Here is a 94,775-nt window from a genome sequence, read left to right as displayed (position 1 = left end):
AGATATTGCTGAATCATGCTTCGCTCATTTCCAGTTCTACGTGTGTTTTATTAGGGCGTTTATTTCACTACAGTCCCCTATTACCAGGCTAAAGTGGACAGCTCCGGAGAAAATGTGATGATTTCGAGCTTGAATGCAGCCGGGTGCAGTGCCGCAGTCGTAGGCAATCATGAGTTTAATTTCGGACTTGCCTATTTGCGCGACGCGATGCGACAATCGGCCTTTCCCTGGCTGTCAGCCAATATTTTGTCTGCCGCAAGCGGCGAAGCCGCCTTTGGCACACCATACCTTATTCATGACACTCCGGACGGTATCCGGATTGCCGTGCTGGGTCTGACGACCGCGCATATTCCGGTATGGGAGCTGCCCAAGCACATTGAAGGGCTACGCTTCGTGGACCCCGTGGAATGTGCAAAGCGCTGGGTTCCCTATCTGCGGAACAAAGAGGCTGCTGACGTTGTTATTGTCGCTTATCATGGCGGTTTTGAGCGAGACTTACAGACAGGCGTACCCACCGAAAAGCTGACGGGAGAGAACCAGGGTTTCGCTCTCTGTCAGGAGGTTGAGGGGATCGATGTGCTGCTGACAGGACATCAGCACAGACAAATCGAGAGCGCCATGTTAAATGGCGTATGTGTCATCCAGCCCGGGACGCAGGGTCAATTTCTCGGCAGAATCGTCCTTGAACTGGAGCTGGACGAGGAAGCGCAGACAGCATCCTCTTCTCCCGAAGGCAAACGCAGCTGGAGAGTGGTGTCCAAACACGCAGAGCTGCTTCCTGCCGGAGAGACTGACCCGCTGGACCGGATCCTGGAGCTGACAGCTCCGGTTGAAGCAGGCCTGCAGCGCTGGCTGGATGAGCCTATCGGCGAAACGGTTGGAAATATGCGCATCACGGATGTCCTGCAGGCACGGCTTGAAGAGCACCCGTTCATCGAATGGATCAACAATGTGCAGATGGAAGTGAGCGGAGCGCAGATCTCCTGCACCGCCTTGTTTGACGAAAGCAGTCCCGGCTTTGGGGAACGCATCTCCATGCGGGATATCCTCGCCAATTACAAATTCCCCAACACCCTGCGTGTCCTGCGGGTGGCAGGCCGGGACATCCGCGAAGCGCTTGAAAAATCTGCCTCATATTTCACGCTGAAGGAAGACGGCCGGATCGTAGTAAATTCCGCGTTCCTGCTGCCCAAGCCCCAGCCCTATAACTATGACATGTGGGAAGGCGTGGAGTATGTCCTGGATGTTTCCCGCCCATCTGGCGAGCGGGTCGTGCAACTGGAAGTGGATGGCTCGCCTCTGCTTTCAGCTGCGGAATACGATGTCGTGATGAACAACTACCGCGCTGGCGGCGGGGGCGGGTTTGACATGTTCCGGGGCAAACCTGTCGTGCGGGAGCTGCAGACGGACATGGCGGAGCTGCTTGCCGACTATATCCGCACGAAGCGAATCATTAAGACGAGTGTGAACCACAACTGGAAAGTAATCGGGGGAAATTTAAGGCAGGTATGAAGCGTGGCAGTAACAGATAGGGGGATGCACGCAGCAGCGGAGGGGACGAAGCGATTCCGGAAAAGCGGAGCGTTCGCCTTTGCCCGAAGGGTCAACAGTGATTGTAGGAATGCTTCGTTCCCGGAGCGTCTCACAACAGTCAAAGAAACATCCTCCGCCGCAACATGCTATCCCTTGACTAATTTCGACCGAAGCCGGTTGGATACCCATTCAATGATTAAAATAAGCACAACGAGCCCGATCAAAAGAGAACCGACCTCGCTCCATTTATAACTTCTCATGGCGAAAATAAGCGGCGCGCCGATTCCACCGGCCCCAACAAGCCCCAGAATGGAGGCTTCACGCATATTCATATCGAACCGGTAAATCATGACCGATAAAAACATGGATAGCAACTGCGGCACAATGCCAAACCGGATCTTTTCAAATGTCGTACAGCCGACCGAGGTCATCGATTCCAGCACACGGGTATCCAGTTCCTCAATGGCATCCATGAACAGCTTCGCCAGCATCCCGATGGAGACAAGCCCCAGCGTAAGAACCCCTGCGAAAGGCCCCGGCCCCGTGACCCGGATAAACATCAAACCATAGACGAGTGCCGGGATGGTCCGGATTATAATGAGCACAAGCCTAGTCAGCCAGGATACAGGCCGCGGAACGATATTGGAGGCCGCCAAAAAAGCAAGCGGAACCGCCAGCACCGAGCCTACAAGCGTACCAAGGAAAGCAATGGCAACGGTTTGAACGAGCAAATATAAAACACCCTGCGCGGTGAAATTGAACAGCAGGCTGAGGTCCGGCTGCAACAGCCCTTTAAAAATATTAAGCGCAATATGGGCTCCGCTTTGATCCATATCCTGAAAGCTTACAGTCGTCAGCGACCAGACAAAAAGTACCAGAACGACCGCCGCGACGGTCAGGAGATAACGGGACTTGCGCGGCGCAGCAAGCAGCTTCTTTTCTAATGTAGACATAACTCAAACTTCTCCCTTATAGAGGTAGTTCAAAAAGTCATCTTTTGATCACGAAGTAATTCAGGAGGCGGATTCGACATCGAATCTTGAATTCAGCCGGGACTAAGCGGATGCTTCCGAAGCATGTTTCCTGCGGAAACATTTCAGGTGCTCACGTACCTCAAGTACGCTCCGCTCCTCAGTCCCAGCTTCATCCAACTCAAGCGTTTTGAAAAAACGCACTTCGGAAGCATAGGCTTTGGTGCTGAAAATCTGACTTTTTGAACTCGCAATTATATTAACTTTTTCCGAAAATGCTCGCTGACCGTCTCTATCAAGTACACGGTTACGATTAACGCCAGAATAATCATGCCGACACCCGAATAATCGCGCCAGCCCAGGTTCTCATTGATGAGCAAGCCAATCCCCCCGGCTCCGACGTAACCCAGAATGGCCGCATAACGAACATTTCCCTCAAAGCAAAACAGAGAGGTCGACAGGTAGCCCGGAAGCACCTGGGGGAGGGTCGCATAGCGAAAGGCCTGAATTCTCGTCATTCCAAGGGATTCCATCGCTTCGAAGGCGCCCATATCGACATTTTCAATTTGCTCATAGAGCAGTTTTCCAACATAGGACAGGGTAAACAGCATAATCGCAACTGTTCCCGCCATGGGACCAAGCCCGAAAATAAAGGTTGCGATCAGCGCCGTAACGAGTGTGGGCAGCGTCCTCAGGAGACTTAACACCGTCTTGCTGATGACCACAATCACTTTGTTCTGAACAATATTTGAAGAAGCCAGCACGGCAGCAGGAAGGGCAAGTAAAGCTCCGATCATGGAGCCGAGCAGGGACATTTTGAGCGTATCAAGCAGCGGGCCTAAAATTCCCGGAAAGCTGCCCCAATTGGGCGGAATCATGTCGCCGATAATCACGAAGAACTGGCCGATGCGCTTAGCCAGAATGTCCATTTTAAAGTCGGTAAATTGGATGGATGCCATTGTACAGATCACCAGGATCAGCAGAACAAACGGCGTCCGCGACCTCTTTTGCAAAACGACCTTTCCGTTGGGCAGGTTTATTTGCCGGGGGGAAAAGATTCCGTCAAACATACAGCGAGCTCCCTCCTGCCGGAAGCTGCTCCGCGACACTCTCCTGCAAAGATGCCCTCTCTTCTGCCCATTTGCCGCCGTAAATATGGTCAAGAATTTCCGGCGTCACCTTGGACGTCTCCCCGTCAAATACAACCTCCCCTTTACGGATTCCAATGATCCGGTCTGCGTATTCCAGGGCCATATCCACATGGTGAATGTTCATGATGACGGAAATGTTCATGGCTTTATTGATGTTTTTGAAATCGTCTAGCACCACCCGCGAAGTCACCGGATCAAGTGATGCAATCGGCTCGTCCGCAAGAATGATATCCGGATTCTGAGCAAGGGTCCGCGCAAGGGCAACCCGCTGCTGCTGGCCGCCGGACAGCTGGTCCACACGAACAAAAGCTTTATCCAGAATCCCCACTTTATCCAGAGCCTCCAGTGCTTTGATCCTCTGCTCCTTCGTAAAAATACCTGTCCATTTGCGCCACAACGGAAGCTCGGGAACAAAGGAAACCAGCACATTATTGATCACGGTAGTTCTGGTCACCAGGTTAAAGGATTGAAAGATCATACCGATTCTGCGGCGGAAACGGCGAATTTGCCCACCCTTCAGCTTCGCCACATCGATATCGTCCACCACCAATGTGCCGCCGGTGATCCCATGCATCCGGTTGATGCAGCGAATGAGTGTTGACTTGCCTGCCCCGGATAAACCGATCACAGCTACAAATTCACCCTGCCCGATTTTCAGATTAATGTTGCGCAGCGCAGTCGTCCCGTTGGAATAGGTTTTTTCGACATTCATAAATTCGATCATGGTAAGACTCCAATCTAAAAAAATGAGAACATCAACCAACGCCGATGTTCTCATTAGGTTTTATTTAGCGTGTAAGCACGATGCTCAATGAAAGCTGTTACTTCTTCATGCTTCTCAGCAGCTCCTGTGCTTTTCTTTCGCCATCATAGTCGGATGCCTGGGCTTCCTTGTAGCCTTCATGCGTATAAACCGCAATGACCTCTTTTCCTTCAGGGGTCTGGGCAATGGCGATGAAGGCACGCTGCAGTGCTGCTTTGAAAGCATCATCCATCAGCGGGCTGGTTTTGCTGACACTGATCGTATCGTTGTAAATCGGCTGCGTTACGCCAATCACATTCGTTTCGTCCCAGATGGTGCCCTTGCGGCTAAAGTCGGTTGTCCATTGACCCTCATAATCTCTTCTTGCATCGGCATATGCCACGACAATGTCCGCCTGCCCTGCTGCCAAACGTGCAAAGGAGCTGCCGTAGGAATCAGATTGGACTACATGAGCAAGATCCGTAATGCTCTTTTGGTAATGATCCTGCAGCCACAGTGTCGGATAAATATAACCAGCAGAGGAGGAAGAAGACATCACAGCCCAGTTTGCGTTGTTCAGATCATCCCAGGTCAGTTCTTCACCTTTATTCACTTTTTCCGCCAAAGCCTTTCCCTTTTCAGAAGGGCCTGTTATAAACAGACTGCGGTAATAGGTAACCTGCTCATCCGTCGGCTTGGTGGGTTTATTATCATTCCAGTCCTTTGCCGCATCCGCATCATTGGACAGCCCCGCACGTGTTGCCGTCAAAATTACGTCCGCACCATCATCATACAAAGCATATGTACCGCCTGGAATAAAACCGATGTCTGCAGTACCAGCGGCCAGCGCTTCCCCTACCGCTTCGTAAGTCGTACCCACATTAATATCTACGTTATCTACCGTGTATCCTTCGGTTTGCAGCTGTTTTTTCAACAGCTCTTTGAGCGGCTCCGTTGTCGTAATGATTTGCTCCGGATCCTTGGATGGCACAAAGCTCACTTTAAGTTCTTGAATTTCCTTGTTTCCTGAAGCAGGCCCACCAGACGATTCATTGGCAGCCTGATTTTCCGAGGCGTTAGTGCCCGTTGTTGCGCTGCCCGAACCGCAGCCGGCCAGCAGAGCGATGACCAAAGTCAACAAGGTAAGAAGCATGAATTTGTTTTTCACTTACGAATGACCCCTTTGTAATGGATTGATAACGCCATTGCTTCGAAACATGAACTATCATACTTCCAAAGCATCAGAAAGGGGTTAATTCTATGTAAAAAGAATGAAAAATATTACTTTTGTTGTAAAAATGAGTTTCAATATGTTGATTGATTTACAATTCCATACAAATGCGAAAACTTGATTAAAACGTTGCAGACTTCTGGCGTTCTATTCAATTCCATTCAATGGTGTTATAATACAAGCAGTTGGTACCGGGGAAACGGAAATAAGACCGGTAGCCATAATTGAAATAGTCGATGGCGTTCCAATCTTTATAACTTTTGTTGCTCTTACTCACTCAAATATAAAGGACTTCAGTTTTAAATATGATAAATGGAAAGTCCCTTTGTTTAAGGGAAGAGAGGTAGGATTGGGTAGTGGTTCTTTTGCTAAGAATGATCAGTGTAAAAACGTTTTCAACAAATAATAAGCAATCTAAGTCCGTATGAATACCGGACTCAGATTGCTTATTATTTTGTGTTTCATATTAATATCTGCGATATCCAATTTTTCTCAATTTTGCTCTGACGAGTCACTTTCCATCCCGTGGCCCTCTGAGCCAGATCTCCCTAGTGCTTCATTTCCCGGATGCTTCTTGCACCCAATGCTTGTATAGCACCTGCGTCCCTTTTTCGTCATAGCCTAGTTCAGACATTTGTTGGTACAAGGACACCGCCAATGCCAGTCCGGGTGTATCCATCCCCATTTCCTTGGCCGACTCCAGCGCAATTCCCATATCCTTGATAAAATGCTTCACATAAAAGCCGGGCTCGAAGTTGCCAGCAATCATACGTGGACCCAAATTGCTCAACGACCAGCTTCCCGCCGCACCGCTTTCGATGCTCTTCAGCACCTGCTCCGGATTCAGCCCCGCCTGCTTGGCGTAAGCAAGCGCCTCGCATACGCCAAGCATATTCGAGGCAATGGCGATCTGGTTGCACATTTTCGTATGCTGTCCTGCACCGGCCGTACCCTGCAACACAATATTGGTACCCATCAGCTTGAGGATCGACAGCACCGCTTCGTAATCCTCCTGCTTGCCGCCGACCATAATGGACAATCTCGCTTCCCTTGCCCCTATATCCCCGCCGGATACGGGAGCATCCAGTGCATACAGCCCTTTCGCGGCTGCGGCTTCATGAATCCGCTGTGCTAACAGCGGACTGGAGGTTGTCATATCGATCAGGTAAGCGCCGCTGCGGGCGTGTGCGATCAGACCGTCCTCACCCAGATAGATTTGTTCCACATCTTGAGGATATCCGACCATCGTAATGACCACATCACATGCGGCTGCCAGCTTGGCAGGGGTATCCTGCCACACCGCTCCCTCCTGTACCAGATCGTCAGCCTTGGCTGCCGTCCGCGTGTATACATGGACCTTGTGACCCGCTTTCATAATGTGACGAGCCATGCTCTTGCCCATGACTCCTGTTCCAATAAAACCTACTGTTGCTTGTTCCAATTTACTGCTCATCTCTATTCCTCCATTTACTCATATCCGTTTTGGCATGACATGATAAGCTTGTTCTCTAAATCATACCATCGGGCCGAGATGAGGTAAATGCAGCCATTCTCCAGTTCCATCTTGTGGTGTTTTTCCCTTTAATATTGTTTATTTTACTCTGTATATGGTTAATAATACACATGGTACCTATAAAGCTGCGTCCTTAAGAAGTCTGTATGGGCGTAAAAGACACAGGAGGTAAACTATGAAATTTTTAGCGAGTCTTATGCTTGCCGTTTCCCTGCTCACCCTCGCCGCCTGCTCGAACAATGATGGAGCGACAAACAGCGGACAAAATACGGAGAATACAGAAACCTCACCGGGCACCGATTCGAATTCAGTCAACGGCCAGACCGGGGAAGTCAATTCCGGCGAAGAAGCTGCAGGAGCGGAAGAGCTGACGGCGGACAGTGTTAAAGCCGCAATTCAAAAGGAAGGAATTCCCCTTACATCCAGCAAAGCCGATAACGATTGGGTGCTGAACGACACACAGCCTGACCGTAACATCGTAAAAACAAAATCCGGCGAAGAAGAAATCGTTACTATTTACACCTTCAACTCCGAAGAAGCACGTCAGGCGGGGCTGGTCAATTTCAAAGAGCAGATAGGGAGCCTGCCTTTCAAATACCTGACATTTGAACACAAAAATGCTCTGATTCTGTACTACTACAACACTGAAGAGACAACCGATCCGGCTGCAACCGAATACGGCGCCCAGTTGGACAAGGCGCTGAAATCTCTGTAATTTTCACTCTAGAGAAGCTGTCGTCTAAAAGCTCACGGGTTATCCAGTATAAAAAGCCAGCCCTTACGCATCTAACGTGCAGGGCTGGCTCTTTATTTACCGCATAAGCTCTTCATGCGTTTTCTCCCACCGTTTCAGCACCTCTGCAGGATTCTTCAAACGAATGGTAACGCCTGTTAGAATATCTGCATACTTCGCTGTATCCGCTCTGGACGAGGCGACCGTCGCCGTAAAACGGGCGCGCGGATATTCCGCATCAGGCAGCTCCGGAAGCTGCTCAAGCAGGAGCCGTACATAATACGCCCTCCCATCGGCAAACGCCGCCAGCGTGGCTTTCCCGGTTCTGATCACATTGCCTGTCGTTGTGGTACCAGACCAGAGTGCGAGCCGCAGTTGCCGTCTGTTGAGCGCCACGATCTCACCCGCACTGATCATCGCCACATGCGGCCAATGATCATCCGTGACGGTAAGCAACATCATCGCTTCCCCTTGTTTGCTTTCCAGTCTGCTGCCGTCAAGCAGGCCGAACAGCTCCTTACTCAGCTGTATTTCCTCCACAAGCATGCCCCTTTCCCGACTTATCTCGATAATATCATGCAACATATATATCCCAAAATGCAGTATACTCAGTTCAATGCCGAGATCAGCTCCAAATCTGTTTTCTATTATCTTAAATATCTCATTCTTAAATATTTTTCTCCTAAATAAAGGCATAAGCACCTAAACTAAGGGTTATGTGAATGAAAGGAGGGATACGCATGCCTGAACAGGAGAACTTAAGTCTGAAAATCGAACAATCCAGACAACAGCTTTACGAGCTGGAGCAAATATACGGATTAACTCACTCCTCTGTTCTCAGGCAATCGATGGTTTTGGACGAGCTTATCAACGAATACAACCGGAAATTCCATACACGAGCCGAAAGCCGTTTTGCGGGAAGCAGTCAACTCTTGCGCGAGGAACTTTTGCCGGGTCACTCGTACTTGTACTGCAGCCCTTTCGCCATTTCGTTAAGTTGATGCAGGTCTGTCGTCTGTTCGAAACCTACGAGCTTGGGAGAACAACTAGAATATGTATATTATTTGGCAAATCGCATTGGCTTCTGCCACATCATACTTTTCATACGAATTTTAGACAGAAGCCAAACCAATTTTACATCCTTAGCATGCTGTGTTGATACATAAATTTAAAGCCAACGTTTACTTGAATACATTCAACTCCGCAATTGACCACCATTTCTCTGCTTCCCCGGTTTGAACGATTCTAATATATCGGGCGTTTTGAGCCCTGAACTTCGGAGTTACAACCCGTGAGGTGCCTTCCCCTTCCGCAACAAGCTCCCAGGCGGAGGCATCGTTGGAAACGAAGATCTGGTATCCCCGCGCGTAATCGTCTCTGCTGCTGCCTGAATCCATGCTGATCTGCCGAAAGCTGTGGACGTCCCCCAGATCAAGCTGGAGCCATTGCCCTTCGGTCTGGTTCTCACCGGAAGTCCAACGGGTGTGCAGATTACCGTCCTGCATATTGGTCTCATCGGACTCGCTGCCATACACCGAAGCCGTCACCGTCCATGCTTCACGATCCAGCACACCTGCAATAGCGTCATCCTGATTTCTCGCATCCCGAGCCAGAACGCGGAATTCGCTGATCGACCACCAGCGGGAATCCGTACCAGTCTGAATAACCTTGATATAACGTGCCGTCTGCGCCGGGAAGGTTAATGTCATTTTGGACGCCGCTCCCTTCCCTTCCACGACCGGGCTTCCCCATGTCTCACCATCTCTGGAGACCAGCAACTGGTATCCACGGGCATAGTCCTCAGCGCTGCCTCTGCTGTCCATCACAATCTGGTTAAAGGATTGAACGGTTCCCAGATCCAGCTCAATCCACTGCCCTTCCTCCTGCGGCTTGCCGGTGGACCAGCGGGTAGCGGTGTCTCCATCCAGCATCCCGGTCTTACTGCTGTCGGCCGCCGTAGAGGAAGCGGTCATACTCCAGCCGCTCCGTGACAATTCTGTTTGCTTTCCCGTTCCGTAATGGAATATGGAAAACTCCGCGATGGACCACCACTTGGAAGACTGGCCTGTCTGTACGATCTTCAGATAACGGGCGTTTTGAATTGGGAAAGTAATCGTAAGGTCGCCCTGCGCTCCCTGTCCGCTGGCCACAGGTCCGTTCCATTTCTTGTTATCGTTTGAAACATATACTCTGTAGCTGTCCGGATAATCCTCTGTAAAAGAGCCCGGATTCAGAGTCACTGTATCAAAGGTTTCTGTTTTCCCCAGATCCAGTTGAATCCACTGCCCATTGGTCTGATCTTGTCCGGAGGTCCAGCGGGTTGCCAGATCGCCATCCAGCATGTTGGCGGCAATATCCTGATTGCCGTAGGTCGAAGTTGTGACCGTCCACAGCGAGTGGTCAGTCAGCTCTCCTTTAGCCGGGCTGGTGGTATCCCCGCCGCTATTTCCCCCGTTTTTGCCCATTTTGGCCGTCTTCAGCTCGGAAATCGACCACCAGCTGTCGGCTGTGCCGGTTTGCGCGATTTTGATATATCTTACGTTTTGCAGCGGAAAGGTTGTGGCGATGCTGGCTGAATTGCCCACTCCGCTTGCAATGGCCTCTCCCCAGTCCTGTCCGTTGTCGGAAACGTAAACTTCATAAGCACGGGCATAATCACCGCCGCTCGTACCGGCGTTTATGAATAGGGTGTCGAAAGACTGCGGTGCGCCCAGGTCAACCTCAATCCACTCCGTGCCGCTTTGCGCCCGTTCCGACGTCCAGCGGGTGCTGAGATCGTTATCGAACATCAGCTTCCCAGCCTCAGGAGAGGAATCGGAAAAGGTTGTCACTGTCCAATTCGAGCGATCCAGATAGACGATTCCGGAGTTCGTATCCGGTTCAACCGTTGTCACTTCGGTCGGGTCTACGGTGACCAGTGCGCCCGGATAGACCGTTGTGGAGCCTGTTTCCCCTTGCGCATTATAGAACACGAACGTTTTCTCGCTGTTCGACGGATTCCAAACTTGAGCGATGTATCCTTCACCATTTTCATATACCGAATTATATACCGTTACCCCCGGGTCATTGGCCCAAATATCCATTGTGCGTGTGCCAAGCGTCGCCATGCTGTGTACAAACCAATACGCGTTGAATACCTCGTTTTTCTGCATAGCGGTCGTATCCCACTTGGTAAGCACCGCCTGTGCGTCGCTGATCGATTCAAAAGGCCAGATCAGATGCTGCCACGTATTTTCCGGCCCGTTGTTATCCTGGACCATGCCTTCATACAAGGCTTTCGCCTTTTCCGGATCACGTCCGTAATAAGTCATCCATTCCGCAGGCGGCAGCCAGTGAATGCCGTAGATATGCTGCGGATCACCCGAGAAAAAGGTTCCAAACAGATAGGCACTGCCATAAACCTGGCCTGCTATAGCATGCTTATAGCCTTCGGTCCAGTTGTCGTGATCATAGTTGAACCAGTATTGCTCAATCGCTTTTTCTTCTGTCGTAAAGCCCCAAATTCCTGCATCACGGTAAGCATTGTTGCCAGTCACCATGCCCCACATGTATTGGCCTACCCAGCCAAACAGCGCTTCTCCCCCCGCTTCCTGGTTGTTGCCGCTCGGATTGTCGGCATAACCGCCAGCCCAGGAATGGCCTTCATACGGATCAAAATTGCGCATCCAAGGGAACTGGTCATCCGTTTTGGAAGGATTGGCATAGTCCCGGATGAGCACCTCCACCATATCCCCGTAATCGTTCAGGAAACTTTCGTCATAGGAAGCCAGCACCGCCGAAGCAAAGACATAATATCCGTAAGTAAAATGATGATCCGTCAGCCCCGTGTTAACCCCAAAACCGCTGTGATAAGGGAATATGGCTCCCCATTCCGGCGAATAGTGGAAATAATAGGAATGCTGCGGTTCATCCTCTGAATATGTATACCAGTCGGTCAAAATGTCCCGCAAAATTCCGAGATAGTATTCTTTTCTTTCCTCATCCCCAATCTGATCGCTTATGATCACCGCCAGCGCCAGCGGATGCAGCTTCTTCCCCTGCCAATACGGGTCTTCAATCATGTTGTTCCCCGTCAGGTCGGCATCCAGCAAATCCAGATAAGCACTCAGTTGTGCCCTGGAATACGTCGGATCATCCGGCTCCGCGAACTGCGGTACAATTCCGTAAAAACGGTCGCTGGTTGTGAAGGTATTGCCTTCATGCACCTTAAGCGTTCCCCGGATGGACGGATAAGTCAGCTCCGTCAGGGAAGAGGAAGTTATTTTCCATTGGTGCGGCAGCAAGGCCATCAGCGTATCGGAAGAGAAGCCTGTTCTCTTCTGCTCCGTAATTGAATTGAACCGGGTGCTGACCGTGGACGACTCCTGATCGAAACTGTAATCTACCCGGGTATCTTTTACAAATGCATAAGCATGCTGATAAAAATAAGGAAGCTCTGCTGCGGATGGCAGGGTAGCGATGGATAAGTAATCTCCGCCCGACCCCAATTTCATTTTGATGTTACTGCCCAGTCTTGTGAAAACCGTTCCCGGCGGTGCAAAGACACCGTAATACCGGTCAAAAGTCTGCGGAACCGGCGCCCGGTCCTTATTGGTGACCTTGATGCCGATATGATCAGCGGTCAGCGTATCGCCGTCATTCTCCAGCACAGGCTTGCCGTTATCGTCAAACAGTCCGGTAATGACCGGTGACTGCAAAATAATGGCGTCCGGGTTGGCAAATGTGTTATAAATGTACGGCGATCCTTTGACGAAGGTAGTGCTCATTTTGGCAGTGCCATCATCGCTCAGAATCACGTTTGCCGAATAGTCCCCGTATCCGGAAACTTTGGTCTCCATCTCCGACGGATTGATCGTGTTCGGCAGCAGGAAAAGATCGGGGTCTCCGTCGGCATCGATTGAAGCGCCGTTTGCCGATGCATAACCTTCACCCGGATTCAGGATAGCCAGCCCCAGCTTCGTATATTTGTTCTTGAATGGCAGGGTAATCAGTCCGTTGCTGTCTCCCAGCCTGGAGATCAGCAGCGACTGCCACCAATCATTGGATGGAATCGGCGAAACGACATCCTCTGTCCGGTATTTCGGGTTTTTCGGTTCAAGCTGTGTAATATCATTGATTTCATAGCTGCCCGCTCCAACATTCACGGACTCCGGGGACGGGATGTCCGGAATGGTATAGACCGGCTTCTCATCGCCCTCACGGTACGCGTGAACCTCGAATTCGAACAGCGAGTATCCGTGCTCGCTCCCACGGGCGATTCCCAACATTTTCACATAGCGCCCCTTGGCATAGAGCGGTATGCTCTCTTTGCCGCCTGAGCCCCACAGCTCTCTGTATATGGTCGTCCAACTGCGTGCATCGTCCGAAACCTGGATATCATAGGCTTTGCCGTAAGCGGCCTCCCAGTTCAAAACGATACTGCCGATTTCGCTTGTTTCCCCCAAATCGACGTAGATCCATTCATTATTCTTGTGTGCGGAGGACCAGCGCGTACTCGCATCACCGTCTGTTGCGTTAGCCGCCAGATAATCCTTCTCTGACAGATTTTCTTTGCCCTCTTCTTCTTTCTCAAGCGAAGACACCGTAACCGGCTTGTTCAGCGCAAGATTCGGGGCTTCCGGCTGCGGCTTGATGCCACCCGTTCCATATACTCTGAATTCCCAGATCGAAAGCCCGTATGCCTCTTGCGCACGCTTGGTGCTGAATACTCTGACATAACGTCCTTCTCCAGAAACCAGTTTCGAGAATAAGCCGCCTTGTCCATCTGTCTCAGTTAACACAGGATTCCAGTTCTCCCCGTCATCGGAGACCTGAATCTCAAATTCCTTCGAATAGGCATTTTCCCACTCGATCTCCACCCTGGACAGCTTGGCCTCCGCACCAAGATCCACATAAAGCCACTGCGGGTCCTGCTGCCACACACTTTCCCAGCGTGTATCTGTTTTTCCATCCACTACGAGGTCCGGTGTGCTGTTGCCCAACGTGGATGAGGCATACGCTGGCCGGTTCTGGGATAACAGATCATCCTCCTCGGCTGCCGCCGCCTCTTCAGCCTGAACCTGCGGAGCCGCAAGCCATGGGAAAAAGCCCAGCACCAGTGACATGATCAGAATGCAGTTCAGGAAATACTTCAATCTTCTCTGTTCCATACATTTCTCCTTTTCTTTTAAAATGGTATGTTTCTTGTGACTTTGAAGTAGTTAGCAATTCGATTACCGTTCTATTATCGGAAGTTAATGTCTGCTATTATATAAATCCAAGGTACCATCTTTCCTACTGTTTCTCGAATTTTTATGCAAGATTTTGAATTAATTCGGAAGGGTTTTACGCAACCTTTATGAAAATAATCATTACACTTCTCGTCTACGATTTCTGGCAGGAAAGGTGATATTCAGCCCCTCGATTGTGAAGGGACAAATGAGGCGGATACAGGAAGTATCAGGAATGTAAATTGTATAGTGATATCGGGATAACCGATCTGCGTTCACCGACCGTACCAGTGCGGCCCATGCGGGCGACAATGGCTTTCGTCGACTCTGCCCCCTGAACTACAGCTTCAGCTCCTTTGGCGAAATCACTTCCAATGCCCCTTCAGCCGCTTTCCCTGCCGAACGGAAGGCAGATCCCCAGAATCTTCATATCCTGCAAAAGATCCTCCACCATCCGCTTGGCCAGACTGTCGGCGTTCGCCATTTTGACACGCTTAATCCCTGGCTCACCGTAAATGCCGACTATTGCACAAAAAAATAAAAGCCCATTCACTTGGAGTGGACTTTGATCCCAGTATAGTTTTCAAACCATTCATTGGTTGCTTTCATACGGTTGTTATATTCTTCTTCACCAAGATCATCCTTCAACTGCTGACGAACCTTTTGCATAGCAGCTCTAGTATGTTCCTCAGTGCCCGGTTCCGGAGGAATAATCATGACCCCCGACTCATGTTTGAAGTGCATTGATGATGAACTCAAGCGTGCAAGCCTTCGTACCCTCTGAGTATTTTTCATGACATCATCTCCCTATCCCTATCTATAGTATAACTGAACGAGTCTCTGAGCTGCAATATCATCCAAATACATTTTGGAACCTAAGTCCCTTGCTCCAAAACGCTCATCATAGTAAGCCCGTAATCTGGTTTTAGGTGTGAAGGTGACAAAACCTTCAAAGCCTAACTGCAAACTCAACAAACAAGCAGACCCCATAAGTACATCGCTCACATTGATAAACTCTCGATTTGGATTTATGTACCGATTAGACGGTGCACTCTCCAGGAGATCAATCTCAACAAACCCCACATCCGCTCGCATTGCAATCGCTCCCTGAATATAGTTATTACCCGAGACAAGAAGTACATATGCATCAGATAAGTGCTCTACATCCAAATATATACTCCAATCAAAAGTATTCTCCCATCCCATTTGCTTCAAAGCTCCGACATCTGCAATCTCCATAGGCCTTATCTCGGCAGCATAAGACTCCCCATTTCTATGAATAAGCTGCCATACCGGCATTTCCCCACCTACCCTCATTGTGTAGAATCACTCCCAACACACAATCAATTATAGCACATACGTTCGGTGCAAAATACAAAAAAATAGAGACTCGTCTCCCGTCTTAAATAAACACATAAACAGTGCGTACCAGTAAACTCGGTACGCACTGTTTTCATTCTACTATAAGGTTTACTCGTCAGCACCGATATTCACGGCGCTTCCTTTCACGCGGGACTCTCCGTCAATATCCCCTGTTCCGATAATGGCAGTGTCCGTGTGCCCGGCATCAATCGCCAGAGACGAAGGCTGTAAATGGAAGTCGCCGCCCGCCGCATTCACGAATTTGGGATCGGCGAACAGAGAATGCGCATCGTTGCCGGTTCCCGATTTATATGCGGAGAATCCCGTATACTCTTTATTTTTCCAGGTCCAGGTGGCATCCGAGCTGCCGCCCGGAGCAAAATATAAATTGTAATCCACAACATTGCCGGAGTTTTTGGTGTATTCATTGTAAAACAGCACATCCGTGGAGTTGGCCACGAAAATATTGTTTTTGATCACGTTATTTTGCGTATCATACTGCACGAGGAGCTGGCCGTTATAATCGTTCAAAGTATCGTTATTGTACACCGTATTATTCACAATCTTGCAGTTTACCGTTGAGCCGCGCTTGGTGTCATAACCTCCTATAGCGATACCGGTCAGACGGTTGTTATAAATCACGTTGCTGCGCACCGTAATATTGCTGGTGGATTTGCCGGCATGCTCGGAGGCAATCTCGACGCCGATATCGTTGTTGTAGCTGTAGTTCTGCTCGATCACGCTATCCTTGCCGCCATCCACATAGATGCCGCCTGCCGAGTTGTCGTCTTTTGCGTAAGACAGGTTATTTTTCACGGAATTGTTGTACACCCGGTTGCTCTTCACCAAGCCGTTCCGCGCCTGATCGTAGGCGGTGTTCGGCGCAGTTCCCTCAAAACCGATCAGATCGATCCCGATATTGTCATTATCATGAACGAGGTTATTGCTCACCGTAAAACCGTCCACGTTACCGTTCAAAACGAGCGATTCGCTGGAGCCCAGCACGAGATTGTACAGCTCATTGCCGCTGATCGTAAGGTCGTGAATGGAATCGGGTGCTTTCGTTCCGTACACGGCGATGCCATGGGCATCCCGGCCCAGCCGGTCACTGCCACTCGGAGTTGCTGTGTTTTTGATATCATGAACTTTGTTGTTGGACAGATTGATGAAACCGCCCGCACCATGGACATAGACACCTACAGGTACTGCATCTTTGGAAGCCGTAGTAAAATTGCGAATTTCAAACCCCTGCACGGTAACATAATTCACATCAGCCAGCTCGACCAGCCCTTCGGACCCGCTGACCGCAAGTCCTTTGCCGTCAATGATTGGTGCCTCATTGTCATAGTTGGCAAACACAATAGGGCCCACAGAAGCGGAGCCGGAGCGGGTGATCTTCAGTTTCTCGTTGTATACACCGCCCCGCACATAGACCGTGCTGCCCGCAGGAACCGTGTCAGCCGCGTGCTGCAGCGTCTTCCACGGCGCGTCGCTCGTTCCCGCATTGGTGTCGCTGCCGCTCGTCGCCACGTAATATTCAGTACCTGCCGCAGAGGCAGCAGAAGGCTGCACATTTCCAGAAGCCAGACCAATCCCCACAACCATGCTTACACCTGCCAGCAACATTTTCCCGAGCTTCATCATCATTCCTCAACTCCTATTGTTCAAATTGGATTCGTACATGATAACCTGCATTCACTGAGCGTATCCCGCCTTCACTGGCCATGTCCAGCTTGCAAACGCGAGACGGTTTCCACTGTCGGCAGACTGCCTGTTCCTCCGACCCCAAGCGTCGACAGCGCCCCACACGCATTGGCGAACCGCAACAGTTCCTCACCGCGACGATCGAGCAGATAGCCGTAAATGATGCCCGCGTTGAAGCAATCACCTGCTCCCGTCGTGTCCACCGGGGTCACCACATAAGGCGCTGCCGATATCACACTTCCGTCAAACTCGCGCAGCGAAGCGCCTCTGGAGCCTTGCTTGACTGCCACCATACCAGCGACAGAAGGCAGCATGGATTCAAGCACACTGGCGACCTGATCGGCCGGGAAAATATGCAGCAGTTCCTCCTCACTCGGAATGAACAAATCCGTTTCCGCCAGCAGCGCACTGATGCCCTCGCGGTCCCACTGATTGGCTACATCCCAGCCTGTGTCAAAGGACGTGCTGATCCTGTCCGCACGCAGCTTTTTAAAGAGTTCCAGCCAGTGAGGTCTCATGCCGTCCTGCAAATAGTAGGAGCCGAAGTGTAGATGTTCGGCCTGCCGCAGCAGCGTCTCCGGGATATACGCCGGGGTCAGCAGCGGGATGCTGCCGGCGTAGGTTAACAACCCGCGGTCGGCAGGTGTGGATAAGGACAGGGTCACACCTGTCTTGATGCCCGGCAGCCGGGTGACATGCTCCGTATTGACACCCATGCGCTGCAGCTCGCCAGTACAGAAGGTGCCGAAATCATCGTCCCCCACCACGCTGACGAACCGCACGTCCGCTCCAAGGCTGGCCAGCGCGCAGGCCGTGATCGCCGAGGAGGAACCGAGCACGACCTCGAAGCCATCGACCATCTTTTCCCGGTTCCATTCCGGCATGACATCATTCCCGGACACAATGACGTCCACGTTCAGTTCACCGGCGACGACAACGACGGGCTTCGCCCCCTCCTGAGGCCGCATCATTTCAATACCGGAACAATACCTTGCTCCGCCTCATACAGTTCCTCGAACATGCTGCCGATTTCATCCAGGGAGCATACGGCTGCCGTCAACGGGTCCACCATCAGCGCATGGCGGGCCATTTCCTTGTCTCTTTGCAGCACAGCTTCTACAGCCAGGTCAAAAAAGGCCATGTTCGAACGGCATAATGCAGCCAAGTGCTCCGGCAGCTTTCCGAAACGGGTAGGCTGAACGCCCTTCCGGTCAACGAGGCAGGCCACCTCAACTACGCCGTCTGCCTGCAGATTTTCGATCAACCCCCGGTTGGGAACGTTGCCGTAAATAACCTTCGGCTCGTTTTTCAATACAGCTTCAATAATCACAGCCGCATATTCATTGCTGGATTGCATTTCAAGCGGCAGCGTGCCTGCGAGCTGCTGCACGATCTGCTCGTCGTTCTCCTTGCGCCAAATCGGCCAATTGTCGGCATAAAAGCCTGTGGCCCCGTTATAACCGGTGCTGCAGTGCAGATCGATGAGCGATTGGCGTTTGCGGTAATACGGAATATACTCCGAGAAATGGCCGCTCGATTCCGAGACGAAGGCGCCCAAATACTTCATGGCGTCAAAGCGGACCGGGTCCTGGCGCAGCAGCTCGGGGTCCTTAATTTTTTCCAGCAGAACCGGATACAGGTCTTGCCCGGCATGGGACAGCTCCACAAACCAGGACATATGGTTGATGCCGCCGGCTCTCCAGTGCATCTCTTCATACGGAACCCCAGCGTATTCCGCCAATTGAGCGGACGTATTCTGGATGGAATGGCAGAGGCCGACCACCGGAATGTCCGTGATGCGGGAAGTCAGCAGTGTGACCGCAGACATCGGATTGGTATAGTTCAAAATCATGCTGTCCGGGCACAGCTCCTCAACGTCCCGGACGATCTCGATCCAGCTGGGAAGGGTGCGCAGTGTCTTGAACAGGCCTCCCGGTCCGAGCGTATCGCCTATACATTGCTTGACCCCGTATTTTAGTGGAATTTCATATTCGTATCGCACCGTCTCCAGCCCGCCAACCTCAATCTGGTTGATTACAAACTGCGAGCCACCGATGACTTCCCTGCGATCTGTGGAAGCGATGACCTCCCACTTTGTCCCTGTCATTTCTACGATCTTGAGCACCAGTCTGCGCGCCAGCTCAAGCCGCCGCTCGTCGATATCGACCAAAGCGATCGTACCGCCCTCCAGCCCTTCGATCAGAAGGATATCCATCGCGATCTCACGGGTAAACGCACTGCCTGCACCGATAATTGAAATTTTCGTCATAGCTCTTCTCCTCACCCCTTATTTCATGCCTGTCATGGTCAGACCTTTAATGAATTGCTTCTGGAAGATCAGAAACACAATAATAACCGGTATCGTAATCAGAACCGCTGCGGACATGACGACATTGTAATTGACCTGGTGTGTTCCGTTAAAATAGACCAAGGCGAGCGGAACGGTCATTTTGCTCTCATCATTCAGCACGATCAGCGGCCACAGGTAGTTGTTCCAGGAGTTCATGAACGTGAATATGCCCAGCGCCGACAGCATCGGCATGATGAGCGGCGAAATGATGCGCAGCATCAGCCTGAACTCGCCCGCGCCGTCTATTCTTGCTGCTTCCAGCAGATCCTGCGGAATCTCCTCAATGAACTGTTTGGCCAGGAACACCCCGTAGGAGCTGACCAGATTAGGCAAAATGATCGCCATCAAATTGTTGACCAATCCGAGCTCGGACGTGATCAGATAGGTCGGAATCATAATGACCTGGAACGGAATCATCATCGTCGCAAGAATCAGCATGAACAGCAGTCTTTTCCCCTTAAATTGATGTTTGGCAAAAATATATCCGGCCAGAGAACTGGTCAACAAGGTAATCACCGTGATGATGACGGAGGTCACCAGACTGTTCAACAGCCACGTGACAAATGGTGCATCTTGAAAAACCGTTCGGTATCCCTCCAGGCTGGGCTGGCTGGGAAAAAATCCGCCAGAGCCTGACACGATCTCCATGTTGCTCTTCAGCGAAGACAGCACCATCCAGGCGTAAGGCAGCAGCATGATACAGGCCGCCACTGCCAGCACAGCGATCAGCACCCCGTCCCAAACACTGCGTTTATGCGGCATAAGCTTCTTTTCCCCCTCTCAATGTTCCCACTGCGCACGTCCCCATCTCAGTTGCAGCAAAGTCACGAGCAGAATGATCATGAGAAATACGGTCGCCATAGCCGAGGCATATCCCATGTTCGAGTTGGAGAAGGCCTGGTCATAAATGTGCAGTGCCAGCACGCGTGTCTCGTTGAACGGCTCCCCTTTGGTCATGATCTGGAATTGCGGGAAAGCCTGGAAATAGGAAACGACCGTGGTCACGGAGACAAACAGCAGCGTTCTGCGCAGCAGTGGTAAGGTGATGTGGAAAAAGATATGCCACCGGCCTGCGCCCTCCAGGATCGCCGCTTCGTAGTACATGTCGGGAATGGAGTCCATTCCTGCAATAAAAAGTACGATGTTATAGCCAATATCTGCCCACAAAGTCATCAAAATGACGGAATAGAGCGCATAATGCGGATCGCTCAGCCACTGGATCGGAGCCATATGCAGCTTGGCCAGCACCATGTTGAACAGGCCGTTGTTGTAATTGAACATCGTGCTCCATACGATAGCCGTGCCCGCGAGTGGTGCAATCGTTGGCAGAAAGAACAGCGTCCGGAACAAATTTTTGAGCCACGGGATTCTGACCCGCTGAATGGCCGCAGCAATCAGCAGCGTGATGACGATATTGACCAGCACGGTGATGATGACGAATTTGAATGTGACCCATAACGACTTTAGAAAAACGGCGTCCTGCAGCATACGGCTGTAGTTCTCTGCCCCCACAAACACCGCATTTGAGCTGAGCGGGTCATACTTGAATACGGACAAACCAAGGCTCCACGCAATCGGAAGAAAAGCGAACACCCCGAACAGGAGCAGAATCGGCACCAGTGATATGATGATAAATCTCCGTTTTGCCCTGTACCCCGCCGTCTTTCCTGCCGCTTTAAGTCCCTTCGTCTTGTCGGTTGGTACAGCAACACTCATGCCCGAGCCCCCTTATCACTTATGTTGATCCTGGCTATCATTGATAGCCTTTTCGATGTTCGCCAATCCTGCCTCCACATTCAATTGCCCGCTGACCATCAACTGAAAATTGTCGTTGACCTGCTTGAAGAAGTAGTCCCGGTCGGCCACAGGGCCAATCCATTGACCTAACGGCAGCACTGCCAGCGAGGTTTTCATATAAGGATTGCTGCTCTGGAATGCCGGGTCTTCGGCGATTTCTTTTTTGGCCGGAACGGTAAAGGTATCTGTATTCCACGCCTCAAGGTTGTCCTTCTCCGAAATGAACTGGATGAAATCCAGCGCAGCCTCCTGCTGTTTGCTTTGCTTCGCCACCGTAAGACCCCAGCCGGATTCGGCGGCAAAAACAGGTGGACTGTCCGTAAAGGACGGCACAGGCACGTATTCAAAATCGCTAACCTTATAGTTGTTGATGCCCGCAGAAATCGTCCAAGGGCCGCGATAGGTCATGGCCGAATTGCCGCGAAAGAAATGATCGGAGGTATCCAGCTCCCCGCCAAACGCGGTCAAATCCGTGACTTTGTCATCAGCCACAAGCGAGACCAGGGCCGACATCGCCTGACGTGCCTCTGGAGTATTGAAGTTCACATGTCCTCCTTCTCCCCAGAAGCTTGCCCCTTGCTGCAAAATAAGCGATAAAAAGGTAAAAGTGATATTGTCCGTCGATACAAAATCAAAGCCCTTGACTTTAATGACATCTCCTTCGCGCACGGTCAGTTTTTGGGCATAATCCACAAGCTCGTTCCAGGTGGACGGCGGCTGATCGAAGCCTTGCTGCTTCAGCATTTGTGGATGAATCAGCATGCCGCCGTTTTCAATGTTGTATTCCAGCGGCAGCCCGTACAGCTTGTTATCCCGCATATACCCGCCAAGAGGCGCGTCATAGTAGGCTTTTTTTACATTTTCGCTATCAGGGATTTCAACAAGCAAATTGTTCTTGGAATATTCGGGAACCCAGGTGCCAAAAAACTCGGCGATATCGGGCGGTTGTTTCGCGGAGAATGAAGCCTTCAGCTTCTGGTTGTACACATCATACGGAAAGGTCTGATACTCAATGGTTACATCAGGATGTGCGTCCTGGTATTTGGCGATCAGTTTTTTGTATGCGTTTACAATTCCATCTTCCTGATGACTCCAGAAGACCAGCTTCACCTTGCCTTGCGGGTCTGCGGTTGTATCGCTGCCGGACGTGGAAGGGCCTCCACATCCCGCTGCAGCGAATACAACGCAAACCGCCATGATGATCAGCATAAACTTGGAAAACCGCATTTGCATATCCCCCTAATCCTGCAAATTAGCCAGCATATGAAGGGGAGGTTACTTGAGCATAAGCGCCATTAAGCCATTAGATAAAAGCGGTGTGGTCCATAGGTGTATGTACGGCAATCCGCTGCTCCCGGCACGCTTGCTCAAACCATCCCTCAGGCTGTTTATTCGTGATTACCCCCGTCACCTGATCCAGGGGGGTAATGGTAAACAAAGCGCTCTTCTCCAGCTTGCTTTGATCGAATACAGCATACACTTCGCTGGAACGTTCTATCATTAATTGAGCGATACGGGCTTCAAGCTCGGAATGCATCGTAAACCCGTGATTAAGAGACACACCGTCCACCCCAAGAAACATTTTGGTAATGTTGATTTTATCGATCACGTTCTCCGCCAGCGGACCGCTCAGCTCATAGCTCTTGGCCCGCATCACACCGCCGATCACCACCACCTGAATATCTTCCGCGTCGGCCAGTTCAAAAGCGATGTTCACCGCGTTGGTGACAATCGTGATATTCCGCTGTTTTTTCAGCGCTTTTGCAATAAAAAACGTCGTAGTTCCCCCGGTGAGGCAGATAATGTCCCCTTCCTGCACCAGGGCAGCTGCAGCTTCGGCAATTTGCTCTTTATCCTGCCGTTGGAAGTCATGTTTGGCGGCAAAAGGCAGCTCTGCGGCCGACGGCATCAGCGCCCCTTCGTAAATGGCTCCACCGGTCGTACGGATGATACTGCCCGCTTTCTCCAGCACGTCCAGATCACGTCTTGCGGTCGCTTCCGAGCAGCCGATGGCTTCAATAATCTCCTGCAGCGATATTTTTCCGCGCGATTTTATTAATTCCAGTGTTTTCGCTCTGCGAAGTTCACCCTTTGAATATTGCATATGTCTCTCCTTTGATATATCTGGGCTGTTACAACCCGTGTTAGCTCTATTGTGGAGGATGAAAGGATGGATTGCAATACACCCAAGTAAACCCGCATCCTGTTGGAAAAACGTGCAACCGCACGCTTTTGCCGGACTCTTCACAGAGCTGTAACCTGCACCTGCTGCTCGTATTCCCGGAAAAGACGGTAGTCGATATCCCCCGCTTTCGCGGACATCGCATTCGCCGCAGCCGCTGCAGCGGCGGTACGCAGCCTGTCTGCGGCCGAATGGCCGAGTTCCCCCGCATACGCCATACCGGCCACAAAGGCGTCACCGCAGCCCACAGTATTCACGGGCTGAATGGCCGGCGGTGTCACCAGATACCCTGCGCCATCCAGAAGTGCCACAGCTCCCCGGCTGCCGAGCGTTACACATACCTCGGCGATTCCCCGGTCCGCCAGCATCTGCGCGGCCCGGGCCCACTCGCTAGGTTCCTGCGGTACGTGGCCCAACCAGCCGGACAGTTCCTGCTCGTTCGGCTTCACGAAGTGAGGCATCGCGTCATGGCGAGACATCGCGTCTAGGTGAGGCGTTGCGTCGAGCACCGCGCTGAAGGCCCTTCCGCTGGTATCCAGGAAGGTCCGCGCTCCAGTGGAACGCACGATGCTGATCAGTTCTGCATACAAGCCTTCCGGCGTACCGGCGGGCAAACTGCCTGACAGCACAACCACCGTGGATTGTAAGGCAAGCTGGTGCACCGTTTCCTTGATCGCTTCAACCTCCGTTTCCGTTATGGCCGCTCCCTGCCCGAGCAACTCGGTGGACGTTCCGGTGGACTCATCCAGGATGTTGAGGCAGACCCGCGACTCTCCCGGTCCATGGACAAAGGCCGTCTGGATGCCCCGTTCCGTCAGGCTGCTCTCAATAAACGCGCCATTGTTGCCGCCAATGATGCCGGTGGCCGTGACCTCACCGCCGAGCTGGCGGATCACCTTGGCAACATTGTTGCCTTTGCCCCCTGGCTCGTCAACCTGCCGGGCCACCCGCTGCACCTGCCCTGCCCTGAAGTTGTCGACATAATACGTCCGGTCAATGGCGGCATGGAGTGTGACGGTGGTGATCATCTGGCCACGCCCGCTTTGCCGACAGAACCGCAGAGCCGCATTTTTTCCATGGCGAGCCGTTTGACCGCTTCCTTCGCCGGAACCATGTATTTACGCGGATCGTTTTCGTCGGGATGCTCTGCAAACACCCCTTTGATCGCGTCGGAGAACGCAATGCGCAGTTCGGTGGCGATGTTCACCTTGGCCATACCCAGCGCGACCGCCTGATGAATCTGCTCAGCCGGAATGCCAGACCCGCCGTGCAGCACCAAAGGTACAGCCACACGATCCGCAATGCGCGCAATCCGCTCGAAATCAATGTTCGGTGTGCCCTTGTAAATACCGTGGGCGGTGCCAATCGCAGGCGCAAGCGTACTTACACCGGTACGTTCAATAAACAGAGCGCATTCTTCAGGATCAGCCAACGAAGCATCCCGCTCATCCACAACAATGTCGTCCTCAACACCGCCGACCTTGCCAAGCTCTGCCTCCACATTTACGCCGGAAGCCTGAGCGATTTCCATTACTTTGCAGGTTTGCTTTACATTCTCCTCGAAAGGAAACATGGAGGCGTCGATCATAACCGACGTGTAGCCAGCGCGTATGCATTGGATAATTGTGGGAAAATCAGTGCAGTGATCCAGATGAAGCGCCATCGGCAGATCTGTTCGATCCGCCGCCGTTTTGGCCGCATGGGCGATGTAATCCGGCCCCAAATGTTTGACGGTGCCCACCGTGGATTGAATGATAAGCGGGGATTCCGATTCAACCGCCGCTTCTACGACAGCCTGCAGCATTTCCAGGGTATGCACGTTAAAAGCGGGAATGGCGTATTTCTCCCTGCGCGCCGTTTGCAGCATTTCAGTAGATGAGATAAGTGGCATATCTTTTTTCCCCCTTGAAAGGTATGGCCGCACGCCGGATACAAAAGGTTCATTAGGTGACCCTTTAGTGGGCTATATAGCGGCAGGTTTGAGCGAGCTTAACACCTCCCTCTCATTAGTGGAACGATCCGGTAATAACGTTTAGAGGTATGGGCCATGACCACAACAGGAGCTGTTACTGCGACTGCAGCTGCAATTGCGATCGTATCGCAAAGCCAATCCTAGCGGATTACTGCTGATGATCGTGCCGCACAGCCAATCTAACGGACCACAGCTGTTGATCGTACCGTAAAGCCAATCTAACGGACCGCAGTGCCGTTATTCTGCGAAATCAACAGTTTTCGAAGCTGTAACGGACACCACAGACCTTATTGGGCATTAATGTGCACGTATCCGGCTCTTTTTGAGCAAATAGCAGCTCTCCTGTCCGTTAGAAATGAAAACGGCGTCTTTCCAGGCAAATAAGGTCGCTCTGGTCCGTTAGCTTATCCGTTCTGATCTGCCGTCACCAACGTTCACGTTATTTTTTGGATCCATTCCACTATGCGAATGTTTGAAACAAATGACTTTTGATTAATGGATGATTGGATAAATCTTGTGCTTGTGATCATAATAATCGTTTATTTTGATTAAATCAATCACTTTGTAAAATTATATTGCTCTTCTTGTGGATATAAACTCATAATATTGATTGTATCAATCATTACTATTGCATTTTTGATTGAAAAAATTATAAAATTGACACAAGGCGTCATAATTAATCCATTTCCGGGAGGTACATCTTTATGAGTTTGACGTATCGTGAAATCAAAGGCCAATACAAGGCCCTGCAGCAGACCTTCGAATATATGGTGGCGAAGCGCGCTGAATTTACCGCCTTTGTCCGTGAACAGGCAGTCACCTCCGTGACCTTCGTCGGTTCCGGCTCCAGCTATTGCTTGAGTGAAGCGGCCGCTTTCTCCTTCCGCTTACGCGCCAGCCTGCCTGCGCTTTCCCTGGCCGCCGGTGATCTGATGCTCCATGCCGACCGCTACCGCTCTATGCTGACTGGCACCCTGGCCATCGCACCGTCACGGTCTGGCAGCACCAGCGAAGTAGTTGAAGCGCTGCGTCTGATCCAATCGGAAGAACGCATTCCCGTATTGTCCATTTCCTGCGTAGCGGATTCCCCGCTGTCCGCAAAGGCCGATTTTGCCTTGGAACTGCCCTGGGCCTTTGACGACAGCGTTTGCCAGACCCGCACGGTTACGAATCTGTATGCGGCCAATCTGCTCCTTGCCGCCTTTCTTGCCGGCGACGAGGACCTGATTGCCGACATGCAAGCGGCTATTCACCAGGGTGAAGCCTATATGGCGCGCGTGGAGAACGATATCCGCCGTGTCTCTGACTTTGCCTGGACGAACGCCGTCGTGCTGGCAGATGGCGAGCTGCAAGGACTGGCCGCCGAGGGTGCCATCGCCTTGACTGAAATCGCCAAGACGCAGGCTCACGCCTACCATCTGCTCGACGTGCGCCACGGCCCAATGGTGACAGTAGGCCCCGATACGCTGGTGATCGCGGCCTTGTCGGACAGCGGCATCGACCACCAGCGCAACCTGATGCGCGATATCAAAGACCGGGGAGCCACCGTCATCGCGTTTGCCGATCGGGCGGATGCGGCCCCGCATGATATCGTCGACCTCGCGTTTACGACGGAACGTCCGCTGGACCCGGCGGTGCGGGGCATTCCGTTCATTTTCATCCCGCAAATCGCCGCCCTCGCCAACGCCGAACGCCACGGCATCAACCCGGATCAACCCGATGGGCTGGTGGCCTGGGTTAAGCTGTAAGATAAAGTTGATCTAAGCAATGGGGAATAATTAATCGGTCTTCATTCCATCGGTTTCCGAAAAAAATAAGGAAGGCCAGTCCCCTCTAAGTCATTTTCATATGACTTAGAGGGCTGGCCTCAATATAAAAACACCTTCATTTTTTTCAATTCACACTCCTGCATTAAGGAGCGACCGCCCACTAGACCGACGTGCTCTCCCGGCAGCAGGCGCTTTCAATCCACGTTCCTTATATAAGGAGCGACTGAACAACTAGCTTATCGCCACGCTTTTCTCCTGTATTTTAAATCCACACTCCTGTATAAGGAGCGACAACGACCAATTAAGGCCTTGTAAAACAAGGGCTTACCCTAGCAAAAGTACGACCCTCCATTTCTTTATTATATTATTGTCATCATTCCCCAGCAAATAGCCATAACCCTTGTTATACTAGCATGTGCGAATCTTCCGGGAATTTCATGTGAGCTTAAGGTTCGCACCAGCAATCATTTTTAGAAAATAGATTGATATAACTCTGCAGGATCATCAATAATCAGTTGGGACATAAAACATAATATTTCATCAGTTTTCCTTATCAAACGCCGAATGTTCTTTTTCTTCATGTTCTTTATCCTGTTTATCTCCGGGTCATTAGCGAGATATTGAATGGTGCCAATGAATATTACAACCTCCAGGGCAGGGACTGATTCCGATTGTAGTAGGTAAAGCTGGTCGGTCATGGTTATGTATTTTGGTAGAAAAAGGGTTGAATGAGTTTTAATGTAGGTCGCTTTTAGCATAGCAGAAAGAGCTCGGTCACAAAGAATTATAACGAGATCTGGCTGCTTATTATCCAGAAAAATCAATGCAAGCTTCATATGATAGTAAGCAAGTTTATGTTGATATAATTCTTCTCTTTGGTAGCTGCCTTCATTTTGTTGCTCTTTTACTTTTTCAAGTTCTGTCTTGTTGGCTTGTTTAGTCAAATCATCATGAGGTTTGATTAAACACTGCATTTTTGCAATAGAGATCCCATTTCTCAACTTAATCCCCCCAATAAGATCAATTACACAGTATTATACACCAAAAAAATACTTATAAATATAATTTACTGAAATATACGATTCTAATTCTCATGTTTACCAACTTTATATTTGTCTACACTTTTTGTGTAAGGGGTGTGGATATGCAAGATAAGGAGATATTAAACCTGGTTGGCGCTCAAATAAGAGCTTTGCGAAAGGAAAGGGGATTATCCCAAGAAGCTCTTGGAGAAAAGGGCGGATTTCATTTTACATACATCGGCCAAATTGAACGAGGCGAGAAAAATGTCGCTTTACTTAATCTTGCAAAGATTGCTGATGCTTTAGGCGTAAATGTTTCACAGCTGTTTGCATATGTACATGAAGAAATTGAATTGAATGAAACAGAGTTGGATATTCAAGACGTTGTAAGTATGCTCAGAAAATCAACTCCTCACAAAGTCCGGCTGGCCAAAAATATTGTAAGAGAAATTGTTGATGGGGAAAATTAACCTAGGGCGTGTCTGAAAACTAGCTATTGCTTCAAAAGCGAAGCTGTAGCATAATTTCACCAAGATGAAATCATGAAGGAATGTGTGAAATGATGCTAAGACGCCATGAAATCAATGATCAAGACTGGGAGCGTATCCAAGATGTATTGCCGCCCGAAAACACGGGTGAAGGCAGACCTTCTAAACCGAATCGAAACATGCTGAATGGAATGTTGTGGAAAGTGAAAACAGGTGCGCCTTGGCGCGATCTACCTCCACGTTTTGGTCCTTGGAAAACGGTATATTCCCGCTTTCGTTTGTGGAGTAAAGACGACGTTTTTCAAAAGGTGTTTGAGTCGCTGTCCAGCGGTGCTGACTTACAGGAAGTTTCGATTGACAGCACTTCCTGTAAAGTTCACCAGCATGCGGCAGGGGCAAAAAAAGGGCCGAACATGCCGAAACCAGCCAAGAAATCGGACTTTCTCGGGGCGGACGCAACACCAAAATCCACGCCGTAGTGGATCTATGGGGAATCCGATTCACCTGGTTTTAACGGCGGGAAATCGAAATGACTGTTCGGTGGCCGTTGATGCTCTTTCGGGTGTAACGCTGTCTGGAAGCGTTGTTTTAGCCGATAAAGCCTACGGAACCCAAGCGATTCGAGATCACATTACATCCCAGGAAGCGACGTTTTGCATTCCTCCAAAGTCCAATGTTGCAGATCCATGGGAATGTGATTTCCATCGATATAAGGAACGTCACATCGTGGAATGTTTTTTCAATAAACTCAAACAATTCCGTGGGATCGCCACTCGATATGATAAACTTGCTTGTAGCTTTTTGAGCTTTGCCTATTTAGCTTCTGTTATGATTTTGCTGAAATAGCTCCATTGAAGTTAGTTTTCAGACACGCCCTAATAAAGAGAATAAAAATCTGAAAAGACAATGTTTATTCAAAATCAAATAAACATCGTCTTATTTACATTCTAATACCAGAGGAACAACTTTTTGAATCTCACCGATTCATTTTAAACTTTCATCCCAAATTAAATACTGGATCAATGAAGATGAAAAAAACATACGGTCCCCCAACTTTCGATCCATATATTTATGTATCCTCTCCCGTAGAAACTTTCTGATGTGAACCATTTTGATATGTAAGCAATCATTTTTTGGATTATGTAGTTTTCTTGTTACCAGCAGCTTGGCTATCTGATAATCTCCAAAGCTAACCATTGAGTTATGGAAAATTTCTTTGTAATCTGACTCGTTGTTTGTAAATCCGATTCTCTGGATGGATTTGTTCACATTATGATCTTGAAAAATCTTATTAATGTCAAGATCGAGACCTGTCTTCACTTCACAAATAATTCCTACTGTCTTCCTTGGCTCAAAATGAGAAAGTAACATCGGATCCCAATCCTCTGGTCTACCACCTGTTTCTTCATAAACATACGGAAATCGAATAGCTAACAAATCCGCGTCGGATGTCCGTCTCTCACTATTTTGATGTAAAACAAAATTGTTGATAAGAAAGAAACCATTTAATCTAAGATACCAATACACCAATTCTTCTCCGAAATTTGCATTCATTTGTTTTCTCCTCATTTTCATTCAGTTTCGGCTAAGATTTAATAGCTTCTTCGCTGTTATAAATGCGAACTGAGCCATTTAATTTGCATATCGAAAAGGGCAAGATATAAAATTGATTTGGAAAATGTACTTAATATTCTCTTCTAATACAGAGAATAGTCGCTTATAATAACGACAAAACTATACCTTTAACTTGAATAATACAGGAGGTACTCATAACATATAGCAATAAAACCAAACCTTCTTTTATGAAAAGATCCGATTTATTCCTTACGTAGAAGAAAAATAACTGGACATGCTAACTATCTTGGTACACATTTTATCTACTTTCATTAAAATTCTACACTATAGCCTAGCCTCATGTCCCTATAACTTGGAGGAATCATGTCAATCATTGATAAAAAATACGAAACTACCTCACCGAAAAAAGAATATTTAATTGATCAAGTTGTCCTCGCCCAAGCATGGAAGAAATCGCACAATTTTATCCGAAGACACAACTGGTATGCAGACGTATTAGAATTGGATTGCTCAACCATTAACCTTGAGAAACGATTAGAGGTTTGGTCCAAAGCTTTGCAGAACAATGAATATAAACCGACAGAGATGCGGCTTGTACCTGCTCCCAAAACTTCGATTTGGGAATTTCCTCAAGAAGGATCCGAAAAATGGAGGCCAAAAATAGATAAGAATAAAGAAGAAAACTTCAAAGTAAGACCTCTTGCTCATATCAATATTCAGGACCAAACGATAGCTACAAGCGCTATGCTGTGTTTGGCTAATGCTATTGAAACTCTTCAAGGACCTACGGAAGAAACAGATTATTGGGAAGCTCAGCAAAAACAAATGTTCAGCTATGGAAACCGTCTACATTGTCAATGGGAACCAAATGATGAGGGAAATCTAACTGCAAAGTTTGCCTGGGGAAATTCAAAATGCTATCGAATGTACTACGAAGACTATCAACACTTTTTAAAACGTCCTAAGGTTATTTGCCAACATTATGGCTCTATGAGTCAACCTGGTAAAAATCAATATGTGATTTCTTTAGACCTTAAAAGTTTTTATGACTGTATAAAGAGAGACGCTTTAATTAAGGAAGCTGAAAGGCTTTATAAAAAATACGTCAATGAGTATGCTCTCGATATTTCTTTACAGGACGATCAGGAGTTCTGGGAAACATTAAAAACAATTTTCTCCTGGAAATGGAACACAACTGACGAAGAGAAGGCTTTTCAGATTTTTGGAAAAGAAAATCTCCCAACAGGTATTCCGCAAGGCCTTGTCGCAGGAGGTTTTTTTTCAAATATATATTTAATACGGTTTGATCAAAGAGTAGGAAATTCCCTTCATGAGGAAATCAACTTCCCAGGAACACCTTCATTTCGTTTTATTATACGTGATTATTGTAGGTATGTGGATGACATAAGATTAGTAATTGAAGCTGAAGAATATCTGAGTATTGAAGAAATAAAAAGTAATGTTCTGAAACAAATTAACAAGTATCTTAATGAACATTTGGCTGAAATAGGAGCGCCTACCGAATCACTTATCATTCACCCTGATAAAGTGAAAATTCAAAGCTACAAAGAAATTTCAAGTCAGAGTGACCTTTCAGGTCGTATGCAAATGATACAAGGTACAATAAGTGGTACACCAAATGTGGATTCACTAAGACAGATAGTTGGAGAATTAGACGGTTTGCTTCAAATTTCAGAACAACTTAGCGATACTTCCAGTAATGTAGTAAATGAACTGTCACTATCAAAGATTGCAGCCCTGAACGTGGATGTAAACTCAGATACTTTAAAACGATTTGCAGCTAAGCGTCTAGTCGATGCTCTACGGCTTCAAAAAGGAATGACTGTTGATGAAGAAAATGTTGTAGCTACAAATCAATTTTCAGAAGATACCTCTGAAAATATGATGGATCACGATTTTGAAATATACGCCAGAAAATTGATAAGCATTTGGTCAAAAAATCCTGCGTTATGCTCACTATTAAAATTTGGTTTTGACCTGTACCCGGATGCCTCACTGCTAAGGATTGTGATCGAGGCCCTTGAATTGAAAATATTTATAAAAGAGACTAATGATAGAGATATTAACAAACAAAAACTTGCCATGGAGTATGTTTCTGCAGACCTTCTCTGTGCCAGTGCTGTGTGGCTCGGCTATCGTACAGAACATAGCTACCCAACAAATCTTGATATCACAACTTTTCGTGAAGAAATCGCCGTTTTTGCAAGAAGAATATTAGATTCATCCGATCAATTTTGCTGGTATACTAAGCAGCAAGCTGCCCTTTATCTTGCCTCTCTAGGACAGCCTTATGCTTTTACTAAAATTGAACCGGAACTGTATTACTATAACTTAATGCATAAATCCTTACTATACGAAACAATAGACCCGATTGATACTAAAAGATTTGAAGACACTCTTATTGCTGCATTAGTTGTTCAACAGCTATATCCTAACCAAGCCAAATTTGGTTCCTGGTTCTCTGTAACTTATAAAAAGTTGAAGAAGGAGCAACAAGTAATAGCCTTAAGACTCCTTTCTATCAATCGGCCAGACCTCATGCAAAATATTAAAACATTAACAATAAAACAGGATATTCGTGAAAAAGTCCCAGAATTATTAACGATTGCTTATAGGGACTCTATCAAAAGAAATATAGATTTATCAACAGCAAAGAAGAAGGTTATCAATCTCGCAGCCCTTATTACAAGTACTGACAACCCATTTCATCAAGAAAATGCTCTACTTCTACTTATTGAAAAGCTTCTGAGTCCAAAGAAGGAAAACGACAATGAATCAGACTTTTTCAGCCTTTTAAATAGTGAAAACGGTCTTTCCATTGAAAATGTAAAGGTTGAGTTTAACAGCCTTGAGTCAATGCAAAATCTTAACAAAGAATCTTTTAAAGTTTCTTTTACAGACTCTGCAAAGACTAAAAAATCACCTGACCGATTATTTAAAACTCCTTGGGTCAAGAAAGAGCATCGATGGCTATATAACCTGGGAAGTATATTAAGGTCGTGTATCACAGGGGAATATGACTTTACGACACATTCCTTTTTGATTCGGCAAGACCATTCCACTCCTCACGGTTATAAAGGTTTCAGGTCAACCTGGTTTACCCGCCGCTTTGGGATGTCTGTATTTCCTCAAGGTGTCTTTACTGATCCATTACCGTTGTCGCCTTGGATCAGTGAGCTCTTGCTTCGTCTTTTACAGTGGCCGGGTATCTATTATTTTGAGAAACATTTGCACGGGATTGCTGATTCTCCAACAAGAAAAGATTTATTAAAAATCATTCGAAAAAGAATTGAAGAACAACGAATAATTTATGGAAGACTTTCAAACACGCCAACCTATATTTTACCTGTATTAAATAAACAACGTAGTAACGATGAATTATTTCGAGCAGTCATCGTACAATCTCTGCTGCCCAAGAGTTCGGACTTTAACACTGGAAATCCGTTATACTGGTCACCTGGGTTTCGAAGAAAGCACCGCTCCCACGTAGCCGATGTATGCAAATTACTGAATCATCATCTGACAACCTGGCGGTCGGCTTCTAAAAATGTAACCACCAAAGATAGAAAAGCAGCAAATGTGGTTGATCTAATTGTTTTTCCAGAGCTATCAATTCATCCGAATGATATCGATCTGCTGAAAAGATTATCTCGAGAGACTAAAGCCAGTGTTTTTGCAGGAGTCTGTTTTCAAGAGAGAAAATCCGATAAAGTTATAATTAATCAGGCAATCTGGATTCTGTACTCTGAAGAAGATCCTAATGTAGCTGTGTGGCAAGGCAAAAAACATATGACTACAGGCGAGAAAGCTATGAAAATCCAAGGGCATAGACCGTATGAAGTTTTGATTGAATTTAAAAAGGGAGATCAAGCAATACGCGTTGCTGGCGCTATTTGCTATGACTCTACCGATATGGCACTTACTGCTGATCTTCGTGATGTTTCAGATATGTTTGTTATCTCTGCATTAAATAAAGATATTGGCACTTTCGATAATATGGTGACTGCCCTAAATTATCACATGTATCAGCCTGTCATACTTGCCAATACAGGCGAATTCGGAGGTTCAGCTGCCCATGCTCCATTTAGTGGACATGAAAAGGTAATAGCTCATGTACATGGAAGCAATCAGCTTGCAATCAGTATGTTTGATATTGATCCTACGTTGTTTAAATCTAAAACCAAACTAAAATCAGTTCCAAAAATTAAAACACCTCCAGCTGGTTACCCTGGTCGTTTATAAATCTCAAACAAATAGGCTCATAAAACGAACATTATATCATTCGCTCATGAGCCTATTTATGTTATATGAATTTTGTATAATTCTATTTTTTTTGTGAATTCAATGCTTCTTTCAGAAGTTCAATTGCCGATTCTTCAGTGGGATCATTGGTTCCTAATTCACTACGGAATGCTTTTTGTAGGATAGACTGTTTAAGGGTTTCAACCTGTAGCTCGTCTATTAACTGAGTAGTCTTCACCTCTTTTATAATAAATTTTTTGATCAATATTAATATTTGTTTTAGCTCTTCATACGGAGGTAATGGCAAATAATGATTTTTAAACTTCTCAAAAACTATACTGCCAACAGTTGTTCCTGATTTGGAATATATAGTAAGAAACTCTCTCTCATTCCCAATTATATACCACAATAAATATTCGTTTATGTTACAGTCCCCGGAATCAAAAGCTTTCATATCTTGATTTATAGTGTAGGGAGTATCTAATATAGCTACTGGTAATGAGTGTTTTAAAATCCCACTCCTTACAACAATGGAAACTGAGCCTCCATTTAATAACTTTACAGCAGAATTATCAACGGCTTCGTTTGATATATGATCCATTGTATCCTTGAGATAATTAGATTTCATGTCTTTGGGAGAAAGCCAAGGAATGCTTCCTTTCCAATAATCTTCTTTAGATTTACTAGGTGTACCACCACCATAAATAGAAAAAAGATCTTTTAGCTGAACCAATTTCCAACCTTTCAAATCGGCCAATATTTCAGTCTTAACTTCTTTCTGCCGTAAGTTGTTGATAAAGTAGCTCACATCTTGAATATTTTGATTATCAGCCCTCAACTCCCTCGTCAACTCTCCCCGAAAAGCCTTATCCAAAATGGATGCCCGCCGAAGTTCAAAAGACGCTTTTGCCTCAGCAATAAGACGCTTTGCTTCATCAATTTTAGCAAATAGCGATTCAATTTTATCCGCAATTCTTTCTTGCTCATTTAAAGGTGGTAATACAAAAGGAAAAGATTTAATTACTAACTGAGAAATGTTAGGCTGCGCACCGCCTTTACCTAGATTTATAAGAACTTGTTTGTTGCTAAGAAAGAAGTAATACATATAAACTGGATTCAATAGTTTTAAGGGGTGTCCCACTGCACATGCCTGGTTTGTCGCAGCGTCTAATCCTAATATTCCCAGTTTTCCAATAGTTGCCCCATACATTGCAATTGCAAGCGAACCCTTAGGAAAAATTTTAGCACTTGATTTTGCCAAACCTTCTTCACTTATATATTCTTCAACTTCATCTACTATAGAGTTGTTTAGATCACCTGTTTTAATCCAGGGTATATTGCCATTGTAGTATTCAGGGTATTTTCTAGATGGAGTGCCTCCTGATCCCCAATTAGCAACCTTACCACTTCTAACCCAGAGCCAATTCTCAGGCACTTCATAAGGCTGCTCTTCCTTCGGCACAAGTGCTTCTTCCAATAACTCTTCCATACTCTTTCCCTTAGTCTTGATCATGCCTTATATCCCTCACTAGCCTCGGCCACTTGCAGGAGCTCTTGCTGTTGTTCAGTTTCGTAAACTCCATCTTCTTGTGTTGTCATTGGCCCTTCCACTGCTCTCAATTCAGTAATCACTTCATTCAATAGTAATATAGCTTGTTCAAGCTTACCTACCGCTTCTTCTGCTGATTCAATTGGATCAGGCAAGTTATCATAGATAGAGAGTGATTCATCAGCAATTAAGCCGATATCGAGGCTATCTCCTTTTTTCGCAATGCCTTCTCGGGTAAAGACGTTAAAACGCTCATCTTGAACTTCACTGCGGTTCTCTGATGTGTAGGCGGCAATAAAACCTTCAAAATGTTTCTCAGTTAACGGAGTGCGTTTCCCAAAGGAAGGCATGTTAGTCCGCAGATCGTACACCCATACCTCTTTTGTGCTACCTATATCCGACTTGCCGCGCGTAAAGAATAGCACATTCGTTTTTACACCCTGCGCATAAAAAATACCTGTTGGCAGACGTAAGATCGTATGCAAATTACACTTGTCCATTAAGTCCCGGCGAATTTCGGCACCAGTACCGCCTTCGAACAGAACATTATCCGGCAGTACAACAGCAGCTCGAGCATTACCGTTAATCTTCAACGCACGGTAAATATGTTGCAGAAAGTTCAACTGTTTGTTGGATGTCGTGAACGTGAAATCTGTCCGGGTAATGCGTTCGCCGCCCTTCTTCGTTCCAAATGGCGGATTGGTCATGATGACATCATAATTCCTCATGTCTTCACCTAGGGAAGATAACGTATCTCCAAGTACAAGCTGGCCGTGTATATCATGCAACAGAGCATTCATTGTTGCCAGCCGGTGAGTATCTTTAACAAGCTCCACCCCTGAAAAGGCTTGATGCTTCTGAAAGTTCACATCAATTTCAGGTAAAGCAAAATAGTCATCCGTCTGTGATCGTACATGTCGGTCTGCAGCAATCATGAATCCGAAAGTGCCCGCCGCCGGGTCATGACAGCGCTCCCCTGCCTGCGGGTTAACCAGTTGTACGATAATATCAATCAGCACGCGAGGAGTAAAGTACTGCCCAGCCCCGGATTTCAACTCACTGGCGTTCTTCTCCAGCAACCCTTCATACAAATCACCAAGGCCTTCTTGTTTAGCACTGTACCAATCGAGCGCATCAATTGACTTGATAATTTTCTCCAGGTTTTTCGGTTCGCTAATATAAGATGTAGCATCTCTATAAATCTCTTTGAGGAGTTCATTGTCGGCCTTGCCAAGTTCGAACAGCAGCAATTTGTAGAAATCCTTCAACTCGATTCCATCCTTGGATACAAGGTCATCCCAACGGTAGCCTTCCGTTACAATATAATCATGGCCCGTCTCCTTCATCATTTTCAAGAACAACAAATAGGTTAACTCAGTCACGTATTGATGATACGTAATCCCATCATCGCGAAGCACATTACACAGATTCCATAGTTTTTGAACGATTTCACGGTTATTCATTAAGCTTGCTCCTTCTTAACATAGCTGTATAAGTTCGTGTTAATTTCCTTTACAATTTCAGTCAACTGGCCATTGAAGATACGGTCTAATTGCTTGTATCCCCCATGACTTGTGAATGGTTCATAATTGAAAGCATGTTCCGGATCTGGTCCGAGAACGGGTTCTTGCAGCAATTGTTTCTCAATCCGTTCCAGCCATTTCTTCTGAATCGTTGGCCAGACCTTCATCTGATAAATCTTTTTCATTGCATTACGGACGCGCTCCTCGTGACTGACAAGAGGATCCCCTAGCGCTTGCTGGCGAATAAATGCAATAATATCTGCCGTAATATCTTCATTTTTTGCTTCTCTCCAAGCGGTCTGCAAATTTTTCAACTTATATCCCGCTTGCTCGAGCTCAAGACGCAGTTTCTTCAGTTCCTCTCGTGTCAATTCAGCCGGACGCTGGCATACGATCATCAAGGCAGGAATTTTATTGAGATTCTCTCTAATAAAGTTTCCGAATCCCTGCAAGTAATCCTCGGGTTTATCCGCATTGCCGTAACCACGAGTTACACCCTTAAATTCATCCTGATGATTCGAACGATAGGCCTTATTCTCACCGTCCTGATTTTCATCCAGATATTTAAACAGTGCCTCGTAGGGTGTTAACTTTTCCTGCAGCTCGCTCGGCTTCAGTTGCTCTATCCAAGAGGCAAATTCATCTATGGAACGACCATCGGCAAGCAGTTTAAAATTTTCTTCACGGGTTGCATTAAAACGGTGTTTTTTTCGCTGGATTTTCGCTAATATTTGCTCCTTATGCCGATTGAGAGCATTATCTTCCTGAATATGACCGAGTTCTTCAACCAACTGCGTAATTGGGATTTTCGGATTCACGACAACCGGCTTCATCGCTGTATAATCTTTCAAAGATTCATAAAGACCTACTGCGTCAAATATTTTGAAATGATCTTTACCTATATCGTCGCATCTGCGTGTTGCACGTCCTAGCATTTGCTCGTACAAGATACGGGATTTCACTCTGCGGATAAATACTAAGTTTGTAATTCTCGGTACGTCAACACCTGTTGTGAGCAAATCAACAGTAACTACGATATTGGGAAAATGTTCGTTTTTAAAACGTCTGATAGCGCCGAGTTGATCATCAATGGAGCCTGTGATTTTCATAATCGCATTGTCTTCAACACCGCCATAACGTTGATCATACTCATGTTTCAACATATTTACCAACTTGTCGGCATGGTCATCAGTAACTGCGAAAATCAAAGTTTTCCCATCATCATCAGGTGCAATGTGATTAGCCAGCTCTCGTACAACTACTTCATTGAAACTGTCGTTAAGCACGCGTTTGTTAAATCCGGACACATCAATTTTCACTTCATCTTCCAGGTACTCTTGCGATAAAGTACCAGATACAGAATCATATACTTCAACTTCTGATCCTTTTTCAAATTTGATTCCATTCCGCTTGAGTACCGTATCAAATTGATAAGGTGGCTCATGATCGATCAGGTAGCCTTCAATAACAGCTTCTGAATAAGAGTACGTATATACAGGAGGACCAAAAATCTCTGTTGTATGCAGCGCAGGCGTTGCAGTCAAACCAATCTTCACAGCATCAAAATAATCAAGCACCTGCCGGTATTTGCTCACATAATCTGCATGATCCCGAATCTCGATTTCAAGCTCACTCATCTCTTTGTCGAGTGCATAGCCCCGGTGGGCTTCATCGACAATAATACAATCATACTGTGCTATCCCCGGCTTGTCATCACTTGACTGACTGTAAAAGAGACGTTTTAACATTCCCTGCACCGTCGCAATATGAACTTTTGTCTCAGGATTTGGATTTTTGTCCTTCAGCGCCTTCAATTCGTAGATTTCCGTAAATGCATGAGCGCTCTCAAGCTTGCTGTCATGAAAAGCAGCTTCCGCCTGTTCACCAAGCGCCTCTCGATCGACCAAAAACAGGATCCTGTTAAATCTCTTCGCTTTGATCAAACGATAGATCAACCCAATAGCCATTCGTGTCTTACCCGTTCCTGTTGCCATCGCGAGTAACACATTCTCCTGACCGGCTTCTAAAGCCTCTTCAACTTTCTCAATGGCTTTAACTTGGTAAGGACGGAGACGCAAATAATCGAATTTCTCATCACGGAGTGCTTGCTGCGCTTGTTCAATATCCTGTGTTAATTGAATACTGATTTCTTCAGGTTTAAACCAATTCTGTAGTGCACGCGGATGATTGGTCGAACGGCGGGCATCCAGAAACCAAATTCCCGATTTCTGCTCAAGTTGCTTCAAGTACGGTCTTCCATTCGTTGCAAACAGAAATGGAACAAAATAATCACCCCAAGGTTCGAAAATCTGTTCATCTCCATTTGGAACGACAAGTCTGGCATATTTTTTGGCTTGTTCGATATCTGACGGGATATCTTTGCTAGCCCGTTTGGCCTCAATGATACCAACAAATTGTAGACCGACAAACAAAGCATAGTCAGCGAACCCCTGCTTGAGCGGCCATTCCGCAATCGCACGATTTTTGCCTTTCTCCGGTCTTGCTCCTTTAGCAAATCGCAGATTTTTAGAGTCCACTTCCCATCCTGCATCAGTTAGCTGTTGATCAATGAGAATACGTGTCTCTTCTTCAGTTAACTGAAGATTGCTGCCAGCTCTCATAGAACGTTTACGCCTGCGGTCCTTATCTTTACCTTTTACATAGAGTTGCTCGGAACGGACTCTTTCAAGTTCTTCCTCCATTTGTGCAAGCTTCTCTTCATAGGTTTTCGTAATTTCTTCTAGTTCAGCTTCTGAAATAAAACTTTCTTCAGTGGGCTCCTGGTAAGCCGATGCTTTAAACTGCCAATCCCCATATACCTCCATAAACCATACTGCCAATCTAAATGCCATATGCAGTAAAGCTTTTGCTTCTTCAGTATCGCCGTACGCTGGTTCGTGAACCGCACTATTTCCTTTTAAGCGAATCGTATGAAATAACTCTATCATTTCACGAGGCACGATTTGCTGATATTTGAATAGATTCAAACGATGTGCCTGTGTTGCCGTTTGCTCCTCACGGATCTCTTCAAACGCGGAGATGTACTTTGCCATAGTTTCGGCAAATGTGCGTATTTTGGAGATAGCCGTATTCGGGTCTTGATAAATATTTCGTTCTGCTGTTTCTGCTACCTTATCAAGCACTTCCCATTGTGAAGCTAAAAAATTAAAATTTTGCGATGCCATGTCAGCTCACCTGCTTCTGTTTTTTAGGATATGATTATAAGTCTTATGTACCAACCTATTGAACAATACAACCGCTTTTAATAGGATCATTTTACCATAAAACTATTCCTATTTTTACTCTTAATATATCGATTTTGGATGGATAAGAAATTATCAAAAAAGAAGTAGTTTTTCAGATGTTCTGTCTACACAAATATACTTTTAAACTTACGATGTAGTGGTATTTCTCTTGATCTCTTTTTATTCGTCCAAGTTTAGTATATCCAACAAGTTTAAAACAGTTGTATCAGTAAATAATATTTATATCCATTAACGGAATAGACTTTACTTTGTTCTTAGAAGAGGGCCATTTTTAACTGTCTAGTCCCGGTAGTGTAGATTCAAATTCAATATTCAAACATTTTGTATTGATTTATCAATTTTATTGTATTTAAAATTGATTATCACATGTTATTTTTAATAATTATTATTAAAATAGGTGTATTTAGTTCAAAGAAATGTGATACTATATATCTAAGAAGCAAAGGGAGCGTGGTGCATTGAATATGGAATGCGAAGTAAAAGTTTTTTCAGTTGAAATGAAGAACATTAAGAATGTTCGTTATGGAAAAATAGATCTAGATCTAAATAACGACAATATTTTAGATGCGCAAGTGGTCGGTTTTTATGGGCAGAATGGTTCAGGGAAAACTGCTGTAGTGGAGGCATTTTCTCTTTTGAAGAGCTTATTGAATGCGCAACCACTTCCTGGAAAGAATCAACGTTTAATTTATGAGGGTGAAAAAACACTTTCCTTGGAATTTGAATTTATTTTGCAACAAAATGCAAATTGCTACAAAGCCCGATACAGAGTTAACTTAGAGTATCAGGAAGATAAAATGATTGTTAAATCAGAAAGTGTAAGTGCGAAAGAAAAATCATATCGCAAAATGTTCCACTATGAAAACGATGAGAATAAATCGATTGAATTGCGACGTAAGCCGAAACAAGAAATTGAGGCTCTTCTAACTGGTATTAAATTATTATCAGATCAGGTTGATGGTTCACTTTTTTTTAGTAAGTTGATCAGGAGTCAAGCAGATAAATTATTTAGTGATGTTGAACTAGTCATTTACAGAGCTTTAAGGGAACAGCTTTCCAAAAATCTTTTGGTGATTAAGAACCTGCAAGAAGGTGTATTCCCTTCCTACTTATTTTATGATATAGGTTCAAAATTACCGGAGAACAGCACATATAATATTAGTGATCCAGTTTCCTTATCTAAAGAACAATACAGCTATCTTGCCAACATAATTGAGAGAAATAATGTTGTCGTTAGTGCGATCATTCCAGGATTGAAAGTGCAGCTAAAAGATAGGGGCCCGACAACCTTAACTACAGGGGGGGAAGGTGTCCGTGCTGAGTTTACCTCTATTAAAGGGGATACAGTCTTACCATTGAAGGCTGAATCCGCTGGAACACTTAAGCTTTTTGCAGTTACAACCTCATTAATATCAGCATTTCACAATCCTTCCGCGATTGTGGTTGTTGATGAGTTTGATGCAGGGGTATTTGAATACCTGCTTGGTGAGCTTATAGAGATATTTCAAAATCATAGTAAAGGTCAACTATTTTTCACTTCCCATAACTTAAGAGTGCTTGAAAAGCTATCCTCACAGAATGTTTGGTTTACGACAGTTAATGAAAATAGACGGTACATTAAATTAAGCGGTATTCAGAAAAACAATAACATGCGGAACGTCTACTTGCGTGCTATCTTAGTAGGAGGCCAATCTGAATATTTGTATGAAGAGACAAATCCTGTAAATATTGTACGTTCTTTTGTTGAAGCGGGGTTACAGAATGGCGACTAAAAGAAAAAAAGCATTGTTCACGATTGTGGAAGGTGAATCAGATAGTTTCTTCTTCTATGATGAATTGCAAAAAATTTGTAAGGATGAACATATTGTTATAAAAGCCTATAACGGAGATATTTTTACTGATTTACAAAAACAAAATACCCCTATTCGAGATAGAGTGCGAGAGTTTTTCGCAGACCGAATGGATAATCTTAGGGTTTCTGACTTCTTAGGGATCTTACATTTTACGGATACAGATGGGGCTTTTATTAATGACGATAAAATTATAGTTGATCCACAGCAGGATGGAAATCTGAAATATGATAATAATGGGATATATGTAAACTCCATCGCTCAACAGGCAAAAATACAATTGCGAAACAAACTAAAACTTGAACACACCTCCAATGCTCGAAAATTAAGAAATATCACCTACAAAAGGACTGAAGTTCCATATCGATTGTTTTATCTTTCACAGAATTTAGAACATTTAGTTTTTGATGAATTAAATGTTCCCAATAGCGAGAAAGGGAACCGAATTGTGGGGTTTATGAAACAGCAAACTACGCAAAACCCAGTCGAGACTTTACTAAGAGATCATTTTCCAGGACGCTCATATAAAACAAACAAGTATAACGATTCTTGGGATTATATCTTTCAAGATGATCATTCGTTACAGCGTTGTACCAATGCATTTTTGATGTATGATTTTCTTCAGGAGTTATTAGAATTAGCAACAAAGAAATAAAATTTCTTACCCGCCAACTCCCTTATTATGGATTGGCGGGTTTTCTATAAATTATCTCCTCGACGTTCAGATCAACAATCTGAGCGATCCAAGTATTTCAATCCACGATCCTGCGTAAGGAGCGACCGCGACCAATTAAGGCCTTACAGCACAAGGGATTATCCTTGCAAAAGTGTGAATCCATCATTTCCTTGATTATATGTCCGAGCTGTATGATTTCATTTTTTCACACCCACAGGAATAGATACTTTCTTGTCATAGGTTTTAATGTAATGAAATCCATCCAACAGCAGAAATTCTGGTTTCTCTTTTGTGTTAAAAGAATACGTCTGCTCCCACAGGATATTGCCGTTTTTCAGATCCCACGGACGTGATGAGGATATTGATGATACGGGTACTACGATACCACCGGCTTGAACGGATAAATTTTCAGTGTCCAAGACAGTAAATTGTTTTCTGGCAATCACGACATCATAGCCTGCATCGGTTTTGGTGACGCTTCGGATCCATAGCATTTCATTGCCGATTTTAATGGATTGATCTGATGGCGAGGCTAAGGAGATAGCTTTGTCTACTTTCTGATATCCAGGGAAATCTTTTAGCACAAGTTCAACGGTTTCCACCTTGTCTGTCGGAAGCACATCAAATTCAAGCTCAAATCCCGGGATGCCTTTTTCTGCGAAGCTATCCGACCGCATTCCCCATGATTTTACTTCTGTTCCATTCACATAAAGCTTTGTTGTGCCATCAAATCTTGGGTATCCTTCATAATCCATTTTATAATGTCCCTTCACGATGGTTGAGGTTGGTGAAGCCGTAATGGAGTCATAATAGACAGTTCCCTGATCGACAGAAACGGATTTTGAAATGTCCTGTTTAAGCAAACTCTTCATCGCTCTATTCGCTTCAAAATTGAAGGAAATGGGATAGGATGCCCGCTCCCCATTATCCAGCCACTCACTGAATGTAACGGTTAATGTTCTGGAGAATGGACTAACCGGATAAAATTTTTGTACACCCTCGTAATGGGTCTCGTCTTTGCTATGATTGCCGCCCCCTTCTTTCGGAACTGAATCCGTCAAAAACCCTTGTATTTTGTTCACGTTATAACGGAATGAACCATTGTCATCATATATGGAACCTGCGGGTCGATCAATCGTGTAATACATGAGCAATCCGTTATCGTCTGCAATAACACCGTTAATGGTAATGACCGTGCCGTCATCAAGCGTTTTGCTTTGGTTGACGGTTTGTCCATATCCTTGCTCTGCCAGTTCATCAAAGTTTAAAGAGCTCAGCTCGGCTGTATTAAATAACTTACCTCCGTAATAAGCAAATGCAGGATATTGATAAGCTCCGACCATCAGCAGGAGTGCTGCGGCTGACGATGCAATCCACGTAACTGCTCTGTTCTTATTTCTTTGCTTAACAGGAACATTCTCAAGTGCGCTTCGCAGTCTGCCCTCAAGTTCTGACGGTGCCTTTACGGTACTCATGATCTGTTTGTGCTCCTGTAATCTCTCCTCGATCGTTTTCATAACGATCACCTCCCATCATAGCTTTCAATTTTTGTACACCTTTTGAAACTCTTGATTTGATGGTGCCAATCGGCGCACCTGTCATGTCCGCAATCGTCTGATACGCTAGATCATGTACAAAACGGAGTTCGATGGCTTCCCGCTGCCTGGCATTCAAATGAGAGAGCAGTATCTGCATGTCCATCTCGGACTCCGTGTAACGATATGGATTGCCGTCAGTTAATGCAGCAAGCGATGGTTCTTGGTCATGTCCCAGCAGAAGCAATCGTTCCTTTTGGCGGAGCAGTGTTTTGCAGCGATTGACAAGAATAGTTTTGCTCCAGCTGTAAAAGGCTTCGCCTTTTTGCAATTGATCCAGCTTTTCATAAACCATAACAATCATGTCCTCCATGGCATCCATGGCGTCATGTTCATTTTTCATGTAGCTGTAGGCAAGACGATAATAAGCGTCCTTTTCAGCCATAATTAGTTGTAATAAAGCTTCCTTGTTGCCTTTTTGGGCTTGTTTAACAAGACGGCTGACATTCAAGCTCCCACCCCTTTTCAAAAATAAGAGATCGCAGAGGTTATTAAAGTTCATTATGTACACAAAAATCTCCACAACCAAGTCACAGAGAAGTTATCCATCACTTGTGGATTGCGGAGATCTCCTATTTTCAAGCTTCAATAAAACGTTATGGCCTTGAGGTATAAAAACCATTGTGGTAAAGTAATGATAGAAATAAGGACCGATGGCAGTCGGTCCCCAGCACAACCACTTGAGTGGGGGAACCCTCCAATTGTTGCTATGGAAGATTTGACCCGCACAGTGCCAACCTGTGAGCGGGTCATTTCCGTTTATCAAGGTAAGTAAGTAACGCAATCAGGAAAATCCCGAAGGTTAGCACTTCACCAAACGAAATAAAGTGTAAAAAGCCCGCCGCTTCATCAGGAGCGGCGGGCTTGATCATTGATAAATTATTCTCAGACTAACACTACGAGTTGGCTTGTGCCGCCCTCATGGCAGCCGTCTCTTCCTCGTTCGGCCCGTACACGCCCGGTGCCGCCAATCCCGCCTGACGCATCAAAATCGTAATTTGACCACGATGGTGAATCTGGTGGCGGATAAGCCCATTCAAGACACCGCCGACAGTCGTATCGATGACTCCGAACAGCTTGAGCGGCTGAGGCAGCTTGTCGTCCTGATCCGCCCAATTTGCGTTCAACTCTGCTACTACCGCCTCGCTGGCGCGGCGGTACGCTTGTGCGATGGCGGCTGCGGAGCCTTCCTCTGAGGCTGGGATTTCTTGCTGAAGCCCAATCTGATTCACAAAAAACGGCACACTCTGCACAACATGCCACGCAATCTCGCCGATCGTGCGCGGCTGCGCGTCCGATACTTTCTGGTTCAATGAATCGTCCGTCAGCTTGTCCAGCACCTGCAGCGTAAGCGCAGCTTCCTGCTTCCAATCGTCCAGAAATCCGTTGAAAGTTGTATACATCCTTCACACTCTCCTCTAATCATGAGATATTCAATACACGCAACTTCCCTGTTCCATAAGGCTTTTAAATAAGCTTGCCTTTCTAGTATAACGGAGTCGGAAGCATGTTTACAAAAAGCTGTTTAATCCGCATCGTTATGATCAATCCCAGACTAAGTACATCATTATTGGGCTTCTTGAATGAGCTGCCGCAAAATCAGGCATGACCACTCTTGCGAATCCGGATGACCTGGCTTTGCGGGATCGTGGGATCATGGTAAACTACAAAAGCTTTGCTGAAATGCTCCAAATAATCGTTATTTTGCGATTTCGGGGACAAAATAATCATTTTACGAGCCAACTCCTGTTCGTACAGCTCAAACACTCTCGCCTTGCGGCTCTCATCTAGCGCACTATCAAACTCGTCGAGTATGATATACCCTGGGTTGGAGTCTATTGTTTTTAATAAAGCAAGCGCAAACAGCAGTGAACTGAGTGATTCCTCCCCGCCGGAAACTCCTTTGCCTACCTTGTTGCCTCTTCCCTTCAGGCTCACTTCCTCCATATCTCCCCGGTGCCCCTGCTTTCGTGCACGAACATAGAGATAATATCTAAGCTCGCCATGTTTGCCTTCCTGATGCTGCCATGATACCTCACCATCAAAACCGAATTTGTCCATGTACATCACAAACTTGGTATTGACCCGATGCACCTCATTACGAATGGTATTAAACAGCTTGTCCTCCAGCTCCTGCAGCTGATCTTCCAATTGCTCCATCAGCAGCCTGGCGTTTTGCACCTCTTCAGCCCCACGATCATAGGCCTCTTTGGTTCTTTCATAATTGTCAATGGCATATTCGTTCACCGTCTCATTACAGGCATTTTGTAAATGGACTCTTGCCCTTTCGCGCTCCCCCATCAGTACAGCCTCTGTCTGAGGAATGGCGTCGTTAACGGGGCTGGCTGGTTCCGCATCATGTGTCTCTGAAGGGGGTGTCTCCGCTTCCTCCCACATAAATGCCAGCTTCTCGTGCCACTGCTTCAGTTCCACGTCGATCCGGGCCTGATTCAATTGGATCGCTTCACTTTCCTCGGTAAGCCTGCTCTGCTGGCGCCGGATGTGCTCCAGCTCGGCTTCCGCATCTTCCCAGGAGCTGCGTTTGTCCCGCAATCTGCGCTTGGTACTCTCAATGGAGGTTTCCAGGCCGGATATGGCGCTGCCCAGCTCCCGAATTTCAAACTCCAGCTTGGATCGCTTATCATGCAGCTCCTTCAGCTCATGCTCCAGAAGCTGCAGCCGTTCAACCTGTTCACGCTCATGCTCATACTGCTTGTAAATATCGAGATATGTCTCAAGCTGTCTGCACTCCTGGGCAAGCTCGGCGATCTGTTCACGCTGAACGGATATCTCCTGATCCAGTTCATATCGCAATTTCTTTTTCTGCTCTCGCTCGGCCGTATACTGGGCCAGCTGCCTGATCCTCAGCTCCCGCCCGGCGCTGTCTGCGAAGAAAACTTCCGCCTGTTGCACACGCGGCAGCGCGGACCGATACAGAGCCAGCCGCTGGTTCACCTGCTCCCACTCTGATGTATGAGTATTCAGCTGCTCCTGTAATTTCTTCTTTTCCTCCTGCAGCCTTTGCAGCCGGATTTGCATGCCTTTCGTATGCAGCAGCCACTGACGTTCCTCCTGTGGTCCGCGCCGCGCGCCCGTTTCAAGCAGGATCCCATCTCTCAGCTGGATACCGCGCACCCCAAGCAGCAGCTCGTGCAGCCACCACATCACTTTCTGCGCGGCAGCATACATGTCATCGCTCAGATTTTCCTTGACCTGTACTTGAAGGTCAGCCAAGCGTTCCATGGAACGCTCAGGAACAATGGACGGCAGCTCGACATGAATCAAATCATTGGGCGGGATGAAGCTTCTGCTTTCCACAAAGACGGTATACTTCACCGCCTCCAGCACAAATTCCTGTTCCAATGAGGCACGGCCGTCCATTTCTAGCAGCTGCTGCATGGTGTACGCCTGAATTCCCATTCTTCTGAACTGCTTCACGGACTGCTCCTGCCGCCTGGACAGGATTCGGTCAGACTTTAAAGAGCTCTCCTCCTCCGTTAATTGCTCCAATTGGCGGTGAGCTTGACGGATTTGATCCTGCAAATGAACATAACGCGCATCCAGAAGCTCCAATTGCTGCTGAACAAACGCACTGTCCCTATATTCCTGCAAAACCTCACTGAACCTTTTTTCCTCTTCCCGGTCCTGATCGATCCGAACATGCAAATGAGAAATGGTCTCCTGCAGATCGTCGAGCTGTTCTTGCAAAAGCTGAAGCTTTTCGCGTTTCATCTCCACTTCCGTACGGCTTTGCTCAAGCATCCGGGCTGAACGTCCAAGCCGCTCAACTACCGCCTCCTGGTTAAAAGGGATGCTTCGAATCTGATCAGCAAGCGTCTGCAGACGCTCGACCAGCTCAACCTGCTCCTTCTCCCGCACTTCTATGTCCTCACGCAGCCCTATTATTTGCAGCTCGGCGGCCTCAAGCTTCAGCTCCAGCGCCTGCTTTTGATTCTGGCGTGCAGTCCGGTCTTCCTCCAGCCTTTCACGGTCCAGGGCCAAGCTTGATTTACGCTCATTCGTTTCGCCATACTCGATGTCAAGCTGCTCCAGTTGACCTGACAGCCCTTGCTGCTGCCCTTTATAACGCTCTGCAAGCACGGCGGACGTGCGCACGAACAGACGCAGGTTATCCAGACGGTTTTGGTTGCGTGTTAAAAGACGGTCCCGCTCCCGCTGCCAGCGGTCAAGGTCGAATTTATGCTGGTGTTGGTTATTTTCCGCCTCCTGGCGCGCTCTTTCGGCATCCTTCAGCCTTTCCTTGGCCGATTCCCACGTCCGCTGCATATTGTCAATGCGTGTCATCTCACTAAATATGCGAAAACGTTCCTCCGGCCTCATCGTGGCAAACTGGTTCACATCCTGCTGGTACCAGATCAGATAAAAGGCATCCGGATCCACAACATATTTATGCTGCAGCTGATATCGGTACTCCCGCAGATGATTCACGCCATCCCCGGTAGTGTAGCGGGTTTCCCGCTCCCATGCTCCAATCTCTTCCCCTTCCCGAATCCAATACTGCCTTTTCAGCGGCTCTCCAGGCTTCTGCTCCAGGTGAAGGGAAAATTGCACATAACGCGCGGCATCCACAGGCTTCTCTCCAATATTGGCGAAAACGAGGTGAATCTGCGCATGCCATACCTCATCACTTCCGATATTTTTGGAACGCAGCCCCTCCAGTTCGACCTTGGCCGAACCGAGCACGGCACCCATGCAAAAGGTCAACGTCGATTTCCCCGACCCGTTAGGACCCGTGATCAAAATATGTTCCATAATCCCGGATAAGTCCAGGACGGTTGCCGGATAGTCGCGTATTCCCGAAATCTTCATCTCCCAAGGAATCATTCTTCGTTCTCCGCCCCCATGTTGTATCTCTTGAAAAATTTAAGCACTTCATCCATATGCAGCTGCTGCGACTGGCTAAACTCCGTAAACCGTTTCAGATACGAATTGCTGAACATTCGGCTCCCAATAGCTGTCAGCTCATATGCCTCTTCGTCAGTCTCACCGCTGAATCTGGCAATGGCGCCAATTTTGAGCAAGGCCCCCAGAGCTGCCTGCATTTTCCGCCGGATATCAAGCGTCTCATGACCGAACGCTTCAACCAGCTGGGTGAACAGCGTAAATTCATTTTGCAATACGTCCTGATGATAAAAAATAAACATCAGCATGGCCAGGCTTTCAGCAGACAGCATTTCCTTAGCCTGCTGGGCCGGAACACGCATCAGAAGCACGGTCTGATCACGCCGCTTGTCGTATACCAATTGAAAATAACGCGCCACGGATTGGTTAATTCGTTCTATAAACTGATGAAACGCCTGCGTTTCCTCAGGCTTCAGCTTCAAGAGCCGCATGACCTCCCGTCTCGACAATCCGAAATTGTCACTTCGCACAGTAGCAGATGAGGAAAACATAATCTGCATAAAAGCATGCTCTTCATCCGGTGTCAGAACCGTGTTCAGGTGCGCCATCACGGATAAAGGACGATAGTTATCAACATAATTATCATTATCCTTTTCGATTTCCGTCTCCATGGCTTCGGATAATATATCGTCCGTCTGCTTTGTCAATCCACTCCCACTCCTTTCGCTGATCTGATGAGGCTTCTTCCTCAATCTCATCTGTTTCCTGCGTCATTTCCGCCTGCCGGTTCGACACAATCGCTGACACGGCAAGCAAAGCATTGACCGCATCCGCCCATTGTTCAGATCCGGCCTCCAATACCAGAGGTTCGATTCCGATCTGCTTGTGTTCGATCAGCACCTTTTCCACATCCTCGGTGCGAATCATCGTTCTTGTTATATTCCAGGCTGCTTCTTCCATTTGGTCAGCCAGTTCACTTTCCGTTAATTCAGCCGCAACTGCAAACTCTTCTTCCGGATAAGATTCAATGGGACCTACAGCCGGCGTGTAATGCTCCAGGTAATCTATGGCACTCATCAACTGCGCTTCCGGGATGGGGGAAGCAAACTTGACAGGTACCCACAGACCGTCAAGACGCTCCCCTTCATCCCGGTCCTGCTCCATAAAGCTCAGAATCTCAACTCCATTCGGCATGGTCGAGTCCGGCTTTTTATAGAACGAATCCATGACATAACGCTTGAAAGAGACAGGATCGATTTGCACACCAATCTCTGTCTGCTGGATATGAGCAAATTTCAATATTTTTTGCAGGGTGGACAAGCTGATCTGTGTGCCTTGCAGCATAATGTCCGTCCCCTTTTTAAAGAGACTGCTCCATTTCATGCCTTCTTCAAAGGTTTTCAGCTTGTCCATCCGCTCATTAAGGCGTTGGTCCAACTGCCTCATCAATTCTACAATGATTTTCACCTGAGGAAGAGCATGTCTGTCCGCCAAAAATTCAAGCTGACGCTCCTGCAGCTTTTCAACAGCCTCCTCCACATTTCTCACCATACTTGCCAGACGATTGCCGCCGGAAATCCCTTTATCATCATAGGCTTCACTCAAGTCGGCATCCCTTGCCGCCTGAAACAAGGACCGCGCGATTTCGTCACGCATGTAATAGGCAAGAGAATCATTGGCCAGCCGGATCAGCACGTCCATTAAACGTTTGCCGACATCCATCATTAAAATGCGCCGTTTGGTACGGATCACCCAATTGTATTTTTCGAGAATAAAAAGAAGACGTTCGATCGACAAGGGCGGCTCTGCACCATACCTGTTACGGTAACGGTAATATAGGGCATTCGCATCCTCAAGCGGCTGCTCTAGCCCAAGGGCTTCTTCGTGAATCAAATTCAGCAGCTGCAGGATATGAAGCACCTTTATCGGCTCTTCAAAATATTCCCGCAATTCATTGAGCACCCCTGACAATTTGATCAAATCACGTAAAGATTCTCTAACCAAAGGTGCATCAGCATCTGACTCAAATATGGAAATCAGCTTTTTATCCAGGTTGTCCAAAGTTCTCTTCCTCCCAAAAATTCCTCCTGCTCAGTTGGTCTATTGTGTTCAATCGTTGCTTGTAGTTGAGATTCATAATCTTCCCACGAGTTGAAAATCCGGGCCTGCCGGGTGTCCGGGGGAGTCAAAATCCATTTTACCGACTGCAGAGGAAAATGATCGAGGATTTTCCGTACCGATGCCGCAATGAGCAGACCTGCCTGATCCGTGTCACACCAAACCAGCACCTGCTCTATGGAGGGGGAATGCTGTATAATATCATGAACAAGCTTGCGATGACCGCTGCGCAGTTGCCCGTCCAGTCCGATGACCAAACTTTCGCTCTCGACAAGAAAATTCGGATCAGAGCACATCCGCGTAAGCAAGGCTCTATTTTCTGCCAGCCATATATTTCGGCATGAAGTGGCCATCTCCAACTCATATACAGTCAGATCCGTTGTAGCATGCAGATATCCTTGCGGATAATTCAAGTCCCCTGTCTGCAATGCGCCTGCAAAATAAATGGGCGTTATGGCTCCGGTGCTGACAAGTCCGAGATAAGAAAGCGGCATATCCACTGCCCTCTCCAGCTTGTCAAGAAAATCCTTTTTATCTTTATCAAAAACCTTCGAGCCGCCAATCTGTCCAAAATAAGCCGCCCCGATCTCCTTCCAGTCAAACTGCCCTGTTTTCATGCGGATGCTGCATAATGCCAGTAGAAAATGTACATATCTGATCTGTTTGCTGCTTCTCCAGTTCATATCCATAGCTTGCGAGATTGGTTCAAGAGATACGAGATGACACGCTTCACGAAGAGCCTCAATCAAAACTTCCATATATTGTGTCAACTTCTCTATTGCCAGCCGTTGCTGTTTCGATAGAATCAGAGCATGAGGAAGCTCATCGTAAAGACGTCTCGCCTCAGCGTACAAGTGATCGAGCTGCCCGGACATTTCCGCCCGCTCTGCTTCCCTTCTCTGTGTATGTAACAAACTAAGGACATAACCCATGACATATACAGAACGCTTCACAGTTCTGCTATCCTGAGCGTACTCACTCTTGCGGTAGATAAGCCCTTTTCGAAACCAGTTTTGAATCGTTGCCTGATTTATGGCCGGACTAGCTCTATACAAATCTTGTTCAGATTTTTTGACTTGGGCGCTATGAAAAATCAAGAGTAACCTATCTAACGTGAGATCTGCGGGGTCTGCTGAACCTGTCGGATCTGCTGGACCATCAACTTTTTCATCCGAAATTACCCCGCTAAGCATGGCTGACCGTTTGTAGGTTCTGGCAGAGCTTTTCATAATGTCCAGCTCAAAATAACCGGATAGCTGCTGACCTGGCTGGAGCTCCTCTCCTGCCTTAACATAATGTTGTTTTATAAAAGAAAGTATTGGAGTTTCTTTCATTGATATCGACCATCCGCTGCTGACTTATTTTATCGCTATTGTACCATACAAATTTGCTTCATTTCCTTTGTGCCATAATCCGGCAGTTTAGATGAACTGATTTTGGGTCTAAGCTTGAGGTATAAAAAGGGGTGTGGTAAAGTAAAGATAGAAATAAGGACCGGTGGCCGCCGGTCCCCAGTACAACAGCTTGAGTGGGGTAACCCTCCAAATTGGTGCTACTTGATAAGAAGTGACCCTCACTGGTGCCAACCTAGAGTAGGGTCACTTTCGTTTATCGATGTAAGTGAGTAACGCTAGCAGGAAGATCCCGAAGGTTAAAACTTCACCGAACGAAATGTTCATACGCATCACCTCCTTTCGGAGGGTGCGCCCACTCAAGGTGTGTTGTACATCTATCATTATAGCATTAAGATACGCATAAAAGTCATATTTTCTCATAAAAAAACGCAAAAACTGTACACGAAAACAATCAATAAGGTCCTTTCCAATCGGCAAAGGTCCTTTTTTTTCTACAAGCTTAACCATTCTATTCTTTTCCTATAAAACGCATATTCCCCATCGTTCTGCAAAAGAGGTTTTTGGCAAGTTTTGCCGAATAGTTCTTTATGCCTAACAATATCATGTGGAGGGAGTCTAAAGAAGTGCAACGAAATACCAGTACGACCAGTAATCAGGCAAAAAGGGCTGCAACACCTCAAGCAAACAGAACGGCTGGAAGGCAATCCGGGGCGGCTAACTCCCAAGTACATAGAACAGCGGCGGCTCAGGACGAGAGAATGGGCAGTCCAATGAACGTATCGGGAAGTGCTGGCTCAGTGGCCTGCAGGAAATGCAAATCAACTCAGGTAGTAGCCAATAAAAAGGGCTATAGTTTTGCGAAAATGTTCATTACTCTTGGATGGATGGGGGTTCTTCCTCTACTTATAGTAGTATGTGGATCAATGCTTATTTTCTTAACAGTCCCTATGATTAACGAAGGTTTGCTATATACTGTTTATATTCTATGTGGGATTTCTATTCTTTTTTCTGTCCCCGTAAGCATCCTGGTCGGATTTATCAGCAGAAATGAAATTATAAACGGCTGCATGAACTGCGGCTTCAAGTGGGCCCCTGCCAAGAAAAAATAGAAACCTAAAGGACCTTCCCTGCAGTGAAGGTCCTTTTTCAGCATAGCCAAATATTCAATTCACCCATACAGAATAGAACCTCTCCATACCTTTTTTTATTTTTTACTGCCACAATCCTGCTCGTCCCAGACTAAGCTCATCGTTCTGCTTATCGCGTTATCGTGCTCCAATATTCGTGCCTGCGGGAGTGCCTGAGCCGATCAGGTCGCTGCCTGAAGCCAGCTTCAGGAAATTACCGAGACTAAATGAGCCATTGCTGTTACGTGTGATTTGCTGCGGGTCCATGCTTACGAAATCGGCGGCGCTTACAGTCAGACCCTTGGCGTTTGTGCTTTTTTTGTTTTTCCACCACACATTGGAGCCGTCCGTATCCGTTCCGCTGGTCTTGTCGCTGGATCCGCCGTCGAATGACAGATTGTTGGTGAAGATATGGGTGCCTTTATCGAACGCAAAGTTGCTGCCCCCGTTGTCCCAGGAGGTGTTGTTCGTCATCGTGATGCTGCCCGGATTGCTGTTATATGTGAAGCCATGCTTCTTGTTCTGGAAAGCGATGCTGTTCTTCACGATGTGGTTGACTGCGATCTTGTCCCCACCCAGTTTGAAGCCGTTGCCGTCGCTGTCTGTGGTGGAGGTGCCGTCCGAGGTTTGTCCATTATGATGAGCCACACTGTTCAGGATGGTAACTGGACCGATAGCGCCTGTCTCCGATTTGCTATACAAATCCCAGCCATCGTCCACATTGTACGCAGCCACACACCCGTTGAACACATTGCCCGGACCTACGGTCAGCTTCGCCGCGAATCCGTCGGCGTCCTCACCGTTATCCGGATCATAGTTATCATGGGAATAAGAGTTAATGATCTCGTTATACTTCGGCCATTCATCGAACCCTGCCGTGGATGCATAACGGCTAATCTGCAGGCCCGTATCGCGGTTATGGTGGGTTTCCACGTTCTCAATCCGGTTGTAGTTGCCGGCAATAAAGATGCCATTGTCTCCCGCATTTTTCACTTCAATGCCGTTTACATACCAGTAGCTGCCAAAGAGCTGTAACCCTCTGTTAGCCGAATCAAATTCTTGGGCAGAGAAATCAAAGACCGGTTTCTCACCGTTGTAGGCCACGAGGTTCTTACGTGAGCTGCTCGTACCATTGTTATCCCGTCCAATGGTCACAGTGGATGAATAAGCATAATTTCCCCCGCGAAGATAAATCGTGTTCCCCGGCTGCACAAGAGTGATCGCATTTTCCAAGGTTGTGGGGCTGGCGAGCGTGCCAGGATTTGATGCTTGACCATTAGGCGCGACATACAGATCACCTGCAGCCAGCGTTCCGGCAAAAGCTTCCTGATAAGTATCAGACGCCACGGAAGCTGCTTCGGCGGTAGGAACAGGTGCCAGGAGATAAGCGGATAAACCTAAAGACAGAACAGCCACAAAAGCGGACTTGCCAAAGCCAAACGTCTTCACATTACTCATTCGCTATTCCTCCTACAATTTTAGTTTATTGAAAAAAACAAGCAAAAAAAGATAGTTTCTATAAAACTGCTCCTGCGGCCTCCTCTCCCATAAATTTTTAAATACCGTAGGCACTTACCAGGATGTAACATCATTCTAACCAATGTTAACGTTTTCATCAAGATTTTTTTTCCAGATTTTTATTGTTTTTATGTTCTGAATTACATATAGGAAAACCATCTATCGCCGTAATTCACAGTAGACAAAGAGACCGACTTCTCCATAGAAGCGGTCTCCATATCCTTTTACAGCACAATGTCACCCGGCTCGGTAATCACCCGCTGTACCACGGCCTCCTGTCCATGCAGCGGATCATGCTGCTTCAGCTCCCCGAACCCGAGCCCGGTCAGCTCCTCGATCTGCTGGATCGGCACCTGATACGTTTTGTACTCGCCGAAGGCAAACTCCAGGTCGTCAATGAAGCTTTTTTGACTGAGCAGATAGGCGGTGGCGGACAGCCTGCCGTCCGTCTTCACCATCACAGCCACCTTCCAGAATTCCGCCGGAATCCGTACTCCACGGTATTCGATGTCATCCTCACGGAACACCGGACCGGTAAATACGCTCACCTTGAGACTATGCTCATCTGTATTCCGCAGAATGTAATCCTCCAGACCGAGCCAGATTTGCTGGTTCAGCTTCTTATGCTGCGGAGCAGCATTGGTAAAATGGAAGGTATCCTCATTCGCCTCCGCAGCACGTTCACCCCATACCGGATCGCGTCTGCGCACCAGATGTCCACGGTCGATGTCCGGATGCTCGTATACGGGAGGCCCACACTGATATTTCCGGTCCATTCGGGGATCGAACAGCCAGCGGTCATTACGGCCGATGTCTCTCAACTGGCTACCATCAATATTGACAGCTGTATAAAACGCAAGCTGCCGCGATTTGCTCATCACAACCGAGAAGTGAGTGTAGTTCAGAACTCGCCCTCCGTCTATCAGTGGAGCAGCATCCTCCTCCAGATCACCGCGCAGAGCAGGATGCGGAATCTTGTAGTTCACACCTAGAAAATCAGAATCATAACCCGTGGAATGCTCATACCACTCCAGCGCAAGCTCTTCAACCGTTTCGGCTGGCTGCCCGGAGATGTCCAAATGGTGCACCATCTGATCCACTAGCTGCCGCTGCTCCGCATTCAACTCCGCTCTCTTTTGCTCAATCTTCTGTAGAATACTGCTGATGCGCACCCCTTCATTCGCGATGAATACGGAGCTGTCATTCGGATCAGGCACTCCCGCATGGTGCAGGGCGGCTACCATCCATTGATCATTGAAGACAGGCGAACCGGACGAGCCGGCCTGCGTATCCGTGGAGTAATGGATAAAATGCTTCAGCATGTCGATCACGCGATTTTCGCGGATGGCCACCATCTTCGGCGCCCCCTGCGGATGCTGGATGATGGATACATATTCACCCTCCAGGATTTTACCGGGCTCGCTGTACAGCTCTAAATATCCGAAATCGTTCAGCGGCGTTCCGTCCGACGCCGCCTCATCCACTGCGACAAGGGTGAAATCCAGCTCCGGATCGGTCAGGAACAGCCGCTTGGGCACAAAATTGAAGCTCTTCATCTGACGTTGCTTGAAATTCAAACCCAGCTCATAGTTGAACTGTGCCACACTGTACAGCGCGTCATCCTCATGGGACAGCACATGGTTATTGGTAAGCAGCAGCGATGGAGACACCAGGAAACCTGTACCGTAACCGGTCACTCTGCCGATATGATCTCTGACTTCAATTCTGCAGACGGATTTGGCCGCCTGCAGGCCCCCCTCAAGATAAGACACCGGGAACAGGTCGTCATTGCCGATGACCCGTTCCAGCCCAAGTCCGTCCCGCGGGTCTATGGCGGCCTCCCGGACTGCAATTCTGTCCGGTGAGGCCGCCTCCACAGGGTTGCTCGCCTGCATACGCATGGCAGCCTTCTTCCGCTCTCCGCTTCTGGCCTCATACCTTTTCAAGGCGGCCTGCTGCTGCTCCTCATATGTAGATTCCTGAAGCAGCCATGGTTTCGGCATACTCGCTCCTCCTATCTTTTTATGTGTAAAATGTGCCACCCTATTAATGCATATGTATGAAAATTTGTTTTATAATCTGGGCAGCTGAAACATGAGGGCAACAAAAAAAGGCATGTGTATTTGATTTACACATACCTTTTTTAACTAAGTTTGAAACAGTTGATCCGCATGATCTGCACCCATACCTGCATTCTGCAGATTCTGCAGTAGTTGGTTCGGACTGTTTCATTATTACTTTTGCTATTTATTCACCGTTTGGCACGGCGCTTCTCCTTGGTTTCCCGCGAGGTGTACCTCTTCATGTCCACATACCTTGGCAAGATATCCTTCAGCCCGGTCTGCAGTTCCCTTTCCTCCTGGAAAAATGCCTGGACATGCCCTTCGCCGGTCCCCTCTTGTTCCGCTTCCCCAGTCTCCATGTGGCTGTCTGTCATGACGTCGCTTTCCCGGCCATCCCCGGGCTCCCCCACCTTCCAATGCTGTCCTGGTGCCATACCGGTCAGGTCCTTTTCCATAGACACGCATCCTTTCCTTGTGGTTTAGATCCCGTTTCCGCCCCTACATGGCCGGAAATAAACGGTTTAGCTTATTATAGTACGATGGACAGCAGGAAGCCAGAGCCGATCTTTTATTTCTATAGAAAAACAGTAGAGCAAGAAAAAAGCAGTCAAGGTGCTGTCACACTTGTTCAACTAACCCGATCAGGTCCGTGAACATTCTCCCTCTTGTGCTGCAAGGCCGCTCCGCCAGCCGGGACAAGCTTGTTTTGCGGCAAAATCAAATAAAAAAGTGCAAGAACCGCCAGCAAAGCAGCGCTGATGCTAATGGCAGAGGCAGTCGTATACTGGCTGGCTATCCATCCCCCGATGACCGGACCAATCATAATGCCGAGCCCTTCAATCCCGGAGAGTACTCCCCACCCGGTCCCCTTCTGATCCTCCGGAACAAGGTACGACAGCACCGCATTCCAGGCCGGAAGCACGGCTGAATAGGACAATCCCAGCATAAAGGCAAACAGCATCGTCAATGCAGGTGGCGGCATGGATACGACTAACAGAACTAATACGGCCGTAAGTGATACGAAACCGGCGATCAGCATTTGCTTGTGCCCCCATCGATCCGCCAGCTTCCCCATCGGGACAAGAAACAGCATGGCACCGGCACCGCCTAATATGAGCATTAACGAATATTGCGGCTGGCTCAGACCGAGATGGTTAGCGGCAAAACCGGGCAGTACCGGCAGCAGTAATCCCGCGGCGGTCATCTGCAGGATCATGCCTGGCAGCAGCCATTTCAGCTGAACGAGCCTTCTTCGCAGTCCTGCCGCTTGTTCGGCAAAGCTAACATTCTGGAGATGCAAGGGGGCTGTTCTGTTCATCGCGGACGATGCGATACAGCCGACGACGAGCAGCGCAGCCATCAGCTGGAAGGCAGGTTCGAAGCCATAATCGAAGGTGAGATTGATCGTGACCGGTCCCAGACCGATGCAGGCCAGCCACACGGTATATATCGCTCCCATCTGGGCCGCCCGCTCCGTCAGCCGGATTTTCTCCAGACAAATGAGCCATATAGGCGACGCCCCCATCCCAAGCATCACGGAACCGGCCACGAGCCCCCAAGCATACGGGCTAAAGAACACGACGGCTAGTCCGAACAGCATCAGGGCGAAAGTGGCGGGCAGCAGCCAGCGCAGCGAAAACCTGTCCAGCAAATATCCGGCCACACATTTAATCAGCGTATCGGCTGTATAATGAAGCGAGACGGCAAGACCGACCAAAGCAACAGTTTGCCCCAACTCGTTGACGGCAAAGTTCGGCAGGAACGAGAACAAAAAAGCGCTTCGGACAAACTCTGTGCAAAAAAGCACCGTAAACAGCGTCAGCGTAGAAAGCTTGAACGCGCTCCTCCCCCTCATCATATTCCACTCCTTCTTAGTCAAGCCATTTCATCCAGACGAACAAATTGCAAGTTGCGTCCCTGTAATTGATGCAGCACTTCCTCCAGAGCACGCAGCATAAAATATGGTGCGTGCCGGTCCGCTCCCGGCGAATCTCCGCTGTCATGCAGCAAAATAACAGATCCGTCCGTAATTCCGTTCAGCAGCGTTGCCTTCAGCTTCTTGTGGCAGCTTCTACTGCGCCAGTCCCCCGCCTTCAAGGACCAGAGTACGATGCGGTACGATTTGGGATGAAAGAAATCGAAAGCATTCATGAGCCCCCATGGCGGACGGTAGTGATCCGGTCTTTTTCCAATAATGGATTCAATAATATCTGCGGTCCTTTCCATATGATCACGCCGCACTGTCCAGGGAAGCATCAACCAATTGGAAACATGATCGTAATTGTGGATTCCAATCTGATGACCTTCACCATGTATTCTTCTGATCAAATCCGGGTGCAGCTCCGCCTGCGAGCCAAGCACGAAGAATGTGGCCTTCACTTGATACTCCTGCAATAAATCCAATAATTCCGGTGTATACTGCGGATGCGGCCCATCGTCGAACGTGAATGCCACCTGGTTCTTGGTCGTTCCTTTGCGAAAGGCCCCTAATCTGATTATTCGAGGCAAAAAACTGGGAATTAGCATATAAAGACTGATAAAACCTATGAGTCCAATCAACAAATACTTAACAAGCAACGTTGTTATCCCCCTTAGCGAAAAATAAGCTGAAGTATACTGCTACAAAGAGCAAACGCTTTTTGCTTCCTGTGTACCGCTCCGCATGCTCAGAATTCGCATAACTACTTGTCTGGCGGAATCCTGCTGTCTGCACAGCCCTGCCTTCTCCCTCATTGCTTCCAGTAGGGAAGGCTGTTGCACCAGCCGTTGCAGCTGATCCTGCAGATCGTCAATCTGACATAGGTACGCTACTCCTGCTTGAATCAAATAATCGGCATTATCCTTTTCCTGCCCCAGCCGTGGCTCCAGCAGCAGCATGGGAAGCTGAAGTGCCAGTGCCTCGGAGGTCGTCAATCCGCCCGGCTTGGTAATCAATACGTCTGCGGCCGCCATCCATTCATGGATTCCCTCCAGGAAGCCTGTCAGTATGACGTTATCCCTATCTCCCAATGCTTCATGCAGGCGGTGCAGCAGCTTCTCATTTCGTCCGCACACGATGACAAATTGCACATTAGCGGGAAAAGAGTCAGAGTGTATTTGCTCAATAAAGGATTTATCGATAATCCCGCAACCGCCGCCCATCACCAGCACGACAAAAGCGTCAGTAGCCAAGGCCAGCTTCTCACGCAGCCGGTCTTTATCGTAGGGATGACTGTAAGATGGGCGAACAGGGATGCCCGTTACAGCGATTTTGTGGTCAGCAACGCCTTTTCTCTGCAGAGCTGCACGCACGCCTGCGGAGCCAACCAGATACAGATCCGTAGACGGATGTATCCAATAGCTGTGATCGGAATGGTCGGTAATGACCGTTGCCGCAGGCAGATCCGTCATCTCTTTTTCCTTAAGCAAGGAAATGGCGGCTGATGCTGGCGGGAACGTGCTGACAATCAACGTCGGCTGTTCCTCATACAGAAGTCTGAGCAGCCGTTGCAGGCTGGTCGTGCGAAAATGCTTCAGGAAGAAAATAAGTGTACTGTCCGTCCGGGTCTTCTGATACATATATCCGTATGAGGAAGGAATATGCTTCACCCATTGCAGGAAGCAATACCGTTCAACCACATGCATGCGGGGATGGATCCATTCCATGAAGTCAACCACCTTCACCTCTAGTCCCTGTTTGTACAACGCCGATGCCTCCAAAATCGCCTTGGCTGCCTGCATATGTCCATCCCCGAGTGCGCCGGACAGAATCAGCAGCTTTTCCCGTTTCATGTTATTCATCAACCATCGCCTCCCTCGTGAAATTCAACTATTCATGAACAAAACAACCAGCACCGCCGTCAGGAATCCGACCAGCCCGCCAGCCATACAATCGATCGGATAGTGATAGCCCCAATAAATCCGAGATATGGCCACTAACAAAGCCAAACCAAGCAAAACAAGCATCATTGCCGGCGATGAGGACAACATAAAAGGTGTAATCAGGGCGAAAATAGCGGTTGTATGGCCGGATGGGAAGGAATAATCCTTCAACGGGAACTTGCCTACCTTCACCTGCGCCAGCTTGCGGAAAGGCCGCTCTCTGCGTACCGTTCTCTTGATCAGAACAGCAACGATATGGCTAACGGCCAGTGCGATCAAGCTTTGCAGCCCGATTCTGCCGAACTCCCCCTCGGCGAACCATGCCAAGGACACGGCGCAAATGATGGTAAACAAAGCTCCACCCAAATGGGTAATCCATCCGAACAATCGGTCCAGCGCCCGACTGCTCAGCCGTTGATTACACCAGAAGAACATCGTTTGATCAATTCGCCTGATCCACTGCATCCTGTTTGTCGCCTCCATTTCCTGTTTTTTCGCTCGATTGATGTTCATCCCTTATCTTCCTCCGCTCGCGCAGCCTACGTATCAAAAACCAAATTGCCGCAATCGCTACGCCAACGCCCACCAGCGTAATCGTGAGAGCTTGATGTACCATATGCTCTGCCGCGCGGCCATATATAAAGAAGAGAAAACCGACTGCATAAAACTTCACCCCCCGGCCAATGGCCGCATAGCCGAGCAGCTTCCATAACGGATAATTCATGCATCCGGATAAAATCGTAAATATTTTAAACGGGATCGGAGTGAACGATCCGATCAGAATTGCGGCCTCGCCGCAGCGGGCAAATAAGAATGCCTATCCCGCCTTTGCAACAGAGCATGATGAAAGCAACTTACTCACCACGCTCTTAGTATCTTTTGTTTTCATGAATTGGAGCTTGATTGGGGTAGACATAATTCCTCTGGAAAGGACAGCCTCTTCACCCTCATAAATCGGTTCCTCAGCGAGCTGCGGGAGTGAATCAGCATCATCGGTATCAATTGTTCCGTCTTGCGGCCAATCCGCTTCTTGCCTTCAGGATGCATGACGGATAACAATAACCGGAGATAAGCCGTTGTTATGCGCTGGAACAGGTCGGACTTCATCGGTTGTTGTTCGAAACCAAGACCATGTGTCAAACCACGATGAAGCAGCGTAATGCCGACTAACGCCTTCACCTTTCTGAACTCCGGCTGACTTGCGAACGCCTCGCTGATCTGCTGCATGGATTTCCGTGTAAGCCGGGCTGTCATGAGCGCCGCGCGATCTGAGCCTTCGGATTTGATCAACGTCAGAATCGTTTCATTATTGAGATGGAGTTCCCCAACCAGATCGCCTTTATCGATGATGGTGGAGTCCGCACAGACGATGCTCTCCCCTCGGTGTTTCTTAATCATGACTTTGCAAATTCCAAAGTGCGATGTATGCGAGCCGCGAAAGCGTGAAATCCAATCGAACCCTCTTTCCCACACCATCCAGGCCGCCTGCATTGAAGATTTGCATAAACGAAGCAACATTGATCCATCCATCCCTCATTCTTATTTTAATATGTGAATTCCTTATTTCTGTTCATTTTATGATAGACGATTTAACGAAAAGAGCATACGGGCTGAGGTACAGGTTGGAACCCCGTCTTGAGACGGAGGCCGGATACATCCTTAACTCTTAGATCGTCCGTCTCCTGGTAAACAACCAACCGCCTGCCAGAAATATACAACTGAATAAGAACGTGAGTCCAAACCCCTGAAGTAGCGAATCGTTAAAGAGCAGCGTTAGGAATCCCTCTGCCACCTTAGGCCGGAGAGAGGGGAGAGACGTCCCAATCGGTATCGCCGCAATAAGCAATGCCCAGATAATCCATCCTACGAAATGCCGCAATCCAGAAAACAGCAGATTTAACAATGACATTAGCATCATATAAGCCCCGAACTGGTAAACAAACATACCGACTAAACCGAATTGATCCCAATGAAATATCTCAAGAATGTTAAGGGTATGTTCATATTTCTGGATTATCCCAATTTCAATTTGCAACCATAATATGTTGAACAAAGAGAACACAGCAGACCATATTGTGTAAATTATCAATACCCCGACATAATACTCTTTGCGCGATGCGCCTAAATTGATAATTCTCTTGAAAAAGCTGACAGGAAGGACACTTGCCACAAAAATGAGGAATATCGTAAACAGATTAGCGACAGACACATCGTCCTCGTGCTCGCCACCAAGAGACAGGTACACAATCACACTGGCTATAACGTTTAACGCAACTATACCCGTAATGCATAATAAGTAAATTCGAAGCTGCAAAAACGAAGCCTTCAATAGTACCATCAACTTATTCATCATGTTCGCCCTCTTCTATTAAATATGCAAAAAACTTTTGCAGCGGCAGTCCGTCAATGGATATTCCCAGCTTGGTTGCCAAAGCTCTTTCCTCTTCCCCAATCTTGTCATATACCGCTGCAAGGGCACCGCTGCCGTACGACTCTTGATAAATCACGCGTTTTCCGTTCGTAAATTTCCCAATGGCCTCTTTGCTGCCTCTCATCAAATGGGAGTTAATTCGGATTTTGTCCACGTCGTCATGCAACAATATGCTTCCGGCATCCATAATAAAAATTCTCTCTACCACGCTGGCGATCTCGTCAATCAAATGTGTAGATAGAAGTATCGTTCGCGGATTCTCGGCGTAATCCTCCATCAGAATGCGGTAAAATTTCTCCCGCATGAGAACGTCAAGTCCGAGCACCGGCTCGTCAAAGATGGTAAGCGGCGCTCGGCTCGCCAAACCAATAATGATGCCGAGGAGCGACTCCATCCCTCTGGAAAGCTGCCGTATCTTTTGGTTCGGGTTTATTTTGAACGTTTTTACAAGTTTATTGGCAATGCTCCAATCCCAGTTGTTATGAAAGACGGATGCCCACTCAAGCGTTTCCATGACCTTGGCGCCTCCGAAGAAGAGGTTCTTTTCCCTTACATAACAAGTATCCGAAGACGTATCCCCCGCATATAATCGCGATCCTGCGATCTCGATTTCGCCGCTGTCGGGAAACAATCCACCGGAAATCATGTTGAGCAGCGTCGTTTTTCCCGCTCCGTTTCGGCCAAGTAATCCGTATATGGTGTTTTCCTCCAGCTTCAAATCCAAATTGTGAACAGCCTTTTTATTTCCGTAGCTTTTGTTTACGTTCGTACAAGTAAGTATGGCGGTCACAGGTCATTCAGCTCCTCTTCCCTCGTCGAATCATATCAATGATGTCTTCTGTAGTTAGTTCGAGTTTATCCGCCTCATCAAGCAACTTCATAATTAAGTCATCGTAAAATCTGCGCCGTCGTTTCCCCATAATAATCTGTTTAGCTTCAGCTGCAACAAACATGCCCAACCCCCTTTTTTTGTACAAGATCCCTTCATTCACTAATAAAGCAATGCCCTTCACCGCTGTTGCCGGATTTACATGAAAGGTGCTCGCAAATTGTGCCATAGAAATAATCTGATCGCCCTCCCGGTAGGTCCCGTTCAGAATATCATCTTCGACCATGTGAGCGATTTGTTGGAAGATTGGTTGGCTGTCATCAAAGATAACCATCATTAGCTCACCCTATCAGTATGTTAGTCATATGACATACTATAAGACCATTGAATTCACCTGTCAATACACCTTTTCAGCATAAAGCACCGTGCGGTCAATATAGTTAATTGCGATAGCCGCCCACATCAGAAGGGCAATAACCCAGCAGGCTTTTGACTTTTTGCGGACAGGTATTGACTCTGTGGCGGTTATCAGTTCATTACCTGATTATTCCCTGAGGTTACTTTTACTTGGGCGCACATTTCTCATCGCCGGAATGACTTTTATCTCTTCATGTTCCCCTGCCGCGTAGCTTCGGTACTGCTCCGACTCCACCGGCACGAGGGCCAGCTTTCCTTTGGCATTAAAATGAATGCCCCAACCGAACTTCTTCGGCAGCATGCTCGCTCTGAGACAGGCCTGTGATTTGCCGAAAAAAGCGCTGCGAATCTCCGCACCGCGCTGCTCCAGCTCTTCTTCGGGAATCTCCTTGTGCCTGACATACACCTGATACAGCAGCTCCTCCTGTGTATAGAAATAAGGCTGCCCAGCGGCCAGCTCGTATTCGATGCCTGCCTTGGTCGGCTTGCCTGCTTTTTCCGGGGGGATTACGCTTTTTGTGGCAGAGCAATCCGGTGAAACAGCGATAAACGTGTTGTAATAGTTCAGGTTCATGCGGGTAGTCTCCTTTTTAGCTGGATAACTTCATTCCTCTCTCTTGCTCCTATTATAGCCACAAATAGCTACAAATCTGCTCTATTGAACGAGAAAGCGGCTTTCTCCGTGAAGGAAAAAACCGCTTCTTTATATGATCGTTCCCACAGTGAACCGGACTCAGGAGACTCTATTTCTATTGAATCAGTTCTTTTACAATATGCAGCGGACCGAGGGGACTCTATTGATATAAAAATGCATGATTTCGATGGATTTTTCGATGAATAGAGGCTATACGGTCCGGAAGCCATGCTTTCAGCCGCTTTAGTAAGGAAATAGTGGCTTTTCAGTCCACTTCCCGCCACATGTAATTCCACCAGGAGGCAGGATATTTCAACAGTAGCCCATGACGGTTCGTCCGCTGTGCAGCCTGTGCGATCTGTGCTGCTTGAGCAATTTGAGCAGCGGCCACTCCACTCACCCCGCCTGCCCCGAAGTATTCAGCCTTTCCATGTTCAGCCTCTCCATCTCAATGCTGGCGAGCAGGAACGGCGCTACACCCATCTGCGCGTCGCTGACCACCTGCTCGCTGATATAGTACTCATACGAGCCATCCCGGTACTTCCTGCCGCCAAGTCCGGCTCCGTGACAGATGCGGTGCAGGTGAACACCCGCTTCATCCTCGCTGGCAAATTGCTGCAGGATGCCGGCATAGGCCCGTTCCACCACACTGCGGTCCAGCTCTGCCAAATATTTCAGCCGCAGCCCTTTGGCCAGGGCGTAGGTCAGCATGCAAGAGGCGGAAGCCTCCAGATAATTACCTTGCCGTCCGTTGCAGTCCATCACCTGGTACCACACGCCACTTTCCTGATCCTGCACTCGGGCCAGCGCATAGGCCATCCGCTCAAAAATACCCATGATCTGCCCACGCTGTGGATGATCCACCGGGAAATGTTCCAAGGCATCGACCACCGCCATGGCATACCAGCCCATGGCCCGCCCCCAGACGTGGAAGGAGCGGCCGGTGGTTTTGTCGCACCAGCGCTGCTCACAGCTTTCATCCCAGGCATGATGCAGCAGTCCGTTCTGCGGATTGCGGGTTTTCTGTTCAATGAGCAGAATCTGGCGCGCCGCCTCGTCAAAACCGGATGGATCATCGAACGTTTTCGCATATTCGGCCAGAAACGGGGAAGCCATGTAAATGCCGTCCAGCCACATCTGGAATGGGTAAATTTTTTTGTGCCAGAAGCCGCCTTCACTTGTGCGCGGCTGCCCTTTGAGCTGGGTATGCAGCAGACGGATAGCCTGTTCGTACTTCGCTTCACCAGTCCGCGCCCAGAGTGGGAACAGGTTTTTACCTTCATTGATCATATCCAGGTTATAGTCTTCCAGCGTATACGTGGGGATGGTGCCATCGGCTGCAATCAGCCCGTCAATATGCCGCTTGACCATTTCCGAATATTTTGGGTCCCCGCTCCATTCCGATGTTCGCTCTAAGGCCAGCAGCGTCATTCCGGCTACATATCCCCATTTGTTGGCAATCTTCGGGTGGCTGCCGTCAATACATTCGGAAAGAAGTGTATCCGCGATTTTTACGGACCACGGACTGGTATTCGTTTCGGACGTAACCGTCATGCCTTCATCCTCCCTCAATAAATTAGTGTTTACTTCGTTTTTCTCCCTATTGCGCATATTTTCGCCTTTGAGCTATCTACGAAACGCTTCTTCACGGATTTATTCGCCCTGCAAGGGCAGCCTATCAATCTCCTCCGGGAGCTCAATCAAATACACGTTGGCATATCCCGTTCGGTCGCTGGTGAACAGAATCCGGTCCCCTTGCGGGCTGAAGCGGGGATGTGCATGTACCTTCTGTGAATGAAAGCTGCACCGCAGCTCGCACAGCACGCGCGGTCCGTCATACACACCGTCTTCTTTTTTCCGCCACAGGCTCAGCGTTTTCACATGACCCTTGCCGTCCACCACCGCCTGTGAGCCACCGTCCTGGTGGGCATGCCATGTATCGAAGGGGAAATCCTTCTCTTCCATTCCAGTGTTGTCATAACGAATACTGCCGAAGAAATTGGTGCCATCCAGCCGAAACCCGTGGTAACCAATCCGCTCCCCATCCGGGAAAAAGAATTCATGCCCCACCTTTTCGCCTGGCTCCAGCCGTTCCCGAATTTTCCAGGCGTGGCCTGTACGGAGGTCCAATCCCCAGATCCGGTGATCCACCAGATGCCACGGCCCCTCATGGCAAAAGGTCAGCAGCCAGGGCTCAGTCAGCGATGCGTTGATATGGGTAATGAAGCAGCGGTCCTCATACACCGTGCGGGCGCTGCCGATGTCAGCGGGAATCTCGATGATCCGGCTGACTGGTCCCGCCTCCATCAGCTCGCGGTGCCCTACGTAGCCGTTGCCAAGGTCCAGGTCGAGCCTGTGCGACAGATCCTCCTGGATGCAGGTAATTACGGACCTGCTGTCTGCCGTGCAGCTTATATTCCCGATCTGAAACCCGGGTGGGCATTCATACAGCGTTCGCTCCTCCAGAGTGGACAGATCCAGCCGCACCACCGCGCCCTTCACTCTGACAAATGCCAGGCTGCCATCCGGGGACAGGCAGGCGTCCAGCTGATCGTTATCCGCATAGTCCGTCAATTGTGTGATCAGCCCGTCGTCCAAATGGATGGAGAACAGGTTGGTGGTGTTATCGCGATCCGACACGAACAGCACCCGTCTCTCTCCGTCATACCAGCCGTTCTCCGTAAAATACAAATGATGGCTGTGCGCCTTGTAATCCGTCAGCTGCCGTACAGGCAGTCCGGTGACACGGTCCTTGTACAGCTTCCATTCCGCTGGCCATATCTTTCCTTTTCCCATCGCTTATCCCCTCCCGAAGTCAGTATAGAGAAGCGCCAACCAACGTATTTGCCTGAGACTGTCCATATAGCCTAAGACAGGTCACTTAACCTTAAACAGATCACCTAACCTAAGACAGACCGTACTTACTTAAGTTTTTCTGCTGAGCGTAAGCCAAATGCGTACTTTCGGTAAATTTCAGTACACCCGTCAGGCGGGTTTATAACCAAGGCTGCAGCCCTTCCCACTGTACTGACCAGCCGTCTGCCGGAAAACCCGGACAATCCCGCTCTTCACCGGACGCCCAGCCGGACGCCATCATGGCTACCGCCGTCAGCAGTCCGCCATTACCCGGCAGATACGCCCACAGTCCCGGCCGCTGATAGTTGTGTCCATTGGGCAAATACGTATTTTTCACCGCATCCATCAGCAGAAAATCCACGGCCAGCTCCCTTTCTCCCAGCCGGGCCGCCGTCATCGCACACATCGGAAAATCCCAGCCCCATGCCGAATCCCAGTCCCAGCACTCCTTGACCTTGAGCAGCGTATTCCGCATCGTGTCCCGGTCGATGAGCGTGCCCGGCAGCAGCCCAAGAGCGCCGACCATAGACGGATGGTCATGGTTCTTAGCTGTAAACGTGTCCGGGCAATGCTCGTGCGCCAGATATACGCCTTCCTCCTGCCTCGGCTTCGCCATACCGCCCGCCACGCAAGCCCACGTTGGATTGGCGGGAACACCCAGCCGCTCCGCCCATTTCACCGCGATGTCCAGCCCAAACCGCCAATATTCCAGCTCATAAGGCGGGTTCATGCTCATCTCCATCGCATGATTCTCCTGGGCGGGGATGAGCGGCGGCCCAAGCACGTAGGCCTGCCGCGCTTCATCCCAGTGGGCGTAGGATACCATGAAATCCGCCGCTTCAAAAACAAGGGCCTGATACCGTTCCAGCAGCTCGCGCCCGGGATCAGCCAGATAACACAGCTCCGCCAGCGCCATCGGGTGCGGATGCTGCCAGATCAGGGCAGGCGCTACGGGAGACGGCGTCTGCCTGCCGTCAGGGCCAACCATCTTCGGCCAACGCGCGCCTTCATAGCCCTGTGAGCTTGCCAGTTCGCGGGCGCTGGGCAGTATGGACAGATACCAGTCCATACTCTTGCGCAGCAGCTCCGCCCGCCCCCACAGCGGGAAGTGGGCCGCATGCCACCAGTGCATCTCCAGGTGCAGCTTGCCGAACCAACTATTGTACATCAGGCCGGTCTCCTGTGGCGGCAAGGAGCCTGCACTGTGCAGCGCGCACAGGAACTGGGACAGCACAACCCGCCGCTCCAGTTCGGCAGCCCGCGGGTCCGTGCTGCCCTCGAAGCTGATTGCTGCCCCGCTGCGCCAGAACGCTTCCCAATGGGCGGCGCTGGCGGCAAAAATCTGCTCCACCGGCCCCATACGCGGCTCTTCAAGTCCAAAAGCCGCCGCAAATTCAAACACAGTCCCGCCCAAGTCAGGACACAGCGTAAATTCATGGGGACCAGTCTGCTCAAGCTGCCCTGCCGACCATTCCCACTGTACACTGTAGCCGTCCTCATCCATCGAACGCTCCATCCGGGCCGAATTGGCGGAGCTCCCTGCCAGACTTGTGCTGTGCCTGCCGTCATTCCCCCAGTCGGGGAACACCGACTTGGACCAGCTGCGGTGTGTCATATCCGGTGCCGGGAAGCGCATGAATACGTGCATCCTTCCTTCCCGCAGCAGTTCCGACTCCACCCGTACCCCCAGACAGTTCTGCTGCGGGTGGCAGGCTGTCGTCACGTGCACCTCGACCCCTCCGACCGAAAAGCTGCTGTGCAGCGTTCCTGTCCACAAATTCAGCTGCTGCCTGAGCGGAACCACCTCCGTCGTGGCCATTTCCTGCCCGTCAGGATGCAGCAGACGGAAGGAGATACGGCCCAACTGGAGCCGGTGCGGATTTTGGCGCAGCCAGTGATAGGCGTCCCCCCTGTCGCCGGGCCTCATCGGATATCCTACCTTGCGGCCGTACGTTTCATATTGCTGGTACTCCACATCCTGCTCGCCATACACATGATGCCCGCCGCTGTAATGCCAGCCCCAGTTCGACTGTGTCCCGAGCGGCACCTCGTACAGCTCCGGGAACGTCTGCAGTCCTGTAAAATCGGCGCTAAACGCAAACTCCCCATTGCCGACGGATAATGGTGACAGGGGCTCAAGCCGCGTCAGCACCGGATGATGCCGTTCAACAATCCGCTTTCTGTCCACTACACATACAGCCTCCTTTTCAGGATGCAGCACCGCAAGAGCGCGCCGTTCAATCCGGCAGCGCTTCCTTGCGCCCGCGCATCATTTCCCTGTATTTGCCCGGCGTAATATCCTTATATTTGCGGTACACGCGGATAAAACTGTTCTCATGCTGATAACCGACCATCGTGGCAATTTCCGATATTTTGTAATCCGTTCGAATCAGCAGCTCGCACGCCCGCTCCATCCGCAGTCTCGTAAAGTAGCCGTGTATCGTCTCGTTCATTTCCTGCTTGAACAGCTGGCTGGCCAGGCTGACGCTGATGCCCGTATGATCCGCAATCTCCTGCACACCTATCGGGTCGTTCAGATGCTGATTCATATAATCGATCATCTGCCCGCAGAGGATGAAATCCTTGCTTTCCTTCACCCTGCCATAGCAAGCGGCGAGCTCCTCCACCTGACTCCGCAAATACCCGGCTGCATCCTCCAATTGCATAGTACAGAAAAAGAGCGATTCATCATCGCCATCTCTTTCGGCTTCCCTTCCCTGCCGTAGCCGCTTAAGTCCCGCAAACAGTGATACCAGATAATGCACGGCCAGCGCCGGTTGCCACGCTTCTTCCCGGATCTTGCCTACCAGCTTATCCAGCACCGCCAAAGCCCGTTCTCCAATGCCCGCTTCAACGGCCTCCGCCAGTCTGGCTTGCAGCTCGGCTTCTGGCAGCCGCTTCCCCTTCAGAGAATTCTCTGACAGCTCGCGGAAATGGATCACCTGCCCGTAGCCCTTGTACAGCCGATAGCCCAGGGCAGTTTCCGCGTCGAACATCGCCTGCCGCAAACTTACGGGCCCGCCGCTGCAGACGCTGATGCCTGCCGACACCTGAAACTTCAGCAGGCGGAAAATCTCCTCCGATGCCTTGGCGAGCACGTTTTGCGCGTTGTCCGAAGCGTCGGTGGCCGTCGGCTGCAGCAGCACTGCCATCCGGTCTCTGCCCAGATCGGAGGCCAGAACGAGCCAACCCTGCCCGAACAGCTCCGTGATAATATTGATGACGGCAAATTTCAGCAGCGAATGGTCTGACAGGGCAAAGCGTCTGCTCCAGGCCGCATAATCATCGATGGACACCATGACAACAATTAGCTGTGGACCGGTCCAGTCCTTGAAATATCGGCTCCACTTCCCGCTGATATCCCTTTGCCCTGTGAGGTTGCCCGCATAAATGTCTGCAAGCAGCTTGGAAGCTGCCTCAGGCATCGTCTGCCGCAGGCGAACCGACAATTGGGCATGATCTGTCAGCAGCTCCCCGGTCACCCGCTCCAAATCCTTCAAGTCCGTACTGACCTGCCGGGAGTCGTAATTGCTGAACAGTTCCCTCATGCGGCGGACCGGCCTGAAGGCTGCGGCATTGTAATAGGCGATAGCCACCGCGCCCGTTACCAGCGCCGCAATCGATACCGCAATGACCGCATCACGAATTTTGCGGGTATTGGACAACAGGCTATTCTGCGATACGACGGACAAGTAGCGCCAGCCCGTTACCGGCGATTTGATCTGGGTGGCGAGCAGCCTCCTCCCCCCATGATCGAAGTCGCCGAGCCGCGCTCCGTTCAATTGCTTCACGGCGGCCTGGGCCGCTCCCGGTCCAAAATCGAAGGTTCCCAGCTCATACAGCGTCCCGCCTGACGAATCCAGCACAAAGCGGCGGCTGTCCAAATGGGATACAGAGGGCACCAGCATATGCGAGAACAGCTGCCCAGGCTTGAAATTGACCGCAATGATGCCCTTCAGCTCGCCCTGGATCATAATTTTGCGGAACAGCGTAATTTCTGATCCTGCCGCCGCCGCCCCTGACGGCACACTTCGTTTCTTGACCAGCATCATCCGGTCCTCGAATTCATCCATGATACTGTCCGTCCATACGGAATCGGTAAAATTTGCCTTACTGGAGCTGAAGCCCTGCGGAAACGCCACCATACTCTCCCGTTTCACATCATAAATGTAAGCGCTTTTAATATAGGCTGTGCTGTTGACCATCGTATTCAGAAACTGCACCAGTTCCGTAATGTTTCTGTACGATGCCTGATTCGCGCTGGTCAAAAACTGGTACACCTCATTGTTTAATGCCATTTTGACGGCGAGCTGATCCCCCTCCCGGATGTACTCATCGATGGAATTCATGCCGATGCGCAAAAGCTGGTGCTGCGGCTCGCTCAGTTCCTCCTGCAGCACGGCCTTGGACGTATAATACGCCGCCATACCCACCGCAGTAATAATCAGGAACACCGCCGCCGTCAGCACCACCAGCAGCCGGGTCTGAGTGTTGGCAAGACTGCCTTTCAACCATTGGACAAAGGACCGGGCCATAGCTGTCTCCCACCTTATTTACGCAGTATAACGCTATTAGAGGTTGTTCAAAAAGTCATCTTTTGATCACGAAGTCAATCAGGAAGCAGACTCGACATCGAATCTTGAATTCAGCCGGGCCTTCCGGTGCTCACGTACCCTAAGTACGCTCCGCTCCTCAGTCCCTATCTTCATTCAATCTTCTCGGTGCTGAAAACCTGACTTTTTGAACTCTCACTATTATACTGCTCGCCTTCCTTCGTTACGACCCGGTAAATCCGACTTCTTTCCTTACTTATTTTTCACCTTGTCATACCAGGCCTGCACTCGCTCCGTGACCTGATCGCCGCCCGACGCCTTCCATTTCGCCACGTATTCGTCAAATGCCTCAATCGACAGCTCGCCAATCACGGTTTTCGTCAAATATTCCTGGAACAGCTTATGGGACTGAATATCCGGGTAACCTTCATAGACGGCAGCAGGGAGACCATCACCCGCAATGCGGCGCGCATCGGCAGTGCTGACGACGAACATATCCTTGACCATCTGCCGTTGCTCCTTCGGAAAGGTTTCATCAATACGCTTATCCATGTCCTCGGCGGTGGTAAAATTTTTCATCCCCAAGGCCAGCGGCCTGTCGTCAGCCGGAGGAAGAATGACCTTCTCGCCATCCTTCACCACATAATGCTGTCCTTCAATGCCGTAGCGGACAAACTCCTCATTGGCCGGATCATAGAAGAAATCGAGCAGCTTCAGGGCATTAGGCGCGTTTTGCTCCGCCACCGCTGGAATCATCCATTCGGGCTCGCCCATGCTTTTCTGGGTGACAAAACCGTCAAAGCCCTTCGCCTTCGGAATCGGCATCGCCTCAATATAAGCATCCGGCGCCTGGGTCAGGATCGCATTATAGCGGTCGCGGACGTTGGCGGGCAGGTGGTACCAGCTTCCAACCAGATTGTTATTGATCTTGGCCTGCCATACTTCGCCTTTATTAAGAAAGGTTTCGTTGTCCAGCAGCTTTTCCTCATACAGCATTCGTATGAATTTGATCGCTTCTCTCATATTTTCGGTAACACCCGCATATTGGATTTTGCCGTCATAGATGTCCCATTCGGGATACCCTTCCCACATAGCCACCCCGTAGATGGCGAATAAATGGTCCATCCAGCGTCCGAACTCGCGCCCACTCGTCGGCAGCTCATCCTGCTTGCCGTTGCCGTTCGGGTCCTTGTCGCGGAATGCCTTCAGCAGCTCCACGTAATCCTCCACCGTCTCCGGCATCTTCATGCCGACCTTGTCGATCCAGTCCTTGCGGATGAGCGGGGCCCGCTCAGGCACAAGGAACACCTTCGGTACATAGTAGATTTTCCCATCCTCCGAGGCTGAGCGCACGATATTCCATGCCTCCTCCGGTATGCTGTTCCAGACGTTCGGTGCATACTTCGGCAGCAGATCGTCCAGCGGCAGCGCACCGCCCTGCTGAATGAGCGTCTGCTCCACTCCGCCGATGGGGCGGAGAATGTCCGGCAACTCGCCTGAGGCGATCATCACATTCAGGTACTCCGCCGGCTCAGAGCCGGGAGGTGTCGTCATCAGCTCGTATTCCACGCCGGTTTTCTCGGCAATGTACTTTACGTGAGCGTCGCTGGGATCAGGAATCGTTCCTATGCCCGTATGGCTTTTGAACACTTTGACCTTCACTGCGCCGGGATTTTCGGCACTTGTCTGCGGTTCACCGCTTCCATTCCCGCCTGCTCCGCCGCCGCATCCGCCAAGTACGGCCATGGTTAGCAGCAGCACACCCCATTTTCTCCACGTTGTCATCCGTAGCTTCCGTATCATTTGAATCCCCCTTATGATGTTGATCCATGATCAGTCCAAGCTTTGATTATCTCCTATTCCTTTAAGGAACCGAGCAGCGCACCTTTCACAAAATACTTTTGCAAATAAGGGTACACCAGAATAATGGGAACGCTTGCAAAAATAATGGTAGCCGCCTTGAGCGTCGTCGTATTGTAGTCGTAATCCCCCAGAAGGAGATTAACCTGCGCCAGTTCCTCCGGGCTCGTCAGGTAAGCCCTCAGCTTCATCTGCAGGGGCCACAGCCCCGGATCGCGGAGGAACAGCACCGCACGCTGGAACGTATTCCAATAACCGACGGCGTAGAACAAGCTGACCGTGGCCAGCACAGGCTTCGAGAGCGGCAGGTAAATCTGGAACAGAATGCGGAAATCATTACACCCGTCGATACGTGCCGAGTCGTCAAGCTCCTTGGGCAGCCCCATGAAAAAGGTACGCAAAATAATCATGTTGAACGTGCCGATCACCCCCGGAATAATGAGCGACCATAAGGAATTCATCATGCCAAGCTCCCGCACGGTCAGGAAAAAAGGAATCATCGGCGCATTGAAGATCATCGTAATAACGATGACCAGCATGACAGGCCTGCGCAGCAGAAACTCCTTACGGGACAGAGGAAACGCCGTCAACACCGAAAACAGCATGCTGAGCGCCGTGCCGGCCACGGCGATAAAAACAGTAATCCCGAATGACCGCCACAGCCCGCCATCCTGCAAAATATGCTCCCATGAAGCGGTCGTAAATTCGACCGGCAGCAGGAAGACAGCCTTGGAATCGGCGGCAACCGGAGAGCTGAGCGAGACAGCCAGCAGGTGCAGCAGCGGAATGATCATGGTTAATGCGGCGGCGGCAAGAATCACATAGTTGACAATCTGAAAGCCTTTTTCTCCGGCAGTCCGTTTCATCACCACAGCCCCTCTCCCGACTTTTTCGCCAGCCGATTAAAGATCCAGAGCAAAATGAAGCCGATGACCGACTGGAATACCCCAATGGCTGTTGTCACACTGTATTGTCCCTGCAGCACCCCAGAGCGGTACACATAGGTCTCGATAATATCCCCAACGGAATAGGTCATAGGTGTCAGCAGATTGTAAATCTGATCAAAGCCCAGCTCCAGGAAGTTTCCAATGTTTAACAGGAACAAAATGAGCGCCGTAGGGAACAGGGCCGGAAGTGTAATGTACAAAGTCTGCTTCCAGCGGTTCGCTCCGTCTACGACAGCCGCCTCGTATTGAGTGGGATCAATACCGCTGAGCGCGGCCAGATAAATGATCGTTCCCCAGCCGACCTCCTTCCAGATCGAGGATATTACGACAATCGAGCGGAAATATCGCTCTTGTTGCATATACAGGACCGGTTCGAACCCGAACCAGCCGCGGACAGTGTTCACGATTCCGCCTGTAGCCAGCACCTCGAACACAATACCGCCAACGACGACCCATGACAGAAAATGTGGAAGATAGAAAAGGCTCTGCAGGACTCGCTTTGCGAGCATCAGCCTCACTTCATTAAATAGAAGCGCCAGCAGGATCGGTGCCGGAAACCCGATGGCCAGCTGATAAAGCGCTATCAAAGCAGTGTTGCGCAAAACATGGTAAAAGTCCTGATACGTGAAAATGAATTTGAAATTGTCGAGCCCTACCCAGGGACTGTTCAGAATACCCTTGAATATTTGATAATCCTGAAAAGCGATGATGCTTCCCGCGAGCGGGACGTACTTGAATACGATATAAAACAGGATTCCGGGCATGATCATAACATACAGCATCCAATGCTTGCGGATATTTTGCGCGAAACGGTTTCTGATTTTGACGGACGAGCCTGCGTACGCCTGCTCCAGCTCGGCTTGCTCCGACAGTTCAGCCATCCTTTCCTGCCCCCTTTCGTGAATGCTCCTGTGGTGGATTGCTCACCTATATACTTGCTGTTATCTTAAGGAAACCCTTATGCGGCGGGCAATCGTGCAATCCGCCACGGGATGAGCTATTCGTTGATGCGAATGGGGTGTGCAGGATCGGTTAAGCCGCTGGCGGATCGGTTAGGCCGTATAACAGAACAATAGAACAGTTAGGCAGACGCAGGCTTCTTTTAGAGCTAAAATGGATACGCCTAAAGATCTTAAGTTGGAGTACCATTTGCACTGGATTGAACTAAAAAAGTTAACTTAACCTCACCTTTTATGTTAACATTTAAGGCAATTGCGTAATTCGTTGAATCATGTTAACAAGCAGCTATAATGAACTTAAAAAACGGGGGTGCATCAACCTATGGATGCTACTGATCAACGCATTCTCGAAATGCTTCAGCGGAACAGCCGCATGACCAGCTCGGAAATCAGCAAGACCATCCACCTGTCCGTGCCTGCGGTGGCCGAGCGTATCCGCAAGCTGGAGAGCAGCGGTATCATCGACCGCTTTACCGTCAAGCTGAACCGCCACACGCTGGGGCAGCACTGTCTTGCATACATATTTGTAGTTATTCAGGGAAACGAAGAAACCCATCAATTCAAAACGAAAATCATTGAGTCCGAGTATGTGCTGGAATGCCATCACACGGCAGGCGAATATGATTATTTACTGAAGGTATCCCTGCCGGATATCCAGTCGCTTGAGCAATTCATTACCGACATACTCAAAAACAAACATTCGGTCATCCGTACGAACACCGTATTTGTCCTCTCCACTTTAAAAGACGAATAGAAAGCAGGGACCCGGACTGACCTTCGCCATTCAATCATTTCTTCAACTGTGGACTGCACCGGGACACATAGATTTGTTTTAACTTCCTCATGCAGGTTAATTTTAAGATATTAGGAAGCATATACTACCAGGAGTAAGCTTCCTAATATCGGAAGAAAGACAAGGAGGAAGAAATGAACAAACGGATATTTTTTCTGTTTACCGTCGTCATCCTTGCCTTCATGGCTGCCTGCTCTGGCAATACGGAGAATGCTGCGGAGCCTGCTCCACCGACTGGGCAAGAAACGCCAAACACCGAGGAGCCCTCTGCTCCTGCAGGTGAGAAGCCTGTCCAAGACAACGATAAGGAACCTGTCAAGGATTCTAACTCCGGTAAGGAGCCTGCAGGAAACGATGATGGCACCAATCCGGATCTGTTTAAAAGCGGGGTATTCATTGACTGGAACAGCGTGGATGATCCTCTGATCGATGACAGACTCAAAGCCGCACTGCAAGCCTTCCTCACCGCTGTCATCAAACCGGATGAGGCAAGCTATGAAAAAATATTTCCGAATCATGCCACGGAGGATCGTGCGGATTTCAGAAATGTGCTGGAGGAACCGATGAACTACCGGTTTGACAAGGTGGGTCAGGCCATTGAGGAAGACGGCAGAATTCTGATTCCGGTGTCCGGCACCTCCAGAGATGATGTTTTCGGAATCAGGGATTTCAGCAACAACCTTTATTTTAAGCAAAACGCTCAGAAGGAGTGGGAAGTTATAATGATCGATTAACATGGCAGGCACCCTCTGCTTTAAGCGGAAGGGGCCTGCTTTTTACTTAAAGAGGTTGTTCAAAAAGTCATCTTTTGATCACGAAGTCAATCAGGAAGCGGACTCGACATCGAATCTTGAATTCAGCCGGGCCTTCCGGTGCTCACGTACCCCCAGTACGCTCCGCTCCTCAGTCCCGGCTTCATCCAACCTTCTCGGTGCTGAAAACCTGACTTTTTGAACACGCACTTAAAGTCGGCGGATGGGCCAAAAGAGGGTCTCCTGCCGTTCGGCAAATGAAATGAGCGCAGGCTGCTGGCTGCGCGGATAAATGCCATGCGCCTCTGCCATCGTGTTCCGGCGGATCCTCAGCTCCGCCTCCTGCAGCTCCCAAGGTATATGGTGAATATCCCCGGCATACAGCTTTCCTGCACCATCGGCGGCATACAGGCGGTAACGCTCTGTCAACCAGTACAGCAGCGTGCCTGGCTGCGCGGTGAATTTCTCCCCGCCCGCAGGGCGGTACAACGCTTCAAAGACAGCCGGACGCCCCCGCCTGTCCCTGCGCTCGCTGCGGTACGTTATCCAATCATTTTCCCTGCCGACAAACATCCGGGCGTACATATAAGGAAGATGCAGCAGCCTCGCCGTTTCCACAGCAAGCCGCCGTTCGGCGTCCAGGCTGAAGAAGAAGATGCCGGGCTTGCCTCCGCAGGTTACATAAGTCCGTACATTCAGCTCCGCAAACCTGCTGAGCCAGAGAACCGGAGGAGTTCCGCGCAGTCTGAGACCGGTAATATAAAAAGGAATCAGGCTCAGCCATGCCTCCCCTTCCCACAAATCCAGCTCCAGCCCATCCGGAATACAGGGCAGCAGCTCCTCCTGCCTGACCGGCCAATGTGCCAGCAGCAGCTTATTCCACACCTGCTTCATCACCCATGGGTCTTCCGGCAGTTCAAAAGGACGATGATCGCGGCAGCGAATAATCTCCTGATTGTCCATGAATGCATGACCTCCTCTTCCTAGACTAGCCTCCGCTCGTACCCATCATACCCGCGCTCCTTATAAGGAAGATCGTCTCGCGGATCGGCAGTGTCCTGTCTGCCATTCCCCCGAAAACTACCCGGATAGCGGCGCAAGCCCCCTTAATTATGCGTGTTCAAAAAGTCAGGTTTTCAGCACCGAGAAGGTTGAATGAAGCTAGGGACTGAGGAGCGGAGCGTACTTGGGGTACGTGAGCACCGGAAGGCCCGGCTGAATTCAAGATTCGATGTCGAGTCCGCTTCCTGATTGACTTCGTGATCAAAAGATGACTTTTTGAACTACCTCTAATAGGCTCTTTATGGAACATATCTTTGCTATAATAGAGCAAGCAAGCTAATTTCTACGACATTACAATCGGAAAGTCAGGTGCTCTGAACATGCCGGAAAAAAGCATTATTTTCTTTGATATCGACGGTACTTTACTGGACCATAACAAGGAGCTTCCCTCCAGTACCGAGCAGGCCGTAAGAGAACTGAAGGAACTGGGCCATGAGGTCGCCATTGCGACCGGACGCGCGCCTTTCATGAGTAAGGAGATTCGTGACAGGCTCGGGATTGATACATACGTCTGCTACAACGGCTCGTATGTTGTGCTGAAAGGCGAATTGATTTATTCACACCCACTGAACAAGGAAGCTCTTCACAATATGACAGAGCTTGCCCTGCGGCATGACCACGCCGTGGTTTATATGGGCAACGAAGCGATGAGAGCAAGCGTGCCCAATGATGAATTTGTGGCCAAAAGCATGAATACTTTTAAGCTGAAGTATGTGCCCGAGCATGATCCGCTCTACTATCACGGACGGGAAATTTACCAGTCGCTGCTCATGTGTCAGGCGGAAGAGGAAGCGTTTTATGAGGAGGTCTTCACATCCTTCGACTTTGTGCGCTGGCATCCCTATTCCGTGGACGTTGTGCCCTCCGGTGGCTCCAAGGCCATCGGCATCCGCAAAATTACGGAAAAGCTGGGGATTGCGCCCGAGCATCAATACTGCTTCGGGGATGCCCTGAACGATGTGCAGATGCTGACGATGATCACCAACAGCGTCGCTATGGGCAACGGCGTGCCCGAAGCCAAGGCTGCTGCCAAATATGTAACACGGCCCGTGGACGAGGATGGAATACTGCACGGCTTGAAAATGGTCGGGCTGCTCGTGTGATAATTAGGTATACAATCGAGTTGGCCTATGCACATGCGCATAGGCCTACCTCTTCAAGTCATAACCAACTTTGTGCAGCTTTCTTCGGACACATAAGCGCTATCAGATTTCATAGTAAACGCTCAAGCTTCAAATTCATATCGCTACGATCCGCTGTCCACAGCAGCACCTCTGTCAGAAACGTCAGAGCGTCCATAGAGCGTAGTCTGCTGATGACGATTCTGACCTGTTACCAGAACGACTTTTCGACACCTTGTTTTTGAACCTATTTTTCAGCATATATTGGCAATATATCCTATTCAGGTTCATTCATTGGTGTTATAATAATGGCAGTATAGAATTCTATGAATATTTCTAAGTAATCTATCATATATTTCTTCTATCTTAACGATGAGGGGATGATAGATTTGGGTAAGAAAAAAGGAGGAAAAAGGATGCATGCCACGGTTGAAAGAGATAGAACACCCTCCGAATCTCTAAAGCAGTCTTTAAAAGAAATGAAATTAATGAAAGAAAAGAAGATACCAAAAAAGTCTTGGCGGGATTATATTGAGGAGCAAAAGAGGGAAAATTAGTTATGTCTTTCATTGTCATACCTACGCCTGTTTTTATCAAGGATATTGAATATTATAAGAAAAAGAAGAAATATAGAAAAATAGAGGACGATGTTTCTGAAATTGTCTCTGAGCTTGAATCTGGTAATCTTATAGGAGATGAGATAACTGGCTTGAGGTTGCCAGATAATCAAAGCTCTTATAAAGTTAGGGCTGCAAATTCAGACTTAAAAGTAGGGAAATCGAATGGATACAGAATAATTTACTATGTCATCAGAGATGATCAAGAAATTTTTCTGCTTACAATCTACTCTAAGAAGGATAAAGAGGATATTCCGACAAAAGAGATTACCGATATAATTAATGCCTATTGTACATAAAGTTAATCAGTCACTCATTCGAGTGACTTTTTTTGTCTGTATATTAATGGTAACCCCGAACGATTTATTTGAAATCCGTAAACGTGTTGAATAAAAAGTATAACCAATCCCCAATTCGGATGCTTAAATATAAAGTAGGGAAACCATTTTCATGGCTTCCCCTATTAAAGCATACCGCTCACCCACGTGATTCAACTTGGTTTGCCGTTCCTCTTTCACTCCGCCAGTATTCGAATGTGATACCCAAGAAAATCGAAGTCGTCTTACTTGAAGTTCACGTTTTTTGGTTTCCTCCATGGCGACTTCCAGTCCAATTATTCCAACGTTTCCCGCGACTCAGGCAGCCCTTACATCGACCCCTGAGCCCTGTCCTGGGAAGGAAGCAGCGTTTTGCCCTGCCACTTGCGTCCTGTCCAGCGAAAATAATGGAACACACCCCGTACCCACTCGTCCGCCGCATGGGCGATCCATACCCCGATCAAACCCATATTGAAGTAGATGCCCAGCAGATAAGCGAGCGGAATCTTGATGCCCCACATGGAAATGCCCGCCATCATGAGCGGAAAGCGCACATCCCCGGCCGCACGCAGCGAGTTGATAACCACATGGTTGAATACCCTTCCCGGCTCCAGGAGGATACAGAACAGCAGCACACTGGCGCCAGTCGCAATAATGACGGGATTGTCCGTGAAAACCGACATGACATGATCACCCAAAAAGGACACCGGCACAATGACGCCAATGGTAATGATGAATGCCCATTTTAAGCTGCGCAGCAGCTGGTGATACGCCTTTTCCTGCTCCCGCGCCCCGATCATCCTGGCAACGACGATTTCCGTCCCGTCTCCGATCGCCAATCCAAAAATCATGAAATAATAAACGATGGAATTCACATAAATATGGGTCGCCAGCGGGATATCCCCCATGGAGGTTACAATTCGGGTCACCACCATCTGGCTGAGATGATAAGACATCCACTCCAGTCCGGCAGGCACACCGATGGTCAGCATGGCGCGAAGCTCCAGCCACCGCATCTGAACATAATATTTGAGCTTGATGGGAACACCGATCCGTTTATACAGCAGCGCAAAAATCCAGATACACGCGATCAGGCGACTGACCAGTGTGGAAATGCCTGCCCCCAGTACACCCAGCTCGGGGAGCCCGAAAAAGCCATAAATGAGCAGGGCGTTGCCCACGATGTGGATGATATTCATGCCGATACCCACGACCATCGTATCCCGTGTATAACCATGGGCGCGGACAACAGGGCCGATTGTCAAAATAACGGCCTCCAGGAACAACGAGCCACCCGCCAGCTGCATATAAATTTCCGCATGTCTGCTGACTTCCGGTGTCGGGTGATAAAACGACAGCAGCATGTTATGAAAAACGATAAACAACGTGCTGATCACAAACCCTGCAATCAGGTTTACCGTAATCGCCGACGCAGTAACCTGGCTCGCCTGCAGTTCCTTTTTTCCCCCGAGAAGCTGGGCAATAATGACACCTACTCCCAAGCCTAGCAGGTTGAACATAATGATGCAGAACTCGATTAGCTGCCTCGATATGCCAACGGCCGAGACGACATTGTCGGAAATATGGCTCAGCATAAACGTATCGACTGTACCCATCATGATATGAAACAAGGACTCTACAAAAATAGGCCATGTGATTGAAAATACGGTAATCCTTTTGATACCCTTGGATGCACTCTGCACGGGTTGTTATTCCTCCCTGACATAACAAGCAACGATTTCATGAATTTTCTGTTCGGATGAAAATCTGTCTTTCCGCCTTGCTTCTGTTATGTATGTGTAAATCTGAAACACACGGCAAATCAAAAGCGGCGCTGACTGCACCGCCGCTTCCAACAGCTCATTAATTTTGACTTTCAAATTGAATGAATTCCTCAAGCTCCTTGAACAGCTTTTTCGGATTCACATTGTCCGGCACGACCAGCGTCAAAGGTTCATCCAGCTTCAGGACATACATACCCAGGATCGATTTGGCGTCGGCCATGCCGCTCTTGCTGTGGATCCAGATGTCATACGTATAGTTGGATACAATTTTGTTGATTTTTTCGATGTCATTTACATTCTTGACTCTGATTGGTGTCATCATGAGCACAGCACCCCTTTTCTGTAGTAACCAGCCGCCGTTTACAGACAGCATAGGACCTAACCCTATCATACCTTTACCCGGATGCGGGGGCAATGATAATTCCTGCTGTATTTTTCCTTACATTCTTCGAGTCCGTGTTCTGCTACTCTTCCCTTGTTTCTGTTCCTGCTCCACGTGCTTCAGGACCCGCGTTAACTGCTTGACCGAAGCATCCAGCCGGTCCAATCGACTCCCAATACCCAGCAGTACATATCTCAACAGGATCAGGCATAAAGCAGCAGGAAAACCAACATCCGTAAAAAACGCAGCCACAGCTTCGATATTCCAGTTCATTCACTTCTGCCTCCTTTATTTGTTGTATCGTTATAGGAACTAGTGTTCCCATAACGAAAATATATATACCGGATTTCTATACCTGTTGGCTGCTGGCTATACTGGTTAGCTGCTGTTGTAACGATAGGTTGTCGGCTGTATCGGTTTACTGCTGGCTGTATCGGTTTACTGCTGGCTGTATCGGTTTACTGCTGGCTGTTTCGGTTTGCTGCTATCCGTCGGTGGCAGGTGAGCGATCAGGAAAAATACGGTATGATGGAAGGAATGCTAATAACAAGGGCTCTGACAGAAACCATCAATGGACAATAAGGAGTTATTTGATCATGAAAAAGTTCGTATTTGGCTGTCTCGTTGCCTTTTCGGGTGTGCTGCTGCTCTGTATTAAGTATCTGCTGATCGGCATGCTCGCCATTGCCACCAGAAGCAGCTATGACTTCATTGAACTGCATACCGGCTGGTCGATTTGGCCTTACACACTAATCGTCATCGGTCTGCTGTTTATCGTAGCGGCCAGTTGGAAGCATTTGAATGCCAGCTACCCGAAGGATCAGATTTTTGAGAATAAAGACTAGGAGTCAACAGAGACTATGCCCTAAGTGTGTGAGCAGAAGTTGTCGGTTTCCACCAATACACTCAATCTTTCCTATTGTGAAAAAAAGCCGCTTTTTATCAAGCTGCCGGACCCCCCGGACCTAATTGGTCAAAATTCGGGGCATTGGGCGAGAAAATGCTCCGATAACGTCATCCGTGTCCGCAAGCAAGCGAAAAAAGCCGAGTTCTACAGAAATAAGAGCTTTCCGGTCCGACTCCGCACATGGTACGCGCAAACGTAAAGTACACTCAGAAATCGTAAAGTTCGGCGATTTCTGAGTGTTATTTCTAAGTAGAAGTGCGCACGGAGCACCTCAAAACATGCGAAAGAAATCAACCCTTAACCGAGCCTGCCAGCCCGGAAACAAAGTATTTCTGGAACAGCAGATAGACACACAATGTAGGAATAATGGAGATCAGCACACCGGCGTTCAGCAGCGTGTAATCGGTTGAATGCTCGCCTTTAAAGGCAAGCAGCCCCGTTGTAATGGTCTTCATCGTATCCTTGGTGATAAAAATCTGTGCCAGCAAAAACTCGTTCCAGGTCGCCATAAAGTCAAAAATGATGAGCGTGGCGATGGCGGGCATGGACAAAGGTAATATAATCCTGAAAAATTTCCCCATATCCCCGCAGCCGTCAATCAAGGCGGATTCGTCGAGCTCCTTCGGAATGGTGCGGAAGAAGCCGCGCAGGATCAGAATGCCGAACGGAATGCCAAATCCGACATACACGAGAAAAATCCCGGGATACGTGCTGACAAGATGCATTTTGTTCAGAAATATATTCAAAGGCACCAGTGTGGCCTGCATCGGGATCATCATGCCGATCAGGAAAAAGGCGAACATCGAATTGCTCCATTTAAAATTCAGCCGGGTCAGGGCAAACGCTGCGAGCGCTTCGATCAGAATGCCCAAAGGTACCTTGACGAGACAGATGAACAGCGTATTTTTCATATACATGCTCATTTTGCCCTGGTCCCATGCTTTCAGAAAGTTATCCCACTGAAATTTCTCTGGCAGCGCGTAGAACGGGCTTGTCATCAGATCCGCTCTCGATTTCAGCGCAGTGAAGGCGATAAACAGAACCGGGATCAAAAATATGACCGCCAAAACGATCAGCAATACATACCGCAGCATCGTTACGGCCGGATGAACTCTCAACTCCTCCATGCTGCACCACTCTCTTTCTGCACGTTATACATGGGATTTCTTGGTTGTGTAATACACATAAGGAATGATGATGGTCATGGAAACCAATACTAGAATGAAGGCAATGGCCGAGCCCATCCCGATATTGGCAAACTTGAAGGTCTGGGCATACATCCATGACGAGAGCACCTGAGTACTTTCGGCTGGGCCGCCGCCCGTCATGCCGTAAATAATGTCGTACACTTTCATGGAAGCAATCAGCGTTGTGGCGATCACAATGACAAACGTTTCACGCAGCAGCGGCAGTGTGATATACAGAAATGACTGATACGGTTTCGCTCCGTCGATTAAAGCCGCTTCATACGGATCCTGCGGGATGCTTTGCAGCCCTGCCAGAAAAAGCACCATGGGCTGTCCGATGCCCTGCCACATGGCCGCAACGAATACCGCATACAGCGCGATATCCGGCTCTGCCAGCCAAGCGTGCTGCCAGCTTTCGAGTCCGAGCAATGCCAGCATTTTATTCACAAATCCCTGTGTCGGGTTGTAAAGCCAGGTCCAGCCGGTGGCCACAACAATGCCTGACAATACATAGGGGAAGTAGAATACACCGCGGAAAAAGATCCGTCCCTTCAGCTTTTTATTCAACAGCAGCGCAAGCCCCAGACCTGCTCCCATGATCAGTGTCAGCGAGCCGATCATCCAGAACAGATTGTTTTTCAGCGCTCTCAGGAATACAGTATCCTGCGTGAACAATTCCGCATAGTTGCCTAAGCCTACAAACTCCTTCTGGGGCGCAACTCCATTCCAGCTGAAGAAACTGAGAAATAAGGTGTACACCGCCGGCACAAAAATAACCGTTAAGTAAATGATTAAAGCAGGCAGCAGGAACAGCCACGGTTTAAGCATTCTGGTTGTCATGCCATCCTCCTCATTTCTGTTTGCTTTTGTACGCAGATACGGCGTTCTCCATATTTTCAGCAGCCTGCTGCGGGGTCCACTCGTTCAGCGCCACTTTATCCTGTGCTTCGAACAGCTTCTGCACAACCTCCTGCGGAAGAGCCTGGTCAGTGATCAGGAAGCCGCCATCCTTTGCGCTGTCAATCAGCGGCTGAACATGTGGTGTCTTGTCGGAGACGGTGAAGCCCAGCGTAGCTGGTGAACCATAATCATCGATAAATTTATTGACTACTTCAACGCTGGTTAAATACTCGCCAAGCTTGAGAGCCGCTTCCTGCTTCGCAGGGTCGGACGAGCCGTTGAGCTGCAGCATTTCAACAAATACGGATGCGCGTGCCGGCGTTTGTTCTGTCGGGAATTTGAAGACATCAAATTGTGCCGGATCAAAGCCATTTTCGGTAATGTTGCCGTCAAACCAGGTTCCTTCGTTAATGATTGCCCCCGATTGCTGGTAAAACAGCATTTCTGCTTCGCTTGGATCTAATGAGGAATAACCCCTCGGGAAGTAACCTTTGTCCGTATATTCTTTAATTTTTTCAAACGTTTTAACGACTGCCGGATCGTTCCATGATGCCTCCAGATTGTTCAGCTTGTCATGCAGCTCCGGGCCGGCAAAATGCTCCAGCAGCTGCTCGGTCAGACGCATCGTATGCCAGCCACCTTTACTGCCGAAGGCCAGAGGGGTGACCCCGTTGTCCTTGAGCGTTTGCAGCTGGGACTCAAATTCGGCAAATGTTGAAGGCGCTTGCAAATTCAGCTTTTGATACAACTCCTTCGGGTACCACATGCCTAGTACATTCAAGTGCAGCGGAATACCGGAAATTTCACCGTCATAAGTAGACATATCAATCGCGGTTTGATTGTATCTTTCCGACCATTTATGGTCCTTCGCCACCTGAGTCAAATCCATGGTCATACCATTTTCCGGGTAAAAGGAGCCCAGCGTGCCGCCCCATGTAAACCACATATCCGGCAGCGTCTTTGAGCTTGCAGCTACCTTGAGGTTTTCCTTGAACGGGTCAACCTCATACTGGGTAAGCTCCACATCAATATCCGGGTTAGCTTTTTCAAAATCTTCAACCGCCGACTGCAGCCATGCCCATCCCGTATTCAGCGTCCAAAAGGAAATGCTGACCGTGGCGCTGCCGGAGGATGAGTCCTCCTGACTTTTCTGCCCTGCATCCGAAGAACATCCCACCGCACCTGTAACCACAAGCAGAACACTAGCCAGCAAAACAACCCACTTTTTCATCATATATGTCCCCCTACGTTTGTTGGTTGATAGCTTGAATGCGCAGTGCCTGATAAGGCTTGCCCGGCAAGTCCACGCGGCAATTTCCTTCATAGGTCCCCGGCAGCGCAGTCATCGTCATGTTCCATGTATCGATCAGTTCAATGGTAAACGTGATGCCCTCCGGCAGCGGCAGCATGCGGAATCCCGGACGGCTTGAGCCGAAATAGGCGAGGTAATATTCGCCATCCACTCCGCCCGCAGCTATATCCCAGTGAAAATCCGTCTTCAGACGATCGAGCTGCGGCCCGGCTTCGATGATTTGGCGAAGGAACTGAATTCTGGACGGGCTCTCCCCGTGCAGGGTTCCTCCGTGTGACCACCAGATGATATTGTCTTCATGCAGAAAAGTTTCCCCATGTGTGACATAACCACCATTCAGCATGCCTTGCCAGAAGCATTCCACCATCCGTTCCGCCGTGATGTTGCCCCATCCGTGGTTCAGATTTCCTTCATAGCGGCATTCATCCACAACAATGGGTTTTCGGTAGGTCTCCTGCCATTCCCCGACAAAATGAAGATCATGATGCTGGATGCTCGCATGGGTAACCCAGGGTTTGCCATGGTCATACCAATGCAGGTTGCTGCGGTAATGGATACCTGGATGGTGCCAGTTATGAATAGAGCGCAGGTGGCCGTATGGATCACGCTCCTGAATGATTTTGAAGAACCGGTCCCAGTCCCGCATCGTTTTGGCCTTCATCAGATCGAACTCATTGGCCAGCGACCACCAGATATTGCGAAACGACGAGAGACGGGCAATAGCATAACGCAGATAAAAATCGTCCGTCTCAGGATTCATCCCCGCAAATCCCCACCGGTCATAAGGATGAAAAAGGATGAGGTCGGCCTCGATGCCAAGCTGCTGCAGATCCTCGATCCGGCGTTCAAGGTGCTGCCAATAGGCAGGATCGAATGCCGTGAAATCCCACCCTTCTTCCAGAGAGCCCGCAAACGGGTACAATGCCGGTTCGTTCAGATTGTAGTCATAGTGCTTCGGAAAAACACACATCCGTATTTTATTAAAAGCACCCGCTTCCGCCAGGCTGCGCAGGGTAAGCTCCTGCAGCTCTTCATCCTGGTGGTTCCATACATAACTCGTCGTTCCGAAGGGAAAGAAGGCTTTGCCGTCGGCATAAGCGAAATGGACTTCACGATCCACGCCAACGGGTCCGTGATTTTCTGGGGAAGGCTCAACACATGTGAACATACCCTGTACCAGATTTAACTCAGGAACATTACTGACCGTCTCATAAGACCATTTCCCCAAGGTATCCGGCATAAAACGAACACGGTAACAGCCTTCCCCGTCATAAAATCCGTCTGCCTCAACAATCCGGTGTCCCTGACAGAAGCGTGCTGCAAACGACACATCTGTAAAAGGATTACCATCCTGCGGGCCGGGGAGGGACAATTCAAATCTTCCCCAACGTTCAATCTCCGGCGCTTTCTCTAGTTCCTGCGTCATTCTTGATTCGCCCCTTTCGCTACTGTGCATTCAAGCTCCTGCACCATTATTCTAATGATTAAGGCTTGGGGAAAGTAGCGGGCGAATCGGCTTTTTCATATGCGATTTTGACGCGAATGCAGATGCAGCAGACGCTTCCGGTCCCGGCAATAGATCATTTTTGCAAAATCATACGTTTTTTTTACTTGAGCCCGCTAATGTATGCCGGCTTTGATCATTGATTGCGGTATTCAAGAGGAGTGAGTCCCGTACGGTCCTTAAACAGCTTGCTGAAGTAATAGGGGTTGCTGTACCCGAGGTCAGCCGCAATCTCGTACACCTTGTGGCTGGTTTCGCGCAGCTTTTTTTGGGCGATTTCCATTTTATTGCGTATGATGTAATCGCTGAAATTTTCACCGATTTCCTTAAGAAAAATTCTGCTCAAGTACCCCGGGCTCACGTGGATAGATTCCCCGACCTTGGCCAGTGTAATATCCTCCAGCAAATGCCGGTCCACATATTCCTTGGCTCTGCGCACAATAAAGCTGTCGCTCTGTTCGTTGCGGGGAAAACGCAAAAGCGCGGACATATAGGCGTCAGGCAGGCTGGTAATATCCCTGGAGGTTGAAGGACCACAAGCAAAGATCAGCCTGACGTTCAACAGCTCAAGCACCTTTTGCCGCAAGCGCTTCAGATAACTTGACATATCGCCATTCCCGGTATGGGTGCGGACAGGCGCAATCCAAATGATTTCACGAAAGTTTCTGTGAAAGACCAAACCTCCCCAGTCCTTGGCCGTCAGCTTGCCCACGAGGTGCAAAATGGAAAGAAAGCGCAGCTGCTCCGCATCTTCATTCTCCTGTACCGCGTCACATCTTTTGCGAATAATCGCCAGTTCATAACCTGCCTTATAGGATTCGTCCGCCAGCTCGGGCAAAAGCTGCAAAGGCTCCGCCGGAAACGTAAAAGGATCCAGTAGCGATAGGCAGAGCCCGTTTTTTTCTTCTTCCGTACGCTGCGAGGGCTCATGTGGGGTCAATTTAAGGCGGGAGATGACCTTTTGCATTGTGCCTGCAATTTCGTCTTCATCCATGGTAGGTTTATGCAGATAATCGGCTGCTCCCAGCCGGAGGGCCTCCCTTACATAAGAAAAAGTATCATAGCTGCTCAGAAAAATAATTTGGATTTCCGGCTTCCTGTGCCTGATTTTTTGCGCCAGCTCAATCCCGTCCATACCAGGCATGCGGATGTCGGTCATGACACAGTGAATGCTCTCTTGCTCCACAATCCGCAGTGCTTCTTCCCCGTCAGCCGCCTCGGCCTTCCAGCAGATCCCGAGACTTTCCCAATCCAGCATATAACGCAGTCCCATTCTCACAATGGACTCATCATCAACGACCAACAGATTCCACATCTCCGTCCCCCCTTGTCTCTGATGCTGCCGATTTCAGCGGTATGTTAACAATAGCTTTCGTGAGACCCTCACTCCGCTCTAACGACAGTCCATACGGCTCGCCAAACCTGAGCAGAATCCGTTCGTGCACATTGCGCAATCCGATATGGCCACCGCTCCCCTCTCCAGCTCTGTCCCTCTGCTCCCCGTTCTCTTCCCGCAGCGGAAGCTCTTTGCCGGCAAAGCCTGTGCCATCATCCGTTATTTCAATGCACAGCATTCCGCTCTCTAGGTACGGTTTTGCCACAACGGAAATGTGCAAGGTTCGGTCCAGCCCTTTGGCTCCGTGAAAGATCGCGTTTTCCAGCAGCGGCTGCAGCAGCATGGGTGGAATGGGCACATGTAAACATTCCTGCGGAATATTCCAATCCACCGTAAAAACACTGGTGTATCTCAAATCCATCAATGCGGCATAATCCTTAAGCAGCCGAATCTCCTCATCCAGCGTCACCAGTTCGCTGTCCAGCTTCATATTCGCCTGCAGCAGTCTGGCTAACGCTTGCAGTAGCTTGGCAATATGAGGCGATTGCTGAAGTATGGCGAGCATGCGAATGGAATTCAGCGTGTTATATAGAAAATGGGGCTGAATGCGTGCCCGCAATGCGTAGAGCTCGGCGTTGCGCTTCTGGCGTTCCTTCTCCTCAATGGACTGCACCAGCTTGTCGAGACGGCTGACCATCCTGTGATAGCTGCTTTCCAGGCGCCGCATTTCGTTGTCTTCGCCAACGGGGGCGGGAGCTTTGAAATTGCCCTGCTCAACCTGACGCATGGAGCGGATCAAGCGGTTGATTGGCCTTGACAGCTTTCTGGCCAGCAACCAGGAAATAGCGGCTGAACAAATCACCGCCACCGCCGCCACCAGGAAAGTAAAATAGCTGATGGAACGGCTGCCAGCCAGCAACTCCTCACGATTGACTCCCAGGTACACCTTCCACTTCAAGTAACCGCTTTCAAGAAAAACGCCGCTGTAGCCCTCCTGCCCCTGAGCAGCAGACGCAGGCACCTCCCAGCTGCCCTGCTGCTCTCCCGCACCGATGGACAGCAGTCTGGCCGCAAGGGCGGGATCGGATGCATAAATCATATTCCGGTTCTGATCAAGGACCGTCACCTTAACGGTTGGAAGCTCCAGCGTCTCTACAAATTTGGGGATAAAATCGGGACTGATGAAGATGGCCATGACAGCCAGCGGTTGATAGTTCTCGTCCATCAGCAGCCGTGAGCCGATCAGGGCAGGGAAGGTCCCGTCTTTAAACTGCCTGATCTCCCGCACACCCGTAATGGCAAAACCGCCCCGGTCTGCAAGCGTTTGACGGTACCAATCCTCATCCGTCACCTTTTCCCTGGGATTAATGACCGTATTCCCGCTGATTCGGTAGCCGTTAACGGTTCCGTTCATACCATAGATCATTAGCCCCTTGATCGAGGAGTTTATGGAAGGATAGGCGCCCATAAGACGGGCCATCGTTCTCTGCGCCTGGATTTCCGCCGTTCCCCACTGCTCCTTGGCCAAATAAGGCTTATTTAAAAAGCTGAAAATGTCCGGCAGATAATACGGGATCATCGTAAACCGGTCAAAATCCCTGACCTGGCGTTCAATCGATGTATTGAGCTGGGCCAGAATGACGTTCAGATCCTGCTCGTTTCTGGCCTGCAGCATCATGGAGGATTTACGGTAGGCCATCGTGCCGATCAGCAGCGCCGGAATGCTGCTCAATAGAATGAACACGACAAAGAGCTTGGTCTGAAACCGGATGTTGGACCATTTACGCATTTCCTCACCCCTTGAAGTCTTAGATGCCTTAGAAGTCTTAAACTTGCCGGTTCGTACAAATCACTTATTGTCTGCCGCCTGCATCGCAATAGCAGGAGCAGAGCAGGAATTACGTTCCACAAAACGTGTGTCGACGGAGAATTTGGCTTTGACCTGCGCACCGTTTTCAATAAATTCAATCAGCTGATCCACCGCCAGCATGGCCATTCTTTCTTTTTCCACGTGAATCGTTGTTAGCTCGGGCGTCACAATGACCGATTCGGATATATTATCGAAACCGATGACCGAGGTGTCCTGCGGCACCCGAATCCCCAGCTCCGCCATCGTTTTCATCGCGCTGATGGCGATATAGTCACATTCGCAGAACCAGGCAGTGGGCAGTGGGCGACCGCTGTCAAGATAGGCGCTAAGCTGCTTTTTCAAACTTTCCTGGGAAGTCAGAATCGTCGGTGATACAGAAATCACATCCGCATCCGCAACGGTAATCCCCCGTTCCGCCAAGGCCTCCATAAATCCTCGTCTGCGCTCCTCAAAATTATGAATACGGATATCAGACGCCATGTAACCGATGGAGGTATGCCCGATATCGCAAAGATAGGAGCCCGCCTGATAGGCACCCATCACATTATTAATTTCGACGAATTGCACCGGCAGCGTGTCGTAGCAAGTGTCCAGCACCAGCAGATTGGGCAGGCTGTCGTGAATATACATGATTTGCTCACGCGTCAAATTAGTGCCAAGCACGATGACACCGTCGCTGCGCTTTTCTTCAGCAACGGTCTGGATTTCTTTATAGAAGGATTCCATGTCCACCGTTGAAAAAATAAGCACATAACCTCTTTGTCTGCATCTTTCTTCAATAAATTGAATCAGCTCCTTGAAAAAAGGCTGCTGGTAATATTTGTCAAGTACGATGCCTGAGTTCGTGCATACCAGGAAAAGCAATGATTTATCGCTTCTGGCCGCTGCATTGGCTGATGCCCTGCTCTTGGGGATATACCCCGCTTCCTGGGCAATTTGCAGAATACGCTCGCGCGTGTCTGCTGAAATCCCCGGTTTTCCGCTAAAGGCAAGAGAGACGGCTGACTTGGATACGTTAGCCATCTTAGCTATATCTTCCATTTTCATATGAAAATTCTCCAATCCTACAAAGTTAACCACAGTTAAGAGAAGTTTATACTGTTTGCCGTCAAGTTGCAATGTTTAGATCGTTATTTTAGTGTTTTTTAGTTCATTCTACTAAAAAACATGCCATACCTCCTTAATATTGTGCTCATCATTAAACTATCAGGGTTTGAAAAGTATAAATGTAATGTGCTGTTTAGTTCATTTTTGCAGCCATGTGATGTTAATGCAGGAGAAAAACCACCGCATATCCCAGCGGTGGTACTATACAGCAATTAGCTGTGGATTTGAAAACCTTTGATGAAGTAGCCTATTTATGGACTGCAATGAGCAGGACATCTCCTTCAAAAGGATGCATATCCATGACCGTCATGTTATCCTGCGTCGATACCGGGGTCTTGGCAATACGTCTGTTTTCCAGGTCGAAAATAGTAATTTCGTAATCCGTGAGATCTGCATTTAATTTTAAC

At 48.7% G+C, this 94,775-nt stretch carries 77 protein-coding genes and 2 pseudogenes (1 of these 79 cut by a window edge); 16 read left to right on the top strand and 63 right to left on the bottom strand.

What is annotated here, in order from left to right:
• Positions 1-117 precede the first annotated feature (117 nt).
• Entirely contained in the window at positions 118-1,512 is a 1,395-nt protein-coding gene (locus tag ACE5LO_RS11175) for a bifunctional metallophosphatase/5'-nucleotidase (protein WP_375520095.1), read from the top strand.
• Between the two features lie 167 nt (positions 1,513-1,679).
• Here the strand turns inward: ACE5LO_RS11175 and phnE (ACE5LO_RS11170) are convergent, their stop codons facing one another.
• The 5 genes from phnE (ACE5LO_RS11170) to ACE5LO_RS11150 all read right to left on the bottom strand — a co-directional run bounded on the left by phnE (ACE5LO_RS11170) (position 1,680) and on the right by ACE5LO_RS11150 (position 7,081).
• Positions 1,680-2,486: a phosphonate ABC transporter, permease protein PhnE gene (gene phnE / locus ACE5LO_RS11170; RefSeq protein ID WP_375520094.1), complete on the bottom strand. Its 807-nt coding sequence runs from the start codon at positions 2,484-2,486 to the stop codon at positions 1,680-1,682.
• A gap of 272 nt (positions 2,487-2,758) precedes the next feature.
• The gene (gene phnE, locus ACE5LO_RS11165) at positions 2,759-3,574 is read right to left on the bottom strand and encodes a phosphonate ABC transporter, permease protein PhnE (protein ID WP_375520093.1); all 816 of its coding nucleotides are present in this window, start codon (positions 3,572-3,574) and stop codon (positions 2,759-2,761) included.
• Positions 3,567-4,379: a phosphonate ABC transporter ATP-binding protein gene (gene phnC, locus ACE5LO_RS11160; protein WP_375520092.1), complete on the bottom strand. Its 813-nt coding sequence runs from the start codon at positions 4,377-4,379 to the stop codon at positions 3,567-3,569. The genes phnE (ACE5LO_RS11165) and phnC overlap by 8 nt, the downstream gene beginning before the upstream one ends.
• 97 nt (positions 4,380-4,476) lie before the next feature.
• Complete coding sequence (locus ACE5LO_RS11155; RefSeq protein ID WP_375520091.1) at positions 4,477-5,565, bottom strand: phosphate/phosphite/phosphonate ABC transporter substrate-binding protein; 1,089 nt, start codon at positions 5,563-5,565, stop codon at positions 4,477-4,479.
• Between the two features lie 619 nt (positions 5,566-6,184).
• Positions 6,185-7,081, bottom strand: coding sequence for an NAD(P)-dependent oxidoreductase (locus ACE5LO_RS11150; protein ID WP_375520090.1), 897 nt, complete (start codon positions 7,079-7,081; stop codon positions 6,185-6,187).
• Between the two features lie 235 nt (positions 7,082-7,316).
• On the opposite strand from ACE5LO_RS11150, the gene ACE5LO_RS11145 reads away from it, so the two are divergent.
• Positions 7,317-7,856, top strand: a complete 540-nt coding sequence (locus ACE5LO_RS11145) for a hypothetical protein (RefSeq protein WP_375520089.1) — start codon at positions 7,317-7,319, stop codon at positions 7,854-7,856.
• A gap of 96 nt (positions 7,857-7,952) precedes the next feature.
• On the opposite strand, the gene ACE5LO_RS11140 is transcribed toward ACE5LO_RS11145, so the two are convergent.
• Positions 7,953-8,420: a pyridoxamine 5'-phosphate oxidase family protein gene (locus tag ACE5LO_RS11140; protein WP_375520088.1), complete on the bottom strand. Its 468-nt coding sequence runs from the start codon at positions 8,418-8,420 to the stop codon at positions 7,953-7,955.
• 194 nt (positions 8,421-8,614) lie between these two features.
• Between ACE5LO_RS11140 and ACE5LO_RS11135 the strand changes: the two genes are divergently transcribed.
• Positions 8,615-8,875: a Spo0E family sporulation regulatory protein-aspartic acid phosphatase gene (locus ACE5LO_RS11135; protein ID WP_375520087.1), complete on the top strand. Its 261-nt coding sequence runs from the start codon at positions 8,615-8,617 to the stop codon at positions 8,873-8,875.
• 180 nt (positions 8,876-9,055) lie between these two features.
• Here ACE5LO_RS11135 and ACE5LO_RS11130 read toward each other — a convergent pair whose 3' ends face one another.
• The 12 genes from ACE5LO_RS11130 to fba form a co-directional block, all read right to left on the bottom strand.
• The gene (locus tag ACE5LO_RS11130) at positions 9,056-14,023 is read right to left on the bottom strand and encodes a discoidin domain-containing protein (protein WP_375520086.1); all 4,968 of its coding nucleotides are present in this window, start codon (positions 14,021-14,023) and stop codon (positions 9,056-9,058) included.
• A 609-nt stretch (positions 14,024-14,632) separates the two neighbouring features.
• On the bottom strand, positions 14,633-14,878 hold the full coding sequence (locus tag ACE5LO_RS11125; protein WP_375520085.1) for a hypothetical protein: 246 nt from the start codon (positions 14,876-14,878) through the stop codon (positions 14,633-14,635).
• 18 nt (positions 14,879-14,896) lie between these two features.
• Positions 14,897-15,382, bottom strand: a complete 486-nt coding sequence (locus ACE5LO_RS11120) for a hypothetical protein (protein ID WP_375520084.1) — start codon at positions 15,380-15,382, stop codon at positions 14,897-14,899.
• A 171-nt stretch (positions 15,383-15,553) separates the two neighbouring features.
• On the bottom strand, positions 15,554-17,089 hold the full coding sequence (locus ACE5LO_RS11115) for a right-handed parallel beta-helix repeat-containing protein (RefSeq protein WP_375520112.1): 1,536 nt from the start codon (positions 17,087-17,089) through the stop codon (positions 15,554-15,556).
• A 71-nt stretch (positions 17,090-17,160) separates the two neighbouring features.
• Positions 17,161-18,120 carry a carbohydrate kinase family protein gene (locus ACE5LO_RS11110; protein WP_375520083.1) on the bottom strand — a complete coding sequence of 320 codons (960 nt, stop codon included), beginning with the start codon at positions 18,118-18,120 and terminating at the stop codon, positions 17,161-17,163.
• A complete protein-coding gene (gene melA / locus ACE5LO_RS11105; protein WP_375520082.1) occupies positions 18,117-19,418 on the bottom strand; it encodes an alpha-galactosidase in 1,302 nt (433 codons plus the stop codon). The genes ACE5LO_RS11110 and melA overlap by 4 nt, the downstream gene beginning before the upstream one ends.
• 18 nt (positions 19,419-19,436) lie before the next feature.
• Complete coding sequence (locus tag ACE5LO_RS11100; RefSeq protein ID WP_375520081.1) at positions 19,437-20,261, bottom strand: carbohydrate ABC transporter permease; 825 nt, start codon at positions 20,259-20,261, stop codon at positions 19,437-19,439.
• A gap of 18 nt (positions 20,262-20,279) precedes the next feature.
• Positions 20,280-21,215, bottom strand: coding sequence for a carbohydrate ABC transporter permease (locus ACE5LO_RS11095; RefSeq protein WP_375520080.1), 936 nt, complete (start codon positions 21,213-21,215; stop codon positions 20,280-20,282).
• Between the two features lie 15 nt (positions 21,216-21,230).
• On the bottom strand, positions 21,231-22,523 hold the full coding sequence (locus tag ACE5LO_RS11090) for an ABC transporter substrate-binding protein (protein ID WP_375520079.1): 1,293 nt from the start codon (positions 22,521-22,523) through the stop codon (positions 21,231-21,233).
• Between the two features lie 76 nt (positions 22,524-22,599).
• Positions 22,600-23,400: a DeoR/GlpR family DNA-binding transcription regulator gene (locus ACE5LO_RS11085; RefSeq protein ID WP_375520078.1), complete on the bottom strand. Its 801-nt coding sequence runs from the start codon at positions 23,398-23,400 to the stop codon at positions 22,600-22,602.
• Positions 23,401-23,540: 140 nt separating this feature from the next.
• Entirely contained in the window at positions 23,541-24,506 is a 966-nt protein-coding gene (locus ACE5LO_RS11080) for a 1-phosphofructokinase family hexose kinase (protein ID WP_375520077.1), read from the bottom strand.
• On the bottom strand, positions 24,503-25,369 hold the full coding sequence (gene fba, locus ACE5LO_RS11075) for a class II fructose-1,6-bisphosphate aldolase (RefSeq protein WP_375520076.1): 867 nt from the start codon (positions 25,367-25,369) through the stop codon (positions 24,503-24,505). The genes ACE5LO_RS11080 and fba overlap by 4 nt, the downstream gene beginning before the upstream one ends.
• 785 nt (positions 25,370-26,154) lie before the next feature.
• Here fba and ACE5LO_RS11070 point away from each other — a divergent pair.
• Entirely contained in the window at positions 26,155-27,198 is a 1,044-nt protein-coding gene (locus ACE5LO_RS11070) for an SIS domain-containing protein (RefSeq protein WP_375520075.1), read from the top strand.
• 491 nt (positions 27,199-27,689) lie between these two features.
• Here the strand turns inward: ACE5LO_RS11070 and ACE5LO_RS11065 are convergent, their stop codons facing one another.
• The gene (locus ACE5LO_RS11065) at positions 27,690-28,220 is read right to left on the bottom strand and encodes a hypothetical protein (RefSeq protein WP_375520074.1); all 531 of its coding nucleotides are present in this window, start codon (positions 28,218-28,220) and stop codon (positions 27,690-27,692) included.
• Positions 28,221-28,363: 143 nt separating this feature from the next.
• Here ACE5LO_RS11065 and ACE5LO_RS11060 point away from each other — a divergent pair, with 143 nt between their 5' ends.
• Positions 28,364-28,711, top strand: coding sequence for a helix-turn-helix domain-containing protein (locus ACE5LO_RS11060; protein WP_375520073.1), 348 nt, complete (start codon positions 28,364-28,366; stop codon positions 28,709-28,711).
• Between the two features lie 80 nt (positions 28,712-28,791).
• A pseudogene (locus ACE5LO_RS11055) lies at positions 28,792-29,575 on the top strand (IS5 family transposase).
• A 138-nt stretch (positions 29,576-29,713) separates the two neighbouring features.
• On the opposite strand, the gene ACE5LO_RS11050 reads toward ACE5LO_RS11055, so the two are convergent.
• Positions 29,714-30,283 (bottom strand): hypothetical protein, encoded by a 570-nt coding sequence (locus tag ACE5LO_RS11050; protein ID WP_375520072.1) that lies wholly within the window; start codon positions 30,281-30,283, stop codon positions 29,714-29,716.
• Between the two features lie 384 nt (positions 30,284-30,667).
• Between ACE5LO_RS11050 and ACE5LO_RS11045 the strand changes: the two genes are divergently transcribed.
• Entirely contained in the window at positions 30,668-34,567 is a 3,900-nt protein-coding gene (locus ACE5LO_RS11045) for a reverse transcriptase domain-containing protein (protein ID WP_375520071.1), read from the top strand.
• 82 nt (positions 34,568-34,649) lie between these two features.
• On the opposite strand, the gene ACE5LO_RS11040 is transcribed toward ACE5LO_RS11045, so the two are convergent.
• From ACE5LO_RS11040 to hsdR, 3 genes are read right to left on the bottom strand one after another with little or no spacing between them, the layout of a single operon-like run.
• Positions 34,650-36,080 (bottom strand): restriction endonuclease subunit S, encoded by a 1,431-nt coding sequence (locus ACE5LO_RS11040; RefSeq protein WP_375520070.1) that lies wholly within the window; start codon positions 36,078-36,080, stop codon positions 34,650-34,652.
• Positions 36,077-37,579, bottom strand: a complete 1,503-nt coding sequence (locus ACE5LO_RS11035) for a class I SAM-dependent DNA methyltransferase (protein ID WP_375520069.1) — start codon at positions 37,577-37,579, stop codon at positions 36,077-36,079. The genes ACE5LO_RS11040 and ACE5LO_RS11035 overlap by 4 nt, the downstream gene beginning before the upstream one ends.
• Complete coding sequence (gene hsdR / locus ACE5LO_RS11030; protein ID WP_375520068.1) at positions 37,579-40,824, bottom strand: type I restriction-modification system endonuclease; 3,246 nt, start codon at positions 40,822-40,824, stop codon at positions 37,579-37,581. Before hsdR ends, ACE5LO_RS11035 begins: the two co-directional genes overlap by 1 nt.
• A 545-nt stretch (positions 40,825-41,369) precedes the next feature.
• Between hsdR and ACE5LO_RS11025 the strand changes: the two genes are divergently transcribed.
• Both ACE5LO_RS11025 and ACE5LO_RS11020 read left to right on the top strand, forming a co-directional pair.
• Positions 41,370-42,677 (top strand): AAA family ATPase, encoded by a 1,308-nt coding sequence (locus ACE5LO_RS11025; protein WP_375520111.1) that lies wholly within the window; start codon positions 41,370-41,372, stop codon positions 42,675-42,677.
• Positions 42,667-43,410, top strand: a complete 744-nt coding sequence (locus tag ACE5LO_RS11020; RefSeq protein WP_375520067.1) for a hypothetical protein — start codon at positions 42,667-42,669, stop codon at positions 43,408-43,410. Before ACE5LO_RS11025 ends, ACE5LO_RS11020 begins: the two co-directional genes overlap by 11 nt.
• A gap of 218 nt (positions 43,411-43,628) precedes the next feature.
• Here ACE5LO_RS11020 and ACE5LO_RS11015 read toward each other — a convergent pair whose 3' ends face one another.
• The 7 genes from ACE5LO_RS11015 to ACE5LO_RS10985 all read right to left on the bottom strand — a co-directional run bounded on the left by ACE5LO_RS11015 (position 43,629) and on the right by ACE5LO_RS10985 (position 52,960).
• On the bottom strand, positions 43,629-44,948 hold the full coding sequence (locus tag ACE5LO_RS11015) for a DUF4179 domain-containing protein (protein WP_375520066.1): 1,320 nt from the start codon (positions 44,946-44,948) through the stop codon (positions 43,629-43,631).
• The gene (locus ACE5LO_RS11010; protein WP_375520065.1) at positions 44,875-45,477 is read right to left on the bottom strand and encodes an RNA polymerase sigma factor; all 603 of its coding nucleotides are present in this window, start codon (positions 45,475-45,477) and stop codon (positions 44,875-44,877) included. The genes ACE5LO_RS11015 and ACE5LO_RS11010 overlap by 74 nt, the downstream gene beginning before the upstream one ends.
• Positions 45,478-45,922: 445 nt before the next feature.
• Positions 45,923-46,429, bottom strand: a complete 507-nt coding sequence (locus ACE5LO_RS11005; RefSeq protein ID WP_375520064.1) for a DinB family protein — start codon at positions 46,427-46,429, stop codon at positions 45,923-45,925.
• Positions 46,430-46,625: 196 nt separating this feature from the next.
• Positions 46,626-49,871: a coiled-coil domain-containing protein gene (locus ACE5LO_RS11000; RefSeq protein WP_375520063.1), complete on the bottom strand. Its 3,246-nt coding sequence runs from the start codon at positions 49,869-49,871 to the stop codon at positions 46,626-46,628.
• On the bottom strand, positions 49,868-50,560 hold the full coding sequence (locus tag ACE5LO_RS10995; protein ID WP_375520110.1) for a hypothetical protein: 693 nt from the start codon (positions 50,558-50,560) through the stop codon (positions 49,868-49,870). The genes ACE5LO_RS11000 and ACE5LO_RS10995 overlap by 4 nt, the downstream gene beginning before the upstream one ends.
• Positions 50,535-51,950, bottom strand: a complete 1,416-nt coding sequence (locus tag ACE5LO_RS10990) for a hypothetical protein (protein WP_375520062.1) — start codon at positions 51,948-51,950, stop codon at positions 50,535-50,537. The genes ACE5LO_RS10995 and ACE5LO_RS10990 overlap by 26 nt, the downstream gene beginning before the upstream one ends.
• Positions 51,926-52,960, bottom strand: a complete 1,035-nt coding sequence (locus tag ACE5LO_RS10985) for a Toprim sub domain-containing protein (protein WP_375520061.1) — start codon at positions 52,958-52,960, stop codon at positions 51,926-51,928. Before ACE5LO_RS10985 ends, ACE5LO_RS10990 begins: the two co-directional genes overlap by 25 nt.
• 1,025 nt (positions 52,961-53,985) lie before the next feature.
• Here ACE5LO_RS10985 and ACE5LO_RS10980 point away from each other — a divergent pair.
• Entirely contained in the window at positions 53,986-54,471 is a 486-nt protein-coding gene (locus tag ACE5LO_RS10980; RefSeq protein ID WP_375520060.1) for a hypothetical protein, read from the top strand.
• A gap of 156 nt (positions 54,472-54,627) precedes the next feature.
• On the opposite strand, the gene ACE5LO_RS10975 is transcribed toward ACE5LO_RS10980, so the two are convergent.
• The 21 genes and pseudogenes from ACE5LO_RS10975 to ACE5LO_RS10875 form a co-directional block, all read right to left on the bottom strand.
• Positions 54,628-55,947, bottom strand: a complete 1,320-nt coding sequence (locus ACE5LO_RS10975; RefSeq protein ID WP_375520059.1) for a right-handed parallel beta-helix repeat-containing protein — start codon at positions 55,945-55,947, stop codon at positions 54,628-54,630.
• Positions 55,948-56,231: 284 nt separating this feature from the next.
• Positions 56,232-58,010: a DNA/RNA non-specific endonuclease gene (locus ACE5LO_RS10970; protein WP_375520058.1), complete on the bottom strand. Its 1,779-nt coding sequence runs from the start codon at positions 58,008-58,010 to the stop codon at positions 56,232-56,234.
• Positions 58,011-58,258: 248 nt separating this feature from the next.
• Positions 58,259-58,525 (bottom strand): hypothetical protein, encoded by a 267-nt coding sequence (locus ACE5LO_RS10965; RefSeq protein ID WP_375520057.1) that lies wholly within the window; start codon positions 58,523-58,525, stop codon positions 58,259-58,261.
• 173 nt (positions 58,526-58,698) lie between these two features.
• On the bottom strand, positions 58,699-59,928 hold the full coding sequence (locus ACE5LO_RS10960; RefSeq protein ID WP_375520056.1) for an MFS transporter: 1,230 nt from the start codon (positions 59,926-59,928) through the stop codon (positions 58,699-58,701).
• A 17-nt stretch (positions 59,929-59,945) separates the two neighbouring features.
• Positions 59,946-60,647: a polysaccharide deacetylase family protein gene (locus ACE5LO_RS10955; RefSeq protein ID WP_375520055.1), complete on the bottom strand. Its 702-nt coding sequence runs from the start codon at positions 60,645-60,647 to the stop codon at positions 59,946-59,948.
• A 42-nt stretch (positions 60,648-60,689) separates the two neighbouring features.
• A complete protein-coding gene (locus ACE5LO_RS10950) occupies positions 60,690-61,850 on the bottom strand; it encodes an MGDG synthase family glycosyltransferase (RefSeq protein WP_375520054.1) in 1,161 nt (386 codons plus the stop codon).
• Positions 61,851-61,874: 24 nt separating this feature from the next.
• A complete protein-coding gene (locus ACE5LO_RS10945) occupies positions 61,875-62,396 on the bottom strand; it encodes a phosphatase PAP2 family protein (RefSeq protein WP_375520053.1) in 522 nt (173 codons plus the stop codon).
• Positions 62,374-62,742: pseudogene (locus ACE5LO_RS10940) on the bottom strand (YqaA family protein); the annotation flags it as partial. The gene ACE5LO_RS10945 and the pseudogene ACE5LO_RS10940, both read right to left, overlap by 23 nt.
• Positions 62,743-62,816: 74 nt before the next feature.
• Positions 62,817-63,449, bottom strand: coding sequence for a YkoP family protein (locus tag ACE5LO_RS10935; RefSeq protein WP_375520052.1), 633 nt, complete (start codon positions 63,447-63,449; stop codon positions 62,817-62,819).
• 148 nt (positions 63,450-63,597) lie between these two features.
• Complete coding sequence (locus ACE5LO_RS10930; RefSeq protein WP_375520051.1) at positions 63,598-64,284, bottom strand: hypothetical protein; 687 nt, start codon at positions 64,282-64,284, stop codon at positions 63,598-63,600.
• Positions 64,274-65,152, bottom strand: coding sequence for an ABC transporter ATP-binding protein (locus tag ACE5LO_RS10925; protein WP_375520050.1), 879 nt, complete (start codon positions 65,150-65,152; stop codon positions 64,274-64,276). Before ACE5LO_RS10925 ends, ACE5LO_RS10930 begins: the two co-directional genes overlap by 11 nt.
• Positions 65,153-65,159: 7 nt before the next feature.
• Positions 65,160-65,528, bottom strand: a complete 369-nt coding sequence (locus ACE5LO_RS10920; protein ID WP_375520049.1) for a GntR family transcriptional regulator — start codon at positions 65,526-65,528, stop codon at positions 65,160-65,162.
• Between the two features lie 207 nt (positions 65,529-65,735).
• Positions 65,736-66,182 carry a DUF6157 family protein gene (locus ACE5LO_RS10915; RefSeq protein ID WP_375520048.1) on the bottom strand — a complete coding sequence of 149 codons (447 nt, stop codon included), beginning with the start codon at positions 66,180-66,182 and terminating at the stop codon, positions 65,736-65,738.
• Between the two features lie 325 nt (positions 66,183-66,507).
• Positions 66,508-66,642: a hypothetical protein gene (locus ACE5LO_RS10910; RefSeq protein WP_375520047.1), complete on the bottom strand. Its 135-nt coding sequence runs from the start codon at positions 66,640-66,642 to the stop codon at positions 66,508-66,510.
• On the bottom strand, positions 66,639-67,796 hold the full coding sequence (locus ACE5LO_RS10905; protein WP_375520046.1) for a glycoside hydrolase family 88/105 protein: 1,158 nt from the start codon (positions 67,794-67,796) through the stop codon (positions 66,639-66,641). Before ACE5LO_RS10905 ends, ACE5LO_RS10910 begins: the two co-directional genes overlap by 4 nt.
• A gap of 99 nt (positions 67,797-67,895) precedes the next feature.
• Positions 67,896-69,038, bottom strand: coding sequence for an oligogalacturonate lyase family protein (locus tag ACE5LO_RS10900; protein ID WP_375520045.1), 1,143 nt, complete (start codon positions 69,036-69,038; stop codon positions 67,896-67,898).
• Positions 69,039-69,237: 199 nt separating this feature from the next.
• Positions 69,238-71,286, bottom strand: coding sequence for a glycoside hydrolase family 65 (locus tag ACE5LO_RS10895; protein WP_375520044.1), 2,049 nt, complete (start codon positions 71,284-71,286; stop codon positions 69,238-69,240).
• A 49-nt stretch (positions 71,287-71,335) separates the two neighbouring features.
• Positions 71,336-73,633, bottom strand: coding sequence for an AraC family transcriptional regulator (locus tag ACE5LO_RS10890; RefSeq protein WP_375520043.1), 2,298 nt, complete (start codon positions 73,631-73,633; stop codon positions 71,336-71,338).
• Between the two features lie 270 nt (positions 73,634-73,903).
• Positions 73,904-75,436, bottom strand: a complete 1,533-nt coding sequence (locus ACE5LO_RS10885) for an extracellular solute-binding protein (protein WP_375520109.1) — start codon at positions 75,434-75,436, stop codon at positions 73,904-73,906.
• A gap of 71 nt (positions 75,437-75,507) precedes the next feature.
• On the bottom strand, positions 75,508-76,377 hold the full coding sequence (locus tag ACE5LO_RS10880; protein WP_375520108.1) for a carbohydrate ABC transporter permease: 870 nt from the start codon (positions 76,375-76,377) through the stop codon (positions 75,508-75,510).
• Positions 76,377-77,339, bottom strand: a complete 963-nt coding sequence (locus tag ACE5LO_RS10875) for an ABC transporter permease (RefSeq protein WP_375520042.1) — start codon at positions 77,337-77,339, stop codon at positions 76,377-76,379. The genes ACE5LO_RS10880 and ACE5LO_RS10875 overlap by 1 nt, the downstream gene beginning before the upstream one ends.
• 400 nt (positions 77,340-77,739) lie before the next feature.
• Here ACE5LO_RS10875 and ACE5LO_RS10870 point away from each other — a divergent pair, with 400 nt between their 5' ends.
• Both ACE5LO_RS10870 and ACE5LO_RS10865 read left to right on the top strand, forming a co-directional pair.
• The gene (locus ACE5LO_RS10870) at positions 77,740-78,171 is read left to right on the top strand and encodes an Lrp/AsnC family transcriptional regulator (protein ID WP_375520041.1); all 432 of its coding nucleotides are present in this window, start codon (positions 77,740-77,742) and stop codon (positions 78,169-78,171) included.
• Between the two features lie 173 nt (positions 78,172-78,344).
• A complete protein-coding gene (locus ACE5LO_RS10865) occupies positions 78,345-78,944 on the top strand; it encodes a hypothetical protein (protein ID WP_375520040.1) in 600 nt (199 codons plus the stop codon).
• Positions 78,945-79,172: 228 nt separating this feature from the next.
• Here the strand turns inward: ACE5LO_RS10865 and ACE5LO_RS10860 are convergent, their stop codons facing one another.
• Positions 79,173-79,925, bottom strand: coding sequence for a YqjF family protein (locus ACE5LO_RS10860; RefSeq protein ID WP_375520039.1), 753 nt, complete (start codon positions 79,923-79,925; stop codon positions 79,173-79,175).
• Positions 79,926-80,344: 419 nt separating this feature from the next.
• On the opposite strand from ACE5LO_RS10860, the gene ACE5LO_RS10855 reads away from it, so the two are divergent.
• The 3 genes from ACE5LO_RS10855 to ACE5LO_RS10845 all read left to right on the top strand — a co-directional run bounded on the left by ACE5LO_RS10855 (position 80,345) and on the right by ACE5LO_RS10845 (position 82,061).
• Complete coding sequence (locus tag ACE5LO_RS10855; RefSeq protein ID WP_375520038.1) at positions 80,345-81,127, top strand: Cof-type HAD-IIB family hydrolase; 783 nt, start codon at positions 80,345-80,347, stop codon at positions 81,125-81,127.
• A gap of 407 nt (positions 81,128-81,534) precedes the next feature.
• Entirely contained in the window at positions 81,535-81,702 is a 168-nt protein-coding gene (locus ACE5LO_RS10850; protein WP_375520037.1) for a hypothetical protein, read from the top strand.
• A 2-nt stretch (positions 81,703-81,704) separates the two neighbouring features.
• Complete coding sequence (locus tag ACE5LO_RS10845; protein ID WP_375520036.1) at positions 81,705-82,061, top strand: type II toxin-antitoxin system RelE/ParE family toxin; 357 nt, start codon at positions 81,705-81,707, stop codon at positions 82,059-82,061.
• 347 nt (positions 82,062-82,408) lie between these two features.
• On the opposite strand, the gene ACE5LO_RS10840 is transcribed toward ACE5LO_RS10845, so the two are convergent.
• The 3 genes from ACE5LO_RS10840 to ACE5LO_RS10830 all read right to left on the bottom strand — a co-directional run bounded on the left by ACE5LO_RS10840 (position 82,409) and on the right by ACE5LO_RS10830 (position 84,518).
• Positions 82,409-83,782 (bottom strand): MATE family efflux transporter, encoded by a 1,374-nt coding sequence (locus tag ACE5LO_RS10840; RefSeq protein ID WP_375520035.1) that lies wholly within the window; start codon positions 83,780-83,782, stop codon positions 82,409-82,411.
• Positions 83,783-83,942: 160 nt separating this feature from the next.
• A complete protein-coding gene (locus ACE5LO_RS10835) occupies positions 83,943-84,185 on the bottom strand; it encodes an HPr family phosphocarrier protein (RefSeq protein WP_375520034.1) in 243 nt (80 codons plus the stop codon).
• Between the two features lie 117 nt (positions 84,186-84,302).
• Positions 84,303-84,518: a hypothetical protein gene (locus tag ACE5LO_RS10830; protein ID WP_375520033.1), complete on the bottom strand. Its 216-nt coding sequence runs from the start codon at positions 84,516-84,518 to the stop codon at positions 84,303-84,305.
• 323 nt (positions 84,519-84,841) lie between these two features.
• Between ACE5LO_RS10830 and ACE5LO_RS10825 the strand changes: the two genes are divergently transcribed.
• Positions 84,842-85,090, top strand: a complete 249-nt coding sequence (locus ACE5LO_RS10825) for a hypothetical protein (protein ID WP_375520032.1) — start codon at positions 84,842-84,844, stop codon at positions 85,088-85,090.
• 352 nt (positions 85,091-85,442) lie between these two features.
• On the opposite strand, the gene ACE5LO_RS10820 is transcribed toward ACE5LO_RS10825, so the two are convergent.
• The 8 genes from ACE5LO_RS10820 to ACE5LO_RS10785 all read right to left on the bottom strand — a co-directional run.
• Positions 85,443-86,279 (bottom strand): carbohydrate ABC transporter permease, encoded by an 837-nt coding sequence (locus tag ACE5LO_RS10820; protein WP_375520031.1) that lies wholly within the window; start codon positions 86,277-86,279, stop codon positions 85,443-85,445.
• 24 nt (positions 86,280-86,303) lie between these two features.
• The gene (locus ACE5LO_RS10815; protein WP_375520030.1) at positions 86,304-87,179 is read right to left on the bottom strand and encodes a carbohydrate ABC transporter permease; all 876 of its coding nucleotides are present in this window, start codon (positions 87,177-87,179) and stop codon (positions 86,304-86,306) included.
• A gap of 10 nt (positions 87,180-87,189) precedes the next feature.
• On the bottom strand, positions 87,190-88,470 hold the full coding sequence (locus ACE5LO_RS10810) for an ABC transporter substrate-binding protein (protein ID WP_375520107.1): 1,281 nt from the start codon (positions 88,468-88,470) through the stop codon (positions 87,190-87,192).
• Between the two features lie 13 nt (positions 88,471-88,483).
• Positions 88,484-89,977 (bottom strand): DUF5605 domain-containing protein, encoded by a 1,494-nt coding sequence (locus tag ACE5LO_RS10805; protein ID WP_375520029.1) that lies wholly within the window; start codon positions 89,975-89,977, stop codon positions 88,484-88,486.
• 214 nt (positions 89,978-90,191) lie between these two features.
• A complete protein-coding gene (locus ACE5LO_RS10800; RefSeq protein ID WP_375520028.1) occupies positions 90,192-91,370 on the bottom strand; it encodes a response regulator transcription factor in 1,179 nt (392 codons plus the stop codon).
• Positions 91,348-93,180 (bottom strand): cache domain-containing sensor histidine kinase, encoded by a 1,833-nt coding sequence (locus tag ACE5LO_RS10795; RefSeq protein ID WP_375520027.1) that lies wholly within the window; start codon positions 93,178-93,180, stop codon positions 91,348-91,350. Before ACE5LO_RS10795 ends, ACE5LO_RS10800 begins: the two co-directional genes overlap by 23 nt.
• 60 nt (positions 93,181-93,240) lie before the next feature.
• Positions 93,241-94,308 (bottom strand): LacI family DNA-binding transcriptional regulator, encoded by a 1,068-nt coding sequence (locus ACE5LO_RS10790; RefSeq protein WP_375520026.1) that lies wholly within the window; start codon positions 94,306-94,308, stop codon positions 93,241-93,243.
• A gap of 307 nt (positions 94,309-94,615) precedes the next feature.
• Positions 94,616-94,775, bottom strand: the 3' portion of a protein-coding gene (locus tag ACE5LO_RS10785) for a glycoside hydrolase family 140 protein (protein WP_375520025.1). The gene runs 1,121 nt beyond the window's last position; the window shows 160 of its 1,281 coding nt (coding positions 1,122-1,281); its start codon lies off the right edge, out of view — the gene reads right to left on this strand; its stop codon occupies positions 94,616-94,618.

Source organism: Paenibacillus medicaginis (assembly GCF_042138635.1).
GTDB lineage: Bacteria > Bacillota > Bacilli > Paenibacillales > Paenibacillaceae > Paenibacillus > Paenibacillus medicaginis.
This window is presented reverse-complemented; position numbering and strand designations above follow the sequence as displayed.

Bases quoted from the DNA above. Each gene is read 5' to 3' on its own strand.
- ACE5LO_RS11175 (WP_375520095.1), top strand. From the start codon at position 118: ATGATTTCGAGCTTGAATGCAGCCGGGTGCAGTGCCGCAGTCGTAGGC.
- phnE (WP_375520094.1), bottom strand. From the start codon at position 2,486: ATGTCTACATTAGAAAAGAAGCTGCTTGCTGCGCCGCGCAAGTCCCGT.
- phnE (WP_375520093.1), bottom strand. From the start codon at position 3,574: ATGTTTGACGGAATCTTTTCCCCCCGGCAAATAAACCTGCCCAACGGA.
- phnC (WP_375520092.1), bottom strand. From the start codon at position 4,379: ATGATCGAATTTATGAATGTCGAAAAAACCTATTCCAACGGGACGACT.
- ACE5LO_RS11150 (WP_375520090.1), bottom strand. From the start codon at position 7,081: ATGAGCAGTAAATTGGAACAAGCAACAGTAGGTTTTATTGGAACAGGA.
- ACE5LO_RS11145 (WP_375520089.1), top strand. From the start codon at position 7,317: ATGAAATTTTTAGCGAGTCTTATGCTTGCCGTTTCCCTGCTCACCCTC.
- ACE5LO_RS11140 (WP_375520088.1), bottom strand. From the start codon at position 8,420: ATGCTTGTGGAGGAAATACAGCTGAGTAAGGAGCTGTTCGGCCTGCTT.
- ACE5LO_RS11135 (WP_375520087.1), top strand. From the start codon at position 8,615: ATGCCTGAACAGGAGAACTTAAGTCTGAAAATCGAACAATCCAGACAA.
- ACE5LO_RS11130 (WP_375520086.1), bottom strand. From the start codon at position 14,023: ATGGAACAGAGAAGATTGAAGTATTTCCTGAACTGCATTCTGATCATG.
- ACE5LO_RS11125 (WP_375520085.1), bottom strand. From the start codon at position 14,878: ATGAAAAATACTCAGAGGGTACGAAGGCTTGCACGCTTGAGTTCATCA.
- ACE5LO_RS11120 (WP_375520084.1), bottom strand. From the start codon at position 15,382: ATGCCGGTATGGCAGCTTATTCATAGAAATGGGGAGTCTTATGCTGCC.
- ACE5LO_RS11115 (WP_375520112.1), bottom strand. From the start codon at position 17,089: ATGATGAAGCTCGGGAAAATGTTGCTGGCAGGTGTAAGCATGGTTGTG.
- ACE5LO_RS11110 (WP_375520083.1), bottom strand. From the start codon at position 18,120: ATGATGCGGCCTCAGGAGGGGGCGAAGCCCGTCGTTGTCGTCGCCGGT.
- melA (WP_375520082.1), bottom strand. From the start codon at position 19,418: ATGACGAAAATTTCAATTATCGGTGCAGGCAGTGCGTTTACCCGTGAG.
- ACE5LO_RS11100 (WP_375520081.1), bottom strand. From the start codon at position 20,261: ATGCCGCATAAACGCAGTGTTTGGGACGGGGTGCTGATCGCTGTGCTG.
- ACE5LO_RS11095 (WP_375520080.1), bottom strand. From the start codon at position 21,215: ATGAGTGTTGCTGTACCAACCGACAAGACGAAGGGACTTAAAGCGGCA.
- ACE5LO_RS11090 (WP_375520079.1), bottom strand. From the start codon at position 22,523: ATGCGGTTTTCCAAGTTTATGCTGATCATCATGGCGGTTTGCGTTGTA.
- ACE5LO_RS11085 (WP_375520078.1), bottom strand. From the start codon at position 23,400: ATGCAATATTCAAAGGGTGAACTTCGCAGAGCGAAAACACTGGAATTA.
- ACE5LO_RS11080 (WP_375520077.1), bottom strand. From the start codon at position 24,506: ATGATCACCACCGTCACACTCCATGCCGCCATTGACCGGACGTATTAT.
- fba (WP_375520076.1), bottom strand. From the start codon at position 25,369: ATGCCACTTATCTCATCTACTGAAATGCTGCAAACGGCGCGCAGGGAG.
- ACE5LO_RS11070 (WP_375520075.1), top strand. From the start codon at position 26,155: ATGAGTTTGACGTATCGTGAAATCAAAGGCCAATACAAGGCCCTGCAG.
- ACE5LO_RS11060 (WP_375520073.1), top strand. From the start codon at position 28,364: ATGCAAGATAAGGAGATATTAAACCTGGTTGGCGCTCAAATAAGAGCT.
- ACE5LO_RS11050 (WP_375520072.1), bottom strand. From the start codon at position 30,283: ATGAATGCAAATTTCGGAGAAGAATTGGTGTATTGGTATCTTAGATTA.
- ACE5LO_RS11045 (WP_375520071.1), top strand. From the start codon at position 30,668: ATGTCAATCATTGATAAAAAATACGAAACTACCTCACCGAAAAAAGAA.
- ACE5LO_RS11040 (WP_375520070.1), bottom strand. From the start codon at position 36,080: ATGATCAAGACTAAGGGAAAGAGTATGGAAGAGTTATTGGAAGAAGCA.
- ACE5LO_RS11035 (WP_375520069.1), bottom strand. From the start codon at position 37,579: ATGAATAACCGTGAAATCGTTCAAAAACTATGGAATCTGTGTAATGTG.
- hsdR (WP_375520068.1), bottom strand. From the start codon at position 40,824: ATGGCATCGCAAAATTTTAATTTTTTAGCTTCACAATGGGAAGTGCTT.
- ACE5LO_RS11025 (WP_375520111.1), top strand. From the start codon at position 41,370: ATGGAATGCGAAGTAAAAGTTTTTTCAGTTGAAATGAAGAACATTAAG.
- ACE5LO_RS11020 (WP_375520067.1), top strand. From the start codon at position 42,667: ATGGCGACTAAAAGAAAAAAAGCATTGTTCACGATTGTGGAAGGTGAA.
- ACE5LO_RS11015 (WP_375520066.1), bottom strand. From the start codon at position 44,948: ATGAAAACGATCGAGGAGAGATTACAGGAGCACAAACAGATCATGAGT.
- ACE5LO_RS11005 (WP_375520064.1), bottom strand. From the start codon at position 46,429: ATGTATACAACTTTCAACGGATTTCTGGACGATTGGAAGCAGGAAGCT.
- ACE5LO_RS11000 (WP_375520063.1), bottom strand. From the start codon at position 49,871: ATGATTCCTTGGGAGATGAAGATTTCGGGAATACGCGACTATCCGGCA.
- ACE5LO_RS10995 (WP_375520110.1), bottom strand. From the start codon at position 50,560: ATGGAGACGGAAATCGAAAAGGATAATGATAATTATGTTGATAACTAT.
- ACE5LO_RS10975 (WP_375520059.1), bottom strand. From the start codon at position 55,947: ATGAGTAATGTGAAGACGTTTGGCTTTGGCAAGTCCGCTTTTGTGGCT.
- ACE5LO_RS10970 (WP_375520058.1), bottom strand. From the start codon at position 58,010: ATGCCGAAACCATGGCTGCTTCAGGAATCTACATATGAGGAGCAGCAG.
- ACE5LO_RS10965 (WP_375520057.1), bottom strand. From the start codon at position 58,525: ATGGAAAAGGACCTGACCGGTATGGCACCAGGACAGCATTGGAAGGTG.
- ACE5LO_RS10960 (WP_375520056.1), bottom strand. From the start codon at position 59,928: ATGATGAGGGGGAGGAGCGCGTTCAAGCTTTCTACGCTGACGCTGTTT.
- ACE5LO_RS10950 (WP_375520054.1), bottom strand. From the start codon at position 61,850: ATGAATAACATGAAACGGGAAAAGCTGCTGATTCTGTCCGGCGCACTC.
- ACE5LO_RS10945 (WP_375520053.1), bottom strand. From the start codon at position 62,396: ATGCAGTGGATCAGGCGAATTGATCAAACGATGTTCTTCTGGTGTAAT.
- ACE5LO_RS10935 (WP_375520052.1), bottom strand. From the start codon at position 63,449: ATGTTGCTTCGTTTATGCAAATCTTCAATGCAGGCGGCCTGGATGGTG.
- ACE5LO_RS10930 (WP_375520051.1), bottom strand. From the start codon at position 64,284: ATGATGAATAAGTTGATGGTACTATTGAAGGCTTCGTTTTTGCAGCTT.
- ACE5LO_RS10920 (WP_375520049.1), bottom strand. From the start codon at position 65,528: ATGATGGTTATCTTTGATGACAGCCAACCAATCTTCCAACAAATCGCT.
- ACE5LO_RS10915 (WP_375520048.1), bottom strand. From the start codon at position 66,182: ATGAACCTGAACTATTACAACACGTTTATCGCTGTTTCACCGGATTGC.
- ACE5LO_RS10905 (WP_375520046.1), bottom strand. From the start codon at position 67,796: ATGACGGTTACGTCCGAAACGAATACCAGTCCGTGGTCCGTAAAAATC.
- ACE5LO_RS10900 (WP_375520045.1), bottom strand. From the start codon at position 69,038: ATGGGAAAAGGAAAGATATGGCCAGCGGAATGGAAGCTGTACAAGGAC.
- ACE5LO_RS10890 (WP_375520043.1), bottom strand. From the start codon at position 73,633: ATGGCCCGGTCCTTTGTCCAATGGTTGAAAGGCAGTCTTGCCAACACT.
- ACE5LO_RS10885 (WP_375520109.1), bottom strand. From the start codon at position 75,436: ATGACAACGTGGAGAAAATGGGGTGTGCTGCTGCTAACCATGGCCGTA.
- ACE5LO_RS10880 (WP_375520108.1), bottom strand. From the start codon at position 76,377: ATGAAACGGACTGCCGGAGAAAAAGGCTTTCAGATTGTCAACTATGTG.
- ACE5LO_RS10875 (WP_375520042.1), bottom strand. From the start codon at position 77,339: ATGGCTGAACTGTCGGAGCAAGCCGAGCTGGAGCAGGCGTACGCAGGC.
- ACE5LO_RS10870 (WP_375520041.1), top strand. From the start codon at position 77,740: ATGGATGCTACTGATCAACGCATTCTCGAAATGCTTCAGCGGAACAGC.
- ACE5LO_RS10865 (WP_375520040.1), top strand. From the start codon at position 78,345: ATGAACAAACGGATATTTTTTCTGTTTACCGTCGTCATCCTTGCCTTC.
- ACE5LO_RS10860 (WP_375520039.1), bottom strand. From the start codon at position 79,925: ATGGACAATCAGGAGATTATTCGCTGCCGCGATCATCGTCCTTTTGAA.
- ACE5LO_RS10855 (WP_375520038.1), top strand. From the start codon at position 80,345: ATGCCGGAAAAAAGCATTATTTTCTTTGATATCGACGGTACTTTACTG.
- ACE5LO_RS10845 (WP_375520036.1), top strand. From the start codon at position 81,705: ATGTCTTTCATTGTCATACCTACGCCTGTTTTTATCAAGGATATTGAA.
- ACE5LO_RS10835 (WP_375520034.1), bottom strand. From the start codon at position 84,185: ATGATGACACCAATCAGAGTCAAGAATGTAAATGACATCGAAAAAATC.
- ACE5LO_RS10830 (WP_375520033.1), bottom strand. From the start codon at position 84,518: ATGAACTGGAATATCGAAGCTGTGGCTGCGTTTTTTACGGATGTTGGT.
- ACE5LO_RS10825 (WP_375520032.1), top strand. From the start codon at position 84,842: ATGAAAAAGTTCGTATTTGGCTGTCTCGTTGCCTTTTCGGGTGTGCTG.
- ACE5LO_RS10820 (WP_375520031.1), bottom strand. From the start codon at position 86,279: ATGGAGGAGTTGAGAGTTCATCCGGCCGTAACGATGCTGCGGTATGTA.
- ACE5LO_RS10815 (WP_375520030.1), bottom strand. From the start codon at position 87,179: ATGACAACCAGAATGCTTAAACCGTGGCTGTTCCTGCTGCCTGCTTTA.
- ACE5LO_RS10810 (WP_375520107.1), bottom strand. From the start codon at position 88,470: ATGAAAAAGTGGGTTGTTTTGCTGGCTAGTGTTCTGCTTGTGGTTACA.
- ACE5LO_RS10805 (WP_375520029.1), bottom strand. From the start codon at position 89,977: ATGACGCAGGAACTAGAGAAAGCGCCGGAGATTGAACGTTGGGGAAGA.
- ACE5LO_RS10800 (WP_375520028.1), bottom strand. From the start codon at position 91,370: ATGTGGAATCTGTTGGTCGTTGATGATGAGTCCATTGTGAGAATGGGA.
- ACE5LO_RS10795 (WP_375520027.1), bottom strand. From the start codon at position 93,180: ATGCGTAAATGGTCCAACATCCGGTTTCAGACCAAGCTCTTTGTCGTG.
- ACE5LO_RS10790 (WP_375520026.1), bottom strand. From the start codon at position 94,308: ATGAAAATGGAAGATATAGCTAAGATGGCTAACGTATCCAAGTCAGCC.